We start from the raw sequence: 81465 nt of genomic DNA on the forward strand, positions 1-81465 counted from the left end.
GAGGTCCTCGATCAGGGCGTCGGGGTCGACGTCGAAACCGTATTTGTCGGAGATTTCCTTGATTTTGCGGCGGGTATCATCCAGGTTGAGGAAGCCGCCGGCCTTGGTGGTTTCTGCGCCGAGCGCCACGTTCTCCGCGACGGTGAACACGGGAACCAGCATGAAGTGCTGGTGCACCATGCCGATGCCCGCCGCCATGGCGTCGCCCGGTCCGCGGAAGGTGACGGCCTTGCCATCCACCAGGATTTCGCCCTCACTGGGCTCGTAGAGTCCGTACAGGACATTCATCAGCGTGGACTTGCCAGCGCCGTTTTCACCAAGAAGGCAATGAATTTGCCCGGGTTCAACAACCACGTCGATGTGATCGTTGGCAATAAGGGAGCCGAAGCGTTTGGTGATCCCTCTGAGTTCAAGTTTCAAAACTCTGACCAATCTCGAAGCGTCCGGAAGATGTGCCCGGACGGGATATGTGGCTGCAGCACCAGCCTAGTGCCTGCAGCCCTTGGCGGAGCGGGCAGTGCTCCTCGGAAAAGCTGACGCCCAACGAAAAGCGCCACCGCCCGGAAGTCAATGACCAACCGGGTGGTGGCGCTTTGCGGAGGAAGTTAGGCCTTCGGGCTCGCTGCCGACTCGACCTTCAGCTTGCCGTCAACGATGTCCTTCTTGATCTGATCCAGTTCGGTCTTCAGCTCCGCGGGAACCTGGGACTCCAGAGCGTGGAACGGAGCCAGCTGGACGCCGTCGTTGGCGAGGGTGCCGACGTACGGCGTGTTGCTGAACTTGCCGTCCTTGTCTTCCTTGACAACGGTCTCAACGGCTTCGCCCATCTGCTTCATGACGGAGGAGAGCATGAGGTCCTTGTAATCCGGAGCGGTCAGGAAGCCGTCGGAGTCAACCCAGATGAGCTTGACGTCCTTGCCTGCGGCTTTTGCTTCCTTGAGCGCTGCGCCTGCGCCCTTGCCTACGGGGCCGGCAACGGGCATCACGATGTCGGCGCCCTGGTCCAGGAAGTTTTGGGTCAGCTGCTTGCCCTTGTCCTGCTTTTCGAAGTCACCGGTGAAGCTACCGTCCTGCTTGGCCTTGTCCCAGCCAAGGACCTTGATGTCCTTGCCCTTCTTCTCGTTGTAGTACTTGACGCCATCGGCGTAGCCGTCCATGAAGATGGTGACGGTGGGGATCTTGATGCCGCCGAAGGTGGCCACTGTTCCGGTCTTGGTGGAGCCTGCAGCCAGGTACCCGGCGAGGAAGGCAGCCTGGGCGGTGTCGTAGATGATCGGCTTGACGTTGCTGATGGGGGTCTCGTAGCCGAAGTCGATGATGGCGAAGTGGCTGTCCGGGTTGGCCGTTGCCTGCGCCTTGGTGGCGTCGCCGAGGAGGAAGCCGACGGTGACGGTCAGATCGCAGCCTGCGGTGACCATGGCGCGGAGGTTCGGCTCGAAGTCGTTGTTGGTCTTTGATTCGACCTGGTTGACCTTGATTCCGAGGTCCTTCTCAGCCTTCTTCAGGCCTTCGTAGGAGGACTGGTTGAACGACTGGTCGTCGAATCCGCCCGAGTCGGACACGATGCAGCCCGTGTAGTCGCTTGCGGTGGCGCTTGCGCTGCTGCCGGCTTCCGGGGCAGCCCCGCAGCCGGTCAGCAGAAGAGCTGCCGCCCCGGCGGTGGCGACGCCGGTCATTGAACCGCGCTTGAGGGTTGCACGCAGTGAGTTCTTCAATTTTCCTCCAGGAACAAAGAGATAGGCGCTACGACGGGTGTTCAATGAGTGTCCGTTTCGAATGCTCCACACTGAAATTCTGTTTTCACTGATGGGTTCGCAGCACTGCGCCGAGGCGCACTGATGACAGTTACTGTAGTGGCCTGGAACACGTCCGGGTACCACAGGGGCACCCGGACGCGGAGATCGTTGAGAACTTGTTACCTACCGGTAGCCGGTACCGCAAGTCATGTCCATTTCCTAGAGCCGGACCAGCATCTTCCCGGTGTTGGCGCCGTCGAGGAGGTCCATGAACGCCTGCGGGGCGTTTTCGAGGCCGTCCACCACCGTTTCGTCATAGCGGACGGTGCCGTCAGCCACCCAGGCGGACACGGTGCCCACGAACTCAGCCATGTGCTGCCAGTAGCCGCCGACCAGGAAGCCTTTGAGCGTGAGCTGCTTGCCGATGGCCAGCATGAGGTTCCGCGGGGCGGGAGTCGGTTCCGTCGAGTTGTACTGCGCAATGGCGCCGCACATGGCAACGCGGCCGCCGACCGTGAGCGCGGACAGTGCCGCCTCCAGGTGTTCACCGCCGACGTTGTCGAAGTACACGTCAATCCCGCGTTCCCCGGCAGCCGCCGCGAGCTGCGCGGCCACCGGGCCGTCGTTGTAGTTGAACGCGGCGTCGAAGCCGAGCTCCAGCAGGCGGGCCACCTTTTCCGGGGATCCTGCACTGCCGATCACCTTGGAAGCGCCCATCGCCTTGGCGATCTGTCCCACGAGCGACCCGACGGCTCCAGCTGCCCCGGAAACGAAGACCACTTCTCCGGGCTTGAATTCGGCGACTTTCAGGAGGCCGGCATACGCCGTCAGGCCCGTCATGCCCAGGGCGCCGAGGAACGCTGACGCCGGGGCCAGGTCGGTGCGCGCCAGGGACGTGGCCGCAGCGTCCACAACGGCGTATTCACGCCAGCCGAGGGAATGCACGACGACGTCCCCCACCTTGCGCTCATCGGAACGGGACGCGATCACCTCACCGACGGCACCGCCGTCGAGCGCTGCATCCAGCGCAAACGGCGCCGAATACGACTTGACGTCGTTCATGCGGCCGCGCATGTAGGGATCGACGGAGATGAACTGGTTGCGGACCAGCACCTGGCCGTCCTGCAGTTCCGCGAGGTCGGACTCGGCCAGACGGAAGTTTTCCGGGACGGGCCGGCCGTGCGGGCGGGACGCCAGCTGGATTTCGCGGGTGGTGAGGGGAAGGGTTGCGGTGTTGGCGCTCATGCGGCCACCTCCAGGATCTTGATGTCTACGTTGATGTTGCCGCGGGTGGCATTTGAGTACGGGCAGATCTGGTGCGCTTTGGCCACGAGGGCCTCCGCCGTCGCCAGGTCCAGGGCGGGGAGGGCGATTTCGAGTTCAGCGGCCAGGCCATAGCCCACGCCGCCCTCGAGTGCGCCGAAGTGGATCTTGGCTGCCACCGCGGAATCGGTGAGGTCGGCCTTTTCCTTCCGGCCCACCAGGCGCAGGGCGGAGTGGAAGCACGCGGCGTAGCCGGCTGCAAAGAGCTGTTCCGGGTTGGTGCCCTGGCCGTTGCCGCCCAGTTCCACCGGGCTGGCGAGGATGACGTCCAGCTTGCCGTCTTGGGTGCGGGCGTTTCCGTCCCGTCCTTCGCCTGAAGCGAGGGCTTCAGCTGTGTAAAGAGTCTTCACGTGGTTCCGTTCTGTTGGGGGAAATCTGTTAGCGATAGGAGTGGAGGGCCGCGGTGAGCCTCGACAGGGTCTCCCGGAGCTGGTCCAGCTCGGCCGCGGACAAACCGGCGGCGTCTGCGAGCTGCTGCGGAATGGCGTTGGCCCGCGCGCTGAGCGCAGTACCGGAGTCCGTCAGGAAGACCTCCACCCGGCGCTCGTCCTCGGTGGAACGCCTGCGCTCCACCAGCCCCAGCGACTCGAGCCTCTTCAGCAGCGGGGACAGGGTGCCTGAGTCCAGGCCCAGCTCCTCCCCCAGCTCGCGGACACTGCGGGGCTGTTCCTCCCAGAGCACCAGCATGGCCAGGTACTGCGGATAGGTCAGGCCCAGCTGGTCCAGCATGGGCCGGTACACGGCAGTGGCTGCCTTCGACGCGGAGTAGAGGGCGAAGCACACCTGCCTGTTCAGGCGGGGGGCGTTGAGTCTGGGAGCGTCGGTCATGAATAAAACGATATCGCACAATTAGATTGTGCACAACTCATCTGCACTTGGTGAGAGTGCGAACGGACACTTCCGGCCCCAACAGAAGCGCGAACGTACAGTTGAGGCCCCGGGGTCGGGGCCTCAACTGTACGTTCGCGCTTGAAGGGTGGGGCGTAAGTGTCCGTTCGCGCTTTGAGGGTGGGCTTAGAGGTCGCGGATGGTGCGGAGTGCTGCCGCGGTCAGGACCTGGATGCCGTAGCCCAGTGCACGCTCGTCCAGGATGTAGTCGCCGCGGTGAAGGTCGTATTCCTCGCCCCCGGGCGTTTTGGTGCCCAGCCGCATCATGGCACCGGGCAGCTCGGCCAGGAACCAGGCGAAATCCTCCCCGCCCATGGACTGGGGCGTAAGCACTACGGCACTTTCGGCGATCTCGGCGCGGGCTGCTGCTTCGATGAGCGCGGTTTCATGCTCGGAGTTAACCACGGGCGGAACGCCGCGGGTGTGCTCCAGCCGGACATCCACGTTGTAGGGCGCCGCCACCTGGTGAACCACTTCATCCAGGAGTTCGCCTGCGCTGTGCCAGGCGTCGCGGTCCAGGCACCGCATGGTCCCTGCCATGTAGCCCGTGCCGGGAATGGCGTTGGGTGCCGAGCCGGCCGAAATGTGCCCCCAGACGACGGAGACGCCGCTACGGACATCCACCCGGCGCGAGAGGACGGCCGGGACGTTGACGGCGATCTGCGCCAGCGCGAAGACGAGGTCCTCGGTCAGATGCGGCCGGGAGGTGTGGCCGCCGCGCCCGGAAAGCTCGATCCTGATGGTGTCCGAGGCCGACGTGATGGCACCAATCCGGGTCCCGATCTTGCCCACGTCGATGCGCGGATCGCAGTGCAGTGCCAGGATGCGCGGCACGCCCTCGAGCACGCCCTGCTCGATGCAGGAATGCGCTCCGCCGGGCATGGTTTCCTCGGCGGGCTGGAAAATGATCCGGACCGTGCCGCCAAGCGGGGATTCCTGGTGCATGCGGTGCAGCACCAGCGCGATACCGAGCATGGTGGTGGTGTGGACATCGTGGCCGCAGGCATGGGTGACGCCGTGGTTCTTGGAGGCGAACGGCAGCCCTGTTTCCTCAATGATGGGAAGGGCGTCGATATCGCCGCGCAGTGCCGTGGCAATGGGACCTTCTCCGACGTCGACCGTGAGGCCCGTGCCTTCGAGCCGACGGGGCTTGAGCCCTGCCGCTTCGAGCCGGTCTGCCAGCTTGTTCGTGGTCCGGAACTCCTTGAAGGACAGCTCCGGATGCGCATGGAGGTCACGGCGGAAATCGATCAGTTCCGGCAGCAGCGGCTCCAGCCACGGCCCCACGAGGGCGGTGGGCTCGGCTTCAGTAGTGTAATTGCGCACGAAACAACTCTAGCGAGGCTGCTCCGAATACCAGCATCAGTGTCGGAGGTTACGGATCCGGGAGCCGGCTCCCGTGCCTGAAAAGGCTCAGCCCAGGCGTTCCCGCACTGCCGGGAAGACCTGGGCTGAGCCGAAGCTGACGGCCGGTTTAGAGGACGTCGGTGTCGCCGCTGGCCTTGAGCGCGTCCACGGCGGCTTTGACCCGCTGGGAGTTCGCCATGGTGGTCACCAGCAGGGCATCCGGCGTGTCAACGATGACCACGTCCTTGATGCCGATCAGTGCAATAACGCGCTTGGTGTCCGTCACCACCACGCCGCTGGCGTTTTCGGTGAACACGCGGGCACCTTCGCCAAGAACGGTGACATCGTCCACTTCCCTGGCACTGTTGAGCCGGCCCACGGAGGCGAAGTCCCCGACGTCGTCCCAACGGAAAGCGCCAGGCACGACGGCGACGTCCCCGGCCGCCGCGGCAGGCTCCGCCACCGCGTAGTCGATGGCGATCTTCGGAAGGGTGGGCCAGACGCGGGCCGTGACCTCGTCACGTTCATCCGTGTCCCAGGCCTGCGCGATCTCCGTGAGCCCCTTGAAGAGTTCCGGCTGGTTCTGCTCGAGGTGCTTCAGCATGAGCGACACCGGCGCGACGAACATACCCGCGTTCCAGACGTACTCTCCGCTGTCGACATACTGCTGGGCGACGTCCTCGCTGGGCTTTTCGACAAACTCCACCACGGCCTGCGCACTCGGGGCGTTCTCGACGGCCAGCTTCTGGCCCGCACGGATGTAGCCGAACCCGGTGGACGGGTGCGTGGGCTTGATGCCGATGGTGACGATCTTGCCGGACGCAGCCGTGTAGATGGCCTCACGCACGGCATCCTGGAAGAGGTCGTCCGGGCTGATCACCTGGTCCGCCGCGAAGGAACCCATGATGGTTTCCGGATCCCGCTGGTACAGGATGGCCGCAGCGAGGCCGATGGCCGCGCCGGAGTCCTTGGGCTCGCTTTCCAGCACGAGGTTGGATTCCTCGACCTCGGGAAGCTGGCCGCACACCGCGCTCCGGTGGGCCACGCCGGTTACAACCAGCACGCCCTTACCGGCAAGCGGCTCCAGGCGGTCGTAAGTGGCCCGCAACAGCGTGCTGCCTGAACCGGTGAGGTCGTGTAGAAATTTCGGGGCTGCTGCACGTGACAGGGGCCAGAGGCGGGTCCCCACTCCGCCTGCAGGAATTACCGCAATAAAACGGTCCAGCGGTGAATTCCGGCTTGTCACTATGTCTGTAGTCATCACGGCCTACTTTAGCCGACCACCGCGCGGATACCGGCAGATGCTGCCCCTCCGCGCCCCCGCGGGGGCCACAATGTGGCGTTCGTCTCAAAAATGCGCAAAAACCGCGCGGGGAGGCGTCACCTACAAGTTCCTGAATTGAATAAGCTGTGAGCGAAGCCTAGATTTAGGCTTGAGCTTACGAGTGCTCTCGCAGCAGGCGTTCCCCCCGCGTGGATCCCATGCCAGCGCCGCTGTGTTGCAGGGAGGTTTATTCAGTGCCGACAAAACCAGCTGGCACCTTGTACCGCGGCCGTGAAGGCATGTGGTCCTGGGTTGGACACCGCATTACAGGTGTAGTGATTTTTTTCTTCTTGTTGGTCCATGTGCTGGACACCTCATTGGTGCGCGTGTCCCCAGAGGCATACACCGCCGTGATCGGCGCCTACAAGAACCCCCTGATGGCCCTGGGTGAAACGGGCCTCGTCGCAGCGATCGTTTTCCATGCCTTCAACGGCCTGCGGATCATCGCCGTCGACTTCTGGAAGAAGGGCGCGAAGTACCAGCGCCAGATGCTGTGGACGGTCCTGATCCTCTGGGTCATCGTCATGGTGGGCTTCTCCATCCGCCACCTTTCCCTCGCCTTTGGAGGTCACTAAGCCATGACTGCAACCATTCAGAGTCCCCGCAGCGGAAAAGACGGCGCGAAGCCGGGCGCAGGACTGATTGCCCCCAAGTACCGCCGCAGCGGCGCCTCCAAGGGCAACTTCGAAATGGCGGCCTGGCTGTTCATGCGGCTTTCAGGCGTTGTCCTGGTGGTCCTGATCTTCGGGCACCTGTTCGTTAACCTCCTGGTGGGCGAAGGCATCCACGCCATTGACTTCGGTTTCGTGGCCGGCAAGTGGGCCGATCCGTTCTGGCAGTTCTGGGACCTGGCCATGCTCTGGCTGGCCATGCTGCACGGCACCAACGGCGTCCGCACCATCATCAACGACTACGCCGAGAAGGATTCCACCCGCTTCTGGCTGAAGATCGTCCTCTACGCCGCAACAACCGTCATCATCATCCTGGGCACCCTGGTGATCTTCACCTTCAACCCGTGCCCGGTGGACGTCAACGGGATCCCGCTGCCCGGCGGCTTCTGCCCCGCAGCCTAACGGCACCTTCCCTTTCCCCGGGGATCAGCTGTGCCCGCAAGCGCGGGTCAACGGTTTTACGGTGCGGGCTCCGCCCGCCCGTGGTTCTATAGCGAATTTTGAGAGAAAGAGCATCTGGTATGCAGGTCCATAAGTACGACGTCGTCATCGTCGGTGCCGGTGGCGCTGGCATGCGCGCCGCGATCGAATCCGGTCAGCGCGCGCGCACAGCAGTACTGACCAAGCTCTACCCCACCCGCTCGCACACCGGTGCGGCGCAGGGTGGCATGTGTGCAGCACTGGCCAATGTCGAGGAAGACAACTGGGAGTGGCACACGTTCGACACCATTAAGGGCGGCGACTACCTGGTGGACCAGGACGCCGCCGAGGTCATGGCGAAGGAAGCCATCGACGCCGTGCTGGACCTGGAAAAGATGGGTCTTCCGTTCAACCGCACGCCGGAAGGACGGATTGACCAGCGCCGCTTCGGCGGCCACACCCGCGACCACGGCAAGGCCCCGGTCCGCCGGGCCTGCTATGCGGCTGACCGCACGGGCCACATGATCCTGCAGACGCTGTACCAAAACTGCGTCAAGCACAACGTGGAGTTCTACAACGAGTATTACGTCCTGGACCTCCTGACGGTTGAAGAGGACGCGGTCCGCGAAGACGGCACGCCCTACAAGCAGAAGCGTGTTGCCGGCGTCGTGTCCTACGACCTTGCTTCGGGCGAACTGCATGTGTTCCAGGCCAAGTCCGTGGTGTTCGCCTCAGGCGGCGCAGGAAAGGTCTTCAAGACCACCTCCAACGCGCACACCCTGACCGGCGACGGCATGGGCATCGCGTTCCGCCGCGGCATCCCCCTGGAGGACATGGAGTTCTTCCAGTTCCACCCGACCGGCCTTGCCGGGCTGGGCATCCTGCTTTCTGAAGCCGCCCGCGGCGAAGGCGCCATCCTGCGCAACTCCGAGGGTGAACGCTTCATGGAGCGCTACGCCCCCACCATCAAGGACCTTGCACCCCGTGACATCGTGGCCCGCTCCATGGCCAACGAAGTCCGCGAGGGCCGCGGCTGTGGACCGAACAAGGACTATGTGCTCCTTGACCTGACCCACCTCGAGCCTGCGCACATCGATGCCAAGCTGCCGGACATCACCGAGTTCGCCCGCACCTACCTCGGTGTGGAGCCGTACACGGAGCCGGTCCCGGTGTTCCCGACGGCGCACTACGCCATGGGCGGCATCCCCACGAACATCACCACCGAAGTCCTGCAGGACAACGACACCGTGGTGCCGGGCCTCTACGCGGCCGGTGAAGTGGCCTGTGTTTCGGTCCACGGCTCCAACCGCCTGGGCACCAACTCGCTGCTGGACATCAACGTGTTCGGCAAGCGCGCCGGCATCGCCGCTGCGGAGTACGCCAAGACCGCTGACTTCGTGGAGCTTCCGGCTGACCCGGAGGCGTACACCATCGAACTGCTGGACATCGCCCGCAACGGCACCGGCGACGAAAAGGTGGCTGTGATCCGCAAGGAACTCCAGGACACCATGGACGCCAACATGCAGGTGTTCCGCACCGCAGACACGCTGAACCAGGTCCTCAGGGACATCGAGTCCTTCGAGGCGCGGTACAAGAACATCAGCGTCCAGGACAAGGGCAAGCGCTTCAACCTGGACCTCCTCGAGGCCGTTGAGCTGGGCTTCCTGCTGGAACTGGCCAAGGTCATGACGGTTGCCGCCCTGCACCGTGAAGAGTCCCGTGGCGGACACTTCCGCGAGGACTTCCCGGACCGCGACGACGAAAAATTCATGAAGCACTCCATGGCGTACAAGGACGACCACGCCCCGGCTGACGGCTCTGCAGAAGCAATTGCCGGTATCCGCCTGGCCACCAAACCGGTTGTCTTTACCCGCTACGAGCCGATGGTGAGGAAGTACTAAGATGTCCGCCGAACTTGCTGAGCCAGCCTCAAAGATCGAACTGCCCGCACACATCGGAGGCGGCGGAGAGATTCCGACGTTCGACGTCACCCTCCGCGTGCGCCGCTACAACCCCGAAGTTTCCGAGGACGCCACCTGGGACGACTTCAAGGTGACCATGTACGGCACCGACCGCGTGCTGGATGCCCTGCACAAGGTCAAGTGGGAAATTGACGGCAGCGTCTCCTTCCGCCGGTCCTGCGCCCACGGCGTCTGCGGTTCCGATGCCATGCGCATCAACGGCCGCAACCGCCTCGCGTGCAAGACCCTGCTGAAGGACCTGGACACGACCAAGCCCATCACCGTCGAGCCCATCAAGGGCCTGCCGGTGGAGAAGGACCTGATCGTGGACATGGAGCCGTTCTTCCAGTCCTTCCGTGAAGTCATGCCGTTCCTGATCAACAAGGGCCACGAGCCCACCAAGGAACGCCTGCAGTCCGCCGAGGACCGTGAGCGCTTCGACGACACCACCAAGTGCATCCTCTGCGCCGCGTGCACGTCCTCCTGCCCGGTGTTCTGGACCGACGGCCAGTACTTCGGCCCGGCAGCGATCGTCAACGCCCACCGCTTCATCTTCGATTCCCGCGATGACGCCGGCGACATGCGCCTGGAGATCCTCAACGACAAGGAAGGCGTGTGGCGCTGCCGCACCACCTTCAACTGCACCGAGGCATGCCCCCGCGGCATCCAGGTCACGCAGGCCATTGCCGAGGTCAAGCAGGCAATCCTGTCCCGCAAGATCTAGCACCACCGGAACCAAAAGAAGTACGACGACGGCGCCTCTCACCTTTAAGGTGGGGGCGCCGTCGTGGTTTCACGGCCACTTACCGGCACCAAACGAAAAGGTCCCCCATGTCCCGCTCCGAAAAAGTCAGCTTCGAAGGATCCACCGGCGAATTGCTCTCCGGCATCATCGATGTCCCGGAAGGACCGGTGAAGGGCTGGGGTGTGTTCTCGCACGGGTTTACGCTGGGCAAGGACAGCCCGTCGGCGTCCCGGATGTGCAAGGCGCTGGCTGACAACGGTGTGGGGATGCTTCGCTTCGACAACCTGGGCCTGGGCGATTCCGCCGGGTACTGGTCCGAGGGCTCGTTCAGCCACAAGGTGGCCGACACGGTCAAGGCTGCTGAGTTCATGCGGGCCGAAGGCAAGCCGGTCTCCCTGCTGGTGGGCCATTCCTTCGGCGGCGCCGCCGTCCTGGCGGCAGCCAAGGAGATCCCCGAGCTCGACGCTGTGGCCACCGTGGGGGCGCCGTTCTCTCCCAAGCACGTGGCCCACGTCTTTGACGCGGCCCTGGACCGGATCCTGAGTGAAGGCAGCGCGGAAGTGGACCTCGGCGGCAAACGCGTGGAGATCCGCCGGCACTTCGTCGAGGACCTGGAGAACGCGGACCTGACCGACTGCATCAAGCGGCTGCACAAACCCCTGATGGTGCTGCACTCCCCCACGGACAACACCGTGGGGATCGAGAACGCCAGCACCATCTTCCAGACGGCCCGGCACCCGCGCAGCTTCGTCTCGCTGGAAGGCAGCGATCACCTGCTGACCGGCAAGGGCCAGGCCGCCCGTGCCGCGAAGATTATTTCCGCGTGGGCCGATCAGTACCTCGACGCCGGACGCTAGCAGTCTTCCGGTCCCGCTCCACCGGCGTCTTACCCGGCTGGACCTGGCGCGAACCCCAGCCGGCAGTTGCCTTCGCTGCGGGGGCGTTCTTCAGGTCTTCGTCGCGGATGGCGGACCATGCCGCGGAGACCAGGTAGACCTGGCTGACCAGGTTGAACCAGATGAGCAGCCCGATGATGATCGCAAACGGCGCCAGAATCGGGTTGCGGCCGGCGTTTGCAAGCAACTCCGTGCTGAAGATCTGCAGCACGGTGGTACCCACAGCCGACAGGACGGTTCCTTCCAACAGCGCCTGCCGGCTAAGTTTCAGCCCCGCCGCGAGCCGGAACATGATCAGTGCGGTGACCCAGCCCAACGCGAGCGGTACGCCCACCTTGATGGCCGTGGTCAGCGGCCAGGCCATCACCGGATCCAACTGCAGCTGCTCGGTGACCCATCCCGCTGCGGTACCGAAAATCAGGGAGGCGCCGGCGCTGAGCACCAGCGCAACGCCAAGCAGCAGCAACGTGCCGGTGTCCCGCAGCTTCTGGACTACCGGATTCATCTTCAGCGGACCGAGCTGCATCACGCCCCGCAGGCCCTCCCGGACCCCGGCTATCCAGCCAAGGGAGGTCACGATGGTGACGACGGCAGCGATGACCGCGGTCCAGCCAAGGCCGGCAGGATTCAGCAGGTCCTGCGGGTCCACCAGCCCGTCGCCGCCGTCAACCTTCACCAGGCCCGGTGCGCTTGCCGCCACGCTGCTGACGATCCGGTCAAGCAGCGCCGGTTGGCCGCTCAACAGCAGCCCCGCCACGGAAAAGCCGGTGGCCAGCAGGCCGGTGATGGAGAAGAACATGTTGAAACCGATGCCGGCCGCCATGAGGGGCCCGTGCTGCAGGTTGTAGTGCTGGAACGCGCGCATGGGACGGAAGGCATTCAGCCGTGCCAGCAGCCATTGGAACATTGCCATCAGGCCGGCCACAGGGCCGGCGCCTGACCGGCGCGCCTTGCTCCACTCGACCTTCTTCCGGCTCACTTCCAGCTTCAGCCGGGCGCGCTCCGTGGGCAGCGGAGGATTATTCCCGGCCTGCGCCGCCTGTGCTGCCTGCGCCGTCGGGGCCGGTCGCGCCTCGGGGGTGGTCAGTTTCGATACCAAAGTCGAGTTCTTCCCGTAGCTGCCAAATGCCATTGATGTCATGCTCGTACAGCCCCATGCTAACCACAGGGAAGGTGGCCCGGTAATCCTTCAGCACCGTTTCGGCCTCATCCAGGCTCTCCGGCGCAACATCGTGGGCAATGGTCACATGCGGGTGGTAGGCAAAAGGCAGTTCCCGTTCCAGCGGCCCGGTCTGCAGCTGTTCGTGCAGCTTCACGCAGTCACCAAAACCGTCTTCAACCTTCAGGAAGACCACCGGGGACACCGGCCGGAAGGAGCCGGTCCCCGCAATGGTGACGGTAAACGGCTCCTGCCTGCGCGCGATTTCGCGGACGTGGCATCGGGTGGCTTCCCAGTCCCTGGTGGGGGTGGTGGTGACCAGCGTGATGTGCGCGGGAATGACGCCGGCCATGGGGTCCCCGAAGGAGGCCCGCCAGCGCCGCAGTTCCTCGGCAATGTCCGGCGGGAACCCCAGGATGACGCCGACGCTCATCCCGTCGGTCCTGGCCTCGCGGCTACCCGGTTCAGTGCCCCGGACCTTGGCAGCGTTATCATCGGCGTCAACGAATCTTCCCTCGCCGCGGTAGGCAGGGGAGTTTTCGTTTGCAGTGACTTTGCTGGCGGACGACATGGGGCTAGCGGACTCCTGCAAGGCTCAGGGACGGCAGGAAGCCCATGCGCTCGTAGACCTGGCCGAGGGTCACGGAGGCGATTTCGCGGGCACGTTCGGCACCCTGGGCCAGGAGCCTGTCCAGCTCGGCCGGGTCCGCCATAAGTTCATTGGTGCGGTCCCGGAGGGGCGTGATGAAGTCCACCATGACGTCGGCCAGGTCCTTCTTGAGGTGGCCGTACATCTTGCCCTGGTATTCCGCCTCAAGCTCGGCCACGGACTTCCCCGTCAGCGTCGAATAGATGGTGAGCAGGTTGGAGACGCCGGGCTTGGCTTCGGCGTCGAAGCGGATGTCCGTTCCGGTGTCCGTCACGGCGGACTTGATGCGTTTCGCGGCGACCTTGGGATCCTCCAGGAGCTGGATGGATCCGTGCGGCGAGCCGCCTGTTTTCGACATCTTGGCAGTCGGGCTCTGGAGGTCGTAGATCTTGGCAGTGGCCTTGAGAATGGTGGCCTCAGGCACCGTGAAGGTCTGGCCAAAGCGGGTGTTGAAGCGCTGGGCCAGGTTTCGGGTCAGCTCCAGGTGCTGACGCTGGTCCTCGCCGACCGGGACGAGGTCGGTCTGGTACAGCAGGATGTCCGCGGCCATCAGGGTCGGGTAGGCGAACAGGCCCAGTGTTGCGGACTCCGTTCCCGACTTCTGGGTCTTGTCCTTGAACTGCGTCATCCGGGAGGCCTCGCCAAAGCCGGTGATGCAGTTCAGTGCCCAGGCGAGCTGGGCGTGCTCGGGGACATGCGACTGGACGAAGAAGATGCTTTTGTCCGGGTCGATCCCGGCCGCAATGTACTGGGCCGCCACTACGCGGGTGCGTTTGGCCAGCTCTGCCGGTTCGAAATCCACGGTGATGGCGTGGAGGTCGGGAATGAAGAAGACAGCGTCGTATTCTGCCTGCATGTCAACCCAGTTGCGGACGGCGCCAATGTAGTTGCCCAGATGCAGGGAGTCCGCCGTGGGCTTGGCACCTGAAAGGATGCGCTTCTTGGTCACCGGGGTAGTCGAGCTAGTCATTGTGAGAAAAACCTTCGGGCTTAGAGCTGGTAGTCCACTACCAGCGGGGCGTGGTCGGAGAAGCGGGTGTCCCATGACGGCGCCCGGTCCACCACCGCCGAAAATGCAGCAGCAGCGAGGGCGGGGGTGGCCATGTGGTAGTCGATGCGCCAGCCTGTGTCGGTGTCAAAGGCCTTGCCGCGCTGGGACCACCAGGTGTAGGGGCCTTCTACGTTTCCCGCCAGGCCCCTGTGGACATCCCTCCATCCGATCTCATCGCCAAAGAAGCGGTCAAAGTAGGCGCGTTCCTCCGGGAGGAAGCCGGCGCGCTTCACATTGCCCTTCCAGTTCTTGATATCCAGCTCCGTGTGGCCGACGTTCAGGTCACCCACCACGAGGGCGTGGTCGCTGTGCTTTGCCAACTCCGGAAGGCGGCTGGTCATGACGTCCAGGAACCGGAATTTGTCGTCCTGCTTCGGGGTCCCGGCCTCACCGGAGTGAACATAGGCGCTCACGACCGTCAACTGGGCGGCAGCTCCGGCGGCATCCCTGACGCGGAAATCCGCTTCGACCCAGCGTCCGGCGGTGGCAAAGTAATCGTCGCCGATGTGGGAACGGGTAGCCAGCGGTTCCTCACGGGACGCAATGGCCACGCCCGCGCGGCCCTTGGCCTCGGCTTCCTCGTGCAGGATGAACCAGCCGTCGCCCAGGAGTTCGCGGACGATCTTGTCCGGTGCCCTGACCTCCTGCAAGCAGAGGATGTCCACCTCGCGCGGCTCAAGCCACTCCGCCATGCCGTTCCGGTAGGCGGCGCGGAGGCCGTTGACGTTGACTGATGCGATACGAAGGTGGTCCTTCTTCAATGCCGAGATCACCCGCTCCACTCTAGTCGATGATGGTTCCGCTGACGGGTTCGTCAGCGCCACCGGAGGACTTGATCATGTCCCTGGCGTTGGTGGCCGTGATTTCGATGGTCTCCAGTGCGCGGCGGATGGTGTCATGGTCCGAGGCTTCGCCCTTGGCCCGTTCCTGCTCGACGACGCGCACCTGGACCTGGACGATCTTGAAGGAATGGTCCAGCTTCATGTCCCGGACTTCGTCGGCTTCGCTGCGCGACCGCACCAGACGGGTGCCGCCGTGATCGGCGCTGCCGGACGACGGCGCCCGGCCGGTGGCTGCGTTGAAGGCGTTCTGCGCTTCGTTGAGTTTGGCGGTCGCCTTCTTGGCGGCCTTCTGGATGCTGAAAACGACGAACGCTGCCAGCGCGAGCCAGAAGCCGGCGATGATCGCCACCACCCAGCCCACGACGTCATTCTGGTTGGCGGCGAAGATGACGGCGACAACGAAGGCGACGACAAACACCATCATTCCCGGACCGCTGATCCGCAGCATGGAGAACCCGCCCTTGGCCAGGTTGGACGCAGAGTGAGGGTTACCCAAAGTTCGCATGGGTCCATTGTCTCAAACGCCGGAGCCGGAAAATGGACGCTTCCACCCCGGGCGAACGTTATTTCAGGAACAGCTTGCGCAGGCGGCCGGCCGTGAGCATGACCCCCAGCACGATCATCACCAGGTAGTACCCGACGTGGATCGCCGTGGCAGGGGTGAAGATGCCCACGCTGATCTGCCGGAGCAGCTCCACACCGTGCCACAGCGGCATCGCCTGGATCAGCCACTGGATGGACTGCGGGTAGACGCTGAGCGGGTAGAACGTGGCACTGAAGAGGAACATCGGCAGCATCACGAAGTTGATCCAGTCCATCTGCTGGAAGGTCTTCATGAAGCTCGTGATCCCCATGCCGAAGCTCGCGAAACCGAAGGCGATCAGCACCGAGGCCGGAATCATGAGGATGGCCCATGGCGTGGTGATCAGTCCCATGACGCCCATGACTGCGGTGAATCCGGTGGCGTACAGCAGGCCCCGCAGCAACGCCAGGAAGATCTCCCCCATGGCCACGTCCAGGGGGCCCAGTGACGTATAGAGCATTCCCTGGTACAGCTTGGCGAAGTTCATCTTGAAGAAGACGTTCCAGGTGGAGTCGTACACGGCGCCGTTCATCGCGGACACGGCCAGGAGCGCCGGAGCAATGTAGGCGGCGTAGCTGATTTCCTGGCCGCCGGGTCCTTGGACGGCGCCCACGATGGCGCCCAGTCCCACGCCCATCGAGATCAGGTACAGCACCGGCTCGAAGAAGCCCGAGAGCATCACCATCCAGTTGCTGCTCTTCGTTGCCATCAGCCCGCGGGCAATGACCGCCCTGACGTTCCGGGAGTACATCGGCCCGAAACGGCGGTTCCGCGCCGCCTCGGTCACGCTGTGGCCGCCCGGGTTGTGACTTTCAGACAAGACGCTCATTGTCCCAGCCTCCTGACGAACTGGCGTTTTGTCAGCATCCATCCCGCGACGGCGAGGCCGACCAGGAACACGATGTGCAGGATGGTCAGCAGCGGCGACTCGTCATAGCCGTAGCTGAAGACACGGCCCAGCTCGGTGCCGTGCCAGATCGGAGAGATCCAGCCGATCCAGCGCACCACGAGCGGCAAGGAATCAAGCGGGAAGAACGTTCCGGAGAACAGGAACAAGGGGGTCACAATGAACCTCATCACCATGGCGAACTGGCCCTTGTCCTCCTTGATGGAGGCGGCGTATGCCATCAGCGGCAGGCCGAAGGAGAGCCCGGCGAGGGTGGCCACGAGTACGGACACCCAGCCCCAGCCGCTGGGTGACGCACCGAAAAGCGCCACCACCGCGAAGTAAATGGCGGACTGCAGCAGGAACCTGAGGGTCACGGCCATGATGTGGCCCGCGGCGATTTGCTCAGGCGTGAGCGGGGACGCGTGCGGCCCGTAGTACACCCGCCGCCACTTGAAACCGTCCATCACCGGGAACGTGAATTCGTTGGCGGCGGTCATGACCGCGGCAGAGATCAGCAGCGCCGGGGCGATGAAGGCGAGGTAGCTGACCCCGCCGAAGGCAGTGCCGCTGTTGGTGTCCACCAGGGTGGCCAGTCCCACCCCCATGGCGAACAGGTAGGCCACGGGCTGGCCCACGCCGTACATCACGATGGTCCAGCCGTAGCTCTTCATGACGCGGAGGACCTGCTCCGCATAGTAGAAGGCTCCCCAGCGGCGGGCGCGGGCCGCTGACACGGCAGGCGAATGGGCGCGCAGCATGGCAGGTCCGCGGCTGCCGGCGTCCGCCACCGACGGCGAAGGCTGCTCAGTCAACGAGGCTCCTGCCGGTGAGGCGGAGGAAGACATCCTCCAGGGACGACCGCCGCACCAGCGACGTGACCGGACGGAGGCCGCGGGCGGACACCTGCTCGAGGGCCGCCTCGCCGTCGTGCGCATAAATCAGCACCCGGTCCGGAAGCGTCTCCAGCCGTTCGCCAATGCCTTCGAGCTCAGCGCCGATGGTGGCGTTGCGTTCCGATCCAAACCGGAGCTCCAGGACTTCCCGGGTGGAGTACTCGCGGATGAGGCTGGCCGGCGAGCCCTCGGCCATGATGCGCCCCTTGTCCACCACGATGAGGCGGTCGCACAGCTGTTCCGCCTCGTCCATGTAGTGCGTGGTGAGGATGAGTGTGACGCCCTGCTCCTTGAGCCGGAACAGCCTGTCCCAGAGGATGTGCCGGGCCTGGGGATCGAGGCCCGTGGTGGGCTCGTCCAGCAGGAGGATCCGGGGTTCGTTGATCAGCGACCGCGCGATAGTCAGCCGCCGCTTCATGCCGCCGGAGAGAGCATCCACCTTGGACTTCGCCTTGTCCGTCAGCTGGGCGAACTCCAGCAGCTCATCGGCCTTGGGCCGGAGGTAGCTCATGGGCAGGCCAAAGTAGCGGCCGTAGACCAGGAGGTTGTCGCGGACCCTGAGTTCCTCGTCGAGGTTGTCCTGCTGCGGCACAACACCGAGGTGGGCGCGGACTTCGGGACCATGGCTTTCCGGATCCAGCCCCATGATGGACAGGCTTCCGGACGTGCGCTGGGAGACGCCGCCGATCATCTTCATGGTGGTGGACTTGCCTGCACCGTTGGGGCCAAGCAGGCCGAAGGCCTCACCGGCCGGAACGCTGAAGGATATGCCGTCGACGGCGGTGACGTCGCCGTACGTCTTGGTGAGGTTTTCGGCGGTGATGACGTACTGCATCTGGTCGCCCTGGGTCTGGCTGCTGGATTGGTTGCGTGAGAGTTCTTCGTTGGACACAAGTTCAGGCACTCACCCAACGTTAGTACGCACGTTCGAACAAAGAAAGAGTTCGATCTCAAAAAATCCATTCGATTTTGTCACCCCGGCCGCGGACCCGGCGACCCGGCATCAGGGCCGCCGGAACCCGCCTACTTTTCCTCGCCGCGCAGGACCTGCAGGCGCTGTCGGTACTCCGTTTCATCGATTTCCCCGCGGGCGTAGCGTTCCCGGAGCACCCCTTCGCCGCCTTGGCGGGCGGCCCAGCGATGGTTGGTCCGCCACGTGCGCCGGGCAACGAAAATCAACAGGCCTATCACCAGGATCCAGAACAGCGGGAACAGCAGGAACCAGGGCGAGAAGCCGCCGTCGTACCACGGCGCATGGGCGGGAACGGTCCCAAAGGCAGTGCTTATTGCAGTCAACATGTCAGCTCCAGACTTTCAACGGGCCGGATTTCGGCTCCGCTTCAAGTCTGGTTTCGGCGCTCTGCGCCGTCGTCCGGCGGGGGGAGGCACTTGGGGCATGCGCCCTACTACCCGGGGAGGCAGCCGGGAGTCCTCAGCTGCTCCAGCCCGGGCGGATCAGGCCCGACTCATAAGCCAGCACCACCAGCTGCGCGCGGTCACGTACCTGCAGCTTGGTCATGATCCGGGAGACGTGGGTTTTGGCGGTCAGCGGCGTGATGAAAAGCCGCCCGGCGATCTCGGCGTTGTTCAGTCCCTCCCCCACCAGCCGGAGCACTTCCCGTTCGCGTTCGGTGATCCGGTCCAGCACGGCATCGGACGGCTTGCCGGGCGCGCGGGGCTGCAGGGCCAACTGGGCCATGATCCGCCGCGTCACTGACGGCGAAAGGAGCGCGTCGCCGTCGTGCACTACGCGCACGGCGCGGAGCAGCTCCTCCGGTTCGGTGTCCTTGACCAGGAAGCCGGCGGCGCCGGCGCGCACTGCCTCGGCGATGTACTCGTCAAGCTCGAAGGTGGTGAGGATGATGACCCGTGTCCCGGGAAGCGTCGGATCGGCCAGGATCCTGCGCGTCGCCCCGATCCGTCGCCCTGCGGCATGCGGATGTCCATCAGCACCACGTCGGGCCTCTCGCGTGCAGCGAGCCGCACGGCGTCGTCGCCGGTGCCGCATTCGGCCACGACCTCCATGTCCGGTTCGGCATCCAGGAGTGCGCGGAATCCGGCCCGGATGAGGGTCTGGTCATCGGCGATCAGGATGCGGATCATGCCCGGTCCCCGTTCTGGTCGCCGTCGTTGGGGTAGCTGCCCAGCGGCAGCACTGCCTGGACCCGCCAACCCGGGTTGAGCGGCAGGAACCGTACTGTGCCGCCCAGCGCGGCGGCGCGTTCCCGCATCCCCCGCAGGCCGTTGCCTTCCGGTGCCCCGGCGGCTCCGCGGCCGTCGTCGTCGACCGTGACGGTGAGGCGTCCGGCGTCGGGCCCGTCGGCGGGAACGTCAACCACGACGGCGGCGCGGCCGGCCCCGGCGTGCCTCACCACATTGGTGAGGGCCTCCTGCACGATGCGGTAGGCGGCCTCTTCGGCTGCGGCGGGCGGCCCGCCGGTGTCCGGATCCGTCCGGATGTCCAGCTTCACGTCCAGTCCCGTGCGCCGCGCGTTCTCGGCGAGCTCGGGCAGTTTCCGCAACCCGGGACCCGCGGCCGGGCGCAGCGGTGCGTCGTCCCGGAGCACGCCCAGCAGCTGGCGGACTTCGTCCAGGGACTCCTTGCTGGCCGTTTTGATGGCCTCCAGGGCGGGACGGAACTGTTCCGGGTCCCGGTCCCCCAGGTGCAGCGCCACTGACGCGCGGACGTTAATGAGGGACAAGGAATGCGCCACAACGTCATGGATATCCCTGGCCAGGGCGAGCCGGTATTCGTCCCGGGCGGCCTGCTCCCGGGACTCGCGCTGCCGCCGCCTTTCGGCCACGCGCTCGTGGCGGAGCCGGGCACCCTCCCCCAGCAGCACCAGGATCACCAGCCAGGACGTCCCGGCGACGGCGCGGATCAGGGCGCCCTCGTCCCCGCCGGCCATAAAGAAGGCAGCCAGCGCCGCCGCGCAGGTCCCGGCCACGGTCCAGGTCTGCCAGCGTCGTCCGGCGGCCGCCGAGAAGACGATGGCCAGTGCCAGGGACAGCAGGACAGGACCCCACGGGTAGCCTGCGGCAAGGTAGAGGATGGTCGCCGCTGCAGCCGCAGGCAACATCGCGGCGGGCCGGCGCCGGCGCAGGGACAACGCGGCCGGGCCGGCAAGCAGCAGCACGAAAGCCAGGACGTCCAGGGGCCGGTGGTCGGGCTGCCGGGCAGCGGCGAAGATCGTGCCCACGACCTGGACAACGGCCACTCCGATCACCAGGAAGGCAGTGGGCGGACCCTGGAATCGGCGCGGCATACTCCGAGCCTAGCGGCGGCGGCCTACCTGCGTCGTCCGCTTAACGGCGCAGGGCGCCTACTCCCGCGGGAGTAGGCGCCCTGTTTGCATTCCGTGTAACTCAGGCGACGCCGGCGTGGCGTTCCGCCACTTTGCGTTCCGCGGCTTCGACCACGTTGGTCATCAGCAGCGCCACGGTCATGGGACCGACGCCGCCGGGGTTCGGCGAAATCCAGCCGGCCACCTCGGCAGCGGCGGGATCGATGTCGCCGTGGACCTTGCTCTTGCCCGTCTCGGGATCGGTTTCACGGGTGACGCCGACGTCCAGCAGCGCCGCGCCCGGCTTCACGTCCGCAGCCTTGACGATGTGCTTGGCACCCGCCGCGCCCACAATGACATCCGCCAGCCGCAGCAGCTCCGAAAGGTTCTCGGTGCCGGTGTGCGTCAGCGTGACGGTGGCGTTCACGGCCCGCCGGGTGAGCAGCAGGCCGATCGTGCGGCCGATCGTGACGCCGCGGCCAACCACCACGACGTGCTTGCCGGCGAGGTTGTAGCCGTTGCGCTCCAGGAGCTCGATGACGCCGCGGGGCGTGCACGGCAGCGGCGAAGTGATCTCGCCGTTGACATTGAGCACCAGCCGGCCAAGGTTGGTCGGGTGCAGGCCGTCGGCATCCTTGTCGGGGTCGATCCGCTCGAGGATGGCGTCGGTGTCCAGGTGCTTGGGCAGCGGCAGCTGCACGATGTACCCGTGGCAGGCGGGGTCCGCATTGAGTTCGTCAATGAGGGCCTCGACCTGGGCCTGGGTGGCATCGGCCGGAAGCTCACGCTGGATCGAGTTCATCCCGATCTCCACCGACTGTTTGTGCTTCATGGACACGTACAGCTGGGAGGCAGGGTCCGCGCCCACGAGCACTGTGGCAATGCCCGGGGTGACGCCGCGGGCCTTCAGGGCCGCGACACGCTCGGCCAGCTCGGATTTGATGGCGGCTGCAGCAGCCTTGCCGTCAAGGATCTTCGCGGTCTGCGCCATGGACGGGTTCACCACTGTTCGTGCTGCGGGTACAGCGGGAAGTCGGCGGCAAGCTTGTCCACGCGGGCCTGCAGGGCTTCGATGTCGGTGGCGGAGCCGGCCTTCAGGGCGGTGGCGATGATCTCGGCAACCTCGGTGAATTCGTTGGCACCGAAGCCGCGGGTGGCCAGGGCGGGAGTACCGATACGCAGGCCGGAGGTGACCATCGGCGGGCGGGGGTCGAACGGAACGGCGTTGCGGTTCACGGTGATTCCCACGGAGTGCAGGAGGTCCTCGGCCTGCTGGCCGTCCAGCTGCGAGTTGCGCAGGTCCACCAGGACCAGGTGCACATCGGTGCCGCCCGTGAGCACGGAGACACCGGCTTCTGCGACGTCAGCCTGGTTCAGGCGGTCGGCGATGATCTTGGCGCCCTCGAGGACGCGCTCCTGCCGTTCCTTGAACTCAGCGGTGCCGGCGATCTTGAAGGCAACGGCCTTGGCAGCGATGACGTGCATGAGCGGTCCGCCCTGCTGGCCCGGGAAGACGTTGGAGTTGAGCTTCTTGGCCCATTCCTGCTTGGCCAGGATCACGCCGGAGCGGGGTCCCGCGAGGGTCTTGTGCACCGTGGAGGTGACGACGTCGGAGTGCGGCACCGGGCTCGGGTGCAGGCCCGCGGCCACCAGGCCGGCGAAGTGGGCCATGTCGGTCCAGAGCAGCGCGCCGACTTCATCGGCGATCGAGCGGAAGGCTGCGAAGTCCAGGTGGCGCGGGTAGGCGGACCAGCCGGCGATGATGACCTGCGGCTTCTCGGCGATGGCCTGCTCGCGGAGCTTGTCCATGTCGATGCGGAAGTTGTCCTGCTCCACCTGGTAGGCAGCCACGTTGTAGAGCTTGCCGGAGAAGTTGAGCTTCATGCCGTGCGTCAGGTGGCCGCCGTGAGCCAGGGACAGGCCCAGGATCTTGTCACCCGGGGTGATCATGGCGGACAGTGCAGCGGCGTTGGCCTGGGCGCCGGAGTGCGGCTGGACGTTGGCGTATTCTGCGCCGAACAGGTCCTTGACGCGGTCGATCGCCAGCTGCTCAGCGATGTCCACGTATTCGCAGCCGCCGTAGTAGCGGCGGCCCGGGTAGCCCTCGGCGTACTTGTTGGTCAGGACGGAGCCCTGGGCTTCCATCACGGCTCGCGGGGCGAAGTTTTCCGAGGCGATCATTTCCAGGGTGCCGCGCTGGCGGCCAAGCTCCTGGTCCAGTACTGCGGCGATCTCGGGGTCGAGCTCCGCCAGCGGCAGGTTGCTGACGGTGGCGGACGTGCTAACGGAAGTCGGAGAAGTGGTCACGTGGAACTCCTGGCTAGGGATGGGCGCTGCTAAGGTCAGGCTACCGGCTGTGACGTTGCCCTGCCCCCTTGATTACGGGGAAACCCGGTGAGGGGAAACCCGGTTGCGGGCAGGACTTCGAAGAGGAGCGGCAGCGGTTAACTGCCGGCCGGCAAAACATGACCCTCGGCCCAGGCGTACGATCCGTGGTCTTCGTCAGTGCCGCTCCCTGATGGTTAGCCATCCAACGCCAGTTGCGACCGGATAAGCCTATCAAAACCTTCCCGGGTACCGTCTGAATACCGTGTGCATCCCGCCTGAATACCGTCGAGAACGGGGCCTCCGGCGCGGGTAGGCTGTTCTTCGTGACTGAAGACCAGCTGACCTCCGCCTATGTTCTGACCCTTTCCTGCCCGGACCGGCCCGGCATCGTGCATGCCGTGGCTGGAGCATTGCTCGTGGCCGGCTGCAATATTACGGACTCGCAGCAGTACGGAAGCCACGCGACCGGCACGTTCTTCATGCGCGTCGAAGCCACCACCGACGCGTCCCAGGCTGAAGTCCACGCCGCGCTGCAGCCCGTGGCGGAGGCCTTCGGCATGGAGTGGAGCCTCAACCCCGCCGGCCGGAAGGTCCGCACGCTGCTGATGGCGAGCAAGTCGGCGCACTGCCTCAACGACCTCCTGTTCCTGCAGCGCTCCGGCACGCTGCCCATCGAGATCCCCGCCATCGTGTCCAACCACCAGGACCTGGCCGGGCTGGCGGAGTTCTACGGCATTCCCTTCCACTACATCCCGGTCACTGCGGACACCAAGGTCCAGGCCGAGGACCAGCTGCGCCAGATCATCGCGGAGCAGGACATCGAGCTGACCGTCCTGGCCCGCTACATGCAGATCCTGTCCAACGAGCTCTGCACCGAGCTCACCGGCAAGGCCATCAACATCCATCACTCCTTCCTGCCGTCCTTTAAAGGCGCCAGGCCGTATCACCAGGCCCATGCCCGCGGCGTCAAGCTGATCGGCGCCACGGCGCACTACGTCACTGCCGCCCTCGACGAGGGGCCCATCATCGAACAGGAAGTCATCCGCGTGGACCACCGGCGCACGGCCGAACAGTTCGTACAGATGGGCCGCGATGTGGAAGGCCGCACCCTGGCCCAGGCCGTCCAGTGGCACGCAGAGCACCGCGTGCTGCTGGACGGCAACCGCACCGTCGTCTTCAACTAGGGTCCGGGCAGGACGTGGCCCCGGCTGGGGAGGACCCCGGAGCCCCGGAGCTCAGCGGCGAGGACCGGCTGGCCGCGTTCTACAACCAGCGCGCTGTACTTTATCCTGAGCATCCCCTGACTCCGCAGCGGGTGCAGCAGCGGGAGCGGTTTATTGCGCGGTTGAAGGCTGAAGGCAGGCACGCCGTGCTGGAAATCGGCTCCGGCGCGGGCATTGACGGGCTGAAGTTCGTCCAGGCCGGCGTCCACTACACGGGCGTGGACATCTCCGAAGAGCAGGTGCGGCTGGCGACGTCCAAGGGACTGAATGTCTCGGTCGCCAGTGTGAGGAGCCTGCCCTTCGCCGACGGCGCCTTCCCGGCACTGTGGACCATGAGCACCCTGTTGCATATCCCCAACAAGGACATCGACGACGTCGTCCGGGAACTCGTGCGGGTGGCCGCGCCGGGAGCGCTGATCGCCGTCGGGCTCTGGTCCGGTGACGATGAGGAGGTCCTCAACCCCGAAGACGAGATCCAGCCGCCGCGCTTTTTCAGCCGCCGCAGCGACGGGACTCTCCAACGGATCTTCGGCCGGCACGGCCGGATTGAGGAGTTCACGACGTGGCCGGAAGGCACGGGCGCGGAGTCCGGGCCGGGTGCGGGCCATTGGACGCAGCATTACCAGTTCCTGGTCCTCCGCACTCCCCGTGCCCAGCCCAACTAGGTAGCAGCAGGTGCCGTTATGAGCCCTCAAAACGACACCTGCTGCTACCTAGTTGGGGGCCGTGCGCTGTCCTAAGCACCCCGCCGCGCGCTGCCCATGTAGCCGCCGAGCATCGCGCTTGCCATCAAGACGAGAGCCCCGACCCGCGCCAGGCCGACACCGAGCTTGCGCCGGCCACGGAGCCGTGCGGCCCAGGACCCTGCGAAGATCAGCACTGCTGCGCCATTCAGCCCGGCATGGACGATACCGACCCGCTTCGTTCCGCGGCCGGCCAAGGACCATTCGGCCCATCCCGATAATGCGGTGGGAACGGCGGTGATGACGCCAAGGCCGACTAGCCGCGTGGCCGCCCGCTGCGCCCCCGGGTCGGAGTACAGGTCCAGGTACATGGCCATGAACCACGCGCCAAACGGTGCGTCGGTCAGGATGCCGTGCAGCGGTATTCCGGTTGCATCGCCGTGCAGGAAGCTGCGAAGACGCCTGTTCTGGACCAGGCGGCCGGCCGGCGGCTCGGCCGCACTGACGGCCGGGTCAAGGGCCTCCAGCTGCTCAATCCGCCGCATCAGCCGGCGGAACCGGCCGGGCCCTCCGCCACCCTCCGTCCGCAGGTGAAGTCCTTGCAGCTGAAGCCCTGACGGGCCAAAACCCCGTAGTTCCATGGCCCCATGGTAGTGAGACCCGTCGGCGGCGTCACTAGGCCACAAAGTCAGCCCGGGGGGCCTGCTTCCGAATGCCGGCCGGAGCAGTGTCCTAGGCTGGGCACATGGCTCCTCTTTATCCTTTCGCCGGCACCAGCCCGGACGTCCACCCTTCAGTCTTCGTCGCCCCCAGCGCCTCCGTGATCGGCAACGCCACCCTGGCCGCGGACGCCAGCGCGTTCTACGGCGTCTCCGTGCGGGCCGACACCGCCGCCATCACCGTGGGTGAGGGCAGCAACCTGCAGGACAATGTTGTGCTGCACGCCGACCCGGGCTTCCCGTGCAGCGTCGGGGCCCGCGTCAGCGTGGGCCACAGCGCCGTCGTGCACGGCTGCACTGTCGAGGACGACTGCCTCATCGGCATGAGCGCCACCATCCTGAACGGTGCGGTGATCGGCGCCGGCTCGCTGGTGGCCGCCGGCGCCGTGGTCCTCGAAGGAACCGTCATCCCGCCCCGGTCGTTGGTGGCCGGCGTCCCGGCGAAGGTCCGCCGTGAACTCACCGACGAGGAGTTCGACGGCGTGAAGCGCAACGCCGCCCACTACCGCGAACTGGCGCAGGCGCACCGGGAACTCCACGCAGGCTAGGCCCGCTTCCGGGTTTCGCCAAGCTCGACCACAGGGGCGGCTAGTCCAGGCTGATCGGCCCCAGTGCGTCCAGCAGCTCGCCCGGTCCCGGGTTCCCGGCGGCTGACCGGCCGCCCAGGTGGTTCACCACGCCCCACACCGCGTTGAGGCCGGTGGTGACGGCGCCCTCGGCCCAGCCGGCCGTGAAGGATACGTCGTCGCCGGCCAGGAAGATCCCGCGCTGGGCTTCCGGCAGCTTGTCCTGTTTGAAGTGCGTGAACAGCCGCTGCTGGTAGCGGTAGTGCCCGGGCAGGTTCGCCTTGAAGGCGCCCATGAAGTTGGGGTCCGCTTCCCAGGAGACGGTGATGGGCTGGCCGATGATGTGGCTGGCAATGTCCACCCCCGGGTAGATCTGCTCCAGGGAATGCAGCATGAGCTCCACCCGCTGGTCCGCGTCGAGCGCCAGCCATTTCAGCGCGTCGTCGTTCCAGGTGTAGGACAGCAGGATGACGGCGGGCTTGTCCGGACCGTCGTCCAGCAGGTAGGTGGCGCGGTTCAACCGGTCTGTCAGGGTCATGGACAGCACATCCCTGCCCGTCTCCGGATCCGTGTCCTTCCAGAACGGGCGGTCCACCATTACGAAAGTCTTGGAGGACTGCATGTAGTGCGAGCGCTCGATCGCCGTCCACAGCTCCGCGGGGAACAGTGCCTCCTCGGTGTGGATCCGGGTGGACAGCAGCCATGACTGGCACGTGGTGACGACGGCGGGATAGCTCGCCTCCCGGCCCCAGCGTTCGCGCAGGCGCAGGTCGCCGTTGGCGTCCCGGCTGATGCGGTCCACGGCGCCCCGCGGGGAACCTGAATGCAGCGACGCCAGTGACGTCCCTTCCGGCCAGTGGGCCATGCCCGACGGCGCGTGCTGCCACAGTGCCTCGGGGAGCCGCTGCGCTCCCCCGGCAATGAGCCGGTGCTGGTCATCGGCGTCGGTATAGACGACACGGAGGATCTCGAGGATGGAGTTGGGGAAGTCTGTGTCCCAGCCGCCGGTGCCGAAGCCCACCTGCCCGAACGCCTCGCGGTGCGCGAAGCCCGCCTCCTTGAAGGACTCGCTGGCCGCGATGAAGCCGTAGAACGTCTGTTCGTCCATCAACGGCAGGAGCTCGTTCCAGATCTCCTTGATCCGGTCCGTGTCCCGCGCCCGGATGGCGTCCTGCATCTCGCTGAACCGGGCGCCGTCGTTCACTGCCGCCTTCCATGCGTCCGCCACTTCACGGAAGAACGGCGGCAGGTCCGCCGGCGTGCTCGCGTAGTGCTTCTGGCCCGCCAGTTCAATCACTGTGCTGGAGGTGACCGGGGCCAACGGGTTGGGGAAGTCCTGGGTCTGCAGGCCCAGCAGGTCCACGTAGTGGTAAAACGCCTTGCCGGACACCGGGAACCGCATGCCGCCGAGGTCCGCCACCACGCCGGGAGCTGACGGGAAGCTGGCAGTCCGGAGGCGGCCACCGATCTGGTCGGCCTCGTACAGGACCGGCCGGAGGCCCAGTTTCATCAGTTCGTAGGCCGTGACCAGGCCTGACAGGCCGGCGCCGACCACCGCCACTTGGGTACCGTACATCTCGGGCGGGACCGAGCCGAGGCCGTCCGGGTGCGCGAGATAGTGGTCGTAGCTGAACGGGAAGTCCGGGTTCAGCATGGTGATCGGGGCGTCGGCTGCCCGGTCCGCGGTGGCCGCGGCCTGGGCGCCGGGTGCCGTGGCGGGGTTGTTGGCCGGCAGTTCGGTGGCGATGGTCATGAAAGGTCTGCCTTCATCGGTTCGGGGGTGGACAGTGGTGAAGTTTCGCGCCCGCTCAGTTCACGGTATTCCTCGTGGCCCAGGGCCGCCACCCTGGAGTGCTTCCGGCCGTAGCCGAAGTAGGCTGCGAGGCCCACCAGCATCCAGATGCCGAAGACCGCCCAGGTGTCGGCGCCGAGGTTGGCCATGAGGTAGGCGCACATAAGCGCGCCGAGGATGGGGGTCAGCGGGAACAGCGGCACGCGGAAGGTGCGCTTGAGTTCGGGCCGGTTGCGGCGCAGGTAGATGACGGCCACGTTCACCAGGGCAAAGGCGAACAGGGTGCCGATGCTGGTGGCGTCCGCCAGGTCACCGAGCGGAACCAGCCCTGCGGTAAGCGCCACGAGGACGCCCACGATCACGGTCCCGGAAACCGGCGTGCCGGTGCGGGAAGAGACGCGGCCGAAGATCCTGGGGATGAGTCCGTCGCGGGACATGGAGAGCAGGATGCGGGTCTGGCCGTAGAGGACGGTCAGGACGATGCTGGCGATGGCCAGCACGGCGCCGACGGCGAAGACCAGGGCGATCCACGGCTGGCCTGTGGTTTCCTCGAGGATTTTCACCAGGGCGGCCTCGGTGCCGTCGAACCAGCCCCAGGGGCGGGCGCCGATGGCAGCGACAGCCACGAGGACGTAGATGGTGGTGACGATGACCATGGAGAGCATGATGGCGCGCGGCAGGTCCCGCTTGGGATTGCGCGCTTCCTCGCCGGCCGTGGAGGCGGCGTCGAAGCCGATGTAGGAGAAGAAGACCGTCGACGCCGCGGCCGAGACGCCTGCCGCGCCCATCGGCAGCAGCGGCTCGAAGTTGCCTGCGTTGAACGCCGTGAATGCGACGGCGCAGAAGAAGAGGAGGATGCCCACCTTGATCACCACGATCGCGGTGTTGATCCAGGCGCTCTCCCTGGCCCCGCGGACCAGCAGGATCGTCGCGAGGACCACGATGACCATAGCCGGGATGTTCATGATGCCGCCGTCCCCGGGCGGCTGCGAGATGGCGTCCGGCAGGACCTGCCCGAACACCGCGAGGGACTCGTTGACGTACTGGCCTGCGCCGACGGCTACTGCGGCCACCGACACCGCGTACTCCAGCACGAGGCACCAGCCGCAGATCCAGGCCATGCCTTCGCCCATCGTGGCGTAGGTGTAGGAGTAGCTGGAGCCCGCCACCGGGACCAGGCCGGCCATTTCGGCGTAGGACACGGCGGAGAGCAGGGCGGCGAGTCCGGCGATGGCGAACGAAATCCAGATGGCGGGGCCGGCCAGCGGCACTGACTCGCCAAGGATGACAAGGATGCCGGTTCCCAGCGTGGCGCCGACGCTGATCATGGTCAGCTGCAGGACCCCGAAGCTGCGGACCAGCTTGGTGCCGCCATGACCGCTGTCGGCCTCGCTGACCATCTGGCCGATCGGCTTGCGGCGCAGCAGTTGTGCAGCCAGGCCCGGACGGCGGGCAGCTGCCGGCGGCCGGCCGGTGAGTGTAGGCACAGTCATCATTGACGTCCGTTCGTGAGTAGTTAGCGGCTTTCCCCTGGTCCAGCTTAGGTTTGTGAGCCACCTCTCATCGTTGTGCAAAATGACCTATAGTCTTCTGGCATGAGACTTAATGCACACACCGATAGCATGCGGAACACGGCGCTGACCGGACAGGTCAGCGTTGACCTTTCGGCCATCGCGGACAACATCCGGACCCTCCGCCAGCGCTCGGCGGCACCCCACTTCATGGCCGTGGTGAAGGGCAACGCCTACGGCCACGGACTTGTTGACGTCGCCCGGACGGCATTGTCGGCCGGTGCGGACTGGCTGGGAACGGCGCAGCTTCATGAGGCGATTGCCCTGCGCCGGGCGGGCATCACCGCTCCGGTATTGTCCTGGCTGTACCTCGCGGCAGCCTCCAGCGAGACGATCCGGGAAGCGCTGGAGTACGACGTCGATGTGTCACTGGGCAGCGTCGCCCAGCTCGACGTCGTGGCCGGCATGGCCCGCCAGCTGGGCCGTCCCGCCGTCGTCCATCTTGAACTGGACACGGGGCTGAGCCGCGGCGGGGCACGGGCGGAGGACTGGGCGGAACTCGTCGCCGCTGCCCGGGCTGCAGAACGTGACGGCATGCTCCGCGTGCGCGGTGTCTGGACGCATCTTGCCTGGGCCGACGTTCCGGCGCACCCGGCCAACCTGGCGGCGGTGCAGGCTTTCGAAGAGGCCGTCCGCGCGGCCAGGGCGGCGGGCCTGGAACCTGCTCTCCGGCACGTCTCGAGTTCGGCCAACATCCTTGACCGGCCGGAATTCGCCTTCGATATGGTGCGTGCCGGCCTGGCGTTCTACGGGCTGGCTCCGGCCGACCACCTGGCTCCGGCCGACTACGGCCTGCGTCCCGCCCTGACGGTCACGGCGCCGGTGGTGCTGGTGAAGAAAGTGCCCGCCGGAACCGGGGTGAGCTACGAGCACCAGGCCATCACGCACGAGCCGCGGTACCTGGGGCTGATCCCGCTGGGCTACGCGGACGGCATCCCCAAGGGCATCACGGGCCGCAGCCTGATCCTCCTCGGGGGCCGCCGTGTCCCGGTAATCGGTAAGGTCTGCATGGACCAGTTCATGGTGGACCTGGGCCCGGACGCACAGGGCGTGGCCGTTGGTGACACAGCTGTGCTATTTGGCGATCCGCGCACGGGGGCCGCGAGCGCCGATGACTGGGGCGCGGCGATCGGCAGCCACGGCGACGAGATCATCAACCGGATCGCCCCGCGCCTGCCGCGCGCCTACGAGTGCCCGGACTACCAGGAAGCCGGTGCTCCCGTTGGCGCCTGAGGCAGCGGTCGAGCGGCTCGGCTTCGTCTCGCTGGAGCAGTTCCTGCAGAAGCTGCCGCCGGAGCTGAAAGTACTCCACGACGGCGGCAACGGCGCCGGGATGCTCCGCTGGGTGGAGCCGAGCGAGCTGGAGGATCCGACGCCCTACCTGCTCGACGGCGAGTTCATCCTCACTGCCGGCCTGCCGTTCCTCGGCGAGGGCGGCAGCGAGGGAAAGGTGGACGCGTATGTGCAGCGGCTGGTGGGCGCCGGGGTGGGGGCCCTGGGGTTCGGACTGGAACCGTACTTCGACGCCGTGCCGGAGACCGTGTTGGCGGCGTGCCGGCGCCACAACCTGACCCTGGTGGAGTTTCCCAGGACTGTTCCGTTCGCGGCGATCGGACTGGCTTTCTCGCAACTGCTGGAGTCGGACAACGCCAGGGTGTTCCGGCAGCTGGCGGACACCAACAGGCAGCTGATGCGGGCGGTCCTGTCGGCCAGGCCGGAGCACGAACTCCTGGCGGCCCTGGTGCAGCGGGTTCCGGTCTGGGCGCTGTTCGTCGGAGCCGACGGCAGGATCCGCGCCCGGGCCGCGGCCGATGGCGGCGGAAGCGGCAACAGCAACGGCAGCGCTGCCAGCCCGGCGGGAACCGCCGGGGCAGGGGCAAACCCGCCCGCCGCCGTCGAATTTTCCGCTTTGCAGCCGCTGCTGAAACGGCTGCTGGCCGGAAGCGGCCCCCGCGTTGAGATGGAGTCCCTCGAGGACCCGCGGCCGTCCACGGTGTTCGGCCACCCGCTCCGCAGCACCCGCGACGCCAACCTCGGCGCCCTGATCCTGGGCTCGGCCGGACCGCTCACCCCGGCACAGAACAGCGTGGTGTCCTCGGTGGTGGGGCTCCTGGAACTGCTGGTGCGGCAGCGGACCAGCGGCTCGCTGGCACCCAGCCAGCTTGCGACCGCGCTGCTGCTGCATCCGGACAGCGTGGCCTCCGGCGGCACGAAGCACATCAACGGCCTCAAGGACCTCCTGGCGCAGAGCACCTCCTCTACGCGCTCGGCACCCCTGCGGGTGGTCCAGGGCGTGAAGGCCGAACCCGGCGGCCCTGCGGGCGACAGTCCCGTCCGGGAACTCCTGCAGTGGCGCCGGATGTTCGACACCAAGCTCGTGGAGATCACCGACTACGGTTTTGCCGCCATCACCCGCCTCAAGGTCGACGAATCCCTGCTGGCCGAGGCGGAGGAACTCGGCTGGCGCCTGGTGATCGGGGATGCCACCGAGTTCCAGGCGCTCGCGTCCGCGTACCGGCGGGTGACGTCGCTACGCGCCCGGGTTCAGGCAACGGGCCGGAGCGCCCGGGTGGACGAGGTGACCTGGTCCGTGGCCGGCCTGCTTGGCCGCGAAGCCGGAACCATGCTGGCGGCACGCCTGCTGGAACCGGTCCTTGGCCAGGAGGATCCCGAGCGGCGGGCCGCCCAGCTGGCGGTGCTGCGGACGTGGCTGGGAGAGAACGGGAGCTGGGACGCCACGGCGAAGGCGCTGGGCCTGCACCGGAACAGTGTCCGCCGCCAGATCAACGCCCTGGCCGAACTCCTGGACACCGACCTCAACCAGGCCCAGGTCCGCGCGGAACTCTGGTTCGCCCTTCAGTACGTGGACGAATCTCCCCCCGCGACAGAGGCTGCGCCCTCCCAGTCCGAGTAGAGCTCCGGCCTCCGCTCCCTGAGGTACGGCACGGCTTCCCGGGCGTCGCGGGCGCTGGCGGCGGACACCTCGGCGTACAGCAGTCCAGGCGCCGGACCTGCAGCGGCCAGGAGGCTGCCGTCGGGGCCGGCGATGACGCTGCCGCCCAGGAACGCACAGCCGTCCTCCTCCCCTGCGTGGTTGGCGTAGGCCACCGTCAGCTGGCTCTCCAGCGCCCTGGCGCGCAGCAGGACCTGCGGAACGGAGTCGAATCCCTGGGACAGGGCGGTGGGGACCAGGAGCAGTTCTGCGCCGCGGACCGCGGCGGCACGCACCGCTTCGGGAAACTCGACGTCGTAGCAGATCACCATGGACGTTTTGATGCCGTGGAAGTCCACGACGGCGGGAGGTTCAGCCGCCGGGCTGAACGCCTGGCGCTCGTCCGCGCCAAACAAGTGGACCTTGGCGTAGTTCAGCAACTCGGCCCCTTCGCGGTCCACCAGCGTGGAGGTGATCTGCCACCGGCCGTCCGCGGTGACGGCGGGCAGGCTGTACACCAGGGCGATCCCGCTCTTCCGCGCGATGCCGGCCAGTGTCCGGCGGATGGCCGGAAGCCTGGCGGGATCCAATCCCGCCCGGACCCGCAGGGGCGCATACCCCACCGGAAACAGCTCCGGGGTGAGAAGCACCTCCGCCCCGGCAGCGGCGGCCGTCCGGGCCGCATCCTCAACTGCCGCGCAGTTGGCGTCCACATCCAGTACGGCGGCGTTCGCCTGCAGGAGTGCCAGCAGCACCGTTACCACCTCTATAGTCTCCGGGATGCCCGCGGGGAACGCGGGCCGCCTCTTCTTGCAGCCTCTTCCTACCAGCGTAGCGAGGGTGCAGACTGTGCCGTAGGTGCATTTCCACCCGGAAACAGGGGCTCGCAGTGCGGAACGTCCGTGCGTGCGGCGGGGGTGCTGCAATGGTGCCTTGCGTTAACTTCTTGACTACAACGGTGCAGATGGTGCACGCTTCTTTGCATGCCCTCATCACCGCGCTCAACGAGGAGCCGAACCAAGAACCCTGGTTCACAGTCCGCCCTGAGGCACTTGAACCAGCAACGGATCATCGAGTGCCTGCTGAACGGTCCGTCAACCCAGGCTGAACTCGCCCGGCAGACCGGATTGTCCACCGCCACTGTCTCCAACATCGTCAAGATCATGCAGGACGCCGGGCTGGCGTCCACGGAGCCGATCACCAGTTCCGGCCGGCGCGCACTGAACGTCCGGCTCAACAGCAACGGGGCGGTCGCCGTGGGAATCGACTTCGGGCGGCGGCACCTCCGGGTGGTCCTGGCAACCCTGAGTTACCACATCATCGCCGAGGAATCCGTATTGCTGCCGCTGGGCCACCACGCCGACGAAGGCATCCGGGCCGCCGTCGAACTCCTTGCCAAACTTCTGGCGGAAAGCGGCGTGGAACGCAGCGCCATAGTAGGGGCCGGCGTCGGAATCCCGGGCCCCATCGACCGCCGGACGGGCACTGTGGCGCAGGGTGCCATCCTTCCCGAATGGGTGGGCATCAACATCCTGCACTACCTTGAAGAGACCCTGAATTTCCCCGTGTTCATTGACAACGACGCCAACCTTGGCGCCCTGGCAGAGGTCACGTGGGGACCCCACAGCGGCATCAGCAACCTGATGTTCATGAAGATCGGTTCGGGCATTGGCGCCGGGCTGATCCTCAACGGTGCCCCGTACTACGGCAACGTGGGCATCACCGGCGAAATCGGCCACGCCACCATCCACGAGCACGGCCTCATCTGCCGCTGCGGGAACCGGGGGTGCCTGGAAACCATTGCCTCCACAACCACCATGATCGAGCTCCTCAGCCGCGGTGAGGAAAAACCGCTCAGCGCGGAGGACATCGTCCGCAAGGCACTGGAGCGGGACTCAGCGACACTTCGTGTCATCGACGACGCCGGCCTGGCGGTGGGCAGGGCCTTGGGCAACGTGGCCAACCTCATCAACCCCGAAGTCATTGTGATGGGCGGCCCCCTGGCGGGTCTGGGAGACCTGCTCCTGGACCCCATCCGGCGGGGCCTGGTGCGCCACGCGGTGCCCGTCATCGGCGAGACCACAACACTGACAATGTCCTCGCTCGGGGACCGCGCGGAGGCCCTCGGGGCCGCCGCACTGGTCTTCCAGCATGCGGGAATCCGCCGCTCCTGAACCTATTCGTTATCTGGCCGTTGCGTTAAAGACTTGACGACAACGGCTGTGATCAAGTTTACTTTTTCATCAGACGGCCCTGCGGTTTGCAGGGCGGACAACGAAGTCATGCATTGGAGGCGTAAGGGCAAATGACGTCCCAGACCACGCAAAGCGATCCGATCCTTCTCGAGATGCGCTCCATCACCAAGGAATTCCCCGGCGTTAAAGCTTTGTCCGAGGTGAGCCTGCGGGTGAAGGCCGGCGAGATCCACGCCATCTGTGGTGAGAACGGCGCCGGCAAGTCCACCCTCATGAAGGTCCTGTCCGGTGTGTATCCGTTCGGGACCTACGACGGCGACATCGTCTACCAGAACGAAGTCCAGCAGTTCAAGGACATCCGTGCCAGCGAGCAGGCCGGCATCGTGATCATCCACCAGGAACTCGCGCTCATCCCGGAACTCTCCATCATGGAGAACATCTTCCTGGGCAACGAGCCCACCAAACGCGGCATCATCGACTGGGCCGAGGCCCGGACGCGGTCCACCGAACTGCTCGCCCGGGTGGGCCTGCGCGAGGATCCCGATACCGCCATCAAGGAAATCGGCGTCGGCAAGCAGCAGCTCGTCGAAATCGCCAAGGCGCTGAGCAAGTCGGTGAAGCTCCTGATCCTCGACGAGCCCACGGCGGCCCTGAACGAATCCGACTCCCAGCACCTGCTGGACCTCATGCTGGGCCTCAAGGGCCGCGGCATCACGTCCATCATCATTTCGCACAAGCTGAACGAGATCGAGCAGATCGCGGACTCGATCACCATCATCCGTGACGGCAAGTCCATCGAGACCCTCGACGTGAAGGCCGACGGCGTGGACGAGGACCGCATCATCAAGGGCATGGTGGGCCGCACGCTGGAGTCACGCTTCCCGGACCACGAACCGAAAATCGGCGAGGTGTTCTTCGAGGTCAAGGACTGGAACGTGGGGCATCCCCAGATCCAGGACCGCCTGGTCTGCAAGAACTCCAACTTCTTCGTCCGACGCGGCGAGATTGTCGGTTTTGCCGGGCTTATGGGCGCCGGCCGCACCGAGCTTGCCCGTTCCGTGTTCGGCCGTTCCTACGGAAGGTTCATCTCCGGCCACATCTACAAGGACGGCAAGGAGATCACCCTCCGCTCGGTGCGCCACGCGATCGACGCCGGGCTGGGCTACGTCACCGAGGACCGCAAGTCCCTGGGATTGAACCTCCTCGATGACATCAAGACCACCACGGTCGCGGCGAACCTGAAGAAAATCAGCAAGCACAACATCGTGGACCCCAACAAGGAATTCACCGTTGCGGAGCAGTACCGCAAGTCCCTGCGCACCAAGACGCCCTCAGTGGAAGAAGGCGTCGCCAAACTCTCGGGCGGCAACCAGCAGAAGGTGGTGCTCGCCAAGTGGATGTTCACCGATCCGGACCTTTTGATCCTCGACGAGCCCACCCGCGGCATCGACGTGGGCGCCAAGTACGAGATCTACGGCATCATCCAGCAGCTGGCCAACCAGGGCAAGGGAGTGATCGTGATTTCCTCCGAACTGCCTGAACTGCTGGGACTCTCGGACCGCATCTACACGATCTTCGAAGGCGCCATCACCGGCGTCCTGAACAAGGATGAAGCCAGCCAGGAAAGCCTGATGAAGCTCATGACATCCGCCCGCAAGACCGCCGCCTGACCTTCTGGATACCTCCAGAACCTTCCAGACACAAGGACCGAAACAATGAACGCGCTCAAGAAGCTATTTGGCGGCAACACCCGCCAATTCGGCATGATCTTCGCCCTGGTTGCACTGATCGTCTTTTTCCAGATTTTCACCGAGGGCCGCACGCTCACCCCGGGTAACGTCATCAACCTCTTCAACGGCAACTCCTACATTCTGATCCTGGCCATCGGCATGGTGCTGGTCATCATCGCCGGCCACATCGACCTCTCCGTGGGCTCGGTGGCAGCGTTTGTCGGCGTCACCGTGGCCCTGGCCATCCGTGACTGGGGCATCCCCTGGTACGCCGGCGTACTGCTCGGCCTGGCCCTCGGGGCGCTGATCGGGGCCTGGCAAGGGTTCTGGACCGCTTATGTCGGCATTCCCGCCTTCATCGTGACCCTCGCCGGCATGCTGCTCTTCCGCGGCTTCAACCAGTTTGTCGGCAAGTCCAACACCATCCCGGTCCCCAACGACTTCCAGTACCTCGGATCCGGCTACCTCCCCGAGGTGGGGCCGTCCACGGGATACAACAACCTCACCCTGCTGCTGGGCCTGCTGGCCGTTGCCTACGTCATCTTCAGCGAAGTCCGCTCACGCCGCCGGGCCATTGCCCTCGGCGCTGAAGTCCCCGAAGCCTGGGTGATGATCCTCAAGCTCGTCCTGATCTGCGGCGCCATCCTGTACGCCACGTACCTGTTCGCCACAGGCCGCCCGGGAACCTCCTTCCCGATCCCGGGCCTGATCCTGGCCGTCCTGGTCCTCATCTACGGATTCATTTCCTCCAAGACCATCGTCGGCCGCCACATCTACGCCGTGGGCGGCAACCGGCACGCAGCCGAACTCTCCGGTGTGCAGTCCAAGAAGGTCAACTTCCTGGTCATGATGAACATGTCCGTCCTTGCCGGGCTGGCAGGCATGATCTTCGTGGGCCGCTCCACCGCCTCCGGCCCGTTTGACGGCGTCGGCTGGGAACTGGACGCCATCGCTGCAGTCTTCATCGGCGGCGCTGCCGTCACCGGCGGCGTAGGCACGGTGATCGGCTCGATCGTTGGTGGCCTGGTGATGGCTGTCCTGAACAATGGCCTGCAGCTCCTGGGCGTCGGCGCGGACCTCACCCAGATCATCAAGGGCCTCGTCCTTCTCATCGCCGTCGCCTTCGACGTCTACAACAAGACCCAGGGCAAGAAATCCATCATCGGCATGATGATGAAGAACTTTGGTGGCAAGAGCACCGAGCTCCAGCCGGACGAGACGACAGCAACCAAGGACATCATCCGCAAGGAAGCCTGAGCGCTCCCCCACGATTCTCCGCACACCATCTATAGAAAGTGAACCAAGCAATGCAAATGATTGGTAAAGCAGGAAAGGCAGCAGCAATCGCTGCTATTGCGGCACTGGCGCTGACAGCCTGCGGCCGCTCCGAAACCGGCACCACAGGCGGTGGCACGGGCGGCGGCGAGGCATTCCCCAAGAACTCCTCGATCGGCGTCGCGCTCCCCCAGAAGACCAGTGAAAACTGGGTGCTGGCAGAGAAGCTGTTCAACGACGGCCTGAACGGAGCCGGTTTCAAGGCTGACGTGCAGTTCGCCAACGGCGGCGTCTCCGAGCAGCAGAACCAGATCAGCGCCATGGTCACCAAGGGTGCAAAGGTCATCATCGTAGGTGCCATCGACGGCGCCCAGCTGGGTACCCAGCTCAAGCAGGCCAAGGACTCCGGCGCCACCATCATCGCCTACGACCGCCTGCTGCTGAACACCGAGAACGTGGACTACTACGTGGCCTACGACAACTTCAAGGTGGGCGAACTCCAGGGCCAGGCGCTGCTGGACGGCATGAAGGCCAAGAAGCCTTCCGGTCCGTACAACATCGAACTGTTCGCCGGTTCCCCGGATGACGCCAACGCCAAGGTCTTCTTCGACGGCGCCATGAGTGTCCTCAAGCCGAAGATCGACGACGGCACGCTCAAGGTTGTCTCCGGCCAGACCTCGTTCGAGCAGGCTGTCACCCAGGGCTGGAAGGCAGAGAACGCCCAGCGCAGGGCTGACACCCTGCTGACCGGCAGCTACAACACCGCTTCCCTGGACGGCGTCCTGTCCCCGAACGACACCCTGGCGCGTGCGGTCCTGACGTCCGTCAAGGCCGCCGGCAAGCCGCTTCCGGTCATCACCGGCCAGGACTCCGAAGTTGAGTCCGTGAAGTCCATCATGGCCGGCGAGCAGTACTCCACCATCAACAAGGACACCCGCAAGCTCGTTGAGCACGCAATCACCATGGTCAAGGACATCCAGGCCGGCAAGACGCCTGAGATCAACGATGACAAGTCCTACAACAACACGGTCAAGACTGTTCCGGCCTACCTGCTGGATCCGGTCATCGTGACCAAGGAGAACGTCAAGACGGCCTACGTGGACGATCCGGTACTCGGCCCGATCACCAAGTAGTCCCGCGCTGAGGCGCTCCTCAGGACAGTGAAGAGCCCCGGCTCACCCGACAGGGTGGGCCGGGGCTCTTGCGTTCCCCGGGCCCCGCCCCCTGCCGCCGCCCACTGCCGCCGCCCTTCACAGCGCAAACATAGCTTCGGCCCGTTCTCCGCACAGCCACGCGCACCACTGTTGGATCAGCAGCCGGTCATTCCGTCCGGCCAGAGATTCTAGGAGTACCGTGAGCGTCCTCGCCCGAAGTATAGGCAATGCCTTCAGAAACAAGGTCCGGACCGGGGCCGTGGTGGCAGTGCTGGCCGTCGCGATCGGTCTGGCCCTGTCCATGCTGGTGGCCAACCAGGCGGTTGCCGCCAAAGTCGCTGAACTGAACGCATCCGTGGGCACCGTTTTGACCGTCAATCCGGCCGGCGGCCAGGGCTTCGAAGGCGGCGGCGAACCGCTCACGGCAGAGCAGGCCGCCACCGCGGCCACCGTACCCAACGTCACCAGCGTCGTCGGCACCAAGGCGCTGCGGCTGCGCAACGCCACGGAAACGGCAGCACAAGCCGCCGCACAGTCCGCCGCCGGAACCCAAGCAGGCGGGACCCAGGGAACCGGCCCCGGCGGAGGGCAGGGCGGACCGGGCGGCCAGAACACCACCACACTGACCACCAGCCTCACCGCCGCCGTCGATGCCGGAACGCTCGGCGGCCGCAACCAGGCAGCAGAGGGAACCACCGGCAGCACCGGCGCCACCCAGCCCGTCCGCAGCCTCCCGATCACCGCCACGGGCATCGGCGCCGAGGTGGACAGCACCGGCAAGGCCCTGTCCATCACCGAAGGCAGCGGCCTGGGCGACTACTCCGCCGAATCAACCAACGCGCTCCTGGGCACCACCCTCGCCGAGAAAAACGGGCTGAAGGTCGGCTCCACGTTCACCATCAACGACAAGACCTACACCGTGGCCGGCCTGTTCGACGCCGGCACCACGTTCGGCAACAACGCCCTCTACGTCACCCTCCCCTCCGCCCAGACCCTGGCCGCACTGCCGGGCGAGCTGTCCACCATGATCGTCACGGTAGACACCCTGGAAAACGTCGATTCCACCAAGACCGCCGTGCAGGCCGCACTCGGCACCGACAAGGCCGACGTCACCCAGGGCCAGAACCTCGAAACCGCCGTCAGCTCGCTGGACAGCGTCAAGAACATCTCGTTCATCGCGTTCGTCGCGGCACTGGGCACGGCCGGCCTGATCATCCTGCTGATCATGGTGATGCTGGTCCGCGAGCGCCGTCGTGAAATCGGTGTGCTCAAGGCGATCGGCGCTCCGAACCGCACCATCGGACTCCAGTTTGTCCTGGAGGCGCTGGTCCTGGTGGCGCTCGGCAGCGTGGTGGGTGCCGCCGTCGCTTCCTTCGCCAGCGGCGGCATCGCCTCCGCACTGATCAGCTCCAACACCAGTACGACGACGGCGGCAACCACCGGGCGCGGCATGCCCGGCGGGGCGGCCGGCTTCCCGGGCGGTGGGGCCGGCTTCCCGGGCGGTGGGGCCGGCTTCCCGGGCGGCCAGAACGGGCCGTTCGGCGGGGCATCCCAGCTCCTGACCACCGTCACCGCGAGCGCCTCTCCCGGCGTGATCGCCGCCGGCATCGCCGCAGTATTCGGCGTGGCCATCATCGGAGCCCTGGTTCCTGCACTCCTGACCGCCCGCATCCGCCCCATCGAAGTCCTCCGAGGAGAGTAACCATGATCCAAGTCAAGAATCTCGTCCGCACCTTCAAGTCCGGCGACCGCACCATCAAACCCGTCAACGACGTCAGCTTCGAACTCGAACAGGGCACGCTCGCCTCAATCGTGGGCAAGAGCGGCAGCGGCAAGAGCACCCTGCTGTCCCTGCTGGGGGCACTGGACAAGCCCACCAGCGGAGACGTTGTGGTCAACGGCGTCAGCCTGGCCAGCATGCCCGACGGCAAGCTGACCGAGTACCGGCGCCGCGACATCGGCTTCGTGTTCCAGCAGTTCAACCTGATCCCCAACCTGTCCGCCGTGGACAATGTGATGCTGCCGATGGAGTTTGCCGGGGTCCGCAAGTCAGTGCGGCTGGCCAGGGCCAAGGAGCTGCTGGAGCAGGTGCAGCTGGATCCGGAGAAGCACGTGCGCCGCATCAACCGACTGTCCGGCGGCGAGCAGCAGCGCGTCGCGATTGCCCGGGCACTGGCCAACGAACCCAAGCTGATCCTCGCCGATGAACCGACCGGAAACCTGGATGAGCAGACCGGCGAACACATCATCGAGCTACTCAGCTCGCTGAGCCGCGACCACAACACCACCATCCTGGTGGTGACCCACGACCGCCAGCTCGCCAACAAGACGGACCGCCGCTTCCGACTCCAACAGGGCCGCCTGACCGAGGAGCCCGCCCGCGCCAGGGTGGCAGCGGCCGCTACGGCGTAGCCGGGAAGCTCCCCGCGCAAGCGGGAGCTGAGCAGGGCGTATCCCAACGCTCTCTCAGCTCCTGCGGCTTTTAACCGGACGCTCTCTCACTTTCCGCACGAAATATTCGGACCCTCTCTCACTTCCTGCGGGGTTTTCCCCAACGCCCTCGCAGCCGGATGAGAGGATGGCACAATGAGCGCCCCCATCGCGAAACCGTGGCTATTCAGCCAGTCCGACCAGGATCCCCGTTCTTCCACCGGACGCACCCTGCGGTGGGGAGTAGTGGCGACAGGCAGTATCGCCCGGTCGATGGTTCAGGATCTGGCCCTTCTCGCTGATGCGGAGCTTTATGCGGTCAGCTCGAGAAGCCAGAAGTCGGCTGATGCTTTCGCGGCCGAGTACGGCTTTGCCAGGGCCTACGGGGACGACGACGGCGGGCCGGGCTACCAGCGGCTCCTCGCCGACGACTCCGTGGACGTCGTGTATGTGGCCACTCCGCACGCACAGCACTACGAAGTTGCGTTGGCCGCCCTCCAGGCGGGCAAGCATGTGCTGTGCGAAAAGGCGCTGACCATCAACGCGCGGGAAGCCGCGGAACTTGTGAACCTCGCGCGTGCGAAGAAGCTTTTCATGATGGAAGCGATGTGGAGCCGTTTCCTGCCGAGCATGCAGCGGGCTTTCGAAATCGCGGCGTCCGGGGAACTCGGGACAATTCAGTGGGTCACCGCGGATCTCGGCTTCCCGGCTGTCTACTCCCCCAGCGCTCGGCTGTGGGCACTCAAGGACGGCGGGGGCGCCCTCCTTGACCTGACGGTGTATCCCCTGCTTTGGGCCCTGGGCACCTTGGGTTTTCCGCAGACAGTCAGCGCCACCGGATCAGTGAACGACGACGGCGTGGACACCCAGAATGCGTTGACCCTGGGGTACCACCACGGCGCGCAGGCGCAGCTGACATCGTCGCTGATGGCCTACGGTCCGCGGGCAGCAACCGTCGCGGGAAGCCTGGGTTATTTGCACACCATGGGCTCAATCAACAATCCAAAGGAAATCCTGATCAGGGTCGGCATGGCGGAACCGCGCACCGAACACTTCGACGTTGTGGGCCGCGGTTATTCTTACGAGCTCCGTGAGGTCACCAGATGCATCCAGCAAGGACTCACGGAGAGCCCCGTCGTGCCGCTTGAGGATACGTTGAATGTCATGCGGTTGTTTGACGGTGTCCGTGCACAGCTGGGCGTGAGCTACCCGAATGATGCCCATTAACTCGGATTAGCAAGGACGGGAAATAATCAATTCGCCGGATTATTTGTCCTAAACCTCTGGACTCCCGCTCTTGGTCGTGCCTAGGCTGTAGGCAATCGTCGATTTTTCGAGGAGCCGGGGGGGTGTTGCACATGAAACATTTGTCATGGCGCGCGCTCCGACCTTTGCTCTTTGCCGGCGCAGCAGCCACAGCCTGGCTGACCCTGTCGGCCCCCGGCGCCAGCGCTGACGCGGCATCAGATCCCGCTTCATTGCTTGGGAACGTCAGCTCTTCTGCTTCCTCAGTCACCGAAGCCGCAGTCCGTCCCGTCGCAGGCGCCCTTGCCGCCGCGGCTCCATCCGTTGCTCCGGGCGCTCCGAGCGCGATCGAGCCGGGCGGTGCAGCACTTTCCGGCCAGCCAAGTACGACTGAACATGCCGGCCTTCTCAGTCCGATCACCGGCCCTGCCACCGGCACCGTGGACCAACTGATTGAAGCTGTCCCGCTGGTGAACACGGTCGTCCCGTCCGGGAGCGTCGGCACCATCACGGCACCGGTTGTCGAGGCGGCCAACGGAATCGTCGTCGAAATAGTCCAGCAGGTAGTGCCTGCAGCCAGCGACGCCCTTCCCGCCCTTGACGCGGCAGTGGACCCGGTTGGTGAGCTGCTGACGGGTGTTGAGTTGCTTCCGGATAACGGTGCCGCGCTGCTCCCGGCTGTTCCTGCTGCGTCTGCTTGGGAGGGTGGGACCGCCGGCGATGTCACACCATCTTTGGTGGTGCCCGTAAGCGCAGGACCTGAAAGTTCCCGCGAACTCTCCGCCGACCCAGCAAAATCAGCGGTAGTGTCCGCCTCTAAAGATTCCCGGACGCTGCCAACTCCTCATGCCGGGAGCCTCGAAGCACCCCTCCCCGCCGACGAAACACCGTACCCCGCTGCGTTGCCGGCTGTTCCGGGGTCCGGGTCGGGGAGCAGCCAGTCTTCAGGCAGCGGAGCCGGCGGCGCCGCCTGGCTTTCCGACTTTCACATGGATGTTCCGCTGAACCAAGCAGTCCCGGTCAGCGGCCACCCGCAGACTTCGCCCGCGCCGGTGTCTTTCGACCCCGGTTCATCTCCTGACTAGTTAGGCCCCTCCCTGCGCGCGCCCTGCGCAGAAAACGGCCATTCGGGCTGCCATCGGCGCCTGACAAACAACTTTCAGGAGATTTCACCATGCACGCAAATATCCGCAGAGGGCTGCTCAGCACCCTCTTTGCCGGCGGGCTCTTAGCCCTCGGCTCCACCGCTGCAAGTGCAGCGGATACAACGAGCGGTTCCGACGGTCTCGCCTCCGGAACCCAGGTCGTCGCACCGGTGACCGCACCCGTCACGGTAGGAACGACGTCGTTGGGCCTGCTGGGTGACTCAACGGCAACCACCGATAACACCGGGACCACAACCGCGCCGGCGGGATCAAGCACCACCCCCGCCACCACCAGCGGTTCCGACGGTCTCGCCTCCGGAACCCAGGTCGTCGCACCGGTGACCGCACCCGTCGCGGTAGGAACGACGTCGTTGGGCCTGCTGGGTGACTCAACGGCCACCACCGAAAACACCGGGGGAACCGCACCGGCTGGCACCAACACGAGCGGTTCAACCACCAGCGGTTCCGACGGTCTCGCCTCCGGAACGCAGGTCATCGCACCGGTGGCCGCACCCGCCACGGTAGGAACGACGTCGTTGGGCCTGCTGGGTGACTCAACGGCCACCACCGAAAACACCGGGGGAACCGCACCGGCTGGCACCAACACGAGCGGTTCAACCACCAGCGGTTCCGACGGTCTCGCTTCCGGAACCCAGGTCGTCGCACCTGTCACCTTCCCGATCACGGTAGGAACGACGTCGTTGGGCCTGCTGGGTGGCTCAACGGCAACCACCGAAAACACCGGCACCACCAGCGCACCGGCTGGAACAAGCACCACCCCCGCCACCACCAGCGGTTCAACCACCAACGGTTCCGACGGTCTCGCCTCCGGAACCCAGGTCATCGCACCGGTGACCGCACCCGTCACGGTAGGAACGACGTCGTTGGGCCTGCTGGGTGACTCAACGGCCACCGACACCACCACCACCGGGGGCACCTCACCGGCAGGAACCGGCACCACCGGTTCAACCACCAGCGGTTCCGAGGGTCTCGCCTCCGGAACCCAGGTCGTCGCACCGGTGACCGCACCGATCACGGTTGGCGGCGCGTCGGTTGGAATCGGCGGGGACTCGTCGTCCACGGTCGTTCCTCCGGTAGTGGCTCCCCCGGTGGTTAATCCGCCTGTTGTTACGCCTCCGGTGGCCACGCCCCCGTTGGTGTTCGGTCCGGCAATCGCCCCTCCGGCGGCCGCTGCTGAAGGTCCGTCACCGCTGGAACTGCCCGGCACGAATGTGGCACCGGCGGCCGCCTCAGTCACTGCGTTGGCAGCCTCGGGTCCCGCCAACAAAGGGGCCAGCCTTCTCGCCAACACGGGAGCCAACCTTGACCTGGTAACCGTGGCCCTTCTGCTTTTCACCGGCGGCATGACCATCATGCTGGCACTGACCCGGCGGAGGACGGCCTAAGCTGCCGGCGGGCAGGGTGTGGCCATCACCGCCGCCCTGCCCGCCACGTCAGCTGGGCCCCTGGACTGGCCTGGCGCGGGAGGCCGCTCAGGGCCTTCCGCGCCGGACCTCCGGCAGCTCCACTTTCGATTGCGGAGGTCAACTACCAAGCACCCTTATGAAAATGCATACCCGTCCCCGTATTATTCTTTAGAGCGCGTTCCGAGGGGAACGCAAAAAAGGATGGGGACATCGTGGAGAGTTCGCCCAGTGATACGGCGGAGGTCCTAGGCGGCCGCTACCGTCTTGGCGACGTCATCGGACGCGGCGGCATGGCATCGGTGTACACGGCCAGGGATGAAAACCTCGGCCGCGACGTTGCTTTGAAGCTCTTTGCTCCGCAGGCCGCCGACGCGGACGAGCTAAAGCGTCAGGAAGCCGAGATAGAACTGCTCGCCACCCTGAACCACCCGAGCCTCGTGACGCTCTTCGACGCCGGAATCGACTCCCGCGTCCCTGAAGAACCGCGCCCTTTCCTCACCATGGAATTGATTGAGGGACAGGACCTCCGGAGCAGGATCCGGCACAGCCCAGTGCCCCTGGATGAACTGGCAGTGATCGGAGCAGGGGTGGCCGATGCCCTGGCATACGTCCATAATCTGGGCATCATCCACCGTGACATCAAGCCAGCCAACATCATGCTGGTACAGGTCCGCCCCGGCGAACCCCTGCGCCCCAAGCTGGCGGATTTCGGCATTGCCCGGATCGTTGACGGCACGCGGCTAACAGCCACCGGAACCATGGTGGGAACGGCCGCCTACCTGAGCCCGGAACAGGCGAGGGGCGCCGACCTGGGTCCGGCCAGCGACATCTACTCCCTGGGCCTCGTGCTTCTTGAGTGCATCAAGGGAGCCGTGGAATATCCGGGCAGCGCCATTGAATCTGCAGTGGCCCGCCTGCACCGCGCCCCGGGAATCCCGGACGATGTTCCCGCAGAATGGGCAAGCCTGATCAGCTCCATGACGGCGCTGGAACCCATGGACCGCCCGACGGCGGCTGATGTCGAGATCGCCCTCCGGCATGCCTTGGTCTCCCCTGAGTCGATACCCGGCGCGGTGGCCCAGGAGCCCACCCGCATCCTTCCCGCACCGCCGTCGCGGCCGCCGCTTGTAGCTCCGGACACGACGCAGGAATTGGATTCGGTGCCGGCCGCCCCCGCCCGCACAACGGCTCAGCTGGCGGCCAGCGGAGACGGCCCGCCCCGCGCCGGAATCACCCGACGCATCGGCACCGCGGGCCGCCGCAAGCTAGCTGCTGCGCTAGCCGGGCTCGCCCTCCTGGTAGTGGGAGCCCTGATTCTTCTGACCGTCAACACGCCCAGCACGCCGGAACCTGTTCAATACCCTGCCGTTACCGGAACGCTGGGCGAACACCTTGAGCAACTACAGAAGAGCGTGGAACCGTGACGTCAATCGCAGAAAACCACCTTCGCCTGGTGCCGTCCCGCCGTTGGCGGACGCTCATCGCCGCCGGCCTGCTTTCGGCCGCTCTCGCCGGCTGCAGTTCCACGGCCCCTGACCTTGAAGCGGATGCCGCGGAGAAACTACAGGCCAAGGTCCTGACTGTTTCACAGTCTGCGGCCGGCAACGACACATCCGGCGCACTCAAGTCGCTCGACGAGCTCGTGGCACAGCTCGACGCTTCAGCGGCCGAGGGCAGCGTGTCGTTCAAACGCCATCAGAGCATCATGACGGCGGTCCAAGCCGTGCGGGCAGACCTCACCGCTGCGCAGGCAGCAGCGAAAGCCCAGGCCGACGCGGAAGCGGCAGCCGCTGCCAAGGCAGCAGCCGATGCGGCGGCGGCAGAAGCTGCGAAGGCAGCCCCTGCTCCCGCCGTCGAAGTCCCCGCCCCTTCTCAAGTAGTCCCGGGAAAGGGCGAGAAAGGCAAGGGCGCCTCCGGACGCTGACGCCGGCAACGGCGGCTGGAATGAGTGGAGGGCTTGGTGAGGTGGACGGCCCGACCAGGAATCCCGCCGTCGTCGGCCTCCGCGCCCGAACAGCCCTACGGCAATTTTTCATCAGCAAACTTACTATTTGCCGCGATTGTCGCTAGGTTGGTTTAAGCGTGCCCATGAAGCCCGCAACGAGATCAGAACCGCGGGCCACCGGCCCGCCAGCTGAAGGAGTGATGTAAGCATGGCAACTGTCCAGGAATCCATCAACGTAAGCGTCCCGCTGAGCCAGGCCTACAACCAGTGGACCCAGTTCGAGGACTTCCCGCACTTCATGAGCGGCGTGGACGACGTGCGGCAGCTCGACGACACCACAGTGCACTTCCAGACCAGCATCGGCGGCGTCAAGAGGGAATACGACGCCCGGATCACCGTCCAGCAGCCGGACCAGCGCGTGACGTGGGAGAGCCTCGACGAGCCCCGCAACGCCGGAACAGTATGGTTCGAAGCGCTCAACCCGACCGAAACGAAGGTCAGTGTGGAACTCGCCTGGGAGCCCGATTCCGCGGTCGAAAAGGTGGGGGCGGCGGTGGGCCTTGATTCCCGCCAGGTGGCCTCGGACCTCAAACGCTTCAAGAAGTTCATCGAGGAACGCGAAGTGGAGACCGGCGCGTGGCGGGACCGCGTCAGCGATGGCGCAGTCAGCGGAGCTGCAACCGGAGCCGGCGCGGCAACAACAGCTGCCACGACGGCGGAAATTCCGCTCGACGCCACGACCGCCGTTCCCCTCGAAGAAGAAGTGGGCTACGACGCCGTGCCCACGGAGCAGCCCGTGAACGCGGATCCGGATATGGCCACCGAGCCTCCGTTCGGCAAGCACGTCCAGCGCTAGCGCTGCGGCCGCCGGCCAAACAGAACGCCCCGCCTCCCGTGATGGGAAGCGGGGCGTTCTGTTTGGCCGGTCCGGCTACTTGGCCAGTCCGGAGAGCACTTCGGTGAACTTCGCGGACGGACGCATCACCGAGGCAACCTTGGCAACGTCCGGGTGGTAGTAACCGCCGATGTCCACCGGGGAGCCCTGCACTGCGAGCAGCTCGGCAACGATGGTGTCCTCGTTGGAGGTCAGCGCCTCGGACACGGCGGCGAAATCGGCGGCAAGCTCGACGTCGTCGGCCTGCTTCGCCAGTTCCTGCGCCCAGAATTTGGCCAGGTAGAAGTGGCTGCCGCGGTTGTCCAGTTCCCCAACGCTGCGGCGGGGGGACTTGTTTTCGAGCAGGAACGTGCCGGTGGCGCGGTCCAGGGTGTCGGCGAGAACCTGGGCACGCTTGTTGCCCGTGGTGGTGGCGAGGTGCTCGAAGCTGACGGCGAGAGCCAGGAATTCACCCAGGCTGTCCCAGCGCAGGTGGTTTTCCTTCAGCAGCTGCTGGACGTGCTTCGGAGCGGATCCGCCTGCGCCGGTCTCGAAGAGTCCGCCGCCGTTGATCAGCGGAACCACGGACAGCATCTTGGCACTGGTGCCCAGTTCGAGGATCGGGAAAAGGTCGGTGAGGTAGTCGCGGAGCACGTTGCCGGTCACCGAAATGGTGTCCTCGCCCTTGCGGATGCGCTCGAGGGTGAAGGCCGTGGCCTTCACCGGGGACATGATCTCGATCTGGAGGCCCTCGGTGTCGTGCTCCTTGAGGTATTCCCTGACCTTGGCGATCAGGTTGGCGTCGTGTGCGCGCTCTTCGTCCAGCCAGAACACTGCCGGGGTTTCGGAGGCGCGGGCGCGGGTGACGGCCAGCTTGACCCAGTCGCGGATCGGCACGTCCTTGGCCTGGCAGGCGCGCCAGATGTCGCCCGGGGCCACCTGGTGTTCGATCAGGACGGTGCCCTTGCTGTCCACGAGCTGGACGGTGCCGGCCGACTGGATCTCAAAGGTCTTGTCGTGGCTGCCGTATTCCTCGGCGGCCTGTGCCATGAGGCCCACGTTCGGCACGGTGCCCATGGTGGTCGGGTCAAAGGCGCCGTTCGCGCGGCAGTCGTCGATGACAACCTGGTAGATGCCGGCGTAGCTGCTGTCCGGAAGGACGGCCAGCGTGTCGGCTTCCTTGCCGTCCGGGCCCCACATGTGGCCGGAGGATCGGATCATCGCGGGCATGGATGCGTCCACGATGACGTCGGACGGAACGTGCAGGTTGGTGATGCCCTTGTCCGAGTCCACCATCGCCAGTGCGGGACCTTCGGCGAGGCCCTTCTTGATGGCAGCCTGGACGCCTTCGCGGACGTCTTCGGGAAGTTCTTCGAGTCCGCCCAGGATGGAGGCCAGACCGTTGTTGGCGCTCAGGCCTGCGGCGGCAAGCTGCTCGCCGTACGTGTCGAACAGTTCGGCGAAGTAGGCCTTCACCACGTGGCCGAAGATGATGGGGTCCGAGACCTTCATCATGGTGGCCTTCAGGTGTGCCGAGAACAGCACGCCCTCTTCCTTGGCGCGGACAACCTGTGCTGCCAGGAATTCGTCCAAAGCGGCGGCGCGCATCACGGTGCCGTCAACAACTTCGCCGGCCAGCACGGGGAACCCGCGCTTCAGGACCTTGACGGTGCCGTCTTCCTTGACCAGCTGGATCTTGACGGTGTCATCAGCTTCGATGACCACCGACTTTTCGTTGGCGCGGAAGTCCTCGGCGCCCATGGTGGCCACGTTGGTCTTGGACTCCGGCGTCCAGGCACCCATGGAGTGCGGGTTCTGGCGGGCGTAGTTCTTCACGGAAAGGGGCGCACGGCGGTCGGAGTTGCCTTCGCGCAGGACCGGGTTGACGGCCGAGCCCTTGATCTTGTCATAGCGTGAGCGGATGTCCGTCTCGGTGTCGGAGGACGGGTTGTCCGGGTAGTCCGGAAGGTCGTAGCCCTGGGACTGGAGCTCGGCGATGGCGGCCTTCAGCTGCGGAATCGATGCGCTGATGTTGGGCAGCTTGATGATGTTGGCTTCCGGCTTCTTTGCCAGGTCACCCAGTTCGGCCAGGGCATCGCTGATCCGCTGCTCTTCGGTGAGGTAGTCACCGAAGACGGAGATGATGCGGCCAGAGAGGGAGATGTCGCGGGTCTCCACTTCCACACCGGCAGTCGACGCGTAGGCCTCGATGATCGGCAAGAACGAGTAGGTGGCCAGCATGGGCGCTTCGTCAGTGTGGGTATAAATAATCTTGGCCATTGGTGGGGCGTCTCCTGAAGGTATACATACATCTGGAACTCTGGCGTTATTTCAACATTCTTAACTTACCCGAGCAGGGCGCGTCGGCGCCCATCGTGGCGTCCAGCGACGCGTAGCATACCCCCGGCCGTCGCACTGACAGGGCCTCGGAGAGACGGGGACCACATCCCACCAGCCCCAATACGAAACTAGTCTATCTCTTTACAACAATTGTCACAGTGGGTAGGTTGATCTCCACCAGCGGCGGCCACCACCTGAGGCCGGCGCAAACTTCTGTTGAGGACACCCATGACGAAATCGAAGACTCTGGCCACCAGCCTCCTGAGCCTGTCCGCCGCCGCCCTGCTTGCCGTCAGTGCAGCTGCAGGGGCAACTGCCGCTCCCGCATCCCCGCAGGCCCCGTCTCCCCAGGACGGCGGGCAGGTTGCCAGCCAGTCAGTGGACAGCTCAAGTGCAGCCAACTATTGGACGCCTGACCGCATGCGCACAGCGGTCCCGGGCGACGTACTGGCCAGCAAAGCACTGCAGCGCGGCAACACTTCGTCTGCTGCAACCGTGGAAAAGGGCTCGAGCACCAAGATTGCCGGCAAGGCAGGCAACGGCAAACCCGCACCCCTGCACGCCGATGAGAGTCCGGTGTCCCACATCGGCAAGGTCTTCTTCACCCTGGGCGGCAGCAACTACGTCTGCTCCGGTAACTCCGTGGTGTCCACCAACAAGAGCACCGTGTCCACCGCAGGCCACTGCATCAACGAGGGACCGGGCGCCTTCGCCACCAACTTCATCTTCGTCCCGGCCTACCTGGACGGTGCCGCGCCCTACGGCAAGTGGGCAGCCAAGGCCCTGTACGCTCCCACGCAGTGGAGCTCGGCCGGCGACATGCAGTACGACACGGGCTTCGCCGTCGTCTCTCCGCTCAACGGCCAGAGCCTTGCAGACGTTGTAGGTGCCTCCGGTGTCCAGTTCAATGCCGCCCGCGGCCTGACGTACAAGTCCTATGGCTATCCCGCAGCGGCGCCGTTCGACGGTTCCTCACTCGTCAGCTGCACCGGGCCGGCCAGCAACGATCCCAACAACCCGCAGTTCCAGTCCCAGGGCATCCCCTGCGACATGACCGGCGGATCATCTGGCGGCCCGTGGTTCATCGGCACCAGCTCCGGCGGATACCAGAACTCCATCAACAGCTACGGTTACGGCAGCCGGTCCACGGTCATGTACGGGCCGTACTGGGGCTCCGTCATCCAGCAGGCCTACTCGAGTGCATCGTCCGCCAACTGACGCCCCCGGCCCTTCGGCTGACGGCACTTCGGCTGACGGCACTTCGGCAGACGGCCCTTCGGCTGACGAAACCGTGAGCGTCAGCGAGATCAGCCAGGTGCCGGCGGACGTCCTCGCCTACTGGACGCCGGAGCGCATGGAAGGCGCGAAGCCGCGCAGGGTCCGGCTCCCCCCGCCTGAGGCTGACGACGGACCATCCGCTGCAGCTGAAGCGGACTAACTGAATAAACGACAACGGCGACCGTCCCCTTTCGGGGGGCGGTCGCCGTCGTACGCGGTCAGGGTTTCGACAGGCTCAACCACCGGAGCCGGTGGCTGGGTCCGTCCGTCTTCCTAGTGGAAGAAGTGCCGCGCACCCGTGAAGTACATCGTGATGCCGGCGGCGTTGGCCGCGGCGATGACCTCGTCGTCCCGGACGGAACCGCCGGGCTGGACCACGGCGCGGACGCCGGCGTCGATCAGGATCTGCAGGCCGTCGGCGAACGGGAAGAACGCATCTGATGCTGCAACGGCACCGCGGGCGCGCTGCGGTGCGCCACTCGCGCCTGATTCTGTCGTCCCGACGTTGGACGCTCCGCCGGCGCCGTCCACGTCGGACTCCACAGTCACGCCCAGCGTGTTGGCGCGTTCCACGGCCAGCTTGCACGAGTCGAGCCGGTTGACCTGGCCCATGCCGATGCCCACGGCGGCACCGTGATCGGCGAGCAGGATGGCGTTGGACTTGGCGGCGCGGCAGGCGGTCCAGGCGAACGCAAGGTCAGCCAGCGTTGCGTCGTCCGCGGCTTCGCCGGCTGCGAGGGTCCAGTTGGCGGGGTTGTCGCCTTCGGCGTCCACCTTGTCTGCAATCTGCACGAGCACGCCGCCGGAGACCTGGCGGATTTCGGCCGGGTAGCGCCCGTAGCCCTCGGGCAGGGCCAGGAGCCGGATGTTCTTCTTCTTGGCAAGGATCTCCACGGCTTCCGGTTCGAACCCGGGGGCGATGACCACTTCGGTGAAGATGCCGGCCACGGTCTGCGCCATTCCGGCGGTGACCGTGCGGTTGGCAGCGATGACGCCGCCGAACGCGGAGACGGGGTCGCAGGCGTGGGCCTTGGCGTGGGCATCCGCGATGGGGTCCGCGGCGTCGGCGGAACCAACGGCCACGCCGCACGGGTTGGCGTGCTTGATGATGGCCACGGCGGGCTCGGCGAAGTCGTATGCGGCGCGGAGTGCGGCGTCCGCATCCACGAAGTTGTTGTAGCTCATGGCCTTGCCGTGGATCTGGTCGGCCTGGGCGATGCCGGCGGGAGCGGCCTTGTCCACGTACAGTGCGGCCTGCTGGTGCGGGTTTTCACCGTAGCGGAGGACCTCGGAGCGCTCCAGCGCGAGGCCGGCGTACGCGGGCCAGTCGATGACGCCGTCGCCGTCCTCATCGAGGAACTGGCTGGCGGTCCAGGTGGCCACGGCGTTGTCGTAGGTGGCGGTGTGTGCGAAGGCCTTGGCAGCCAGGCGCTGGCGGGTCTTCAGGTCGAAGCCGCCTTCAGCGGCGGCGCGGACAACGTTGCCGTAGAACGTGGGATCCACCACGATGGCGACGGCGGCGTGGTTCTTCGCCGCCGAGCGCACCATGGCGGGGCCTCCGATGTCGATCTGCTCCACGACGTCGTCCTGCGCGGCACCGGACTTCACGGTCTCCACGAACGGGTACAGGTTCACGACGACGAGGTCGAAGGCCTCGATCTCCATGCTGGCCAGCGTTTCCATGTGGGCGGGGACACGGCGGTCGGCCAGGATGCCGCCGTGGACGCGGGGGTGCAGCGTCTTGACGCGGCCGTCCAGCATTTCCGGGGAGCCGGTGACTTCCTCGACTTCCTGGACGGGAATGCCGGCCGCGGCGATCTTCTTCGCGGTGGAGCCGGTGGAGACGATCTTGACGCCTGCTTCGTGCAGGCCCTTCGCGAGCTCCTCCAGACCGGTCTTGTCGTAGACCGAGATCAGGGCTCGGCGGATGGGAACACGGTCTAGCTGCGTAAAGCTCACAAAGGTCTCCGTCTTTTGACACGGTGGGGTGCCGCGGTTGGTGGGGATGAGGCCAGTTTATCGCGTCCCGCCGGATGCCCTCCCTGCGCGCCGGTGTGTGAAGGCCGCGCGCAGACCCGCCGCTGCGACGTAGAGTTTTCCCAGGAGGCCGAGATGAATACTTACACCACTGTGCCCAACGGCGAACAGGTGGTCCAGGAACTGCCGTGGCGGTGGAAGGTCCAGGGCAGGATCTTCCTGATCGGCGGGCTGGGTTTTATGTTCGACGCCTGGGACGTGACGCTCAACGGGATCCTCATTCCGCTGCTGTCCACCCACTGGGCGCTGTCCCCCGGCGACGCCGCGTGGATCGGAACGTCGAACCTGGTCGGCATGGCGCTGGGCGCGTTCGCCTGGGGCACCATCGCGGACACCATCGGCCGCAAGAAGGCCTTCACGGCCACCTTGCTGATTTTCTCCCTCTTCACGGTGCTGGGTGCCTTCTCCCCCGACTTCATCTGGTTCTGCGTGTTCCGTTTCATGGCAGGTTTCGGCCTGGGCGGGTGCATTCCCGTGGACTACGCCCTGGTGGGTGAGTTCACGCCGCGGAAGCAACGCGGCAGGGTCCTCACGGCGATGGACGGCTGGTGGCCGGTGGGCGCCGCGTTGTGCGGCTTCGTCTCGGCCTGGCTGGTTGCCGCGTTCGCGGACTGGAGGCTGACCATGCTGGTGATGGTGCTGCCGGCCCTGCTGGTGTTCTGGGTGCGGCGGAGCGTGCCCGAGTCTCCGCTGTTCCTCATCCGCAAGGGCCGCCGCGACGAGGCCGCCAAGGTCATCGACGACCTGGTCAAGGCCACCGGCGCCGAGCCCCGTGCCTACAGCCTGCCGGAAGCTCAGGATGCGCCGCGGCTCTCCGCCGGGAGTGCGTGGCTCCAACTGGTCCGCGTCTGGCGCTTCAACTGGAAGGTCACCGCCGCTGCCTGGTCGCTGTTCTTCAGCATCCTGCTGGTGTACTACCTGTCCCTGACATGGATGCCGCGGATCCTCATCGGCGCCGGCTTCCAGGATTACAAGGCGTTCCTCACCACGGCATCCATGGCCGCCGTCGGGCTCCTGGGCGTCGTGGTGGCCGCCGTACTGGTTGAGCGGGTGGGCCGCAAGTGGATCCTGGCGATTACCGGGCCGCTGTCCGCGCTAACGCTGGTCATCGTGGCGTTCGTGGTGGATATCCCGTCCGCCGCCGTGTTCTGGCTGCTGGTGTTCGGCTTCATTGTGCAGGTGGCCATCCCGGTGCTCTATACATACGTCTCCGAGCTGTACCCGACGGACCTGCGCGGCACGGGTTTCGGCTGGGCATCGACGTTTTCCCGGCTGGGGGCTGGCTTCGGTCCACTGATTTTCGCCTCCGTCCTGTGGCCTCAGCTGGGCCTGGCGACGTCCTTCGCGCTGGCCGGCGGGCTGGTCCTGCTGTCGGTGCTGTGGATGGCCTTCTTCGCCCCCGAGACCAAGCAGCGCACCCTGACGTAAGCAGGTCCTTCTTCTCCCCCCCCAACTAGGTAGCAGCAGGTGTCGTTTTCAGGTCTCAAAACGACACCTGCTGCTACCTACTTGGGCAACCAGCCGCGGCCGAGGAGTGCCGAGCGGACCTTCGCTACCGCAGGCCGGGCATCATTGCCCATGTGCCGTTTGGAGATCCGGACCAGCACCCACCCGGCCCGGCCGAAATCCTCCTCGCGCGCGATGTCCCGGACGATCTGCGCAACCTCCGAGTGGCCTTCGCCCTCGTACTCCACCGCTACGCGGTGCTCCGGATAACCCAGATCCGGTTGACGGACCACGCCGGGACGCAGCTCCATCAGAACGTTCAATTGTGGTTCGGGCAATCCCGCGTTCTCCAGTGCCAGCCGGAGGCGGGTTTCCGGCGCCGAATCGGCTCCGACGCGCGCCTGTTCAAGCGCCAGGCGGGCCTTCCGGATGCCGGGAGTTCCCTTGTGCCGGTCCAGCATGTCCGCGAGTTCCTCCATGGTGGCGTGCGGGTCCGTTCGGCCCTCGAATTCGGGCCGCGGAATCCGCAGCAAATGGTCTGCCACAACGGTCAGTTCATTGATGCTCATCTTCCGCGAGCAATCCAGCCAGGTCCGCGGCCGCGAGGTAACCAGCAGCCCGTCGAGAGCGACAATTTCGTCCCCGAAGAACTGGCCACGATGGCCACGCACGCGGGCCCGTCTGGGGATGGCCATCGTGTCTGGCCGGGAAATGTGAATAATCGGCTCGTCAGCGCCAGGCAGGAACCCCGGGAAGGACCAAAGTGTAAACGCCGTTGCGTGGGACGCTGCTGAGAATGCCGTGACCAAGGTAACCGGCCGGACCTGCCCCTGGAGCCCGATACCGCCGCTTTGACGGGGCTGCCGGATCCCCCGGCTTGGCATGGTCAGCGAGCGGTGCCGTAAACGACGGCGGGTCACGCCGGCGTCGACCGCTTCCTGGTACGTGAACGCTGCCGAACTAAGGGGCCGCGGCGAGCTGCGCCAGGGTCGAGACCAGGAGCCTGCGCTCCACCACCTTGATGCGTTCGTGCAACGTGTCCTCGGTGTCGTCCTCGCGGATGTCCACGGCTTCCTGGGCAATGATGGGGCCCGTGTCCACGCCGGCGTCGGCCCAGTGCACCGTGCAGCCGGTGACCTTGACGCCGTAGGCCATGGCGTCCCGCACACCATGGGCACCGGGGAAAGCCGGCAGCAGGGCCGGGTGGGTGTTGAGGTACTTGCCGCCGAACGCGTCGATGAACCCGGGGCTGACGATCCGCATGAAGCCTGAAGACACCACCACGTCCGGCTCATACGCGGCCACGGCTTCGGTCAGCGCCGCGTTCCAGTCCGCACGGTCGTCGTAGGCCTTGAAGTCGACCACGAAGGTCGGGATTCCGGCGGCCGCCGACCGCTCCACGCCGTAGGTCCCGGGCCGGTCAGCGCCGACGGCGGCGATCTCCACGTCCAGCTCGCCCGCCTTGACGGCGTCAATGACGGCCTGGAGGTTGGAGCCGGTACCGGACACGAGGACAACGATGCGCATGGCTCTAGCTTATGGGGCCGCTCGCGTAGGCTGGAAAACATGAACCCCCCGAACGACTCCGCAGGTCCCCAGCAGGCCCGGCAACCCCTCAGCGAGGCCACGAAGGCGTCCCTGGCGAAGACCCACAACCTGTTCCGTGCATTCATCGTGGCCGTCCTGGGCGCCTTCTTCGTTTACCAGCTGGACGTCACCTACGTGTGGCTGACCGCCATCCTGACGGCCGCGAGCATCGTGCTCGGCGTTATGGTGCTGGTCCGGGCCATCAGGCTCAAGGAATCCAAGCTGGTCCTTTTCGGCACCATCTCGGGGCTGGTGGTGTCGGCGGTGATGGTGCTGTTGATCCTGGTTTCCGCAGTGTTCTTCAACCAGGTCCGCGACTTCCAGCAGTGCTCCCGCAGCGCGCTCACCCAGCAGGCCCTGACCCAGTGCCAGACGCAGCTGCAGAAGTCCCTCCCCGCCCAGCTCCGCTAAGCCCGGTTCCGCTGAGCCAACCGACAGGAACGCCCGACGGCGGCACCTCCTACGGCTTGGACACTTCCAGGTCCGCTTCACGCAGTTTCTGCTGGCGTTCCAGCCACGGGCCCGCCGCGTAACCGATCACGACGCCGATGGCCACCTCGGCGGCCACCCACAGCGAGGTGCCCAGCGGGTCCGGGCCGATGTCCGTGAGGCGGCCGATCCCGGCTGACCCGCGGGCCATCCAGGCCAGGCCTCCCGCCATCAGGCCCGCCGCCACACCGATGATCGCTCCAAGGACGACAGTGGATGCCGATGCCGTGAACCAGCGGGAACGGACCTTGATGGACAGCCATTCGTCGAAGTGGTTTTCGCCTTCGCGCAGGAACCACCAGCCGGCCAGTGCACCGGCAAGGACCGGCACCACCAGCGCCACGAAGCCGTAATCCAGTGGTCCGGAGGGCAGGGCGGCGAACACCGGAATGGACGGCAGCGGACCGACGGCGGTTCCCAGCGGTCCGGCGTGCGAGCCGACGCCCAGGGCGAAGCCGGAGCCGGACGTCCAGGCGAGCGCAAAGATGGCAAGGTTGGGGAGGAAGCCGAGCTGCGCGATGGTGAGCACGGCACCGCCCATGGCGCCGGCGTCGAGCCCTTCATACACGGCGATCACCAGGTCCCAGTGGATAAAGATGTCCACCGCGAGCAGCGCGGCGGACAGGGTGAACGCGGCCATCAGGGCCACGAAGCCGGCTTTGACCGCGGAGCCGAGGTAGGAACCGGCCCAGCGGGAATGCTGGCTGGTGCGGGCGATCCAGTCCACCGCGTCGACGCCGATGAGCCGGCTCCAGGACCCCGCTTCGCGCCGGGCACCCACCACCATGCCCAGGCCGAACGGGACCAGCGGCATCAGCCCGGCGAACCACAGGAAGATGGCGACGTCGTCGGTGCGGCACACGAAGCCAGTGGCCATCCCGAAGCCGGCGTACACCAGCCAGGACCCCAGCAGGGCCTGCCACAGCTGATCGGTATAGGAAGCCCGGGCCAGGCGCCGGCCCGCCCGCCACGCCAGCAGGAACGGGATGAGCGTGAGGCCCAGCGGGATCAGCGACAGCGTGCCCGATTCCGGCTGCGCCGCGGCTTCCCCCGCCACGGTGGTCAGATGCAGCGGCACGCCGTGGATCAGCAGCCAGGCCTGGCCGCCAAGCCGGGCGAGGGCGTCGAAGTTGTTGTTCTGGAATCCGGCCGTTGCCCATACGGCGACAATGGGCGCCAGCACCACCAGCGCGGAAATGACCGCCGCCTGCGCCGACTCGAGCGCCCCCTGCAGCCACAAGGGCATGGGAATGCCACGGTCTCCGGTCTGATCAGCGCGCAGTTTCATCGTGTTCCATGGTGTCACGCGCGGCGCCCCGGGCCCGTGTGCGACAGGCTCAAAGCCCTGAGTTACCAGAGCTCGTAGTTGTCCGTGCCGATCATAAAGCCGTGGCCCGTCCGCAGATGCGCGCAGGTCATGGCGCCGGGTGCCCGCTCGCACACCATGTTGCCCAGCCGCACCGTCTGGCCGTCCTGGATCCACGGGCCCGGGAACGCTGGTCCGGCCACATCCTCCGCCTCCATCGGGGAGGTTCCGTTGCCGCACAGCCCGTACTGGGCGCCGCCGTCGAGCGTCACCACCGCGTACCCGCCGTGATACTCACTGATCCCCGCGCACTGGCCCTTGATGTCACCGGGCCGGGGCGCGACATCCGTGAGCAGGTGGCAGGCAGCAGCGTCGGCGCTGATGGAACACTGCATGTCCTTGCCGGCAGACTGCACCACCACTGGCAACGGTGCCGCCCACGGCTGCGCGTTCACCTTGGGCAGGAGCTGCTCGGCCCTGTTGAGGGGGCCGGGATTGAGGGTTCCGGGGTCGGCCACCCTCAGCGCACCGATGGCGGGCGCCGTCCCGGCCGGCACGGCTACGCTGCAGCCCGCGGCTGAGGCAAGCACGACGACGGCCAGCAGGGTTCGGAGGACGGGTGTCACAAGGCTCATGGTCCTGCCAGTTCAGCAGAACGGGACCGTCCTGTCGCTGGGCAGAACTCCCCATCCCCCAGCGCTTTTTTCGTTACTCAGCCGTAAAATTGGATTGTCCGCAATCAGTGGTTGGAGGCAGAAAAATGACTACCGCATCGCCACATGCACATGGCGTTCACTTCGGGCGTACCGACGTCCAGAACGTTGGCATGGGTGTAGGTATTGTCCTGATGTTGGCGGGTGTCCTGGCATTCATCCCGGGCATCACCCAGCAGTACGGCGAACTAAGGTTCTTGGGGCCTGATTCGCACGCCATGTTCCTCAACCTGTTCCAGGTGTCGATGCTGCTGAACATTGTTCAGCTGGTCATCGGTGCAACAGGCTGGGCAATGTCCCGCAATGGAATGGGCGCCCGGAACTTCCTTATGGGCTTTGGCGCGCTGTACATCGTCCTCAGCATCTTCGGGCTCAGTGTCGGAGTGGGATCGGCGGCCAATTTCCTGTCGCTGAACACGCTGGACAGCTGGACCCTCATGGCGCTGGGCGTGCTGATGATTGGCTCCGGCTGGATCCTCTCAAGGCATCTGGCCGAGGACCGCAGGTAACCCGGATCGCGTAAGCCGGGACATAAGGAGCCGCTAATGAGGAACGCTTCATAGCAATCTGAATGTTTTAACCACCGGTTGGTGCAGTTGCCCTGCGTAGGCGCAGGCGGCTGCACCAGCTTTTTGCGTTAAGGGCACGACGCCGGCTGGCCGGGGCGGCTGCCCGGGCGGCGGCGGATGCCCACCACCAAAAACCGCACTCCTGTAAAGATTTTCACTTTAATCAAGAAAAATCATTGACTCGCTAAAAATCTTCACTATAGTTGTGTGAGTTAGCTCACCAACGAAGGATGCGGCAATGACCACCGAGACACCCGCCCCACCGGCCACCAGCGAACTTCTGGCGACCGTCGGAAACAAGGTGCGCACCATGCGTAAGGCCAAGGGCATGACCCTCGCCCAGCTCTCGGACATCACCGGCCTCAGCCAAGCAATCGTCAGCCAGATCGAACGCGGCTTGGCCAACCCTTCCTTCACCACTCTGGCACAGCTGGCCCACGGATTGGACGTCCCGGTAGGGAGGTTCTTCATTGGCCAGGATGAATCCAAGTCCCCCGTCGTTCGAAAGTCGGACCGACGCAACCTGAAAAACGTGACCCGCGAGTCGGTGGGCGAGGCAGTTCACGAACTGCTGACCCCCAACCGCGACGGAAACATCGAAGCGCAGTGGATCAGCACGCCCCCGGGGCATGACACCAGCGGCACACCTTTCACCCACAGCGGTGAGGAGTTCTGCTACATCATCTCGGGCCGCAAGGACGTCTTCCTGGACGGCGTCTGCTACAGCCTTGAGGAGGGCGACTCCATCACGTACTCCTCAGAGATCCCGCACTGGTACAAAAACAGCTACGAAGAGGTATGCGTAGCCATCTGGGTCAACGCACCACACGCGTGGTAACCCTGCCGCCCCCAACCGGCACCAGCGTTTTCCCCTAACTGTCCGGACACGAACCGTGGCCGCAGACACTCCTTGCATCGTTCGCATGAAACGCCTCGTCCAACAGGCGTTCCTGCGTCATACCCTCCCACGCCCATCACGGCGTCAGCGTAAGGACACTTCCATGCTCGACACACAAACGACAGACCCCCAAGGGACGGACAATGCCGTCACGTCCCCCTCCCCCGCCCGCTCCTCCCGCACCAAGCACGAAAAATTCACCCCTGAGGTCCGCAAGGGCCTGCTGGGCCTCGGCCTCGGCAACGCCCTCGAGTGGTACGACTGGATGGTCTTCGGCCTCCTCTCGGCCTTCATCGGGCCCAACTTCTTCCCCAACACCGATCCGCTCTCCGCCACCTTGAACGCGCTGGCCGTGTTCGCCGTCGGGTTCGCCTTCCGTCCGCTCGGCGGGATCCTGCTCGGCACCCTGGCCGACCGCGTGGGCCGCCGCCGCGTCATGCTGCTGTCCATCATGCTCATGGCAGGCACCACGCTGATCATCGCCGTCACGCCGAGCTACCAGCAGATCGGCGCCTGGGCCGGCATCATCCTGCTGGTCTGCCGGGTGCTGCAGGGCATTTCCACGGGCATTGAAGCCCCGCTTTCAACGTCCCATGCCCTGGAACTGGCGCCCGAAGGCCGTGAAGGCTACGTCGCCGGCCTGATGAGCTTCTACGTGAACATCGGCATCCTGCTGGCTTCCCTGGTCAGCTTCCTGTGCAGCCTCGTCCTGGGCGGTGCCGTCATGGCCGAGTGGGGCTGGCGCGTGCCGTTCATCATCGGCGCACTCTTCGGTTTCGTGGTCCTCTACCTCCGCCGTTCGCTCCCGGAAACCCTCAAGGCCGAGGAAATGGCCAGCAACACTCCCCGCGCCGTCTGGTCCGGAGTCCGCAAGCACTGGCTCTCCGTCCTGGCCATCGTCTTCGTGGTGGGCGCAGCACAGGCCTACAACTACGCCTGGAACGTCGGCCTTCCCAGCGCTGCCCGCAGCGGGTTCAAGGAAGATCCCACCGCCGTCTTCGCCCTCACCACCGTCCTGGGCGTCATCCTGGTGGCAGGCAGCTGGATCATCGGCAAGCTGACCGACGGCAAGTCGATGTCCCGCTGGTTCCTGATCACCCGCATCCTGGCGATCCCGTCCGTGTTCCTCATGCTCTTCTACGTCCAGCCGGGCATCGGCGGCTTCGCAGCCGTCCTCCTCGGCGGCTCCATCGTCCTGGTGCTGAACATGACCCTCTACAACGTGGTCAGCTCCTCCCTGATGCCCAAGAACATCCGCGGCACGGGCGTAGCCCTGGGCTATGGAATCGGCGTTGCACTCTTCGGCGGTACCGCCTCCTACCTGCTGGTCTGGTTCCAGTCCCTGAACCTCAGCTGGATCTTCCCGGTCTACGTGGCCGTTCTCTCCATCCTCAGCATCGTTTTCTACCTCGCCGCACGCCGCTCCAACGGCATCTTCGTCGGAAAGTAAGGACTCCCCCATGACCTCCCCCGCAACGTTCAACTCCCTGGAACTCAGCACCACGACGGCGGACCTCACCGCCCCGGTCATCTCCCGTTCCAACGTCCTGGTGGTCGGCGGTGGCCCCGCAGGTGTGGCCGCGGCCGTCACCGCAGCCCGCTCCGGCGCCAAGGTCACCCTGCTGGAACGCTACTCATCCCTCGGCGGCCTCGCTTCCGGCGGCATGGTGCTGGTGCTGGACGACATGATCAACGGCCAGGAAATCACCGTCACCGGCATCGTGTCCGAATACGTGGAGCGCCTGCAGAAGCTGGGACTCGCCGTCGTACCGCCGGCCGATGACCGCAAGACCTCCGAGGAACTCTGGAACAAGTGGGGCCGCTACGGCACCTTCGACTTCCACTCCCACACCAGCCCCAAGCCCATCTGCTACGCCGCGGCCTTCGACCCGGACGGCTGGAAGCGCGTCTCCAACGACCTGGTCCGCGAGGCCGGCGTGGACCTCCGCCTGCACTCCTGGTTCTCCCGCCCCATCGTGGACAACGGCGTGATCAAGGGCGTCATCTGCGAGACCAAGCTGGGCCCGCAGGCCTTCATGGCGGACATCGTCATCGACACCACCGGCGACATCGACGTCGCCTCCCGGGCCGGCGCCAGCTACGCCAAGGACAACTACCTCACCACGCTCGTCTTCCGCCTCGGCAACGTGGACACCGACGCCGCCGAAGCCTTCGAGCAGGCCAACCCGAAGGAAGCCCGCGCCATCAACCGCAAGATCAAGCGCCTCCTCGGCGGCGCCTGGGAACTGTGGTGGCTCAAGACCCCCATCGACGGCGTGGTCTGGTGCAACGCCCCGCACATGACCGGCTTCGACGGCACGGACCCGGCGGACATGACCGCCGCCGAGTTCGCCGCCCGCGACCGGATCTCCGAGGCCGTGGACTACGTCCGCGCCAACCTGCCCGGCTTCGAAAACTGCTACATGCTGGACGTCGCCTCGCAGATGGGCGTCCGCCAGACCCGCCTGCTGCAGGGCGAGTACGTCATGACCAAGGACGACGTCACGCAGCGCCGCCACTTCGCCGACACCGTGGCCCGCGGCCGCGACTACTACTACCCGTACCGCTCGCTGCTGCCCAAGGAAGTGGACCAGCTCCTCGTCGCCGGCCGCCACTACTCCGCCACCCCCGAGGCGCAGAAGATGTCCCGCGAGATCCCGCCCTGCATGGCCATGGGCCAGGCAGTCGGCGTCGCCGCAGCACTCGCCGTCGAAAACAACATCCTCGTCCGCGACGTGTCCGCCCTGGACATCCAGCAGGGCATGCGCCGTCACGGCGCCGACCCGGGCGACGTCCCGTCGTCGAACGCCACTGTTGACGCCGATGCGGCGGTTCCGGCATGAGCACCGTGACCCTGGAAACGACAGAGCTGGAACGCACGACGGCGGCGCCCACCGCCGCGGCGGAACCCACCGCCATCCCGCTGCCGCTGGACGGCATCAAGATCGTGGACTTCACCCAGGTGTTCATGGGCCCGTCCTGCACGCAGATGCTGGGCGACTACGGCGCGGACATCATCAAGGTGGAACGCCCGGGCGCCGGGGACATCTCGCGGAACTCGTTCCCGGACAAGGACGGCCAGGACAACCCGATCTTCCTGTCCATCAACCGCAACAAGCGCAGCGTCTCCATCGACACGCGCACCGAGGAAGGCCGGAACGTCCTGCACGCCATCATGGCGGACGCGGACGTGGTGGTCAGCAACTTCCGCTCCGGTGTGATGGAGCGGATGGGCTTCGGCTACGAGGAACTCAAGGCCGGGAACCCCGGCATCATCTGGGCCTCCGGCACCGGCTTCGGCCCCGTCGGCCCGTACTCGCACAAGGGCGGCCAGGACGCGATCGCGCAGGCCTACTCCGGTGTCATGTGGCGGCGGGAATCGGACGACCAGAAGCCGTCCATCTACCCCACCACGCTCTGCGACTACATCACCGGCATGCACCTCATGCAGGGCATCCTGCTGGCCCTGCGCACCCGGGAAACCTCCGGCGTCGGCCAGAAGGTGGAGGTGACCATGTACGACTCGATGCTGCACCTGCAGATGCAGGAGGCCTGCATGCAGCTCAACCGCGGCTACGAGGTCAACTGGGGCGCCATGCCCCTGAGCGGCGTGTTCGAAACCACCGACGGCGCCGTGTGCATGGTGGGCGGTTTCACCCCGGACCCGCTGGCCCGCATCTCCGAAGCCCTCGGGCTGGACGAGGACCTTACGCAGCGGCCCGAGTTTGCGGACCTGAAGCAGCAGTTCGCGCACAAGCCTGCACTGCAGGCCATCTTCCGCGAGCGCATCGCCACCAACACCACCGAGTACTGGACCGGCAAGCTGGAGGACCAGGGGCTGCTCAACGCCCCGGTCCACACCCTCGAGCAGGCCCTGGCCGATGCCCAGACCGAGGCCAACGGCATGATCGTGGAGGCCGAGCACCCCGGCGTCGGGACCGTGCGCATGCTTAACGCGCCCATCCGGCTCTCCGCCACTCCGCCCACCGTCCGGCGCGTGGCGCCGCGCCTCGGTGAGCACAATGTGGAGGTCCTGCTGGAGAACGGCTTCGATGAGGAGACCATCGAGCGCCTGCAGCAGCTAGGGGTCCTGCGGTGACCGCGATTTCGGAGGCTCCCGCGGAGACGGCCGTCTCGAACGCAGTGGACCAGATCACCCTGACCATCGAGAACCACGTCGCCACAGTGGTGATCGACCGGCAGCACGTGCTCAACGCCGTCGACGGCACCGCCCAGGCCCGGCTCAACGAGATCTGGGAGCAGCTGGAACAGGACTCCGACGTCCGCGCCGTGGTCATCACCGGCGCCGGGACCCGCGCGTTCTGCGTCGGGGCGGACATGTCCGCCTCCGCCGTGGACAAGACCGGCCTGGAGTACTGGGCCGGCCTGGACCCGAACGGCTTCGGCGGGCTGAGCCTGCGCACGTCGCTCGATGTGCCGGTGATTGCCCGGGTGAACGGCTACGCGCTCGGCGGCGGCATGGAGATCGTGCTCGGCGCGGACATCGTGGTGGCGTCGGACAATGCCAGGTTCGGGCTCACGGAACCGCGGGTGGGGCGTTTGGCGCTCGACGGCGGCATCCACCAGCTGGTGCGCCGGATCCCGTATACCCAGGCGATGGGCATGCTGCTGACCGGCCGGAAGGCTGACGCCGCGGAAATGCAGTCCATGGGACTGGTCAACGAGGTGGTCCCGGCAGAAGAGCTCGACGCCGCGGTGCAGCGCTGGGTGGACCAGATCCTTGCGTGCGCCCCCACCTCGGTGCGGGCCGTGAAGCAGATGGTCACGCAGACCGGGCACCTCACCGCCAAGGAGGCCCGCGGGCTCCGGCTGCCGGCCCTGATGGCCGCGCTGGACAGCGAGGACTCAGCCGAAGGCGTCCGCGCCTTCCAGGAAAAGCGGCCGCCGGTCTGGCCCGGCCGCTGACCCGCAACAATTTCGAGGAGGATTCCATGACTGGATCACTGAACGACGCAACCGGGACAGATACCCGCGAACCACAGGAACGCGATTCCCTGGCGCCCGGCGTCTGGGGCGTGGTGGCAACCCCCTTCCAGGGCAGCACCCTGGACGTGGACCTGGACAGCCTGTCCGAATTGGTGGAGCACTACGAAGCCATCGGCGCCACGGGGCTGACGGTCCTCGGCGTGTTCGGCGAAGCCGCGGCCCTCACCGCGGAGGAGCGGCGCCAGGTGCTCGAAATCGCCGTCGAATGCACGGACCTACCACTGGTGGTGGGCATCACCGCCCTGGCCACCCGGCCCGCCATCGACGAGATCACAGCGGCCCAGGCCGTGGCCGGCGAGCGCCTCGCGGCCGTGATGGTACAGGCCAACTCCGCCAGGCCCGAAGCAGTGATCGCACACCTGGACGCCATCCACCGGGCCACCGGCGCGAAGGTGGTCCTGCAGGACTATCCGCTGGCCAGCGGCGTCAGCATCAGCACCCAGGCCCTCATTTCCGTCGTGAAGTGGTGCAGTTTCGTGGTCGCGGTGAAGGCCGAAGCCCCGCCCACCAGTGTGGCCATCGCAGAACTGACGGCCGCGCTGGTGGGCAGGGTCTCCGTTTTCGGCGGGCTGGGCGGGCAGGGCCTGCTGGACGAGCTGATGGCCGGCGCAGCGGGCGCCATGACCGGTTTCTCCTATCCCGAAGCATTGATTGCCTGTGTCCGGGCGTGGCAGCGCGACGGATACGAAGCCGCGCGGGACCAGTTGCTGCCCTACCTGCCGCTGATCAACTTCGAGCAGCAGGCCAAAATCGCACTGGCCGTCCGCAAGGAATGCCTGCGGAAGCGCGGACTCATCAAGGATTCGGGCGTCCGGGCTCCGGCCGCGGAGTTCCCGGAGAAGCTGCGCTACAGCATGCTTACGCACCTGCGGGAAGCTGCTGCTGCGCTTGAGTCAGCTGCAACCCACGAACACACCTCTGTAGGGAGTTACTGATGGACCTCGGAATCGCCGGAAAAACCGCCCTCGTGGCCGCCTCAACCGGCGGCCTGGGCCTCGCCGTTGCCCGCGCTTTGTCCGCCGAAGGCGTCCGCGTGGCAGTCATCGGCCGCCGCCGCGACCGCGCCAAGGAAATCGCCGCGGACCTGCACACGGCGTATGGCACAGGAGCCATCGCCATCGAAGCGGACCTGACCACCCCGGAAGGCATCGAGTCCGCCGTCGAACAGACCGTGGCGGACCTCGGTCCCATCGACATCCTGGTGCTCAACGGTCCCGGCCCCAAGCCCGGCGCCGCGGCGACGCTCAGCTCCGAGGACATCGCCGCCGCCTTCGAGCTCCTGGTCAAACCGCACCACGCGCTCATCTCCCAGGTGCTTCCCGGCATGCGGGAGCGGCGCTGGGGCCGCATCCTCGCCGTCGGCTCCAGCGGAGTGGTGGCCCCGCTGCCCAACCTGGCCGTGTCCAACACCGGCCGGGCCGCGCTGGCCGGCTACCTCAAGACCCTCGCCGCAGAGGTTGCCCTGGACTCCGTCACGGTCAACATGCTCCTCCCCGGCCGGATCGCCACGGACCGGGTGGCCGAACTGGACCAGGCCGCCGCCAAGCGCCGCGGCACCACCGTTGAGGACATCCAGCTCGAGTCACGCAAAACCATCCCCGCCCGCCGCTATGGCGAGCCGGAGGAGTTCGGCGCCGCCGCCGCGTTCCTCTGCAGCGCCCCGGCGTCGTACATCACCGGCGTCGCGCTCCGCTGCGACGGCGGCCTGATCCGCAGCCTGTAGCTCCCCTACTTCCCCACGATTCCCAAAGGAACCCCATGACTTCCACAGCCACCGACGCCACCACCCCCACTTCCACCGGCCGCGAACTCATCACCGCCCGGCACCTCATCAACGGCGAATGGCTGGGCGAGGCGGACACCGAGCGGATGAACCCGGCCCGCCCGGGCGAACTCGCAGCCCTCTCCCCCAGCGGCACCGCCGCGGACGTGGACGCCGCCATCACGGCCGCCGCGGCAGCGCAGCCGGGATGGGCAGCGCTGCCCGCCCCCTCCCGCGGCGCCATCCTCATCACCGCCGGCAACCTGCTGATCGAACGCCAGAGCGCCATCGCCGAAGACCTGGTCCGTGAAGAAGGCAAGACCCTCGCCGAGGCCAAGGGCGAGGTCAAGCGTGCCTCGGACGTGCTGCGCTTCTTCGGCTCGCTCGGCTGGGCCGCCACCGGCGAAGTGCTGCCCAGCGGACTGCCGGACACCACCGTCACCACCCGCCGCGAGCCGCTCGGCGTCGTGGGGCTGATCACGCCGTGGAACTTCCCCATCGCCATCCCGGCCTGGAAGTCCGCCCCGGCGCTGATCAGCGGCAACGCCGTGGTCATCAAGCCGGCCGAGCTCACCCCGCTCTCCGCCACCCACCTGGCCCGTGCCCTCCAGGACGCCGGACTCCCCGCCGGCGTGTTCAACGTGGTGCACGGCAAGGGCCGCGTGGTGGGCGACGCCCTGGCCCGCGACCCGCGCATCGCCGGGCTCTCCTTCACCGGTTCCACCAACGTGGGGCTGGGCCTGCAGGAGATCCTCAACGCCCGCCGCGCCAGGGTGCAGCTGGAAATGGGCGGCAAGAACGGCGTCCTGGTCCTCGACGACGCCGACGCCCGCCAGGCCGCCAAAGTGGTGGCCGCCGGCGCGTTCGGCCTCACCGGCCAGGCCTGCACCGCAACCTCCCGCGTCTACGTCACCCCGGGCATCCGCGCCGCGTTCCTGGACGCGCTCACCGAGGAAGCCGCCGCCTACACCCCCGGTGACGGCATGGACGCTGATGGTCCGGACGCTGTCCGGATGGGGGCCGTGGTGAGCAGCCAGCAGTTCGCGCAGAACACCGCGGCGGTGCGCTCCGCCGTCGAACGCGGAGCCACCCTGCTGGCCGGCTCCGGGATCCTGGACGAAACGCACGACGGCGACGCGGACCGTCCGCTGCACTTCCCGGCTGCCGTGCTGACGGACCTGCCGTTCGACGACGACGCCGTGACCGAGGAAATCTTCGGGCCCGTGGTGGCGGTCCTCGAAGTGGCCGACTACGAAGCCGGACTGGCCGCGATCAACGACTCCCGCTACGGCCTCACCGCAGGCATCTGCACCGATTCGCTGAAGCTCGCCACCGACTTCGCCGCGCGGGCCCAGGCCGGCGTGGTCAAGGTCAACCGGCCGACGGCGGGCCTGGACCTGAATGTGCCGTTCGGCGGTGTAAAGGACTCCTCCACCAACACGTTCCGCGAGCAGGGAAAGTCCGCGCTGGACTTCTTCACCTGGGGCAAAACCGTTTACACGGGTGTGTAGCGCACCATGACGTATGTGATCGCCCAGCCTTGCGTGGATGTGAAGGATAAAGCCTGCATCGAGGAATGCCCGGTGGACTGCATCTACGAGGGTGAACGCTCGCTGTACATCCACCCGTCCGAATGCGTGGACTGCGGAGCGTGCGATCCGGTGTGTCCGGTGGAGGCGATCTACTATTCGGACGACATTCCCGACGAGTGGGCCGACTACATCCGTGCCAACGTGGAGTTCTTCGAAGAGCTGGGGTCGCCGCAGGGCGCCTCACCCTTGGGCAACCTGGGCCGCGACCACCCTGTGGTGGCCCAGGTCCCGGAGCAAGAACCCGCCCACTAATCCAGCGCGAACGGACAGTTGCGGCCCCGCTTTTTGGGGCCGCAACTGTCCGTTCGCGCTCCACCCGCCCCTCCCGTCAGCTCACCGCACGGACCAGACCTGCCGGAACTTGCCGCTGCGGTCCGGCCGGGGCAGCTCGTCCGCATGCTCAACCGCCACCGGTCCGGCGCCAACGGCGGCGAAGTACTCGTCCAACCGCTCCGTCACCGCCGTGCGTACCAAAGCCACGGCTGCACCCGGCAGGACCTCGAGCCGGACCGTCAGGTTCCCCGGTCCAGTGCGGATGGCCTGGAACCTGCGCACTCCGGGTGTCTCCTCGATCACCGTGCCGAGTGCGAGCGGCAGGACTGTCACGGCGCTCCCGTCCGCTGCCGCAAAGGAGACAAGGTCCCCCGTCCGGCCGTCGATACTCACGGCCGGAAACGGGCTGCCGCACGGGCACGGTTCCGTGGCGAGCGTGACCCGGTCCCCGAGGTCGTAGCGGATCAGCGGCTGCACCCGGTTGGCCAGGTTGGTGACGAGTACCGTGTGGGAGGTGGTGCCGGCCGGGACCGGCGCGTAGTCCGCGTCCACGGGTTCGAGGATGTACCAGTCCGTATTGACGTGGAAGGCGCCGTGCCGGCACTGGCTGGTCAGCGCCGGGACCTCCGAGGAAAGATAGCGCTGGGTGACCCGGCAGCCGAACGCCGCTTCGATGGCTGCCTGTCCGCTGGCGGACAGGTTCTCGCCGGAACAAATGACCAGCACGGGCCGGATCCTGAGCCGCCCGGCCTTTTGCTCCGCGGCCAGCTGGATCACCGCGCTCGGATAGCCGAAGAGCAGGGTCGGCTTGAAGGTGTTCAGTTCCGCCACCAGCTCAGACAACGGCCTCAGCACCGAGAAGACCCTGAGACGCCGCGCAATGGCGGGGGCCCGCCGTCGGGCGTTTTCGGTCAAAACGACGCCGGCGAAGTGGCCGCCAGACGCCACGAGGGCCGCCGCCCGCAGCCCCCGGAACAGGAAGTCCCGCACTTCCGAAGCCCTCACCAGATTGCGGCGTTCCCGGATCCGGACCACCACGTTCACCATCACCCAGGAGAACCTGTCATGGATCAGGACGGCCGGCTCACCTGATGTGCCGGACGTGGTCACCACCAGGTACTGCCCGCGGTAGAGGCTGCCCAGCCGTGACAGGTCGGAGAGCAGTTCCGACTTCAGCTTCGCCAACGTGATGTGCGGGTCCGTCACCCAGTCGTCGAAGTTCGCCATCAGGTCCCGTTTGCCCACCGGCGGCAGCTGGGCCGGCTCGTTGACCGTGTCCGGGAGATCCCGGTAGAGGCGGCGGTAGTACGGCGAGGCGGACCGGGCGAACTCCACGAGTGCCGAAAGCCGGGCCTGCTGCAGGCGGTTGAACGCCTCCGGCCCGCCGCGCTCAGCCCGCCAGGTCTCCCACGCGACCCGGAGGGCCCATCCGGAAATTCCACGCATGGCAAATGTCCTCTCCGGATCAGACCTCGGACCCATGTCCCACCCTTCCACAGCTGCGGGCACCATAACAGGGGCCTTCCTCCCCCTGTCCCGCCGAATTGCTGGACTTCACGGCAGGCGCCGATCAGACTGTCTACAACAGCTGGCCCGGCCGTCCGGAATTACCCGCATTCCGGCCTTCCAGGAACGACCAGCTGGAATATTGGGGCTTTACCGAAATGCCTGATCCACATCCTCGAAAGGACCTGGCCATGCCGGATCTATCAGCATTCTTCCCGCTAATTGCCGCCATCATCGGCGCGGTTCTCATCGTCGGCTTTATCTGGGTGGCAATAAAGCTGATGTGGAAGGTGGCTGAACCCAACGAGGCCCTGATCATCTCCGGATTGACCCGTGGAACCTTGGAAACACGGGCCGGAATGGACTTCAAGATTGTCACCGGCAAGGGTGCGCTGGTCTTTCCCGGGCTTCAGACAGTACGGACCCTGTCACTCACGCTGAACGAAACTGAGCTCAAAGTTTCCTGTGTTACCTCGCAGGGCATACAGGTAATTGTGGAGGGTGTTGTTATTTACAAAATCGGCGATGCCCCGCCCTTCATTGCAAATGCAGCCAGGCGCTTTCTGGGCCAGCAGCCCAAAATGGAAAGCCAGGTCTATAACGTCTTTGAAGGGCACCTGAGGTCGATCATCGGCAGCATGACCGTGGAGGAAATCATCCGCGAGCGGGACAAGCTCGGTTCGCAGGTCCGCAGCGCCAGCGGCGTGGAGATGGAGAAGCTGGGCCTGGTTGTGGATTCGCTCCAGATCAAGGACCTGCAGGACCCCACGGGCTACATCCAGAACATCGCCAAGCCGCACATCGCCCAGGTGAAGATGGAAGCCCGCATCGCCGAGGCCACCAGGAACCGTGAGGCGGCGGAGAAGGAAGCGGAGGCAGCGGCGCTCATTGCTGATGCCCAGAGTGTTTCGGCCATCCGGCAGTCCGTGGCGCAGGCCAATGCCGAACGGGCCAAGGCCAACGCCGCCCAGGCGGGGCCGCTGGCGGATGCAACCGCGCGGCAGCAGGTGGTGGTCCAGGAAACCGAGGTGGCCAAGCTTGAGGCCGACCGGGAAGAGCAGAAGCTCCAGACCACCATCCGCAAGCCCGCCGACGCCAAGGCCTACGCCAAGCGGACGGACGCCGAGGGCCAGAAGGCGGCGGACATCAGTGCCGCCGAGGCGCTGGCCCGCCGCACCGAACTCGAAGCCCAGGTGAACGCCCGCCGGACGGAACTCCAGGCGCAGGCAAATGCCACCGCAGCTGCGGCCGCGGCAGGGGCGACCAAGGTCACCGGCGAGGCGGAAGCCGCGGCCACCCGGGCGCGCGGTGATGCTGCCGCGTCGGCCATCAAGGCGAAGGCGCTGGCGGAGGCGGAGGGCATCAAGGCACGGGCCGAGGCCCTGGGAACCAACCAGGACGCCGTCATTTCGCAGCAGCTCGCCGAGAACATGCCGGCCATCATCGCTGCTGCGGCGGAACCGTTCTCGCACGTGGGACAGATGACGGTGCTCAACGGCGGGGAAGGCGTCAACAAGATGCTCGGCGGCATCCTCGCCCAGGTGGGCGACTACCTCCCGGCCCTCTCTTCGGCGCTGAGAAACACCCGGGAAGGCAAACGTCCGGCGAAAGCCCCTGATGCGTAAGGACGTCGACCGTAGCCTTACCGGCAAGATCGGCCGGGTGACCGGACGCATCGGCCCGGGCACCATCGGCGAAGTCATGCTGCCCTACCTCGGCGGCACCATGGCCTTCCATGCCCACCCGTTCGACAAGACCAGCGTGTATGCAGTGGGCGACGAGGTGCTGGTGATCTATTTTGATCCGCCGCAGACCGTCTATGTGGACGAACTGCCGGAGGTGTTAAGGCACGACGGCGGGCGCTGAGTCCCGCTTCAGGCGCCAGCCTGGGTCAGAACCGCCAGATGGAGTACGGAACACTGGGCAGGTTGCCCGCCATCCAGGGCCGCTCGGACTCTTCCCGCGGCAGGATCCCGCGGCCGTCGCGCAGGACCACCACCACCGTGCAGATCACCCCCAGCAGGGCAACGACGGCAAGGAAAATCAGGACGACGACGATTGGCCCGGACATCTCTGGAACACCTCTAACACCAATTTTACGGCGCCCCGTTTCAGCTGCCGAGCGCGAAGGTCTGGACGGTCAGACAGCTCCGGGCGTATCCTGATTTTCCATTGCCTCTGGGGGGTGATCTGGATGGTGCGTACTTTCCGTGATCGTTGCCGGTCTTCCGTGCGCCCGCTGCTGCTCGCCGTCGTTCTGACAGGTTCCTGGCTGGCGTTGGCCGCCGGCCCGGCGAATGCCGCCTCTGACGCTCCGGACCCGCTGGGCGGGATCGGGCAGGCCGCTGCATCGCTCGTCCGGGACATCGTTCCGGCCGCGGTGCCGCACACCGGTCAGGAATCCCCCGAACCTCCCGTTCAGGCTGTCCGGGACGTTCCAGCCCCCGCCGTCACTGTGCCGTTGCCGGCCGTCCGCACCGCTGAGACCGTCGTGGACGTTGTGGATCCTGTGCTCAGCGGGACATCTCAAGTGGTCAGCGACGTGATGGACACGGCCGCTCCGATCCTTCCGGCCGCGCCACTCGTCAAAACGGTCACAGACACAGTCACAGATACGGTGACCGGCACCGTGGACAAGACCGTCTCCGTGGTGGATTCCCTGGCGTCCACGCTGCCGGACCTTCATGTGCCGGCGGTGCCATTTCCGACGGACCCGGTGTCCACTCTTCCACGGCCACAGGTGCCGCCCCAGGTTCCAGGGCAGAAGCCGGACAAGGCCGCGCCCGGTCACTCACGCGGTACCCGGGTTCCGGCGTCGGACGTTCGCTCACAACCGGCGGCCGCTGCCGGCGGCGTGGAGGCAGCCTCCCGCTCAGGCGCGGGGCAGCCCGCAGGATTCCCAGCTGTTACGCAGCTGGTCAGGAGCGCGCTTTCTCCGTTGCAGTTCCTGGCGAATACACACGGAGCGCGAGTGCTGGCAGCAACCGTCGGTTACTTGGTTTCCGCCGGGCCGACGCCGGCCGAGGAACCGGCGCGCGACGCGGGGCTCCGATTCGCCGGCGTCCAGAACCAGTCCGGCTCCGCGTCCTCAGGCACGGGCAGCGCCGGTGCCGAGGCGTCGGGCGACGTCGACGGGTTCTGGAATCCGCTGCACGATGCCGGCCGCTGCCTCGTGCCGGACGCCGCCCTGATCCTCGCCGCGGGCCCGTCATTTGATCCGGGGTCTTCCCCCGACTGAGCAGGTCACCTCTGCGCTTTTCCAGGCAGAACATGGCCACCACCGACGCCATCGGCGTACGGAAATCAAAACTCAGTCAGGAGAAAAGTCATGTCCGTCAGCACCCAGCTCTTCAGCGCCACCGATATTGTCCGCTCAGCACCCGGCCAGTCACGCATCGGCAACTGGCCGGACCCCATGAACGCCCGCATCGGTTGGTGGCCCGACGCCATGCAGGACCGCATCGGCAACTGGCCCGACCCCATGAACGCCCGCATCGGTTGGTGGCCCGACGCCATGCAGGACCGCATCGGCAACTGGCCCGACCCCATGGGCCGGGCGGGTTCGGCGGCAGGCCGCTGATCATCAGGCCGGTCCGGATGCTGTCCCTTGTCTGCCTGGGGGTGTCAAGGGGCAGCGTCCGGGCCCTGTAAGTTACCGGGCCCCGCTGTTAACCCAACCTTCCCTTGCCCGTCATACCCGCTCCCCCTCGGCGCAACGCACCGCCCGCACCGTGGAGGGGTGAGGATCGCAATTGTTGCTGAATCATTCCTGCCACTGATGAACGGGGTGACACACTCCATCCTTCGGGTGCTTGAGCATCTGCAGGAGAGGGGCGATGACGTGATGGTGATCGCCCCGTCGACACAGGACACAGAGGTCCTGGACGTGGTGCACGGCGCGTTCGTGCACCGGCTTCCGTCCGTGCCGCTGGCCGGGTACACGAACGTGCGGGTGGCGTTGGGCGGTGTGAACCGGGTCAAGAGAATCCTTGCCGATTACGCGCCGGACGTTGTCCACCTCGCATCCCCGTTCGTGCTTGGCTGGCGGGCGGTGCAGGCGGCCCACCAACTGGGCATTCCCACGGTGGCGATCTACCAGACCGAGGTGCCCAGCTACGCGGCGCGCTACGGAGTGCCGTTCATGGAGAACTGGGCCTGGAACCGGGTGGAGAACATCCACCTGCTGGCTTCCCGGACGCTGGTGCCGTCCACTTTCGCGCTGAACCAACTGCGCGGCCGCGGGGTATTGCGGGTGGACATGTGGCGGCGCGGTGTGGATACCGCGCGGTTTGCGCCGGGAAAGCGCGACGACGGGTGGCGGGCATCCGTCGCCCCGGACGGCGAGCGGATCATCGGCTATGTGGGCCGGCTGGCCGTTGAAAAGCAGGTGGAGGACCTGGCCGTGCTGGCCGACGTGCCGGGCACCCGGCTGGTGATCGTTGGCGACGGTCCGCAGCGCGAGGCGCTGCAGGAAGCCCTGCCGAACGCCGTGTTTGCGGGGTTCCTGGGCGGCGAGCAGCTGGCCAGGGCGGTGGCGTCCTTCGACCTGTTCGTGCATCCGGGCGAGTTCGAGACCTTCTGCCAGACCATCCAGGAGGCCATGGCATCGGGTGTGCCGGTGGTGGCCACGGGCCGTGGCGGCCCGCTGGATCTGGTGGAGAATTCCCGCACCGGCTGGCTGTACAAACCGGGCGACCTTGCCGGGCTGCGTGCCCATGTCATGGACCTGATGGGCGACGACGCCAAGCGACGCGCGTTTGCCGCGGCAGCCCACGCGTCGGTCCAGGGACGGACGTGGCCGGCGTTGAGCGCGGAGCTGGTCCGCCATTACCGCGCGGTGATCGCCGGTGACGCAGTGGTTGAGCCTGCCGGCACCAGACGAGCGGTTGAGCCTGTCAGCACCACCCGAGTCCCGGTGGTTGAGCCTGTCGAAACCCAACGAGGAGCAATACTGTGAAAATTTCCGTCATCGGCTGCGGCTACCTTGGCGCAGTTCACGCGGCAACGCTGGCGTCGATGGGCCACACCGTGGTGGGCATCGACGTCGACGCCGCCAAGGTGGAGCAGCTGGCCCGCGGTTTCGCACCGTTTTTCGAGCCGGGCCTGGACGAGCTGCTCCATGATGGCCGGGCCACAGGCCTGCTTACGTTCTCCACGGATTTCGCGGATGCGGCCGGCGCCGAGGTGCACTTCCTCTGTGTTGGCACCCCGCAGTCCAAGACGTCCGGCGGCGCCGACCTCAGCTACCTGCTCGCCGCCACCGAAAGCCTCCGTCCGCACCTGGGCCGGGGCTCCGCCGTCGTGGGTAAGTCCACGGTGCCGGTGGGGACGGTCGAGATGCTGGCCGGCATCCTGTCCGGGCGCCCGGATGTGCTGCTCGGCTGGAACCCGGAGTTCCTGCGGCAGGGCACGGCCGTGAAGGATTCGCTGGTGCCGGACCGCCTGGTCTACGGTGTGCCGGGCGGCAGGGCTGCCGCGTTCCACCGGACAAGCGGCGCCGGCCGCGGTGTGACGGCGGCCCTGGATGCCGTGTACGAGCCGCTGCTGCGCACCGGAATTCCACGGCTGGTGAGCAACTTTGCCACCGCGGAACTGATCAAGTCGGCGTCGAACGCTTACCTGGCCACGAAGGTCAGCTTCATCAATGCGATGGCCGAGCTGTGCGATGCCTCCGGCGCGGACGTCACCGAACTGGGTGAGGCGATGGGGCTGGATCCGCGGATCGGCAGCCGGTACCTGCATGCCGGGCTGGGCTTCGGCGGCGGCTGCCTGCCCAAGGACATCCGCAGCTTCCGGACCCAGGCCGCGGCGCTGGGTGTGGGATCGGTGGACGACTGGATGGGCACGGTGGATGCCATCAACCTAAGCCAGCGGTCGAGGACGGCGGACATCGCCCGCGAGCTCTGCGGCGGCAGCCTGGCCGGGCGGACGGTGACGGTGCTGGGTGCGGCGTTCAAGCCGAACACGGACGATATCCGCGACTCCCCTGCCTTGGACGTGGCCCTGCAGTTGGCAGAAGCCGGCGCACATGTGACCGTGACGGATCCGAAGGCGATCAACAATGCCTGGATGCGTTACCCTCAGCTGCGGTTCGAAGCCTCCAAGGACCGGGCGCTTGAGGGCGCCGAGCTGGTGCTGCTGCTGACGGAATGGGACGAATACCGGACGCTGTCGCCAGCGGATGCAGGGGCGCTAGTACGACGGCGGACGGTGCTGGACGCACGCAATGTGCTGGACGCTGCGGCCTGGCAGGCGGAAGGCTGGACGGTCCGCGGCTTGGGGACGGGGCTCTCTGCGGGTGCCGTGGCCCGGCTGGATGTGGCGCCGCCGCAATCGCGGTGATCAGCGTCAAGACTGCCAAACGGTTTTTTGTTCGCCTACCCCGTGTCCCCGGCTGACCGCGTGATTGGCGTCCGGGGTGAGTGGCCCCGGACGCGATCGGCGGACCGGTCCGGTGCCCACACGCGGCGGCGAAGTATCTTTCGCCACCTCTGGTCCAGACTCATAAGTGTACTTATTATAGAAGCAAGGCATGCCGAGCCCCGGTGGCGGGGCAACCAGGTTTGGGGGCGAAGTTCCGGTGGACCAGGCGACGATCGTCAGTTACGCCGCCGGCTACCTTGCGGCCATCATCCTGGCTTTCCTGACCCTGCTGCCAGTCCTGATTCCCGCCGCGCTGCTCCTGATCGTGGCGGGGTTGGTACAACTCCTCCTGCTGGGGGTGCGGGCACTAGCCCTTGGCCTGTATCGGTTCACGGCGGAGCTGTTCCACGCCCTGGCGCGCGCGATCAAGGCCCGCGGGGATGGACCGCCCGGGAGCCACGGCGCCCGTCGTCTCCATATCCACTGACGCCATTTGCCATGTGACAAGCGCTTCTTCCCAACGCCCTTTATGATGTGCGGAGGGGAGGACATTCCATGAAGCACATGCGGTCTCATTTTCTTTTTAGGGTGCTGTGATGGCGCCGCAGCAGGGCAAGGAACCGGAGGCGGTGTCCGGCTGGGATTACCAGGCCATCGTCGATTCGCTGCCCGATGCCGTGTTAGTCATCGGGGAATCCGGCACGATCAGTTTCATGAACAGTGCTGCGGAGCGCATGTTCGGCTACCCCCGCGCTGAGCTCGTGGGCCGCGACCACCGGACAATCCTGGCAGAGGGCTTCCGCGAGGGGTTCCAACGCCTGTTCAACGGCATGCGCCGCGTCGGCGGCACAGCTGACAACCCGCCGTTTGAGGCCTACGGCCTTCGACGCGACGGCACGGAGATCCACGGCGAGGTGGCCTGCGCCTTGCTCCGCTCACAGACCGGAATGTCCATGACGGTGACGGTCCGCGCCTCGCGCCCGCGCGACGACGCCGACGACGGACTCCGGGAGGCGGTCTCCCTGCTGAGTGCCACCCTTGAGTCGACGGCCGACGGCATTCTCGTTGTCGGCACGGACGGCCAGATCGCCGGAGTCAACGAGCAGTTCGTGTCCATGTGGGGCATTCCCCGCGGGCTTCTGACCACGCACGATGATAAGGCGGTGATCGGCTATGTGCTCGGGCTCCTGAAGAATCCTCAAGGGTTCCTGGACAAAGTGCAGGAGCTCTATGCCGACCCGCTGGCAGAGAGCAACGACGTTCTGGAGTTCCTCGATGGACGGACCTTCGAACGGTACTCCCGTGCGCAGAAGGTGGCGGACAAGGTGGTGGGCCGCGTCTGGAGCTTCCGCGACGTGACCCCCAGGCTTGCTGCCCAGGACCAGGCGAAGCGGGCCATGGCCGATCTGGCCGAGCAGGCAGCCCAGCTCAAGGCCCTGGCGTTCCAGGACCCCCTGACCGGGCTTGCCAACCGCAAGCTGTTCCATGACCAGCTGGCTGAATCGCTCCGGGAAGGCCCGGCCGGGACCGTGGATGTCCTGCTGCTGGATCTGGACGATTTCAAGGAAGTCAACGACATCCTTGGCCACCATGCCGGTGACGAGATGCTGACCGAAGTGGCACGCAGGCTGAGGTCCTGCGTCCGTCCTGACGACACCGTGGCCCGTCTTGGCGGAGACGAGTTCGTGGTCCTGCTGACCGGCTCCCCTGAACCGGATGCTGTGGCGGAGCGCATCGTGGCGTCCTTGAATGTCCCCATGTGGATCGACGGAACCATGCTTCGTCCCAGCCTCAGCCTGGGCCTGGCCTCCGCGGGCCAGGACGGGGTGGCGGCTTCCGAACTGCTCCGACAGGCCGACGTCGCCATGTACGCAGCGAAGGCGGCGGGAAAGAACCGGTACATGAGGTTCGAACCGGCCATGATGACGGCGCTGGTCCAGCGGACGGACATGGAGGCCGGCCTCCGTCTTGCCGTCGACGCCGGGCAGATCATGGTCCACTACCAGCCGGTGATTTCGCCGAAAATTGGCGCCGTGGTTCAGTTTGAAGCCCTGGCCCGGTGGAAACGCGACGGTGAGATGATTCCGCCCGGACAGTTCATTCCGACCGCAGAACGCAGCGGCCTGATCTCGGCCATTGGCATGCAGGTCATGCGGCACAGTTTCATTGAGCTCCAGCCCTGGCTGGCTGAAGATCCCGGACGCTCTGTTGCCGTCAACATTTCGGGAGTGCAACTCAAGGACTGCCAGTTCGCCGAGAGTGTCTTGCAGCTGGCAGCCTCCTGCGCGGCGGATCTGCGGCAGCTGGTCCTGGAAGTGACGGAGAGCGTCTTCTTTGATCCCGACGCGCACGTGATCCGGCAACTCAACACGCTCCGCGATGCCGGCGTTCGTGTGGCGCTGGACGACTTCGGCACCGGCTACTCCTCACTGGGGCGGTTGCAGGAACTTCCGGTGGACGCGGTGAAGATAGACCGTTCCTTCGTGTCCATGGTCCGTACCGGAGCGGAGAAACTGCCCATCCTGAACTCAATGATCAACATGGCCCACAGCCTGGGCCTGACCGTGACAGCGGAAGGAATCGAGACCGGGGCCCAGGCCGGTTACCTGACCAACCTGAACTGCGACTCCTTGCAGGGGTATCTGTTTTCCCATCCGGAACCGGAATCAGGGTTGGAGCTCTCGCTGCTCCGCTCGGCGGATGCCATTGACGAGCTGCAGGGCGTTCACCTCGAGGCCTGAGTGTCTAGCTACGCTGGTCGATCTTGTCAGTGCTGACCAGCGCCTCACTGCGGTCCCACAGTTGCCGGGCCAGCCCGGCGTCGTAGGCCTGCTTGTTGGCTTTGGCCAGCGCCCGCTTGGCATAGTAGGCGCCGGAGACCCAGTCCTGCCCCGGCGTGGTGGTCGCAAGCCACACGAGGGTGTCGGCGCCCTGATCGGGGGTGAGCATGAACCGCTTGATGAATGTCTTGTAGGCGAAACGGAACCAGCTGGTCGATTCTGCCGCGAAGTTGGTGGCGACGCCGCCCGGGTGGAAGGCGGCTGTGGCGATTCCGGCGGCGTTGTACCGGTGATGCAGCTCGGTGGTGAAGAGGATGTTTTCGAGCTTGGCGGTGCCGTAGGCCTTGTTGGTGGAGTACTTGCCGGCTGCGTCCAGGTCCTCAAGGTCCACGTGACCGAACGCATTGGCCGCGCTCGACGTGTTGATGACTGTCGCAGTGCTTGCTGTCAGCACGTCCATGAGCTCGTTGGTCAGCAGGAACGGCGCCAGGTGGTTCACTTGGAACGTCTTCTCGTGGCCGTCCACGGTCAGCTCACGCTTGCCCATGATCCCGCCGGCGTTGTTCGCCAGCACGTCGATCCGCGGGTACTTCTCTTTCAGCTGTGCCGCCAGTGTGCGCACCTGGGACAGGTCAGCGAAATCGCTGACGAAGTAGTCAGCGCCGATCTCCCGTGCCACCGCCTCGGTCTTCGCCGCGGAACGCCCGACGACGACCACCCGCTCCCCTGCCTTGGCCAGCGTCCGCGCGGCGGAAGCGCCGATGCCGTCGCTCGCTCCGGTGATAACGATGGTTCGTGCCGTCATGAACTGTCTCCCAATCGATGATGGAGCGTGCCGATGGCCGGCGTCCCGAAGCCCCGTGGGTACAACGAAGGTGGAGCACCAGGTGTTCCGCCCCCGCACGCTCTCTCACTTCCTGCGGGTTTTTCCCGGACGCTCTCTCTTGACCAACTATCGGGGGCTGGGGCCATAATCGTCTGGACACCAGGGCGGAGCCGCAGAGACGAGGCGACGGTTGGCGAGGCCGGAGCAGAGGAGTTCTCGAATGACGAAGTACCTGATCTCGTTCCCAGGTGAGGCAATGGTGATCCCCGAGGAGGACTTCGAGTCGGTGGTCGAAGCCTCACATGCAGTCATCGAGGAGGCCAAGGCGGCGGGTGTGTACGTCTTCGGCGGCGGGATCAATGAGGGCGTGGACCCGGTTCTCGTGGCCGGTGACGGCAGCGTCACCGAAGGTACATACCCGGGCCACAAGGTGCCCAACGGCGGATACACCATTCTCGAGCTGCCCTCGCGGGAGTCGGCACTTGAGTGGGCCGCGAAAATCGCCGTCGCCTGCCGCTGCTCGCAAGAGGTCCGGGAGTTCCAGTACGACCCGGCCAGCTGAGCTCGACTGACGGCAACGGCGTTGTGTGTTGGTGGTTAAAGTGGGAGAGCCCCAACCGTGTGGTTGGGGCTCTCGACCTGAATGGTGTTCCGGCGGTGACCTACTCTCCCACACCCTCCCGGGTGCAGTACCATCGGCGCTGTGGGTCTTAGCTTCCGGGTTCGGAATGGGACCGGGCGTTTCCCCCACGCTATGACCGCCGTAACCCTTGCTCCGCACCGGCCGGCCCCGTGGGG

Annotated in this window: 77 protein-coding genes, 1 rRNA gene and 1 pseudogene (1 of these 79 only partly in view); 45 read left to right on the plus strand and 34 right to left on the minus strand. The window is 66.1% G+C overall.

Features of this window, described 5'->3' with window-relative positions; translation table 11 throughout:
* The 7 genes from BS38_RS0108915 to BS38_RS0108945 form a co-directional block, all read right to left on the minus strand.
* A protein-coding gene (locus BS38_RS0108915) for an ABC transporter ATP-binding protein (protein ID WP_043438155.1) crosses the window boundary here: on the minus strand, positions 1-420 show its 5' portion. Its footprint begins 1215 nt before the window's first position; the window shows 420 of its 1635 coding nt (coding positions 1-420); its start codon is at positions 418-420; its stop codon lies beyond the left edge, outside the window.
* A gap of 185 nt (positions 421-605) precedes the next feature.
* Positions 606-1715: a BMP family ABC transporter substrate-binding protein gene (locus BS38_RS0108920; RefSeq protein WP_028270484.1), complete on the minus strand. Its 1110-nt coding sequence runs from the start codon at positions 1713-1715 to the stop codon at positions 606-608.
* A gap of 240 nt (positions 1716-1955) precedes the next feature.
* Positions 1956-2981 carry an NADP-dependent oxidoreductase gene (locus tag BS38_RS0108925; RefSeq protein ID WP_028270485.1) on the minus strand — a complete coding sequence of 342 codons (1026 nt, stop codon included), beginning with the start codon at positions 2979-2981 and terminating at the stop codon, positions 1956-1958.
* Positions 2978-3409 carry an organic hydroperoxide resistance protein gene (locus BS38_RS0108930; RefSeq protein ID WP_028270486.1) on the minus strand — a complete coding sequence of 144 codons (432 nt, stop codon included), beginning with the start codon at positions 3407-3409 and terminating at the stop codon, positions 2978-2980. The genes BS38_RS0108925 and BS38_RS0108930 overlap by 4 nt, the downstream gene beginning before the upstream one ends.
* A 28-nt stretch (positions 3410-3437) precedes the next feature.
* Complete coding sequence (locus BS38_RS0108935) at positions 3438-3887, minus strand: MarR family winged helix-turn-helix transcriptional regulator (protein WP_028270487.1); 450 nt, start codon at positions 3885-3887, stop codon at positions 3438-3440.
* Positions 3888-4073: 186 nt separating this feature from the next.
* Entirely contained in the window at positions 4074-5273 is a 1200-nt protein-coding gene (locus BS38_RS0108940; protein WP_028270488.1) for an amidohydrolase, read from the minus strand.
* A gap of 148 nt (positions 5274-5421) precedes the next feature.
* Complete coding sequence (locus BS38_RS0108945) at positions 5422-6555, minus strand: mannose-1-phosphate guanylyltransferase (RefSeq protein WP_028270489.1); 1134 nt, start codon at positions 6553-6555, stop codon at positions 5422-5424.
* A 257-nt stretch (positions 6556-6812) separates the two neighbouring features.
* Between BS38_RS0108945 and sdhC the strand changes: the two genes are divergently transcribed.
* From sdhC to BS38_RS0108970, 5 genes are all read left to right on the plus strand, one after another.
* Complete coding sequence (gene sdhC, locus BS38_RS0108950; RefSeq protein ID WP_081818859.1) at positions 6813-7193, plus strand: succinate dehydrogenase, cytochrome b556 subunit; 381 nt, start codon at positions 6813-6815, stop codon at positions 7191-7193.
* A 3-nt stretch (positions 7194-7196) separates the two neighbouring features.
* The gene (locus BS38_RS0108955) at positions 7197-7691 is read left to right on the plus strand and encodes a succinate dehydrogenase hydrophobic membrane anchor subunit (RefSeq protein WP_028270491.1); all 495 of its coding nucleotides are present in this window, start codon (positions 7197-7199) and stop codon (positions 7689-7691) included.
* A gap of 119 nt (positions 7692-7810) precedes the next feature.
* Positions 7811-9610: a succinate dehydrogenase flavoprotein subunit gene (sdhA, locus tag BS38_RS0108960; RefSeq protein ID WP_028270492.1), complete on the plus strand. Its 1800-nt coding sequence runs from the start codon at positions 7811-7813 to the stop codon at positions 9608-9610.
* A gap of 1 nt (position 9611) precedes the next feature.
* Positions 9612-10394, plus strand: a complete 783-nt coding sequence (locus BS38_RS0108965) for a succinate dehydrogenase iron-sulfur subunit (RefSeq protein ID WP_028270493.1) — start codon at positions 9612-9614, stop codon at positions 10392-10394.
* Positions 10395-10501: 107 nt separating this feature from the next.
* Positions 10502-11272, plus strand: coding sequence for an alpha/beta hydrolase family protein (locus BS38_RS0108970; RefSeq protein WP_028270494.1), 771 nt, complete (start codon positions 10502-10504; stop codon positions 11270-11272).
* On the opposite strand, the gene BS38_RS0108975 is transcribed toward BS38_RS0108970, so the two are convergent.
* From BS38_RS0108975 to glyA, 13 genes and pseudogenes are all read right to left on the minus strand, one after another.
* A complete protein-coding gene (locus BS38_RS0108975) occupies positions 11229-12224 on the minus strand; it encodes a YihY/virulence factor BrkB family protein (protein WP_051628814.1) in 996 nt (331 codons plus the stop codon). The two genes, BS38_RS0108970 and BS38_RS0108975, sit on opposite strands and share 44 nt — an antisense overlap.
* A gap of 106 nt (positions 12225-12330) precedes the next feature.
* Positions 12331-12903, minus strand: a complete 573-nt coding sequence (locus tag BS38_RS0108980) for a 2'-5' RNA ligase family protein (protein WP_156037098.1) — start codon at positions 12901-12903, stop codon at positions 12331-12333.
* A gap of 142 nt (positions 12904-13045) precedes the next feature.
* Positions 13046-14089, minus strand: coding sequence for a tryptophan--tRNA ligase (gene trpS / locus BS38_RS0108985; protein ID WP_028270497.1), 1044 nt, complete (start codon positions 14087-14089; stop codon positions 13046-13048).
* Between the two features lie 20 nt (positions 14090-14109).
* Entirely contained in the window at positions 14110-14943 is an 834-nt protein-coding gene (locus tag BS38_RS0108990) for an exodeoxyribonuclease III (protein ID WP_028270498.1), read from the minus strand.
* A 10-nt stretch (positions 14944-14953) separates the two neighbouring features.
* The gene (locus BS38_RS0108995) at positions 14954-15517 is read right to left on the minus strand and encodes a hypothetical protein (protein ID WP_028270499.1); all 564 of its coding nucleotides are present in this window, start codon (positions 15515-15517) and stop codon (positions 14954-14956) included.
* Between the two features lie 58 nt (positions 15518-15575).
* Positions 15576-16424 carry an ABC transporter permease gene (locus BS38_RS0109000; protein ID WP_028270500.1) on the minus strand — a complete coding sequence of 283 codons (849 nt, stop codon included), beginning with the start codon at positions 16422-16424 and terminating at the stop codon, positions 15576-15578.
* On the minus strand, positions 16421-17242 hold the full coding sequence (locus BS38_RS0109005; protein WP_051628815.1) for an ABC transporter permease: 822 nt from the start codon (positions 17240-17242) through the stop codon (positions 16421-16423). The genes BS38_RS0109000 and BS38_RS0109005 overlap by 4 nt, the downstream gene beginning before the upstream one ends.
* A gap of 46 nt (positions 17243-17288) precedes the next feature.
* Positions 17289-18212: an ABC transporter ATP-binding protein gene (locus BS38_RS0109010; protein ID WP_028270502.1), complete on the minus strand. Its 924-nt coding sequence runs from the start codon at positions 18210-18212 to the stop codon at positions 17289-17291.
* 188 nt (positions 18213-18400) lie between these two features.
* On the minus strand, positions 18401-18676 hold the full coding sequence (locus BS38_RS0109015; protein WP_051628801.1) for an SHOCT domain-containing protein: 276 nt from the start codon (positions 18674-18676) through the stop codon (positions 18401-18403).
* A gap of 133 nt (positions 18677-18809) precedes the next feature.
* A pseudogene (locus BS38_RS24775) lies at positions 18810-19480 on the minus strand (response regulator).
* Entirely contained in the window at positions 19477-20643 is a 1167-nt protein-coding gene (locus BS38_RS24780) for a sensor histidine kinase (protein ID WP_051628802.1), read from the minus strand. Before BS38_RS24780 ends, BS38_RS24775 begins: the two are co-directional and overlap by 4 nt.
* 100 nt (positions 20644-20743) lie before the next feature.
* Complete coding sequence (locus BS38_RS0109030; protein ID WP_028270504.1) at positions 20744-21652, minus strand: bifunctional methylenetetrahydrofolate dehydrogenase/methenyltetrahydrofolate cyclohydrolase; 909 nt, start codon at positions 21650-21652, stop codon at positions 20744-20746.
* An 8-nt stretch (positions 21653-21660) separates the two neighbouring features.
* Positions 21661-22968: a serine hydroxymethyltransferase gene (gene glyA, locus BS38_RS0109035; RefSeq protein ID WP_028270505.1), complete on the minus strand. Its 1308-nt coding sequence runs from the start codon at positions 22966-22968 to the stop codon at positions 21661-21663.
* A 344-nt stretch (positions 22969-23312) separates the two neighbouring features.
* On the opposite strand from glyA, the gene purU reads away from it, so the two are divergent.
* Positions 23313-24173, plus strand: coding sequence for a formyltetrahydrofolate deformylase (purU, locus tag BS38_RS0109040; protein WP_028270506.1), 861 nt, complete (start codon positions 23313-23315; stop codon positions 24171-24173).
* 14 nt (positions 24174-24187) lie between these two features.
* Positions 24188-24877, plus strand: coding sequence for a class I SAM-dependent methyltransferase (locus BS38_RS0109045; protein ID WP_028270507.1), 690 nt, complete (start codon positions 24188-24190; stop codon positions 24875-24877).
* Positions 24878-24948: 71 nt separating this feature from the next.
* Here the strand turns inward: BS38_RS0109045 and BS38_RS0109050 are convergent, their stop codons facing one another.
* Complete coding sequence (locus tag BS38_RS0109050; RefSeq protein ID WP_028270508.1) at positions 24949-25536, minus strand: DUF2231 domain-containing protein; 588 nt, start codon at positions 25534-25536, stop codon at positions 24949-24951.
* A 104-nt stretch (positions 25537-25640) separates the two neighbouring features.
* On the opposite strand from BS38_RS0109050, the gene BS38_RS0109055 reads away from it, so the two are divergent.
* On the plus strand, positions 25641-26162 hold the full coding sequence (locus BS38_RS0109055) for a gamma carbonic anhydrase family protein (protein WP_028270509.1): 522 nt from the start codon (positions 25641-25643) through the stop codon (positions 26160-26162).
* Positions 26163-26202: 40 nt separating this feature from the next.
* On the opposite strand, the gene BS38_RS0109060 is transcribed toward BS38_RS0109055, so the two are convergent.
* Both BS38_RS0109060 and BS38_RS0109065 read right to left on the minus strand, forming a co-directional pair.
* On the minus strand, positions 26203-27933 hold the full coding sequence (locus BS38_RS0109060; RefSeq protein WP_028270510.1) for a flavin monoamine oxidase family protein: 1731 nt from the start codon (positions 27931-27933) through the stop codon (positions 26203-26205).
* On the minus strand, positions 27930-29465 hold the full coding sequence (locus BS38_RS0109065) for an amino acid permease (RefSeq protein WP_028270511.1): 1536 nt from the start codon (positions 29463-29465) through the stop codon (positions 27930-27932). Before BS38_RS0109065 ends, BS38_RS0109060 begins: the two co-directional genes overlap by 4 nt.
* Positions 29466-29567: 102 nt before the next feature.
* Here BS38_RS0109065 and alr point away from each other — a divergent pair, with 102 nt between their 5' ends.
* Positions 29568-30776 carry an alanine racemase gene (gene alr, locus BS38_RS0109070; protein WP_051628803.1) on the plus strand — a complete coding sequence of 403 codons (1209 nt, stop codon included), beginning with the start codon at positions 29568-29570 and terminating at the stop codon, positions 30774-30776.
* The gene (locus tag BS38_RS0109075; protein WP_028270513.1) at positions 30766-32457 is read left to right on the plus strand and encodes a PucR family transcriptional regulator; all 1692 of its coding nucleotides are present in this window, start codon (positions 30766-30768) and stop codon (positions 32455-32457) included. Before alr ends, BS38_RS0109075 begins: the two co-directional genes overlap by 11 nt.
* On the opposite strand, the gene BS38_RS0109080 is transcribed toward BS38_RS0109075, so the two are convergent.
* Positions 32400-33230, minus strand: coding sequence for a nitrilase-related carbon-nitrogen hydrolase (locus tag BS38_RS0109080; protein WP_051628816.1), 831 nt, complete (start codon positions 33228-33230; stop codon positions 32400-32402). The genes BS38_RS0109075 and BS38_RS0109080 overlap by 58 nt on opposite strands.
* A gap of 228 nt (positions 33231-33458) precedes the next feature.
* On the opposite strand from BS38_RS0109080, the gene BS38_RS0109085 reads away from it, so the two are divergent.
* From BS38_RS0109085 to BS38_RS0109140, 12 genes are all read left to right on the plus strand, one after another.
* Entirely contained in the window at positions 33459-34649 is a 1191-nt protein-coding gene (locus BS38_RS0109085; RefSeq protein WP_028270515.1) for an ROK family transcriptional regulator, read from the plus strand.
* Between the two features lie 131 nt (positions 34650-34780).
* Positions 34781-36340, plus strand: a complete 1560-nt coding sequence (gene mmsA / locus BS38_RS0109090; RefSeq protein WP_028270516.1) for a multiple monosaccharide ABC transporter ATP-binding protein — start codon at positions 34781-34783, stop codon at positions 36338-36340.
* A 45-nt stretch (positions 36341-36385) separates the two neighbouring features.
* Complete coding sequence (mmsB, locus tag BS38_RS0109095) at positions 36386-37657, plus strand: multiple monosaccharide ABC transporter permease (protein ID WP_028270517.1); 1272 nt, start codon at positions 36386-36388, stop codon at positions 37655-37657.
* A 50-nt stretch (positions 37658-37707) separates the two neighbouring features.
* Entirely contained in the window at positions 37708-38808 is a 1101-nt protein-coding gene (locus BS38_RS0109100) for a substrate-binding domain-containing protein (protein WP_028270518.1), read from the plus strand.
* Positions 38809-39028: 220 nt separating this feature from the next.
* The gene (locus tag BS38_RS0109105) at positions 39029-40531 is read left to right on the plus strand and encodes an ABC transporter permease (RefSeq protein ID WP_028270519.1); all 1503 of its coding nucleotides are present in this window, start codon (positions 39029-39031) and stop codon (positions 40529-40531) included.
* A gap of 2 nt (positions 40532-40533) precedes the next feature.
* A complete protein-coding gene (locus BS38_RS0109110) occupies positions 40534-41241 on the plus strand; it encodes an ABC transporter ATP-binding protein (RefSeq protein WP_028270520.1) in 708 nt (235 codons plus the stop codon).
* A 174-nt stretch (positions 41242-41415) separates the two neighbouring features.
* The gene (locus BS38_RS0109115; RefSeq protein ID WP_028270521.1) at positions 41416-42486 is read left to right on the plus strand and encodes a Gfo/Idh/MocA family protein; all 1071 of its coding nucleotides are present in this window, start codon (positions 41416-41418) and stop codon (positions 42484-42486) included.
* A gap of 131 nt (positions 42487-42617) precedes the next feature.
* Complete coding sequence (locus tag BS38_RS0109120; RefSeq protein WP_043438163.1) at positions 42618-43589, plus strand: hypothetical protein; 972 nt, start codon at positions 42618-42620, stop codon at positions 43587-43589.
* Positions 43590-43678: 89 nt separating this feature from the next.
* Positions 43679-45055 (plus strand): hypothetical protein, encoded by a 1377-nt coding sequence (locus BS38_RS0109125; protein ID WP_028270523.1) that lies wholly within the window; start codon positions 43679-43681, stop codon positions 45053-45055.
* Positions 45056-45285: 230 nt separating this feature from the next.
* Positions 45286-46500, plus strand: coding sequence for a serine/threonine-protein kinase (locus tag BS38_RS0109130; protein WP_028270524.1), 1215 nt, complete (start codon positions 45286-45288; stop codon positions 46498-46500).
* Complete coding sequence (locus BS38_RS0109135) at positions 46497-47000, plus strand: hypothetical protein (protein WP_051628805.1); 504 nt, start codon at positions 46497-46499, stop codon at positions 46998-47000. The genes BS38_RS0109130 and BS38_RS0109135 overlap by 4 nt, the downstream gene beginning before the upstream one ends.
* Positions 47001-47229: 229 nt before the next feature.
* Entirely contained in the window at positions 47230-47877 is a 648-nt protein-coding gene (locus BS38_RS0109140; protein ID WP_028270526.1) for an SRPBCC family protein, read from the plus strand.
* A gap of 75 nt (positions 47878-47952) precedes the next feature.
* Here the strand turns inward: BS38_RS0109140 and BS38_RS0109145 are convergent, their stop codons facing one another.
* Complete coding sequence (locus BS38_RS0109145) at positions 47953-50175, minus strand: NADP-dependent isocitrate dehydrogenase (protein ID WP_028270527.1); 2223 nt, start codon at positions 50173-50175, stop codon at positions 47953-47955.
* Positions 50176-50463: 288 nt separating this feature from the next.
* On the opposite strand from BS38_RS0109145, the gene BS38_RS0109150 reads away from it, so the two are divergent.
* Positions 50464-51453: a trypsin-like serine peptidase gene (locus BS38_RS0109150; RefSeq protein ID WP_028270528.1), complete on the plus strand. Its 990-nt coding sequence runs from the start codon at positions 50464-50466 to the stop codon at positions 51451-51453.
* Positions 51454-51526: 73 nt separating this feature from the next.
* Complete coding sequence (locus tag BS38_RS27070; protein ID WP_156037095.1) at positions 51527-51673, plus strand: hypothetical protein; 147 nt, start codon at positions 51527-51529, stop codon at positions 51671-51673.
* Positions 51674-51786: 113 nt separating this feature from the next.
* Here BS38_RS27070 and purH read toward each other — a convergent pair whose 3' ends face one another.
* Positions 51787-53472 (minus strand): bifunctional phosphoribosylaminoimidazolecarboxamide formyltransferase/IMP cyclohydrolase, encoded by a 1686-nt coding sequence (purH, locus tag BS38_RS0109160; RefSeq protein ID WP_028270529.1) that lies wholly within the window; start codon positions 53470-53472, stop codon positions 51787-51789.
* A gap of 153 nt (positions 53473-53625) precedes the next feature.
* Here purH and BS38_RS0109165 point away from each other — a divergent pair, with 153 nt between their 5' ends.
* Positions 53626-54978 carry an MFS transporter gene (locus BS38_RS0109165; RefSeq protein WP_028270530.1) on the plus strand — a complete coding sequence of 451 codons (1353 nt, stop codon included), beginning with the start codon at positions 53626-53628 and terminating at the stop codon, positions 54976-54978.
* Between the two features lie 77 nt (positions 54979-55055).
* On the opposite strand, the gene BS38_RS24785 is transcribed toward BS38_RS0109165, so the two are convergent.
* On the minus strand, positions 55056-55667 hold the full coding sequence (locus BS38_RS24785) for a hypothetical protein (RefSeq protein WP_231511160.1): 612 nt from the start codon (positions 55665-55667) through the stop codon (positions 55056-55058).
* A gap of 289 nt (positions 55668-55956) precedes the next feature.
* A complete protein-coding gene (gene purN, locus BS38_RS0109175; RefSeq protein ID WP_028270531.1) occupies positions 55957-56523 on the minus strand; it encodes a phosphoribosylglycinamide formyltransferase in 567 nt (188 codons plus the stop codon).
* A gap of 39 nt (positions 56524-56562) precedes the next feature.
* Between purN and BS38_RS0109180 the strand changes: the two genes are divergently transcribed.
* Positions 56563-56994: a hypothetical protein gene (locus BS38_RS0109180; RefSeq protein ID WP_028270532.1), complete on the plus strand. Its 432-nt coding sequence runs from the start codon at positions 56563-56565 to the stop codon at positions 56992-56994.
* A gap of 49 nt (positions 56995-57043) precedes the next feature.
* On the opposite strand, the gene BS38_RS0109185 is transcribed toward BS38_RS0109180, so the two are convergent.
* The gene (locus BS38_RS0109185) at positions 57044-58360 is read right to left on the minus strand and encodes a cell division protein PerM (protein WP_028270533.1); all 1317 of its coding nucleotides are present in this window, start codon (positions 58358-58360) and stop codon (positions 57044-57046) included.
* Positions 58361-58422: 62 nt separating this feature from the next.
* Entirely contained in the window at positions 58423-59013 is a 591-nt protein-coding gene (locus tag BS38_RS0109190; RefSeq protein WP_028270534.1) for a hypothetical protein, read from the minus strand.
* A gap of 125 nt (positions 59014-59138) precedes the next feature.
* Here BS38_RS0109190 and BS38_RS0109195 point away from each other — a divergent pair, with 125 nt between their 5' ends.
* The 10 genes from BS38_RS0109195 to fdxA all read left to right on the plus strand — a co-directional run bounded on the left by BS38_RS0109195 (position 59139) and on the right by fdxA (position 69171).
* Positions 59139-59600, plus strand: a complete 462-nt coding sequence (locus BS38_RS0109195) for a DUF4383 domain-containing protein (RefSeq protein ID WP_028270535.1) — start codon at positions 59139-59141, stop codon at positions 59598-59600.
* A 298-nt stretch (positions 59601-59898) separates the two neighbouring features.
* The gene (locus BS38_RS0109200; RefSeq protein ID WP_028270536.1) at positions 59899-60498 is read left to right on the plus strand and encodes a helix-turn-helix domain-containing protein; all 600 of its coding nucleotides are present in this window, start codon (positions 59899-59901) and stop codon (positions 60496-60498) included.
* A gap of 163 nt (positions 60499-60661) precedes the next feature.
* Positions 60662-62008, plus strand: a complete 1347-nt coding sequence (locus BS38_RS0109205; RefSeq protein WP_028270537.1) for an MFS transporter — start codon at positions 60662-60664, stop codon at positions 62006-62008.
* A 10-nt stretch (positions 62009-62018) separates the two neighbouring features.
* On the plus strand, positions 62019-63401 hold the full coding sequence (locus tag BS38_RS0109210; protein WP_028270538.1) for an FAD-dependent oxidoreductase: 1383 nt from the start codon (positions 62019-62021) through the stop codon (positions 63399-63401).
* The gene (locus tag BS38_RS0109215; protein WP_028270539.1) at positions 63398-64657 is read left to right on the plus strand and encodes a CaiB/BaiF CoA transferase family protein; all 1260 of its coding nucleotides are present in this window, start codon (positions 63398-63400) and stop codon (positions 64655-64657) included. The genes BS38_RS0109210 and BS38_RS0109215 overlap by 4 nt, the downstream gene beginning before the upstream one ends.
* Positions 64654-65484 carry an enoyl-CoA hydratase-related protein gene (locus tag BS38_RS0109220; protein WP_231511162.1) on the plus strand — a complete coding sequence of 277 codons (831 nt, stop codon included), beginning with the start codon at positions 64654-64656 and terminating at the stop codon, positions 65482-65484. The genes BS38_RS0109215 and BS38_RS0109220 overlap by 4 nt, the downstream gene beginning before the upstream one ends.
* Before the next feature lie 26 nt (positions 65485-65510).
* Positions 65511-66500 (plus strand): dihydrodipicolinate synthase family protein, encoded by a 990-nt coding sequence (locus BS38_RS0109225; protein WP_043438169.1) that lies wholly within the window; start codon positions 65511-65513, stop codon positions 66498-66500.
* Complete coding sequence (locus BS38_RS0109230; RefSeq protein WP_028270542.1) at positions 66500-67288, plus strand: SDR family oxidoreductase; 789 nt, start codon at positions 66500-66502, stop codon at positions 67286-67288. The genes BS38_RS0109225 and BS38_RS0109230 overlap by 1 nt, the downstream gene beginning before the upstream one ends.
* Positions 67289-67323: 35 nt before the next feature.
* Positions 67324-68838 (plus strand): aldehyde dehydrogenase family protein, encoded by a 1515-nt coding sequence (locus tag BS38_RS0109235; RefSeq protein WP_028270543.1) that lies wholly within the window; start codon positions 67324-67326, stop codon positions 68836-68838.
* A 6-nt stretch (positions 68839-68844) separates the two neighbouring features.
* Positions 68845-69171, plus strand: a complete 327-nt coding sequence (fdxA, locus tag BS38_RS0109240) for a ferredoxin (protein WP_028270544.1) — start codon at positions 68845-68847, stop codon at positions 69169-69171.
* An 81-nt stretch (positions 69172-69252) separates the two neighbouring features.
* On the opposite strand, the gene BS38_RS0109245 is transcribed toward fdxA, so the two are convergent.
* Entirely contained in the window at positions 69253-70638 is a 1386-nt protein-coding gene (locus tag BS38_RS0109245) for a phenylacetate--CoA ligase family protein (RefSeq protein ID WP_028270545.1), read from the minus strand.
* Positions 70639-70889: 251 nt separating this feature from the next.
* On the opposite strand from BS38_RS0109245, the gene BS38_RS0109250 reads away from it, so the two are divergent.
* Both BS38_RS0109250 and BS38_RS0109255 read left to right on the plus strand, forming a co-directional pair.
* The gene (locus tag BS38_RS0109250) at positions 70890-72323 is read left to right on the plus strand and encodes a flotillin family protein (RefSeq protein WP_028270546.1); all 1434 of its coding nucleotides are present in this window, start codon (positions 70890-70892) and stop codon (positions 72321-72323) included.
* Entirely contained in the window at positions 72316-72564 is a 249-nt protein-coding gene (locus BS38_RS0109255; protein ID WP_043438172.1) for a hypothetical protein, read from the plus strand. The genes BS38_RS0109250 and BS38_RS0109255 overlap by 8 nt, the downstream gene beginning before the upstream one ends.
* A gap of 25 nt (positions 72565-72589) precedes the next feature.
* On the opposite strand, the gene BS38_RS24790 is transcribed toward BS38_RS0109255, so the two are convergent.
* Positions 72590-72769 (minus strand): hypothetical protein, encoded by a 180-nt coding sequence (locus BS38_RS24790; protein ID WP_043438175.1) that lies wholly within the window; start codon positions 72767-72769, stop codon positions 72590-72592.
* A 159-nt stretch (positions 72770-72928) separates the two neighbouring features.
* Here BS38_RS24790 and BS38_RS0109265 point away from each other — a divergent pair, with 159 nt between their 5' ends.
* From BS38_RS0109265 to BS38_RS0109290, 6 genes are all read left to right on the plus strand, one after another.
* The gene (locus BS38_RS0109265) at positions 72929-73936 is read left to right on the plus strand and encodes a hypothetical protein (RefSeq protein WP_028270548.1); all 1008 of its coding nucleotides are present in this window, start codon (positions 72929-72931) and stop codon (positions 73934-73936) included.
* Positions 73937-74026: 90 nt separating this feature from the next.
* Complete coding sequence (locus tag BS38_RS24795; RefSeq protein ID WP_043438177.1) at positions 74027-74278, plus strand: hypothetical protein; 252 nt, start codon at positions 74027-74029, stop codon at positions 74276-74278.
* Positions 74279-74437: 159 nt separating this feature from the next.
* Complete coding sequence (locus BS38_RS24800; RefSeq protein WP_051628807.1) at positions 74438-75655, plus strand: glycosyltransferase family 4 protein; 1218 nt, start codon at positions 74438-74440, stop codon at positions 75653-75655.
* Positions 75652-77040, plus strand: coding sequence for a UDP-glucose dehydrogenase family protein (locus tag BS38_RS0109280; protein ID WP_028270549.1), 1389 nt, complete (start codon positions 75652-75654; stop codon positions 77038-77040). Before BS38_RS24800 ends, BS38_RS0109280 begins: the two co-directional genes overlap by 4 nt.
* 190 nt (positions 77041-77230) lie before the next feature.
* Positions 77231-77548, plus strand: coding sequence for a hypothetical protein (locus BS38_RS0109285; protein WP_028270550.1), 318 nt, complete (start codon positions 77231-77233; stop codon positions 77546-77548).
* 109 nt (positions 77549-77657) lie between these two features.
* Entirely contained in the window at positions 77658-79802 is a 2145-nt protein-coding gene (locus BS38_RS0109290; RefSeq protein ID WP_051628817.1) for a putative bifunctional diguanylate cyclase/phosphodiesterase, read from the plus strand.
* A gap of 4 nt (positions 79803-79806) precedes the next feature.
* Here BS38_RS0109290 and BS38_RS0109295 read toward each other — a convergent pair whose 3' ends face one another.
* The gene (locus tag BS38_RS0109295; RefSeq protein WP_028270552.1) at positions 79807-80646 is read right to left on the minus strand and encodes an SDR family NAD(P)-dependent oxidoreductase; all 840 of its coding nucleotides are present in this window, start codon (positions 80644-80646) and stop codon (positions 79807-79809) included.
* Positions 80647-80887: 241 nt separating this feature from the next.
* Here BS38_RS0109295 and BS38_RS0109300 point away from each other — a divergent pair, with 241 nt between their 5' ends.
* Complete coding sequence (locus tag BS38_RS0109300) at positions 80888-81229, plus strand: YciI family protein (protein WP_028270553.1); 342 nt, start codon at positions 80888-80890, stop codon at positions 81227-81229.
* Positions 81230-81316: 87 nt separating this feature from the next.
* Here the strand turns inward: BS38_RS0109300 and rrf are convergent.
* A 5S ribosomal RNA gene (rrf, locus tag BS38_RS0109305) occupies positions 81317-81433 on the minus strand.
* Between the last annotated feature and the right edge of the window lie 32 nt (positions 81434-81465).

The organism is Arthrobacter sp. UNC362MFTsu5.1, from assembly GCF_000685965.1.
GTDB lineage: Bacteria > Actinomycetota > Actinomycetes > Actinomycetales > Micrococcaceae > Arthrobacter.

Excerpts from the sequence above, each read along its gene's own strand:
- BS38_RS0108925 (WP_028270485.1), bottom strand. The coding sequence starts at position 2,981 with ATGAGCGCCAACACCGCAACCCTTCCCCTCACCACCCGCGAAATCCAG.
- BS38_RS0108935 (WP_028270487.1), bottom strand. The coding sequence starts at position 3,887 with ATGACCGACGCTCCCAGACTCAACGCCCCCCGCCTGAACAGGCAGGTG.
- BS38_RS0108945 (WP_028270489.1), bottom strand. The coding sequence starts at position 6,555 with ATGACTACAGACATAGTGACAAGCCGGAATTCACCGCTGGACCGTTTT.
- BS38_RS0108955 (WP_028270491.1), top strand. The coding sequence starts at position 7,197 with ATGACTGCAACCATTCAGAGTCCCCGCAGCGGAAAAGACGGCGCGAAG.
- sdhA (WP_028270492.1), top strand. The coding sequence starts at position 7,811 with ATGCAGGTCCATAAGTACGACGTCGTCATCGTCGGTGCCGGTGGCGCT.
- BS38_RS0108965 (WP_028270493.1), top strand. The coding sequence starts at position 9,612 with ATGTCCGCCGAACTTGCTGAGCCAGCCTCAAAGATCGAACTGCCCGCA.
- BS38_RS0108970 (WP_028270494.1), top strand. The coding sequence starts at position 10,502 with ATGTCCCGCTCCGAAAAAGTCAGCTTCGAAGGATCCACCGGCGAATTG.
- BS38_RS0108975 (WP_051628814.1), bottom strand. The coding sequence starts at position 12,224 with ATGGCAATGTTCCAATGGCTGCTGGCACGGCTGAATGCCTTCCGTCCC.
- BS38_RS0108980 (WP_156037098.1), bottom strand. The coding sequence starts at position 12,903 with ATGAGCGTCGGCGTCATCCTGGGGTTCCCGCCGGACATTGCCGAGGAA.
- trpS (WP_028270497.1), bottom strand. The coding sequence starts at position 14,089 with ATGACTAGCTCGACTACCCCGGTGACCAAGAAGCGCATCCTTTCAGGT.
- BS38_RS0108995 (WP_028270499.1), bottom strand. The coding sequence starts at position 15,517 with ATGCGAACTTTGGGTAACCCTCACTCTGCGTCCAACCTGGCCAAGGGC.
- BS38_RS0109000 (WP_028270500.1), bottom strand. The coding sequence starts at position 16,424 with ATGAGCGTCTTGTCTGAAAGTCACAACCCGGGCGGCCACAGCGTGACC.
- BS38_RS0109005 (WP_051628815.1), bottom strand. The coding sequence starts at position 17,242 with ATGCTGCGCGCCCATTCGCCTGCCGTGTCAGCGGCCCGCGCCCGCCGC.
- BS38_RS0109010 (WP_028270502.1), bottom strand. The coding sequence starts at position 18,212 with ATGCAGTACGTCATCACCGCCGAAAACCTCACCAAGACGTACGGCGAC.
- BS38_RS0109015 (WP_051628801.1), bottom strand. The coding sequence starts at position 18,676 with ATGTTGACTGCAATAAGCACTGCCTTTGGGACCGTTCCCGCCCATGCG.
- BS38_RS24780 (WP_051628802.1), bottom strand. The coding sequence starts at position 20,643 with ATGCCGCGCCGATTCCAGGGTCCGCCCACTGCCTTCCTGGTGATCGGA.
- BS38_RS0109030 (WP_028270504.1), bottom strand. The coding sequence starts at position 21,652 with ATGGCGCAGACCGCGAAGATCCTTGACGGCAAGGCTGCTGCAGCCGCC.
- BS38_RS0109050 (WP_028270508.1), bottom strand. The coding sequence starts at position 25,536 with ATGGAACTACGGGGTTTTGGCCCGTCAGGGCTTCAGCTGCAAGGACTT.
- BS38_RS0109055 (WP_028270509.1), top strand. The coding sequence starts at position 25,641 with ATGGCTCCTCTTTATCCTTTCGCCGGCACCAGCCCGGACGTCCACCCT.
- BS38_RS0109060 (WP_028270510.1), bottom strand. The coding sequence starts at position 27,933 with ATGACCATCGCCACCGAACTGCCGGCCAACAACCCCGCCACGGCACCC.
- BS38_RS0109065 (WP_028270511.1), bottom strand. The coding sequence starts at position 29,465 with ATGACTGTGCCTACACTCACCGGCCGGCCGCCGGCAGCTGCCCGCCGT.
- alr (WP_051628803.1), top strand. The coding sequence starts at position 29,568 with ATGAGACTTAATGCACACACCGATAGCATGCGGAACACGGCGCTGACC.
- BS38_RS0109085 (WP_028270515.1), top strand. The coding sequence starts at position 33,459 with ATGCCCTCATCACCGCGCTCAACGAGGAGCCGAACCAAGAACCCTGGT.
- mmsA (WP_028270516.1), top strand. The coding sequence starts at position 34,781 with ATGACGTCCCAGACCACGCAAAGCGATCCGATCCTTCTCGAGATGCGC.
- mmsB (WP_028270517.1), top strand. The coding sequence starts at position 36,386 with ATGAACGCGCTCAAGAAGCTATTTGGCGGCAACACCCGCCAATTCGGC.
- BS38_RS0109100 (WP_028270518.1), top strand. The coding sequence starts at position 37,708 with ATGCAAATGATTGGTAAAGCAGGAAAGGCAGCAGCAATCGCTGCTATT.
- BS38_RS0109110 (WP_028270520.1), top strand. The coding sequence starts at position 40,534 with ATGATCCAAGTCAAGAATCTCGTCCGCACCTTCAAGTCCGGCGACCGC.
- BS38_RS0109115 (WP_028270521.1), top strand. The coding sequence starts at position 41,416 with ATGAGCGCCCCCATCGCGAAACCGTGGCTATTCAGCCAGTCCGACCAG.
- BS38_RS0109120 (WP_043438163.1), top strand. The coding sequence starts at position 42,618 with ATGAAACATTTGTCATGGCGCGCGCTCCGACCTTTGCTCTTTGCCGGC.
- BS38_RS0109125 (WP_028270523.1), top strand. The coding sequence starts at position 43,679 with ATGCACGCAAATATCCGCAGAGGGCTGCTCAGCACCCTCTTTGCCGGC.
- BS38_RS0109140 (WP_028270526.1), top strand. The coding sequence starts at position 47,230 with ATGGCAACTGTCCAGGAATCCATCAACGTAAGCGTCCCGCTGAGCCAG.
- BS38_RS0109145 (WP_028270527.1), bottom strand. The coding sequence starts at position 50,175 with ATGGCCAAGATTATTTATACCCACACTGACGAAGCGCCCATGCTGGCC.
- BS38_RS0109150 (WP_028270528.1), top strand. The coding sequence starts at position 50,464 with ATGACGAAATCGAAGACTCTGGCCACCAGCCTCCTGAGCCTGTCCGCC.
- BS38_RS0109165 (WP_028270530.1), top strand. The coding sequence starts at position 53,626 with ATGAATACTTACACCACTGTGCCCAACGGCGAACAGGTGGTCCAGGAA.
- purN (WP_028270531.1), bottom strand. The coding sequence starts at position 56,523 with ATGCGCATCGTTGTCCTCGTGTCCGGTACCGGCTCCAACCTCCAGGCC.
- BS38_RS0109180 (WP_028270532.1), top strand. The coding sequence starts at position 56,563 with ATGAACCCCCCGAACGACTCCGCAGGTCCCCAGCAGGCCCGGCAACCC.
- BS38_RS0109185 (WP_028270533.1), bottom strand. The coding sequence starts at position 58,360 with ATGAAACTGCGCGCTGATCAGACCGGAGACCGTGGCATTCCCATGCCC.
- BS38_RS0109190 (WP_028270534.1), bottom strand. The coding sequence starts at position 59,013 with ATGAGCCTTGTGACACCCGTCCTCCGAACCCTGCTGGCCGTCGTCGTG.
- BS38_RS0109195 (WP_028270535.1), top strand. The coding sequence starts at position 59,139 with ATGACTACCGCATCGCCACATGCACATGGCGTTCACTTCGGGCGTACC.
- BS38_RS0109200 (WP_028270536.1), top strand. The coding sequence starts at position 59,899 with ATGACCACCGAGACACCCGCCCCACCGGCCACCAGCGAACTTCTGGCG.
- BS38_RS0109205 (WP_028270537.1), top strand. The coding sequence starts at position 60,662 with ATGCTCGACACACAAACGACAGACCCCCAAGGGACGGACAATGCCGTC.
- BS38_RS0109210 (WP_028270538.1), top strand. The coding sequence starts at position 62,019 with ATGACCTCCCCCGCAACGTTCAACTCCCTGGAACTCAGCACCACGACG.
- BS38_RS0109215 (WP_028270539.1), top strand. The coding sequence starts at position 63,398 with ATGAGCACCGTGACCCTGGAAACGACAGAGCTGGAACGCACGACGGCG.
- BS38_RS0109225 (WP_043438169.1), top strand. The coding sequence starts at position 65,511 with ATGACTGGATCACTGAACGACGCAACCGGGACAGATACCCGCGAACCA.
- BS38_RS0109230 (WP_028270542.1), top strand. The coding sequence starts at position 66,500 with ATGGACCTCGGAATCGCCGGAAAAACCGCCCTCGTGGCCGCCTCAACC.
- BS38_RS0109235 (WP_028270543.1), top strand. The coding sequence starts at position 67,324 with ATGACTTCCACAGCCACCGACGCCACCACCCCCACTTCCACCGGCCGC.
- fdxA (WP_028270544.1), top strand. The coding sequence starts at position 68,845 with ATGACGTATGTGATCGCCCAGCCTTGCGTGGATGTGAAGGATAAAGCC.
- BS38_RS0109245 (WP_028270545.1), bottom strand. The coding sequence starts at position 70,638 with ATGCGTGGAATTTCCGGATGGGCCCTCCGGGTCGCGTGGGAGACCTGG.
- BS38_RS0109250 (WP_028270546.1), top strand. The coding sequence starts at position 70,890 with ATGCCGGATCTATCAGCATTCTTCCCGCTAATTGCCGCCATCATCGGC.
- BS38_RS0109255 (WP_043438172.1), top strand. The coding sequence starts at position 72,316 with ATGCGTAAGGACGTCGACCGTAGCCTTACCGGCAAGATCGGCCGGGTG.
- BS38_RS24790 (WP_043438175.1), bottom strand. The coding sequence starts at position 72,769 with ATGTCCGGGCCAATCGTCGTCGTCCTGATTTTCCTTGCCGTCGTTGCC.
- BS38_RS24795 (WP_043438177.1), top strand. The coding sequence starts at position 74,027 with ATGTCCGTCAGCACCCAGCTCTTCAGCGCCACCGATATTGTCCGCTCA.
- BS38_RS0109285 (WP_028270550.1), top strand. The coding sequence starts at position 77,231 with ATGCCGAGCCCCGGTGGCGGGGCAACCAGGTTTGGGGGCGAAGTTCCG.
- BS38_RS0109290 (WP_051628817.1), top strand. The coding sequence starts at position 77,658 with ATGGCGCCGCAGCAGGGCAAGGAACCGGAGGCGGTGTCCGGCTGGGAT.
- BS38_RS0109295 (WP_028270552.1), bottom strand. The coding sequence starts at position 80,646 with ATGACGGCACGAACCATCGTTATCACCGGAGCGAGCGACGGCATCGGC.
- BS38_RS0109300 (WP_028270553.1), top strand. The coding sequence starts at position 80,888 with ATGACGAAGTACCTGATCTCGTTCCCAGGTGAGGCAATGGTGATCCCC.